This window comes from Pseudogemmobacter sp. W21_MBD1_M6, assembly GCF_052119585.1.
Taxonomy (GTDB): domain Bacteria; phylum Pseudomonadota; class Alphaproteobacteria; order Rhodobacterales; family Rhodobacteraceae; genus JBGQOJ01.
Genome location: NZ_JBGQOJ010000002.1, coordinates 1 through 112551 on the forward strand (window position 1 = coordinate 1; position 112551 = coordinate 112551).

The 112551-nt window shown below is 62.1% G+C and carries 110 protein-coding genes and 2 tRNA genes (1 of these 112 only partly in view); 63 read left to right on the forward strand and 49 right to left on the reverse strand.

Annotated elements, in window-relative coordinates:
* Positions 1-152: 152 nt before the first annotated feature.
* From ACEN2R_RS04135 to ACEN2R_RS04185, 11 genes are all read right to left on the reverse strand, one after another.
* Positions 153-1211: an ABC transporter ATP-binding protein gene (locus tag ACEN2R_RS04135; protein WP_442039511.1), complete on the reverse strand. Its 1059-nt coding sequence runs from the start codon at positions 1209-1211 to the stop codon at positions 153-155.
* Entirely contained in the window at positions 1211-1999 is a 789-nt protein-coding gene (locus ACEN2R_RS04140) for an ABC transporter permease (protein ID WP_442039513.1), read from the reverse strand. Before ACEN2R_RS04140 ends, ACEN2R_RS04135 begins: the two co-directional genes overlap by 1 nt.
* Positions 1996-2871, reverse strand: a complete 876-nt coding sequence (locus tag ACEN2R_RS04145) for an ABC transporter permease (RefSeq protein WP_442039515.1) — start codon at positions 2869-2871, stop codon at positions 1996-1998. Before ACEN2R_RS04145 ends, ACEN2R_RS04140 begins: the two co-directional genes overlap by 4 nt.
* Before the next feature lie 95 nt (positions 2872-2966).
* Positions 2967-4067, reverse strand: coding sequence for an ABC transporter substrate-binding protein (locus ACEN2R_RS04150; protein ID WP_442039517.1), 1101 nt, complete (start codon positions 4065-4067; stop codon positions 2967-2969).
* 200 nt (positions 4068-4267) lie between these two features.
* A complete protein-coding gene (locus ACEN2R_RS04155) occupies positions 4268-5413 on the reverse strand; it encodes an iron-containing alcohol dehydrogenase (protein WP_442039519.1) in 1146 nt (381 codons plus the stop codon).
* Positions 5410-6798 (reverse strand): aldehyde dehydrogenase family protein, encoded by a 1389-nt coding sequence (locus ACEN2R_RS04160; protein WP_442039521.1) that lies wholly within the window; start codon positions 6796-6798, stop codon positions 5410-5412. The genes ACEN2R_RS04155 and ACEN2R_RS04160 overlap by 4 nt, the downstream gene beginning before the upstream one ends.
* A 42-nt stretch (positions 6799-6840) precedes the next feature.
* Entirely contained in the window at positions 6841-8205 is a 1365-nt protein-coding gene (locus tag ACEN2R_RS04165) for a glutamine synthetase family protein (protein WP_442039523.1), read from the reverse strand.
* Positions 8206-8277: 72 nt separating this feature from the next.
* Complete coding sequence (locus ACEN2R_RS04170; RefSeq protein WP_442039525.1) at positions 8278-9312, reverse strand: TRAP transporter substrate-binding protein; 1035 nt, start codon at positions 9310-9312, stop codon at positions 8278-8280.
* A gap of 47 nt (positions 9313-9359) precedes the next feature.
* Positions 9360-10682 (reverse strand): TRAP transporter large permease, encoded by a 1323-nt coding sequence (locus tag ACEN2R_RS04175; RefSeq protein WP_442039527.1) that lies wholly within the window; start codon positions 10680-10682, stop codon positions 9360-9362.
* Positions 10682-11188 (reverse strand): TRAP transporter small permease subunit, encoded by a 507-nt coding sequence (locus ACEN2R_RS04180; protein WP_442039529.1) that lies wholly within the window; start codon positions 11186-11188, stop codon positions 10682-10684. The genes ACEN2R_RS04175 and ACEN2R_RS04180 overlap by 1 nt, the downstream gene beginning before the upstream one ends.
* A gap of 8 nt (positions 11189-11196) precedes the next feature.
* Positions 11197-11973 (reverse strand): N-formylglutamate amidohydrolase, encoded by a 777-nt coding sequence (locus tag ACEN2R_RS04185; RefSeq protein ID WP_442039531.1) that lies wholly within the window; start codon positions 11971-11973, stop codon positions 11197-11199.
* A 183-nt stretch (positions 11974-12156) separates the two neighbouring features.
* Here ACEN2R_RS04185 and ACEN2R_RS04190 point away from each other — a divergent pair, with 183 nt between their 5' ends.
* Together ACEN2R_RS04190 and ACEN2R_RS04195 are read left to right on the forward strand one after the other, a co-directional pair.
* Entirely contained in the window at positions 12157-13023 is an 867-nt protein-coding gene (locus ACEN2R_RS04190; RefSeq protein ID WP_442039533.1) for a MurR/RpiR family transcriptional regulator, read from the forward strand.
* A 94-nt stretch (positions 13024-13117) separates the two neighbouring features.
* The gene (locus ACEN2R_RS04195) at positions 13118-14407 is read left to right on the forward strand and encodes an Hsp70 family protein (RefSeq protein ID WP_442039535.1); all 1290 of its coding nucleotides are present in this window, start codon (positions 13118-13120) and stop codon (positions 14405-14407) included.
* Here ACEN2R_RS04195 and ACEN2R_RS04200 read toward each other — a convergent pair.
* On the reverse strand, positions 14374-15156 hold the full coding sequence (locus ACEN2R_RS04200; RefSeq protein ID WP_442039537.1) for a transglutaminase-like domain-containing protein: 783 nt from the start codon (positions 15154-15156) through the stop codon (positions 14374-14376). The two genes, ACEN2R_RS04195 and ACEN2R_RS04200, sit on opposite strands and share 34 nt — an antisense overlap.
* A gap of 148 nt (positions 15157-15304) precedes the next feature.
* Positions 15305-15754, reverse strand: a complete 450-nt coding sequence (locus tag ACEN2R_RS04205; protein WP_442039539.1) for an RrF2 family transcriptional regulator — start codon at positions 15752-15754, stop codon at positions 15305-15307.
* A 147-nt stretch (positions 15755-15901) separates the two neighbouring features.
* Here ACEN2R_RS04205 and ACEN2R_RS04210 point away from each other — a divergent pair, with 147 nt between their 5' ends.
* The gene (locus ACEN2R_RS04210; RefSeq protein ID WP_442039541.1) at positions 15902-17302 is read left to right on the forward strand and encodes a cytochrome ubiquinol oxidase subunit I; all 1401 of its coding nucleotides are present in this window, start codon (positions 15902-15904) and stop codon (positions 17300-17302) included.
* A gap of 9 nt (positions 17303-17311) precedes the next feature.
* Positions 17312-18316 (forward strand): cytochrome d ubiquinol oxidase subunit II, encoded by a 1005-nt coding sequence (cydB, locus tag ACEN2R_RS04215; protein WP_442039543.1) that lies wholly within the window; start codon positions 17312-17314, stop codon positions 18314-18316.
* A gap of 143 nt (positions 18317-18459) precedes the next feature.
* On the opposite strand, the gene ACEN2R_RS04220 is transcribed toward cydB, so the two are convergent.
* The 4 genes from ACEN2R_RS04220 to ACEN2R_RS04235 form a co-directional block, all read right to left on the reverse strand.
* On the reverse strand, positions 18460-19077 hold the full coding sequence (locus ACEN2R_RS04220; protein ID WP_442039545.1) for a hypothetical protein: 618 nt from the start codon (positions 19075-19077) through the stop codon (positions 18460-18462).
* A 104-nt stretch (positions 19078-19181) separates the two neighbouring features.
* Complete coding sequence (locus ACEN2R_RS04225; protein WP_442039546.1) at positions 19182-20213, reverse strand: ABC transporter substrate-binding protein; 1032 nt, start codon at positions 20211-20213, stop codon at positions 19182-19184.
* Positions 20183-21568, reverse strand: coding sequence for a sensor histidine kinase N-terminal domain-containing protein (locus tag ACEN2R_RS04230; protein ID WP_442039548.1), 1386 nt, complete (start codon positions 21566-21568; stop codon positions 20183-20185). The genes ACEN2R_RS04225 and ACEN2R_RS04230 overlap by 31 nt, the downstream gene beginning before the upstream one ends.
* Positions 21565-22227: a response regulator transcription factor gene (locus ACEN2R_RS04235; RefSeq protein ID WP_442039550.1), complete on the reverse strand. Its 663-nt coding sequence runs from the start codon at positions 22225-22227 to the stop codon at positions 21565-21567. The genes ACEN2R_RS04230 and ACEN2R_RS04235 overlap by 4 nt, the downstream gene beginning before the upstream one ends.
* A gap of 162 nt (positions 22228-22389) precedes the next feature.
* On the opposite strand from ACEN2R_RS04235, the gene ACEN2R_RS04240 reads away from it, so the two are divergent.
* The 6 genes from ACEN2R_RS04240 to ACEN2R_RS04265 are packed head-to-tail and all read left to right on the forward strand — an operon-like array spanning position 22390 to position 28250.
* The gene (locus ACEN2R_RS04240) at positions 22390-23358 is read left to right on the forward strand and encodes a Bug family tripartite tricarboxylate transporter substrate binding protein (protein ID WP_442039552.1); all 969 of its coding nucleotides are present in this window, start codon (positions 22390-22392) and stop codon (positions 23356-23358) included.
* Positions 23358-23798: a tripartite tricarboxylate transporter TctB family protein gene (locus ACEN2R_RS04245; protein ID WP_442039554.1), complete on the forward strand. Its 441-nt coding sequence runs from the start codon at positions 23358-23360 to the stop codon at positions 23796-23798. The genes ACEN2R_RS04240 and ACEN2R_RS04245 overlap by 1 nt, the downstream gene beginning before the upstream one ends.
* 12 nt (positions 23799-23810) lie before the next feature.
* On the forward strand, positions 23811-25316 hold the full coding sequence (locus tag ACEN2R_RS04250) for a tripartite tricarboxylate transporter permease (RefSeq protein ID WP_442039556.1): 1506 nt from the start codon (positions 23811-23813) through the stop codon (positions 25314-25316).
* A 4-nt stretch (positions 25317-25320) separates the two neighbouring features.
* Entirely contained in the window at positions 25321-26697 is a 1377-nt protein-coding gene (locus ACEN2R_RS04255; protein ID WP_442039558.1) for an acyclic terpene utilization AtuA family protein, read from the forward strand.
* Positions 26690-26992, forward strand: a complete 303-nt coding sequence (locus ACEN2R_RS04260) for a DUF4387 family protein (RefSeq protein WP_442039560.1) — start codon at positions 26690-26692, stop codon at positions 26990-26992. The genes ACEN2R_RS04255 and ACEN2R_RS04260 overlap by 8 nt, the downstream gene beginning before the upstream one ends.
* Positions 26993-27023: 31 nt before the next feature.
* Entirely contained in the window at positions 27024-28250 is a 1227-nt protein-coding gene (locus ACEN2R_RS04265; protein ID WP_442039562.1) for a glycerate kinase type-2 family protein, read from the forward strand.
* Between the two features lie 112 nt (positions 28251-28362).
* Here ACEN2R_RS04265 and ACEN2R_RS04270 read toward each other — a convergent pair whose 3' ends face one another.
* From ACEN2R_RS04270 to ACEN2R_RS04305, 8 genes are all read right to left on the reverse strand, one after another.
* Entirely contained in the window at positions 28363-29469 is a 1107-nt protein-coding gene (locus ACEN2R_RS04270) for a 2'-deoxycytidine 5'-triphosphate deaminase (RefSeq protein ID WP_442039563.1), read from the reverse strand.
* Positions 29470-29524: 55 nt separating this feature from the next.
* Positions 29525-29601, reverse strand: a tRNA-Pro gene (locus ACEN2R_RS04275).
* A 63-nt stretch (positions 29602-29664) separates the two neighbouring features.
* Positions 29665-30459, reverse strand: a complete 795-nt coding sequence (locus ACEN2R_RS04280) for a MerR family transcriptional regulator (protein WP_442039565.1) — start codon at positions 30457-30459, stop codon at positions 29665-29667.
* Between the two features lie 15 nt (positions 30460-30474).
* Positions 30475-30777 (reverse strand): integration host factor subunit alpha, encoded by a 303-nt coding sequence (gene ihfA / locus ACEN2R_RS04285; protein ID WP_442039567.1) that lies wholly within the window; start codon positions 30775-30777, stop codon positions 30475-30477.
* Between the two features lie 88 nt (positions 30778-30865).
* Positions 30866-31840, reverse strand: a complete 975-nt coding sequence (locus tag ACEN2R_RS04290; protein WP_442039569.1) for a beta-ketoacyl-ACP synthase III — start codon at positions 31838-31840, stop codon at positions 30866-30868.
* On the reverse strand, positions 31837-32958 hold the full coding sequence (gene plsX, locus ACEN2R_RS04295) for a phosphate acyltransferase PlsX (RefSeq protein ID WP_442039571.1): 1122 nt from the start codon (positions 32956-32958) through the stop codon (positions 31837-31839). Before plsX ends, ACEN2R_RS04290 begins: the two co-directional genes overlap by 4 nt.
* Positions 32959-32981: 23 nt before the next feature.
* On the reverse strand, positions 32982-33191 hold the full coding sequence (gene rpmF, locus ACEN2R_RS04300; RefSeq protein WP_442039573.1) for a 50S ribosomal protein L32: 210 nt from the start codon (positions 33189-33191) through the stop codon (positions 32982-32984).
* Positions 33192-33333: 142 nt separating this feature from the next.
* On the reverse strand, positions 33334-33918 hold the full coding sequence (locus tag ACEN2R_RS04305; RefSeq protein WP_442039575.1) for a YceD family protein: 585 nt from the start codon (positions 33916-33918) through the stop codon (positions 33334-33336).
* A gap of 58 nt (positions 33919-33976) precedes the next feature.
* On the opposite strand from ACEN2R_RS04305, the gene ACEN2R_RS04310 reads away from it, so the two are divergent.
* Positions 33977-34459, forward strand: coding sequence for an outer membrane protein assembly factor BamE (locus ACEN2R_RS04310; RefSeq protein WP_442039577.1), 483 nt, complete (start codon positions 33977-33979; stop codon positions 34457-34459).
* Positions 34460-34495: 36 nt separating this feature from the next.
* Here ACEN2R_RS04310 and msrB read toward each other — a convergent pair whose 3' ends face one another.
* A complete protein-coding gene (gene msrB / locus ACEN2R_RS04315; protein WP_442039579.1) occupies positions 34496-34888 on the reverse strand; it encodes a peptide-methionine (R)-S-oxide reductase MsrB in 393 nt (130 codons plus the stop codon).
* 65 nt (positions 34889-34953) lie between these two features.
* On the opposite strand from msrB, the gene ACEN2R_RS04320 reads away from it, so the two are divergent.
* Together ACEN2R_RS04320 and ACEN2R_RS04325 are read left to right on the forward strand one after the other, a co-directional pair.
* Positions 34954-35760 (forward strand): GNAT family N-acetyltransferase, encoded by an 807-nt coding sequence (locus ACEN2R_RS04320; RefSeq protein WP_442039581.1) that lies wholly within the window; start codon positions 34954-34956, stop codon positions 35758-35760.
* A gap of 83 nt (positions 35761-35843) precedes the next feature.
* On the forward strand, positions 35844-37655 hold the full coding sequence (locus tag ACEN2R_RS04325; protein ID WP_442039583.1) for an ABC-F family ATP-binding cassette domain-containing protein: 1812 nt from the start codon (positions 35844-35846) through the stop codon (positions 37653-37655).
* 110 nt (positions 37656-37765) lie between these two features.
* Here ACEN2R_RS04325 and ACEN2R_RS04330 read toward each other — a convergent pair whose 3' ends face one another.
* Entirely contained in the window at positions 37766-38389 is a 624-nt protein-coding gene (locus ACEN2R_RS04330; protein WP_442039585.1) for a hypothetical protein, read from the reverse strand.
* Positions 38386-39930 (reverse strand): trimethylamine methyltransferase family protein, encoded by a 1545-nt coding sequence (locus tag ACEN2R_RS04335; protein ID WP_442039587.1) that lies wholly within the window; start codon positions 39928-39930, stop codon positions 38386-38388. Before ACEN2R_RS04335 ends, ACEN2R_RS04330 begins: the two co-directional genes overlap by 4 nt.
* A gap of 406 nt (positions 39931-40336) precedes the next feature.
* Between ACEN2R_RS04335 and ACEN2R_RS04340 the strand changes: the two genes are divergently transcribed.
* Positions 40337-40909 carry an outer membrane protein gene (locus tag ACEN2R_RS04340; RefSeq protein WP_442039589.1) on the forward strand — a complete coding sequence of 191 codons (573 nt, stop codon included), beginning with the start codon at positions 40337-40339 and terminating at the stop codon, positions 40907-40909.
* A 46-nt stretch (positions 40910-40955) separates the two neighbouring features.
* Here ACEN2R_RS04340 and ACEN2R_RS04345 read toward each other — a convergent pair whose 3' ends face one another.
* From ACEN2R_RS04345 to ACEN2R_RS04355, 3 genes are all read right to left on the reverse strand, one after another.
* Entirely contained in the window at positions 40956-41825 is an 870-nt protein-coding gene (locus ACEN2R_RS04345; protein WP_442039590.1) for a TPM domain-containing protein, read from the reverse strand.
* 10 nt (positions 41826-41835) lie between these two features.
* The gene (locus ACEN2R_RS04350; RefSeq protein WP_442039592.1) at positions 41836-43230 is read right to left on the reverse strand and encodes a pyridoxal phosphate-dependent decarboxylase family protein; all 1395 of its coding nucleotides are present in this window, start codon (positions 43228-43230) and stop codon (positions 41836-41838) included.
* Positions 43231-43329: 99 nt separating this feature from the next.
* Positions 43330-44502, reverse strand: a complete 1173-nt coding sequence (locus ACEN2R_RS04355) for a pyridoxal phosphate-dependent aminotransferase (RefSeq protein ID WP_442039594.1) — start codon at positions 44500-44502, stop codon at positions 43330-43332.
* 254 nt (positions 44503-44756) lie between these two features.
* Between ACEN2R_RS04355 and cysS the strand changes: the two genes are divergently transcribed.
* The 3 genes from cysS to ACEN2R_RS04370 are packed head-to-tail and all read left to right on the forward strand — an operon-like array spanning position 44757 to position 48577.
* A complete protein-coding gene (cysS, locus tag ACEN2R_RS04360; protein WP_442039596.1) occupies positions 44757-46154 on the forward strand; it encodes a cysteine--tRNA ligase in 1398 nt (465 codons plus the stop codon).
* Positions 46151-47773, forward strand: a complete 1623-nt coding sequence (gene cimA / locus ACEN2R_RS04365; protein WP_442039598.1) for a citramalate synthase — start codon at positions 46151-46153, stop codon at positions 47771-47773. The genes cysS and cimA overlap by 4 nt, the downstream gene beginning before the upstream one ends.
* A gap of 12 nt (positions 47774-47785) precedes the next feature.
* Positions 47786-48577 (forward strand): squalene/phytoene synthase family protein, encoded by a 792-nt coding sequence (locus ACEN2R_RS04370; protein WP_442039600.1) that lies wholly within the window; start codon positions 47786-47788, stop codon positions 48575-48577.
* A gap of 28 nt (positions 48578-48605) precedes the next feature.
* Here the strand turns inward: ACEN2R_RS04370 and ACEN2R_RS04375 are convergent, their stop codons facing one another.
* The 3 genes from ACEN2R_RS04375 to cobA all read right to left on the reverse strand — a co-directional run bounded on the left by ACEN2R_RS04375 (position 48606) and on the right by cobA (position 52066).
* The gene (locus ACEN2R_RS04375) at positions 48606-49844 is read right to left on the reverse strand and encodes an MFS transporter (RefSeq protein WP_442039602.1); all 1239 of its coding nucleotides are present in this window, start codon (positions 49842-49844) and stop codon (positions 48606-48608) included.
* Positions 49845-49922: 78 nt separating this feature from the next.
* Entirely contained in the window at positions 49923-51203 is a 1281-nt protein-coding gene (locus ACEN2R_RS04380) for a cobyrinate a,c-diamide synthase (protein ID WP_442039604.1), read from the reverse strand.
* Positions 51200-52066, reverse strand: coding sequence for a uroporphyrinogen-III C-methyltransferase (gene cobA, locus ACEN2R_RS04385; RefSeq protein WP_442039606.1), 867 nt, complete (start codon positions 52064-52066; stop codon positions 51200-51202). The genes ACEN2R_RS04380 and cobA overlap by 4 nt, the downstream gene beginning before the upstream one ends.
* 95 nt (positions 52067-52161) lie before the next feature.
* On the opposite strand from cobA, the gene ACEN2R_RS04390 reads away from it, so the two are divergent.
* The 8 genes from ACEN2R_RS04390 to pgi all read left to right on the forward strand — a co-directional run bounded on the left by ACEN2R_RS04390 (position 52162) and on the right by pgi (position 59896).
* Complete coding sequence (locus ACEN2R_RS04390; RefSeq protein ID WP_442039608.1) at positions 52162-53220, forward strand: cobalt-precorrin-5B (C(1))-methyltransferase; 1059 nt, start codon at positions 52162-52164, stop codon at positions 53218-53220.
* Complete coding sequence (locus ACEN2R_RS04395) at positions 53217-53951, forward strand: cobalt-precorrin-6A reductase (RefSeq protein ID WP_442039610.1); 735 nt, start codon at positions 53217-53219, stop codon at positions 53949-53951. The genes ACEN2R_RS04390 and ACEN2R_RS04395 overlap by 4 nt, the downstream gene beginning before the upstream one ends.
* Positions 53948-54577, forward strand: a complete 630-nt coding sequence (locus ACEN2R_RS04400; RefSeq protein WP_442039612.1) for a DNA-3-methyladenine glycosylase family protein — start codon at positions 53948-53950, stop codon at positions 54575-54577. The genes ACEN2R_RS04395 and ACEN2R_RS04400 overlap by 4 nt, the downstream gene beginning before the upstream one ends.
* Positions 54574-55239, forward strand: a complete 666-nt coding sequence (locus ACEN2R_RS04405; RefSeq protein WP_442039614.1) for an alpha/beta hydrolase — start codon at positions 54574-54576, stop codon at positions 55237-55239. Before ACEN2R_RS04400 ends, ACEN2R_RS04405 begins: the two co-directional genes overlap by 4 nt.
* Before the next feature lie 197 nt (positions 55240-55436).
* The gene (locus ACEN2R_RS04410; protein WP_442040013.1) at positions 55437-56021 is read left to right on the forward strand and encodes an HNH endonuclease; all 585 of its coding nucleotides are present in this window, start codon (positions 55437-55439) and stop codon (positions 56019-56021) included.
* Between the two features lie 145 nt (positions 56022-56166).
* Positions 56167-57621 (forward strand): glucose-6-phosphate dehydrogenase, encoded by a 1455-nt coding sequence (gene zwf / locus ACEN2R_RS04415; RefSeq protein WP_442039616.1) that lies wholly within the window; start codon positions 56167-56169, stop codon positions 57619-57621.
* Entirely contained in the window at positions 57618-58292 is a 675-nt protein-coding gene (gene pgl / locus ACEN2R_RS04420; RefSeq protein ID WP_442039618.1) for a 6-phosphogluconolactonase, read from the forward strand. Before zwf ends, pgl begins: the two co-directional genes overlap by 4 nt.
* Positions 58292-59896, forward strand: coding sequence for a glucose-6-phosphate isomerase (gene pgi / locus ACEN2R_RS04425; RefSeq protein ID WP_442040015.1), 1605 nt, complete (start codon positions 58292-58294; stop codon positions 59894-59896). Before pgl ends, pgi begins: the two co-directional genes overlap by 1 nt.
* 61 nt (positions 59897-59957) lie before the next feature.
* Here pgi and ACEN2R_RS04430 read toward each other — a convergent pair whose 3' ends face one another.
* The 5 genes from ACEN2R_RS04430 to ACEN2R_RS04450 all read right to left on the reverse strand — a co-directional run bounded on the left by ACEN2R_RS04430 (position 59958) and on the right by ACEN2R_RS04450 (position 64208).
* Positions 59958-60308, reverse strand: coding sequence for a RidA family protein (locus tag ACEN2R_RS04430; protein ID WP_442039620.1), 351 nt, complete (start codon positions 60306-60308; stop codon positions 59958-59960).
* Between the two features lie 90 nt (positions 60309-60398).
* A tRNA-Gly gene (locus ACEN2R_RS04435) sits at positions 60399-60472 on the reverse strand.
* A 127-nt stretch (positions 60473-60599) separates the two neighbouring features.
* Positions 60600-61151 (reverse strand): fasciclin domain-containing protein, encoded by a 552-nt coding sequence (locus ACEN2R_RS04440; protein WP_442039622.1) that lies wholly within the window; start codon positions 61149-61151, stop codon positions 60600-60602.
* A 225-nt stretch (positions 61152-61376) separates the two neighbouring features.
* Entirely contained in the window at positions 61377-63419 is a 2043-nt protein-coding gene (locus tag ACEN2R_RS04445) for an ASKHA domain-containing protein (RefSeq protein WP_442039623.1), read from the reverse strand.
* 99 nt (positions 63420-63518) lie between these two features.
* Entirely contained in the window at positions 63519-64208 is a 690-nt protein-coding gene (locus tag ACEN2R_RS04450) for a hypothetical protein (protein WP_442039625.1), read from the reverse strand.
* Between ACEN2R_RS04450 and ACEN2R_RS04455 the strand changes: the two genes are divergently transcribed.
* Together ACEN2R_RS04455 and ACEN2R_RS04460 are read left to right on the forward strand one after the other, a co-directional pair.
* On the forward strand, positions 64207-64362 hold the full coding sequence (locus tag ACEN2R_RS04455) for a hypothetical protein (RefSeq protein ID WP_442039627.1): 156 nt from the start codon (positions 64207-64209) through the stop codon (positions 64360-64362). The two genes, ACEN2R_RS04450 and ACEN2R_RS04455, sit on opposite strands and share 2 nt — an antisense overlap.
* Positions 64359-65036 (forward strand): DUF6639 family protein, encoded by a 678-nt coding sequence (locus ACEN2R_RS04460; protein WP_442039629.1) that lies wholly within the window; start codon positions 64359-64361, stop codon positions 65034-65036. Before ACEN2R_RS04455 ends, ACEN2R_RS04460 begins: the two co-directional genes overlap by 4 nt.
* Before the next feature lie 73 nt (positions 65037-65109).
* Here ACEN2R_RS04460 and ACEN2R_RS04465 read toward each other — a convergent pair whose 3' ends face one another.
* From ACEN2R_RS04465 to ACEN2R_RS04475, 3 genes are read right to left on the reverse strand one after another with little or no spacing between them, the layout of a single operon-like run.
* Positions 65110-66078, reverse strand: coding sequence for a methyltetrahydrofolate cobalamin methyltransferase (locus ACEN2R_RS04465; protein WP_442039631.1), 969 nt, complete (start codon positions 66076-66078; stop codon positions 65110-65112).
* 10 nt (positions 66079-66088) lie between these two features.
* Positions 66089-67012 (reverse strand): methylenetetrahydrofolate reductase, encoded by a 924-nt coding sequence (locus ACEN2R_RS04470; protein WP_442040017.1) that lies wholly within the window; start codon positions 67010-67012, stop codon positions 66089-66091.
* A gap of 35 nt (positions 67013-67047) precedes the next feature.
* The gene (locus tag ACEN2R_RS04475) at positions 67048-67350 is read right to left on the reverse strand and encodes a virulence factor (protein WP_442039633.1); all 303 of its coding nucleotides are present in this window, start codon (positions 67348-67350) and stop codon (positions 67048-67050) included.
* 264 nt (positions 67351-67614) lie between these two features.
* On the opposite strand from ACEN2R_RS04475, the gene ACEN2R_RS04480 reads away from it, so the two are divergent.
* The 12 genes from ACEN2R_RS04480 to ACEN2R_RS04535 all read left to right on the forward strand — a co-directional run bounded on the left by ACEN2R_RS04480 (position 67615) and on the right by ACEN2R_RS04535 (position 80402).
* Positions 67615-68727, forward strand: a complete 1113-nt coding sequence (locus ACEN2R_RS04480) for a Ppx/GppA phosphatase family protein (protein WP_442039635.1) — start codon at positions 67615-67617, stop codon at positions 68725-68727.
* On the forward strand, positions 68727-69479 hold the full coding sequence (locus ACEN2R_RS04485; protein ID WP_442039637.1) for an RlmE family RNA methyltransferase: 753 nt from the start codon (positions 68727-68729) through the stop codon (positions 69477-69479). Before ACEN2R_RS04480 ends, ACEN2R_RS04485 begins: the two co-directional genes overlap by 1 nt.
* A 116-nt stretch (positions 69480-69595) precedes the next feature.
* Positions 69596-70681: a hypothetical protein gene (locus tag ACEN2R_RS04490; RefSeq protein WP_442039639.1), complete on the forward strand. Its 1086-nt coding sequence runs from the start codon at positions 69596-69598 to the stop codon at positions 70679-70681.
* 51 nt (positions 70682-70732) lie between these two features.
* Positions 70733-71404 carry an HAD family hydrolase gene (locus ACEN2R_RS04495; RefSeq protein ID WP_442039641.1) on the forward strand — a complete coding sequence of 224 codons (672 nt, stop codon included), beginning with the start codon at positions 70733-70735 and terminating at the stop codon, positions 71402-71404.
* A gap of 16 nt (positions 71405-71420) precedes the next feature.
* Positions 71421-72377, forward strand: coding sequence for a sugar-binding transcriptional regulator (locus ACEN2R_RS04500; RefSeq protein WP_442039643.1), 957 nt, complete (start codon positions 71421-71423; stop codon positions 72375-72377).
* A 361-nt stretch (positions 72378-72738) separates the two neighbouring features.
* Positions 72739-74049, forward strand: a complete 1311-nt coding sequence (locus tag ACEN2R_RS04505; protein ID WP_442039644.1) for an ABC transporter substrate-binding protein — start codon at positions 72739-72741, stop codon at positions 74047-74049.
* 85 nt (positions 74050-74134) lie between these two features.
* Entirely contained in the window at positions 74135-75007 is an 873-nt protein-coding gene (locus tag ACEN2R_RS04510) for a carbohydrate ABC transporter permease (protein WP_442039646.1), read from the forward strand.
* Position 75008: 1 nt separating this feature from the next.
* Positions 75009-75839 carry a carbohydrate ABC transporter permease gene (locus ACEN2R_RS04515; protein ID WP_442039648.1) on the forward strand — a complete coding sequence of 277 codons (831 nt, stop codon included), beginning with the start codon at positions 75009-75011 and terminating at the stop codon, positions 75837-75839.
* A gap of 11 nt (positions 75840-75850) precedes the next feature.
* A complete protein-coding gene (locus ACEN2R_RS04520; RefSeq protein ID WP_442039650.1) occupies positions 75851-76855 on the forward strand; it encodes an ABC transporter ATP-binding protein in 1005 nt (334 codons plus the stop codon).
* A complete protein-coding gene (locus ACEN2R_RS04525) occupies positions 76852-77625 on the forward strand; it encodes an L-iditol 2-dehydrogenase (RefSeq protein ID WP_442039652.1) in 774 nt (257 codons plus the stop codon). The genes ACEN2R_RS04520 and ACEN2R_RS04525 overlap by 4 nt, the downstream gene beginning before the upstream one ends.
* Entirely contained in the window at positions 77625-79094 is a 1470-nt protein-coding gene (locus ACEN2R_RS04530; protein ID WP_442039654.1) for a mannitol dehydrogenase family protein, read from the forward strand. The genes ACEN2R_RS04525 and ACEN2R_RS04530 overlap by 1 nt, the downstream gene beginning before the upstream one ends.
* Positions 79095-79670: 576 nt before the next feature.
* A complete protein-coding gene (locus ACEN2R_RS04535) occupies positions 79671-80402 on the forward strand; it encodes a hypothetical protein (RefSeq protein WP_442039656.1) in 732 nt (243 codons plus the stop codon).
* 110 nt (positions 80403-80512) lie between these two features.
* Here ACEN2R_RS04535 and ACEN2R_RS04540 read toward each other — a convergent pair whose 3' ends face one another.
* On the reverse strand, positions 80513-81127 hold the full coding sequence (locus ACEN2R_RS04540) for a transglutaminase-like cysteine peptidase (protein WP_442039658.1): 615 nt from the start codon (positions 81125-81127) through the stop codon (positions 80513-80515).
* Positions 81128-81697: 570 nt separating this feature from the next.
* On the opposite strand from ACEN2R_RS04540, the gene ACEN2R_RS04545 reads away from it, so the two are divergent.
* The gene (locus ACEN2R_RS04545; RefSeq protein WP_442039660.1) at positions 81698-83320 is read left to right on the forward strand and encodes a GMC family oxidoreductase; all 1623 of its coding nucleotides are present in this window, start codon (positions 81698-81700) and stop codon (positions 83318-83320) included.
* Positions 83321-83360: 40 nt separating this feature from the next.
* Here ACEN2R_RS04545 and ACEN2R_RS04550 read toward each other — a convergent pair whose 3' ends face one another.
* A complete protein-coding gene (locus tag ACEN2R_RS04550) occupies positions 83361-84281 on the reverse strand; it encodes a LysR family transcriptional regulator (protein WP_442039662.1) in 921 nt (306 codons plus the stop codon).
* A 97-nt stretch (positions 84282-84378) separates the two neighbouring features.
* Here ACEN2R_RS04550 and ACEN2R_RS04555 point away from each other — a divergent pair, with 97 nt between their 5' ends.
* Genes ACEN2R_RS04555 through ACEN2R_RS04600 form a run of 10 tightly spaced genes read left to right on the forward strand, consistent with a single transcriptional unit; the run spans position 84379 to position 95096 of the window.
* A complete protein-coding gene (locus tag ACEN2R_RS04555) occupies positions 84379-85386 on the forward strand; it encodes a class 1 fructose-bisphosphatase (protein WP_442039664.1) in 1008 nt (335 codons plus the stop codon).
* A 9-nt stretch (positions 85387-85395) separates the two neighbouring features.
* Positions 85396-86283 carry a phosphoribulokinase gene (locus ACEN2R_RS04560; RefSeq protein ID WP_442039666.1) on the forward strand — a complete coding sequence of 296 codons (888 nt, stop codon included), beginning with the start codon at positions 85396-85398 and terminating at the stop codon, positions 86281-86283.
* Positions 86280-88283, forward strand: a complete 2004-nt coding sequence (gene tkt / locus ACEN2R_RS04565) for a transketolase (RefSeq protein ID WP_442039668.1) — start codon at positions 86280-86282, stop codon at positions 88281-88283. Before ACEN2R_RS04560 ends, tkt begins: the two co-directional genes overlap by 4 nt.
* Entirely contained in the window at positions 88280-89284 is a 1005-nt protein-coding gene (gene gap, locus ACEN2R_RS04570; protein ID WP_442039670.1) for a type I glyceraldehyde-3-phosphate dehydrogenase, read from the forward strand. The genes tkt and gap overlap by 4 nt, the downstream gene beginning before the upstream one ends.
* On the forward strand, positions 89284-90489 hold the full coding sequence (locus tag ACEN2R_RS04575) for a phosphoglycerate kinase (protein ID WP_442040019.1): 1206 nt from the start codon (positions 89284-89286) through the stop codon (positions 90487-90489). Before gap ends, ACEN2R_RS04575 begins: the two co-directional genes overlap by 1 nt.
* 12 nt (positions 90490-90501) lie before the next feature.
* Positions 90502-91581, forward strand: a complete 1080-nt coding sequence (gene fba / locus ACEN2R_RS04580) for a class II fructose-bisphosphate aldolase (RefSeq protein WP_442039672.1) — start codon at positions 90502-90504, stop codon at positions 91579-91581.
* A 23-nt stretch (positions 91582-91604) separates the two neighbouring features.
* A complete protein-coding gene (locus ACEN2R_RS04585; RefSeq protein ID WP_442039674.1) occupies positions 91605-92993 on the forward strand; it encodes a ribulose-bisphosphate carboxylase in 1389 nt (462 codons plus the stop codon).
* 58 nt (positions 92994-93051) lie between these two features.
* Positions 93052-93738, forward strand: a complete 687-nt coding sequence (rpe, locus tag ACEN2R_RS04590; RefSeq protein WP_442039676.1) for a ribulose-phosphate 3-epimerase — start codon at positions 93052-93054, stop codon at positions 93736-93738.
* A 21-nt stretch (positions 93739-93759) separates the two neighbouring features.
* Entirely contained in the window at positions 93760-94398 is a 639-nt protein-coding gene (gene gph, locus ACEN2R_RS04595; RefSeq protein WP_442039678.1) for a phosphoglycolate phosphatase, read from the forward strand.
* Positions 94395-95096 carry an HAD-IA family hydrolase gene (locus ACEN2R_RS04600; protein ID WP_442039680.1) on the forward strand — a complete coding sequence of 234 codons (702 nt, stop codon included), beginning with the start codon at positions 94395-94397 and terminating at the stop codon, positions 95094-95096. The genes gph and ACEN2R_RS04600 overlap by 4 nt, the downstream gene beginning before the upstream one ends.
* A gap of 95 nt (positions 95097-95191) precedes the next feature.
* Here the strand turns inward: ACEN2R_RS04600 and ACEN2R_RS04605 are convergent, their stop codons facing one another.
* A complete protein-coding gene (locus ACEN2R_RS04605; RefSeq protein WP_442039682.1) occupies positions 95192-96085 on the reverse strand; it encodes a hypothetical protein in 894 nt (297 codons plus the stop codon).
* Between the two features lie 533 nt (positions 96086-96618).
* Here ACEN2R_RS04605 and ACEN2R_RS04610 point away from each other — a divergent pair.
* The 13 genes from ACEN2R_RS04610 to ACEN2R_RS04670 all read left to right on the forward strand — a co-directional run bounded on the left by ACEN2R_RS04610 (position 96619) and on the right by ACEN2R_RS04670 (position 109344).
* Entirely contained in the window at positions 96619-96831 is a 213-nt protein-coding gene (locus ACEN2R_RS04610; protein ID WP_442039684.1) for a Flp family type IVb pilin, read from the forward strand.
* A 111-nt stretch (positions 96832-96942) separates the two neighbouring features.
* On the forward strand, positions 96943-97788 hold the full coding sequence (gene cpaB, locus ACEN2R_RS04615) for a Flp pilus assembly protein CpaB (protein ID WP_442039686.1): 846 nt from the start codon (positions 96943-96945) through the stop codon (positions 97786-97788).
* A 21-nt stretch (positions 97789-97809) separates the two neighbouring features.
* Positions 97810-99339 carry a pilus assembly protein TadG-related protein gene (locus ACEN2R_RS04620; RefSeq protein WP_442039688.1) on the forward strand — a complete coding sequence of 510 codons (1530 nt, stop codon included), beginning with the start codon at positions 97810-97812 and terminating at the stop codon, positions 99337-99339.
* Positions 99340-99344: 5 nt separating this feature from the next.
* Positions 99345-99839 (forward strand): TadE/TadG family type IV pilus assembly protein, encoded by a 495-nt coding sequence (locus tag ACEN2R_RS04625; protein ID WP_442039690.1) that lies wholly within the window; start codon positions 99345-99347, stop codon positions 99837-99839.
* 14 nt (positions 99840-99853) lie between these two features.
* Positions 99854-100474: a TadE/TadG family type IV pilus assembly protein gene (locus ACEN2R_RS04630; RefSeq protein WP_442039692.1), complete on the forward strand. Its 621-nt coding sequence runs from the start codon at positions 99854-99856 to the stop codon at positions 100472-100474.
* Between the two features lie 16 nt (positions 100475-100490).
* Positions 100491-101699 (forward strand): AAA family ATPase, encoded by a 1209-nt coding sequence (locus ACEN2R_RS04635; protein ID WP_442039694.1) that lies wholly within the window; start codon positions 100491-100493, stop codon positions 101697-101699.
* Between the two features lie 15 nt (positions 101700-101714).
* Complete coding sequence (locus ACEN2R_RS04640) at positions 101715-103106, forward strand: CpaF family protein (protein WP_442039696.1); 1392 nt, start codon at positions 101715-101717, stop codon at positions 103104-103106.
* Positions 103103-104074 carry a type II secretion system F family protein gene (locus ACEN2R_RS04645; RefSeq protein ID WP_442039698.1) on the forward strand — a complete coding sequence of 324 codons (972 nt, stop codon included), beginning with the start codon at positions 103103-103105 and terminating at the stop codon, positions 104072-104074. The genes ACEN2R_RS04640 and ACEN2R_RS04645 overlap by 4 nt, the downstream gene beginning before the upstream one ends.
* Before the next feature lie 15 nt (positions 104075-104089).
* Positions 104090-105082, forward strand: a complete 993-nt coding sequence (locus ACEN2R_RS04650; protein ID WP_442039700.1) for a type II secretion system F family protein — start codon at positions 104090-104092, stop codon at positions 105080-105082.
* Between the two features lie 144 nt (positions 105083-105226).
* Positions 105227-106138: a DNA-binding protein gene (locus ACEN2R_RS04655; RefSeq protein WP_442039702.1), complete on the forward strand. Its 912-nt coding sequence runs from the start codon at positions 105227-105229 to the stop codon at positions 106136-106138.
* A gap of 35 nt (positions 106139-106173) precedes the next feature.
* Positions 106174-107433 (forward strand): efflux RND transporter periplasmic adaptor subunit, encoded by a 1260-nt coding sequence (locus tag ACEN2R_RS04660; protein WP_442039704.1) that lies wholly within the window; start codon positions 106174-106176, stop codon positions 107431-107433.
* Complete coding sequence (locus ACEN2R_RS04665) at positions 107430-108143, forward strand: ABC transporter ATP-binding protein (RefSeq protein ID WP_442039706.1); 714 nt, start codon at positions 107430-107432, stop codon at positions 108141-108143. Before ACEN2R_RS04660 ends, ACEN2R_RS04665 begins: the two co-directional genes overlap by 4 nt.
* Positions 108133-109344 (forward strand): ABC transporter permease, encoded by a 1212-nt coding sequence (locus ACEN2R_RS04670; protein ID WP_442039708.1) that lies wholly within the window; start codon positions 108133-108135, stop codon positions 109342-109344. Before ACEN2R_RS04665 ends, ACEN2R_RS04670 begins: the two co-directional genes overlap by 11 nt.
* A gap of 6 nt (positions 109345-109350) precedes the next feature.
* On the opposite strand, the gene ACEN2R_RS04675 is transcribed toward ACEN2R_RS04670, so the two are convergent.
* The 4 genes from ACEN2R_RS04675 to ACEN2R_RS04690 all read right to left on the reverse strand — a co-directional run.
* Positions 109351-110064, reverse strand: coding sequence for a PDZ domain-containing protein (locus ACEN2R_RS04675; protein ID WP_442039710.1), 714 nt, complete (start codon positions 110062-110064; stop codon positions 109351-109353).
* Positions 109995-110663 carry a trypsin-like peptidase domain-containing protein gene (locus tag ACEN2R_RS04680; protein ID WP_442039712.1) on the reverse strand — a complete coding sequence of 223 codons (669 nt, stop codon included), beginning with the start codon at positions 110661-110663 and terminating at the stop codon, positions 109995-109997. The genes ACEN2R_RS04675 and ACEN2R_RS04680 overlap by 70 nt, the downstream gene beginning before the upstream one ends.
* Entirely contained in the window at positions 110648-110776 is a 129-nt protein-coding gene (locus ACEN2R_RS04685; RefSeq protein ID WP_442039713.1) for a hypothetical protein, read from the reverse strand. The genes ACEN2R_RS04680 and ACEN2R_RS04685 overlap by 16 nt, the downstream gene beginning before the upstream one ends.
* Before the next feature lie 404 nt (positions 110777-111180).
* Positions 111181-112551: the 3' portion of an NADP-dependent isocitrate dehydrogenase gene (locus tag ACEN2R_RS04690; protein WP_442039715.1), read on the reverse strand. 852 nt of this gene lie beyond the right edge of the window; 1371 of the gene's 2223 nt are visible here — the last part of the coding sequence; its start codon lies beyond the right edge, outside the window; it ends in the stop codon at positions 111181-111183.

Consider the following 112551-nt stretch of genomic DNA (forward strand, 5'->3'; position numbering starts at 1 on the left):
GACGGTGTCGAAGTGACCAACGACACCGAAAACCGCGCCGCCTGATGATGCGCGTCACCCAAATTCAAGCATAGCTCTGCCATTCCTGATGACATGCTTTTTCGGCCTTCTTCACGCGGGGTTTTCAGCGCAATGGCTGCTGGACTGGGCCGCTAATCGGCCAGAACGATCAGGTCGCTGGTGGCGGCGCTGAGGTCGATCATCGTGCCGACCTTGGGCGGCGGGGCGCTGGCGCGGTTGAACGTGTCCACCGACACCATGCCGCCCGCCGTTTCGATGTTGATGCGGATGACGGAGCCAAGGAAATGCACCTCTGTGATCCGACCAGGCAGCACCACATCGCGGCCCGCTGTGCGGCCCGGATGCAGCGCCTCGGGGCGCAGGGCCAGTGCAATCACCGCCCCCTTTGCCGCGGCCAGCGGACGGCCCAATGACAGCGGCACGCCTGCGGCCAGAACGGCACCCGTTGCCGGATCGACGACGATGGCCTCTATCTGGTTCAGCGTCCCGACAAAGGACGCGACAAAGCGGGTGGCGGGGTGGTTGTAGATCTCGAACGGGGTGCCGACCTGATCGGCCTTGCCCTGATGCATCACCACGATGCGGTCCGACATCGACAGCGCCTCTTCCTGATCGTGGGTGACGTAAATCGTTGTAATACCCAGCTTTTGCTGGATCGCGCGGATTTCTGTGCGCAGCGAGATCCTGATTTTGGCGTCCAGCGCCGACAAAGGCTCATCCAGCAACAGAACCTGCGGCTGCACCGCCAGCGCGCGGGCCAGCGCCACACGCTGTTGCTGCCCGCCGGACAACTGGAACGGATAGCGGTCGCCCAGTTCCGGCAGGCCGATGATGTCCAGCATCTCGGCCACGCGGTCGCGGGTCTTGGCCTTGTCGACCTTGGCGACGCGCAGCCCAAAGGCGACATTCTGCGCGACGGTCAGGTTCGGAAACAACGCATAGCTTTGGAACACCATGCCGATATTGCGGTGGTTCGGGCGCAGGTTCACCACGTCCTTGCCGTCGATGCGGATCACGCCGCTGCTGGGTGTTTCGAACCCGGCCACCATCCGCAGGGTCGTTGTCTTGCCGCAGCCCGACGGCCCGAGGAACGAGATGAACTCGCCCTTTTCGACGCTCAGGTTGAAATCCTTGACCACGCGGGTCGGGCCAAAGGATTTATCCAGATGTTCGATTTCAAGAAAGGCCATCAGCGCTGTGCTTTCGTATGAGTAGAGAACCGGGTGACAAGCTGGATCAGCCCCATGCAGGCCCAGGTTATGCCAAAGGAGATCACCGCAAGGGCGGCCGGTTCATAGGCGCGGTTCGCACCGATAAGTTGCAGGTAGGGGCCAAAGGCGGGACGGTTCAGCAGGGCTGCCATGACGAATTCGCCGATTACGATGGCAAAGGTCAGGAACGCCCCCGACAGCACCGCGACCAGCACATTGGGCAGGATCACCCGCGCAAGGATGATGGGCCAGCCCGCGCCAAGACTTTGTGCCGCCTCGGTCAGGGTGCGCACGTCGATGGTGCGCAATCCGGTGTCGACCGCGCGATACATATAAGGCAGCGACAGGGTGGCATAGCCGAACATCAGCAGGATATTGGTGCCCATCGCCGTTCCCGTCATCGGCAACAGCGACGAGGTGTTGAACATGCGGATATAGCCGAACACGATGACGATCGGCGGGATGACCAGCGGCAGCAGCGTCACGAATTCCAGCAGCGGGCGCAGGCGGGGCAGGCGCAGGCGCACCCAATAGGCGGTCGGCACCACCAGCAGCACGCCAAAGACGATGGTGAACACCGCCATCAGCACCGAATAGCCAAAGGTCTGCTGAAAGCGCGGGTCCTCCAGCACGGCGCGGTAGGCGTCGAACGAATATTCCCCGCGCCGCATCCGCAACGAGAATTCAAGCGTGCCCAGCAGCGGCAGGATGAAATAGGTGAAACCGGCGGCAAGCGCCAGCCAGGACCAAAAGCGTGTCGGTTTCATCTGATCCACCTTTCGGACCGGGTGCGCAGCCAGACATAGACCCCGTTGGCGATGCCGGTGATGACGATCATCCCGAAGGCCAGCGCATAGCCCAGATGCGGGTCTTGCAGCACGTCGCCCCTGATCTGCGCGAACAGCACGATCGGCACAATGGACAGCGACGATCCGGTCAGCGCATAGGCGGTGGCCACCGCGCCAAAGGCATTGGCGAACAAAAGGGCGAAGGTGCCCAGCAGGGCGGGGAACAGGATCGGCAGGGCCACCATGCGCCAGTATTGCGGGCCGGTGGCCCCCAGAATGGTCGCGGCCTCTTTCCATTCGCGCTTCAACCCGTCCAGCGCGGGGGTGATGATCAGGATCATCAGCGGGATCTGGAAGAACAGGTAAACCAGCGTCAGCCCCCAAAAGCTGAGCAGGTTGAACCCCATCGCGTAGATATTGATGCCGAACCAGCTTTTCAGCATGACGGTGACAAGACCCAGCCGCCCCAGCGTCGCCAGAAACGCAAAGGCCAGCGGCACGCCGGCAAAGTTCGATGCGACGCCGGAAAACGTCAGCAACGGCCCGCGCAGCCATTTCGGCAGGTTGCCCAGCGTCACGGCGGCCGCGACGGCAAAGCCGATCACGCAGCCCAGAAACGCCGAGGCGACCGATATTTTGATGGAAATCCAGTAGGATGCCATGATCGAGGCGGTAAACAGCCCCGCGATATTGGCCAAGGTGAACCCGCCATCGGCAGTGCGAAAGGCGCCGACAACGATATACATCGTGGGCAGGATCAGGAACAGCGCGGCAAAGATCGTGAAGGGTGCGATGCCCAGCCAATGCAGCGGAAGGCGCGCCCGCGCTGCGGCGGGGGGATCGTTTGGCATGCGTCAGTCCTGTCTGTGGCGGTCACTGTCCGGTGGCAACAAAATCGCCTGCCCCCTTTGTGCAAAGGGGCAGGCGGGTGGGGTGGGTCTAGGGATTACTGGACGTTCGCGCCGACAACGGCATCCCAACCCGCGGTTACGGATTCCTTGTTCGCCGACTGCTCGTCCAGCGTCGGGAAATAGGCCGCTTCATAGGATGCGGCGGGTGGCAGCGCGTCCAACACGTCCTGCGGGATCACGCCGCGTGCGGCCATGTCGTTGAACCGGATCGGGTGGCAGTATCCCTTCAGCCAAAGGCCCTGTCCCTCGTCCGAATACAGATACTCCATCCACAGTTTCGCGGCGCTGGGGTGTGGGGCATAGGCGCTGATCGCCTGCACGTAAACACCGGCCAGAACGCCGGACGCGGGCACCACAACCTCGACCGGCGGGTTGCCGTTCAGCGTGTCGCGGGTTGCAAGGGCGTTATAGTCCCACTGGATGACAATCGGGGTCGCGCCCTGTGCCAATGTGCCGGCCTTGCCGATCACGGGCACAAAGTTGCCGACCTTGTTCATCTCGGCAAAGAACTCCAGTCCCTTGTCGCCAGAGTCTTTTCCGGCTGCGCCACCGGCAGCCATACCGGCGGCCATCACACCCAGAATGGCCTGATTGGAGGCGCGCGGATCACCGGCAAGCGCGACCGAAGCGGCATATTCGGGCTTCAGCAGGTCAGACCAGTCGGCGGGCACGTTTTCCACAATGTCCTTGTTCACAGCAAACGACAGAACGCCGTAATAGTCGCCATACCAGAACCCGTCCGCGTCTTTCGCGGAATCGGGGATCGAATCCCATGTCGAGACCTTGTAGGGCTGGATCAGGCCCTCGTCCTTGGCGGCGGGACCATAGGCAAAGCCCACGTCGATCACGTCGGGCGCTTGTGGGCCTGTGTTGTCCTTGTTGGCGCGGATCGCTTCCAGCTCGTCGGCAGAGCCGGCATCGGGGTTCAGTTCGTTGATGGTGATTTCGGGGTATTTTGCCTTGAACCCGTCGATCACGGCACCGTAGCCGCACCAGTCGTGGGGCAGGGCGATTGTTGTCAGCTGGCCTTCGGCCTTTGCCGCAGCCACAAGCTCGTCCATGGACTGGGCCATTGCGGTCGTGGCAAGCAGAACGGCCATGCCGGTCGTCAGTGCGAGTTTAATCTTGCTGGACATGTTCATGTATCCCTAAAAATGAATGCAGAGGGTTTGGCCCCCAGTGCTGTGTTTCTTGGCTCGTTTGGTTCAGTGCGGGGCCTGCCGGAAAGTGGCGGTATGCCGTCACGGGCGACCTAAGTGCCGCCCATGACTACTAAATTAAGGGTGTAACAGCGACGTGACATTCAACATGTATCTGGCGTTCATTACCATGAAATTCACATGCAGGCATCAAATAGCGCACGGGTGTTTTCATGCGTCATTTCCACCGGATTGCCGCCACAGGACGGGTCCTGCATCGCCATTGCGGTCAGCTCGTCCAACCTTGATGTCTCGACACCCATGGCGGTCAGGGTTTCGGGGATGTTGAATTCCGCCCGCATTGCCATGACGCGGTCATAGAAGCCGTCGAACCCGCCCTTGATCCCCAGATAGGCGGCGGCCAACTCGATACGCTCTTCGATGGCGGGGCGGTTGAACCGCAGGACGGCGGGCATGACCACGGCGTTGGTGGTGCCGTGATGCGTCCCGTAGACGGCCCCTACGGGATGGGACAGCGAATGGATCGCGCCCAGACCTTTCTGGAACGCAACAGCGCCCATGGCGGCGGCCGACATCATGTGCGCGCGCGCCTCGATGTCGGTGGGCGTGGCATAGGCGCGGGACAGGTTCCCGGTCACAAGGCGCATCCCCTCTAGCGCGATGCCCTGCGACATCGGGTGATAGAAGGGGCTGCAATAGGCCTCCAGACAATGGGCGAAGGCGTCCATGCCGGTGCCTGCGGTTATGAATTTAGGCATGCCGACGGTCAGTTCGGGGTCGCAGATCGTCACCACGGGCAGCAGTTTGGGGTGAAAGATGATCTTTTTCACATGGGTGACGGAATTCGTCAGAACGCCGGCGCGGCCCACCTCGGACCCGGTGCCCGCAGTTGTGGGCACGGCGATGATCGGGGCGATGGCGCCTGCATCCGCGCGGGTCCACCAGTCGTCCACATCCTCGAAATCCCAGACCGGGCGGGTCTGACCCGACATAAAGGCGATCAGCTTGCCCAGATCCAGCGCAGAGCCACCGCCAAAGGCCACGACGCCGTCGTGCCCGCCCGCAGCATAAACCGCCAGACCCGCCGCAAGGTTCACTTCGTTCGGGTTGGGATCAACGTCGGAAAACACCGCATGTCCCAGACCGGCGGCGTCCAGAATGCCAAGCGCCTGCGCAGTGATCGGAAGTGTCGACAGTGCCTTGTCGGTCACCAGAAGCGGCTTTTTCATACCCGCAGCGGCACAGGCGGCGGGCAGTTCCGCCACGCGCCCCGCGCCGAATTTGATCGCGGTGGGGTAGGACCAGTTTACATTCGGACTCATTTCGTCACCTTCTTGAGATGGTAGGATTTCGGCCGCGTGATCGAGTGAAAACCAAGCACGCCCATTGCGCCGCCGCGACCTGTGTCCTTGCAGCCGGTCCAGCACAATGCGGGATCGACATAATCGCAACGGTTCATGAAGATCGTGCCGAATTCTATCCGGTTCCCGACGCTTGCCGCGCGGCCGGCGTCGCCTGTCCAAAGGGATGCGGTCAACCCGTAGGGGCTGTCGTTCATCAGCGTGATCGCCTCGGCGTCGTCTTTGACCTTCATGATGCCGACAACGGGGCCAAAACTTTCCTCTCGCATCACCCGCATGGCATGGGTGACGTTGGTCAGGATCTGCGGCGCAAGATAGGCGCCGCCGTCATCGGCGGGAAACAGGGCGGGGTCGATCAGGGCTGTGGCACCCTGCGCGATCGCCTCGGCGGTCTGGGCGCGCACGGTCGCGGCAAAGCGGGCGTTGGCCATCGGGCCGATGGTGCTGTCGGCGTCAAAGGGGTTTCCTAGCTTTAACGCCTTCACCCAAATCACTGATTTTGCTACAAAATCATCATACAGGCTTTCGTGGACATAGATCCGTTCGATCCCGCAGCAGCATTGACCGGCGTTGAACATCGCGCCGTCCATCAGGCTGTCAACGGCGGCGTCCAGATCGGCGTCATCCATGACATAGCCCGGGTCCTTGCCGCCCAATTCCAGCCCCATCGCCGTGAACGTGCCCGCAGCGGCGCGTTCCATCGCCTGCCCGCCCGCGACCGATCCGGTGAAGTTGACAAAGTCAAAGGCGCGGTCGCCGATCAGGGTTTCGGTGGTGCCGTGGTCCAGAACGACATTCTGGAATATATCCGCGGGCACACCGCCCTCGTGCATGGCCTGCGCCAGACGCTCGCCCACCAGCAGGGTCTGGCTGGCGTGTTTCAGCACCACGGCATTACCCGCGATCAGGGCGGGGACGATGGTGTTGATCGCCGTCAGGTAGGGGTAGTTCCAGGGCGCAAGGATGAACACGACGCCCTGTGGCGCACGTTCGATCCGGCGGTCAAAGCGGTCGCTGCTCTCAACAACGGTGGGGGCAAGGGCGGCCTCGGCGATGCTGCACAGATAGTCGGTGCGTTCGTTCACGCCGCCGAATTCGCCGCCATAGCGTGTGGGGCGGCCCATTTGCCAGGCCAGTTCCTCGATGATGGCGTCCTTATGCGCGTTCAGCGCGGCAACGCCCGCCTTCACACAGGCGATACGCTCGGCAAGCGGCCGCACGGCCCAGTTGGCTTGTGCCGCACGGGCGCGGGCCACGCAGACCCTGGCCGCGTCAAGCGACAGCGCGGGGCGTTCGGCGTAGACCGTGCCATCCACCGGCGAGATACATTGGATCATTTTTGTCATGTCAGTCTCTCCATGCACGGACGGGTGCCCGCGCGGTATGTGTCAGGCGCGTTCCAGACCGCGCTGGATTTCCCAGTCGGTCACAACGCGGTTCTGTTCTTCGATCTCCCACATCGCGGCGCGATGATAATGGTCGATAACGTTATCCCCCAGGGCATCCCGCAGCATGGCGGACCCGTGCATCAGCGCGGCCGCCTCGCCCAGCGTGCGCGGCACGTCACGGGCGGCGCCCGCCTCGTAGATATCACCGCCGATGCCGGGTTCCAGCGGCATCTTCTGCTCGATCCCGTCAAGCCCCGCAGCCAGCAGGGCGGCCATGGCCAGATAGGGGTTCAGGTCTGCGCCGCCGATCCGGCATTCCACGCGCACGCCTTTGGTGCCGTCGCCGCACACGCGAAAGCCTGCGGTGCGGTTGTCGATGCTCCACACCGCCTTGGTCGGCGCGAACAGTCCGACGACAAAGCGTTTGTAGCTGTTGACATAGGGCGCAAGGAAATACGTCAGGTCGCGGGCATGGGCCAATTGCCCCGCGATGTAGTGACGCATCAGGTCCGACATGCCGTGTTCGGCGGCCTCGTCGTAGAACGCGTTGCGCCCGTCGCGCCACAGCGACTGGTGCACATGGCTGGACGATCCCGCGCGGTCGTGGTGGTATTTCGCCATGAATGTCGCGGCAAGCCCTTGGGAATGCGCGATTTCCTTGACGCCGTTCTTGGTGATGGCGTGCATGTCGGCAGTGTCGAGCGCATCGGAATACTTGACGTTGATCTCTTCCTGACCCGCCTCTGCCTCTCCCTTTGAGCACTCGACGGGAATGCCCGCGTCATACAGGCCGTTGCGGATGGCGCGCATGACGCCTTCCTCTTTTGTGGTGCCGAAAATGCCGTAGTCGATGTTGTAGCGGCCCAATGTTTTCAGGTCGCGGTAGCCTGCGTCGAACAGGGCGTCATAGCTTTGTTCGAACAGGAAAAACTCCAGCTCTGTCGCCATATAGGGCGTCAGGCCCAATGCCTTGGCCCGCGCGATCTGGCGTTTCAGCACGGCGCGGGGGGCATGGGGGATGTCCTGATGGGTGTGGTGGTCCAGCACATCGCACATCACAAGTGCAGTCGCGGGCAGCCACGGAATGCGGCGGATGGTGGCCAGATCGGGCTTCATCACATAGTCGCCATAGCCCGCCTTCCAACTGGTCGAGGCATAGCCCTGCACGGTTGCCATTTCCAGATCGGTGGCCAGCAGGTAGTTGCAACAATGGGTTTCCTCGAACCCGCTGTCCAGAAAGTGCCGCGCATGAAAGCGTTTGCCCATCAGGCGGCCCTGCATATCGACGATGCAGGTCAGAACCGTGTCGATTTCGCCGGACCCAACCGCCTGTTTCAATGCGTCGAACGTCAGATTTGCGGGCATTTCGCCTCTCCCATTCCAGTGGTGCAGGGCGCGACCCGCTGGCCGCGCCCCGTTGGTTATGTAACGCTGGATTTATGTATAGCGGTAGGGGCGTCCGGCCTTTTCCATCGCCTCGTTATAGGCCTTCAGAATGCCGACGATCTTGGCCTTCAGCGGGCTTTCGGCGGCGATTTCATCCCAGAACACACGGGCCTCGGCCTCTACGGTTGCCCATTCGGCATCGGGGATCGTGGTCAGGGACAGTTCTGTGCCCTCGACCCGCAGGCGTGCCTCGCCGCCCCAATACCAGTGCTGGCGATAGTAATGAGAGCTGTCGAAGCAGACGCGCACCATTTCCTGAAGGTGGTCCGGCAATTCATTCCAGCGGTCCATATTGGCGAAGAACGATCCGCACCATGCGCCCGAGATGTTGTTGGTCAGAAAGTGGTTTGTGACCTTGGACCAGCCGACGGTGTAATCCTCGGTGATGCCGGACCATGCGATCCCGTCCAGTTCGCCGGTTTGCAGCGCGACCTCGATGTCCTCCCATGGCAGGGTGACCGGCACGACGCCGAAACGGGTCAGGAAACGGCCCGCCGTCGGGAAGGTAAAGATGCGCTTGCCCTTCAGGTCCTCAAGGCTGTTGATCGGGTCTTTGGTGGCAAAGTTGCAGGGGTCCCAGGCCCCGGCAGAGATGTGCTTGACCCCGACTTTGGCGTATTCCTCGGCCCAGATCTCGCCCAGTCCCCATTGGTTGAACAGCACCGGCACATCCAGCGAATAGCGGCTGGCAAAGGGAAAATAGCCGCCGAACACCGTGACTTCGGTGGGCGAGGCCATGCTGTCGTCGTCGGACTGCACCGCGTCGATGGTGCCCTTTTGCATGGCGCGGAACAATTCGCCGGTGGGGACCAGCTGATCGGCGTAGTATAGCTCGATCTCCATCTGGCCCTGCGCGATCTTGTTGAAGCTGTCGATCGCGGGCTTGATCACATGCTCGCCCAATGCGGCCCCCGCATAGGTCTGCAACCGCCATTTGATCGGGGCCTGCGCGTTCACCGCAGGGGCGGCAAGGGTGGCCGCGCCGATTGCGGCGCCGCTGGTCAGGAACTTGCGTCTTGTGGTCATTGTCTTACTCCTTGTTGGTGAAAAGGGGTGCCCATTCGGGCTTATTGTCAATTTCCGTAAACGTGGTTCGGCAACCACAGCGACAGCTGCGGAAAGGCCATCACCAGCACCAAAGCCAGCACCATAACGCCGACAAAGGGGATGATAGAGCGGTAGATGTCGTTCAGGCTGACCTCGTCGGGGGCCATCGCGCGCATTAGGAACAGGTTATAGCCGAAGGGCGGCGTCATGTAGGCGATCTGGCAGGTGATCGTATAAAGCACACCATACCACACCAGATCGAAGCCCAACATCTTGACCAGCGGCACATAAAGCGGGGCGACGATGACCAGCATGGCGGTGTCGTCCAGAAACGTCCCCATGATCAGATAGCTCAACTGCATCAGGATCAGGATTTCCCAGGGACCAAGGCCCAGACGGTCGACAAAGAACCCCTCGACCGACCGCACGGCACCCAGCCCGTCGAACACCGCGCCAAAGGCAAGGGCGGCAAGGATGATCCACATGAACATGCACGAAATGGCCAGCGTCTGGCGGGTTGCCGTCTCGAACACGGCGCGGGTCATGCGCCCCTTTACGACGGCGGCCAGAAAGGCGGCCAGCGCCCCCACGACAGAGCTTTCGACAAGGCTGGTATAGCCCGAGATGAACGGCACCATCATCACCGCGAAAATCATAAGCGGCAGGATGCCCGCCCGCAGCAGCGCCAGCTTTTCCGCCAGCGGCATATCCAGTTCGTCGGCGGACAGCACAGGCCCCAGCGCCGGGTTGATCCGGCACCGGATGTAGATATAGGCGATGAACATCGCGGCCATCATCAAACCGGGCACCACCCCCGCCAGCCACAATTGCCCAACAGGCTGCCGCGCGATCATCGCATAGAGCACCAGCACGACAGAGGGCGGCACAAGAATGCCCAGCGACGACCCTGCCTGAATGACACCTGTCACCATCAGCTTGTCATAGTTGCGTTTCAACAATTCCGGCAGCGCGATGGTCGCCCCGATCGCCATGCCCGCCACCGACAGCCCGTTCATCGCGGAAATGATCACCATCAGGCCGATGGTGCCAATCGCCAGACCACCGGGCATCGACCCGAACCAGACATGGAACATCTTGTACAGGTCATCCGCCAACCGGCTTTCCGACAGGATATAGCCCATGAAAATGAACATCGGCAGGGTCAGCAGCGGATACCATTTCATCAGCTTCATCGCCGCCGAAAACCCAAGGTCGGACCCGCCCACGCCCCACAGCGTGACAGAGGCCAGAACCGCCACAAACCCGATGGCCCCGAACACCCGCTGGCCGGTGATCATCATCAGCATCATCGTGCTGAACATCAGGATGGCGATCATGTCATAGGACATCAGAGTTCCTCTCCGCGGATTTTCGCGATGTCGCGGAAGAAAAAGGCAAAGGCCTGTAGCAGCATCATGAAGATGCCGATCACCATGACGATCTTGATCGGGGCGATATAGGGGCGCCACGCCGTCGGGCTGCGTTCGGAGTAGTGCAGCGAATAGGCGGTGCTTTCGACCGCACCGTAGAGCAGCACCCCCAGATAGAAGATCAGCGCAAAGATCGAAAACGCGTCAACCCAGGCCTTTTTGCGGTCGGACCAGCCGCCATACAGCAGGTCCATCCGCACATTCGACCCAAGTTGCAGCGAATAGGGCCCGCCCAGCATGTAATAGGCCACCATCGCGAACTGCGCCATTTCCAGCGTCCAGAGCGACGGCAGGGTGAACGCCTTGGAAATGGTGGACCACAACAGAATCCCCATCATCACGAACAGGATATACATCGCCACGCGACCGACACGGTAATTCACCGCCTCGACCACGCGCACATAGGTTCTGATCCAGTTCGGCATGGTGTCCTTCACGGGGCTGAAGCGGGGAAAAGGGCGGCAAGGGCGCGGGTCAGCACGGGCGCAAGCAGGTCGGCCATGCGGTCTTGTGCGGTCTCGTCGGTGATCAGGTCGTTGCGCACCTCCAACATGACGTTCGGCAACCCGTAGGGCGTGGCCTGAAGTCGCAGCGTGTGGGTCACATCGTCGGCGGCACTGTAGGGTTCGTTCAACCGGGTGTTCAGCGGCGTCATCTGCTGCGCGGCCTTCACCACCTGATCGGCAAGCGCCGCATCCGCATCATGGATCACGCCGAATTCCACAGGCCGCGCCGTGCCGAACCAGCGGGGGGTAAAGCTGTGGATGGTGACAAGGGCAGGGGGCCGCCCCTGCGCCATCCGCTTTATGATCTGGCCGCGAAGGGCCGCGTGGAACGGCAGGTAAACCGCCTGCGCCCGCGCCGCGCGCTCGGTCCCGGTCAGGCCGGTGTTGCCGGGGATGGCGTAGGTTTCACTGCGTTCCGCCATGGCCCCCGACCGGTCAGGCGCGCGGTTGCAATCATAGACCAGCCGCGACACCGTGGCGGCCACCAGCGTGGCGTCCAGCCGCCGCGCCAATCCGCGGGCCAGACCCAACGCGCCGGGGTCCCATGCGATATGGGCCGCTTGCTCGGTCCGGGTCAGGCCAAGGGAGCCGTAGGCGGCGGGGATCGCATTGCTGGCATGTTCGCAAACCAGCACGAACGGCCCCTGTGCCTCGGGGCGTTCGATTGTGACAACCGATGTGTTGGTGGCGGGTGCAGGCGACATGAAACGGCAGAATCCCCAGATCAGATGGCCCTAGGTTCATCTGCGCCGCCCCGTTCTGTCAATAATTTTTCTTCTGCACATTTTTTGTTACATTCTTTCCAGAATTAGGCAAAGAATGGTGAAACCCCACGACAACCCCACTGCAACCACCACGACAACCTCTCTGTGGCAAAGGGCAACACGATGACAACGGGAACCATCGAAGACCAGATCAGGTCCGCGTTTGACGAGATGACGCGCGCCGAACGGCAGCTGGCGGCGCATCTGCTCAGCAATTACCCCGTGGCCGCGCTTGGCTCTATCACCGCATTGGCCAAGGCGGCAGAGGTCTCGACCCCGACCGCCATGCGCCTGATCCAGAAGCTGGGGTTCAAGGGCTATTCCGAATTTCAGGCCAGCCTGCGCGGCGAGGTCGAAGAACGCCTGATGTCGCCGCTGGTCAAGCACGAGCGATGGGCGGGCGGTGTGCCCGATACCCATATCCTGAACCGCTTTGCCGATGCGGTGCTGACCAACCTGCAAGGCACGCTGGCGCAGATCGACCATGCCGATTTCGACGCGGTGGCGGGGCTGCTGGCCGATGGTGACCGGCGCATTTACGCGGTGGGCGGGCGGATCACCCATGCGTTGGCCGATTACTTTGTGACCCATATGACCGTCATGCGCCCGAATGTGGTGTTGATCAGCGATATGTCCAACACATGGCCACCGGCGCTGATCGACCTGAAACCGGGCGATGTGCTGTTGGCCTTTGACATAAGGCGCTATGAAAACAAGGTGTTGCAGGTTGTCGAACTGGCCAGGGAACAAGGCGCAGAGGTGATCCTTGTGACCGACCAATGGGTGTCGCCCGCCGCCGTCCACGCCCGTTACCGCCTGTCCGCCCAGATCGAGGCGCCCTCGGCCTGGGACAGCACCGTGATGATCCTTGTGCTGATCGAGACGCTGCTGGCGGCGGTGCAGAACCTTGACTGGGACGGCACGCAGGCGCGGATGCGGCGGCTGGAACATCTTTATGACCGCAGCCGGTTTTTCAGACGCCCGAAATAGCGGGCAATCCCGAAAAGCGGCGTGGTTTTCTGTTGCAAGACCGATTAACAGGGCGCCTCTGCCGCGCAACACAGGTCTGATTTACACGATGAGCATGTCACATAAGCCCAACACGCTGGGCATTGATTTCGGAACCTCCAATTCGGCGGCGGGCATCACGGTGAACGGCGCGCCGCATCTGGTGGATATCGAACCGGGCAACAAGACCTTGCCGACCTCGGTGTTTTTCGACGCCGCCAGCCGTAAAATGCAATTCGGGACCGTGGCGAACGACGCGCTGATACAGGGCCGCGAGGGGCGTTATATGCGGTCGCTGAAAAGCGTATTGGGCACATCCCTGATGCAGGAAAAACGCAACATCATGGGCGAAAGCCTGTCGTTCTTCGACATCATCGGCCGGTTTCTGGCCGAGGTGAAATCCCGCGCCGAAGCCGCCTGTTTCCAGACCTTTGACCATGCGCTGTCGGGGCGCCCCGTGCGGTTCCACTCGATGGACGCCGCGAAAGACGCGCAGGCCCTGACGGATCTGACGGAATGCTACCGCCTTGCCGGGTTCAAAGAGGTCCGGTTCATGTATGAACCCGAGGCCGCCGCGCTGGCCGTCGGGGCGCTGGACGGCGCGAACGCGACAGGGCTGATCGTGGATATCGGCGGCGGCACGTCCGACTTTTCGGTGTTCAGATGCGAACCGGGTGCTGAGCGCTCGGCGATCCGTATCCTTGCCAGCCACGGGGTGCGCGTTGGTGGAACGCATTTCGACAAAAGCATCAGCGTCGATCACGTCATGCCCCTGCTGGGCAAGGGCAGCGATATCCGCAACGAACTGGGGGCGGGGCGTCATGTGGCCCCGAATGGGCTGTTTCAGGATCTGGCGACCTGGGAAAAGATCCCGTTCCTGTATGCGCCCGACACCCGCCGCACCGTGGCCAAGCTTCAACAAATGGCGGCCCAGCCGGAACGCTTTGCGCGGCTGTCCACCGTGCTGGAATTCGAACTGGGGCATGAACTGGCCTTTGCGGTCGAGCGCGGCAAGATCCAGGTGAACAGCGCCGACCGTGACAGCGCCAGAATCGACATGCGGATGATCGAAAAACACCTGTCCGCAGAGGTTGGCAAGGCAGAGCTGGCGCAGTCACTGGCCCAGCTGGTCGAGAAAATCAGCGACTGTGCGCTGGAAACCGTCGTCATGGCGGGCTGCGCGCCCGCGCAGATCGACAAGGTGATCTTTGTGGGCGGGTCCAGCCTGATCGTCGCGGTGCAACAGGCGATGGCGACCGCCTTTCCCAACGCGGCTCCTGCCTATTCCGAGGCGTTCACCGCCGTGGTTGACGGGCTGGCGCTTGCGTCCGCTCAGTCGGGCAGAACATCCACCTCGACCCATTGATAGACCAGTTCGGCGGGGCCGAAACTGGTCATGAACGCAACCTCTGCCGCGTCCATTCCGACGCCGATCACCGCAATGGAATCGGCCGAGGCCATGCCTGTGGGGTCCACAAGGTGCCAGGCATGATCAAGATAAACCTCTGCCACGGCGTGAAAATCCTGCGGGGTGACGCCCGGTGCATAGACGCTGGCAAAGCGGGCAGGAATGGCCGACGCCCGCGCCATCGAGATCATCACATGGGCATAGTCGCGGCAAATGCCCTGCCGTTGAACATAGGTGTCCAGCGCGGTGGTGCGCGACGAGCTTGCCCCCGGAACATACTGGATCGTGCGCGCGATCCAGTCCCGCATCGCGGCAATCCGCGCCCCGCCGTTCAGATGGCCGAACTCTGACGCGACCACATTGTGAAACTCGTCCACGGGGCAATACCGCGACGGCATAAGATAGCGCACCGCCTCTCCGGGTAACAAATGCGGCGGGACGGCGGGCAAATGACTGATGTCATGCGCTTTGCGGGTGATCTCAACGATAGCGTTGTAATCACAGATGAAATCGCCATCGACGCGCAGCCAGATCCGCTCTCCGATGCCATCCTCGGCGCGGGTGCGGGAAAAATGCTGGGTCTCGGTGAACAGGATGTTGGCCTGAACCAGAACCTGCTCTGGCGTGTCCGAGGCCTCGAGCTGCAACAGCAGATCGGTGATCTGGACCATGCGGTAGTGAAGATGCGCCTTGAGGCCGAGTTTCATGAGTGGTCCAGTCCGCATTATATGGGGTGAAACGCCCGACAGGCGTCAATCGTTCCGCTCCGGTAGGGGAAGATCACAGCGATACGACGAAAATCGGGCCGAAGTCCATGCGGGAAATATGCGCGGGTTTCCGGGGCAAACCCTGTGGCTAGACCGCGTCCGGCATGATGGGCGCAAGCCGGTTCAAAAGCTCGGTCTTGTTGGACGCGATATCGGCGATGGTCAGATCGTCCAACACCGCCATGAAGGCCGCCGTCGCGGCCTGGATCGCGTGTGACAATTTGCAGATGCCGATCAGCGGGCAGGTGTTCTTGTCAGGGTTGAAGCATTCGACAACGTCCAGCGGCCCCTCTGTCAGGCGCACGACGTCGCCGACAATGATGTCCTTTGCCGGATGCGCCAGCCTGAACCCGCCGCCGCGCCCGCGCTGGGTTTCCAGAAATCCGGCGCGCCCCAACTCGTGCACGATCTTGACAATATGCGGGCGGGCAAGGCCGTGAACGCGCACAACGTCGTCGATCCGCACCAGCTCCGGTGCCCTGAGCGCGGCAAGCTGAAGGGACCGAAGCGCATAGTTGGTATAGCTTGTCAGTTTCATGGGCACCGTCCTGCGTTGATTAAGGTATATTTTTGATGGGCCTTTATTGCAAGTCCGCCTGCGACGCTTTGGCAATCTGTGATACCTTGCCATGGCGGATAGGCGGCCTATAACATCTATATAGAATATACCTTGTAGGGATAAGTCATGCTCGACAGTTTTACGGCAGAGGGCCTTGCGCGAGTCCAGTTCGCGTTCACGATCTCTTTTCACATCATTTTTCCGGCCTTCTCGATCGGGCTCGCCAGTTTTCTGGCGGTTCTGAACGCGCTTTGGCTGTGGACGCGGGATGCCACCTATCTGACCCTGTTCGACTACTGGAAAAAGATCTTTGCCGTGGCCTTTGGCATGGGCGTCGTATCGGGCATCGTGATGTCCTATCAGTTCGGCACCAACTGGGCGGTGTTTTCGGATAAAACCGGCCCCGTTCTTGGGCCGCTTATGGCCTACGAGGTGCTGTCGGCATTCTTTCTCGAGGCGGGGTTCCTGGGGATCATGCTGTTCGGTCGCGACCGTGTGGGCAACAAGCTGCATATGTTCGCCACCGCGATGGTTGCCTTTGGCACGCTGATGTCGGCCACATGGATCCTGTCGGTGAATTCCTGGATGCAGACGCCTGCGGGCTTTTCCATGAACGACATGGGGCAGTTCGTGCCGGAAAACTGGTGGGCCATCGTGTTCAACCCGTCCTTTCCCTACCGCCTGATTCACATGGTTCTTGCGGCCTACCTGACGACCGCCTTTGTGGTGGCGGGTGTGGGGGGGTGGCACCTCTTGCGCGACCGCACCAACCCCGCCACGCGCCGGATGTTTTCCATGGCGATGTGGATGGCGGCCCTTGTGACCCCGATCCAGATCCTTGCGGGCGACGCCCATGGCCTGAACACGTTGGAACACCAGCCTGCCAAGGTCATGGCGATGGAAGGCCACTATGATAGCCACCCCGACGGCGCACCGCTGATCCTGTTCGGCATCCCCAACCCTGCGGAGAAGCGGATCGACTATGCGATCCAAATCCCCAAGCTGTCCTCGCTGATCCTGAAACACGACCTGAACGCGCCATTGGCGGGGCTTGATACGATCCCCGACGAGAACGAGCCGCCGGTGGCCGTGGTGTTCTGGAGCTTTCGCATCATGATCGCCCTTGGATTTACCATGCTGGGCGTGGGCGTCTGGAGCCTGTGGCGCCGCTGGAGGGGCACCCTCTATGAGGACAAGTGGCTGCAACGCACCGCCATCGCCATGGGGCCAAGCGGCTTTGTCGCGGTGCTGGCCGGATGGATCACCACAGAGGTGGGCCGCCAGCCCTATACGGTCTACGGCCTGCTGCGCACCAGTGACAGCCTGTCGCCCGTCGCTGCCCCCGCCGTTGCGGCCTCGTTGATCGCCTTTATCATTGTCTACTTCTTTGTCTTCGGGGCGGGCACGTTCTACATCCTGCGGATGATGGGCAAGGTTCCGGGCACGGCCAGACTGGGCCTGCGCGAGGGGCCGTTGCGGACCACAGGTGGCCCGCTTGGGGCTGAAATCATGAAGCCGGGCGAATAGGAGAGTATGATGGTTTTCGATCTTGCATTCATCTGGGCGGGCATCATCGCCTTTGCCGTGCTGACCTACGTTGTGCTGGACGGGTTCGACCTTGGCATCGGGATCCTGTTTCCCCTTGGCAGGTCCGAACAGGACCGCGACATCATGATGAACTCTGTCGCTCCGGTCTGGGATGGCAACGAGACATGGCTTGTTCTGGGCGGCGGCGGTTTGTTCGCGGTGTTCCCGCTGGCCTATTCCGTCATCATGCCGGCGCTGTATATGCCGATCATCCTGATGCTGCTGGCGCTGGTGTTTCGCGGCGTGGCGTTCGAATACCGCTGGCGCACCAAGCGCTGGAAGGGCGTGTGGGACGTGGCCTTTACCGGCGGGTCTGCCATGGCCGCGGTGATGCAGGGCATTGCCCTTGGTGCGCTGGTGCAGGGCATTGAGGTGACGGACCGCGCCTATTCCGGCGGCTGGTGGGACTGGCTGACGCCGTTCTCGGTGCTGACGGGGCTGGCGGTTCTGGTGGGATACGCGCTGTTGGGGGCCACATGGCTGGTGATGAAAACCGAAGGGCCGTTGCAGATGCAGATGCGGAACTATGCGTGGTATCTGGGGGCGGGAACACTTGGCGCGATCGGCCTTGTCAGCCTGCTGACCCCGTTTCAGGACGCGGTCTATTTCCAGCGCTGGTTCAGTATGCCGGGCAGCCTGTTCACGGCCTTTGTGCCGCTTCTGGTGGCGGGGGCCGCGTGGCGTCTGTTCACGGGGCTAAGCGACGGGCGCGATGTGCAGCCCTTCGTGTCGGCGCTGGCGCTGTTCGTGATCAGCTTTGTCGGCATCGGGATCAGCTTTTATCCCCATATCGTGCCGCCCTCGATCACCATCTGGGCCGCAGCCGCCCCGGACTCGAGCCTGCGCTTCACGCTGGTGGGCACGGTCGTTCTGGTCCCGCTTATTCTGGGCTATACCGCCTACGCCTACTACGTGTTTCGCGGCAAGGTGGACCCGCACGGGGGCTACCACTGATGCGCATCGGAGGATCCCTGCGGCGGTGGGCATGGTTCATCGCCATCTGGTGCGCGAGCGTCGCCGTTCTGACCGTCGTGGCCTTCGCCATCCGGCTGGCGATTATGCCTTAGGGGGGGGTGGGGAAGGGGAGTATTGGGGGCCTACCTGTTTTTCTGTGCGGAACCTAGGTGACCGAATAAATGAAACACTGGCCAATGCGGCACGTCTCCGGGTTCGTAATCAAAAAGAAGAAATGCGTTTAAAATGTTTGAATGCACTTGAACTTCGACATCTTTGAGCCAATCGCGAGCTTGACCCGATGTCAGCCATGGTTCGGCAGTGTGGATAACGAGAACATCTACAGATATCTCACGCCTTTTGTAGTTGTCACCTTTTGTTTTAATTATCTCGTTAAGTGCAGCCCCAAATCGATCGCGCGACCACTGCATATCCATGAAGAGCCTCCCATGGAAAGGTGATTCATCTTTTGATGCTCGCGACTTATGCTCTCGCTCTATCAGTTGTACAAGCTCGACGCCGAGGCGTTGCCCCTCGATCTCGACATAGCAATCTGGCGGATCCTCGCAATTTGTTTCAGGTATACCAATTGCCAATCCGAATTCTACCCGGGAAGATTCACACCATTCTTCAGCAGTGTGTAATTCGACCATCGATTTGTCATCTGGCGTTTCATAATTGAACACTCCGCCATAGCCGTGCGACTTGTTCATTACTTTCGCCAACCGGGTAAAATCATCCGAGTCGTCTGGATCGGTCAACTCAATTCTCCAAGTAGATCTCTATCCTGCCTATTCATAGGCCGTATGTCCTCGAACTACAATTTCCGTTCCGCTCAAGGTAAATGTCGTGGCAGGGCACCCCCCTAATTCTGCACCAGTGCCGCCGTCCATTCCCGCAGGAAGCTTTTGCGTTTCAGGCTGTCCAGATAGACCAGCAAGCCGGGGTCCAGCCGGATCGGGCGCTGGTTCGTCTGGGCGGACAGGACGGCGGCGTCCAGAGGGGGCAGCGCGCCTGTGGCCTGCATCAGCAACCGCCCGCGCGGACCCAGCAGGAAATCCAGAAACGCCCCGGCAAGCGCCGGCGCATCGGCCTGAGCGGGGATCGCGGCAGAGCGCAGCAGCACATTGGTGAAATCCGTCAGGGCGATCACCGCGCCGTCGCTGTCGTCCTTCAACTGGGCGTCGGCATAGCTGCCCATGACGTTGTAGGCCAGCGCGATGCGTCCCGCCTGAAGGTCGTCGATCATCTGGCCGGAACAGCAGTACAGCTTTGGGTGCAGCGTTCCCATCACCTCTGCCAGCCGCCAGAAGGCATCGGACTGACGGGCGTCTTGTGTGGCGAACAGATATCCGACGCCGGAACTGCGCAAATCATATGTGCCGATTTTTCCATCAAACACATCGGGGTGATCGCGCAGCATCTCGATCAGCTCTTGCCGGGTCGCGGGCGGGGGCAAGCCGCCAAGCGCGGATTTCGACAGGACCACCACGGCGGGTTCCTGCGTAAAGGCGAACAGCTCGTCGCGCCATTTCGCCCAGTCGGGCAGGGCGTCGGTCACGCCCGACCGGTAGCCTTGCGAGAACCCGTCATTGGCCAGCTTCATCTGAAGGTCCATCGCCGAGGAGATCACCAGATCGAAATGCGCGCCGTCTATGGTGACGGCGTTGAATGCTTCGGTGCTGGAGGCGACCGTGTAATGCACCGCGACCCCGCTGTTTTCTTTCTGGAAAGCCTCTATCAGGGGCACGAAATGCACAAGGTCGGTGGTGGACAGGATGCGCAGTTCCGTCGCCCCGGTGCCTTGGGCGGGGAACAGGCGTTCCTCCTCCACCTCAAAGGCCGGGGCCACAGCGGCCCAACAGATCAAAGCTGCGGCAATAGCAATCGCGCGCATGTTCCCCCGCTTTCATTCTGGGTAAGTTCGAACCGTCCGCCATGGGCGCGGGCCACCTGTTCGACGATGGTCAGGCCCAGACCCGACCCCACCACGTCGCCGACATTGGTGCCGCGCTGGAACCGCCGCGTCAAGCGGTCGGGGCGCGCACCGTTCAACCCGCGCCCGGCGTCGCGTATGGTGATGGCGATCTGGCCCGCGTCAGCATGTGCGCCGATGTGGATGTCGCTGTCGGCGGGCGAGTATTTGATCGCATTGTCCACAAGGTTGCGCAGGGCGCTTTCGATCAGCACGCCGTCGCCCCTGACCATCAGGGGGCCGTGGCCCAGATCCTCGATCATCCTCAGGTCTTTCAGGTCGGCGGTGGGGGACAGCCCCTGCACAACCCGCCCGAGGATTGATTTGACGTCCATATCCTCTGCCGCCAGTTGGTCGGACCGGTAGGTCACCGTCGCATGGTCCAACAACTGCCCGGCAGAGCGGCTGCTTTCCTCGACCGCGCGGATCACGGCGCGCAGGGTCTTGCGGCTTTCCTCTGTCTCGGCGCGGCGCAGGGCGATTTCCGCCTGCGCGCGGACGGTGGCCAGCGGTGTGCGGACGTGGTGCGCGGCCTCGGCGATAAAGGTCTCGGTGCGCTGCAATGCCCCTTGCAGACGCGCCATCAGACCGTTGAGCGCGCCGACCAGCGGCGCCAGTTCCTGCGGGGCAGGGTGGCGCAAGGGGCGCAGGTCGTCGGGGCCGCGCCGCCCCATCGCCTCGGCCAGAACCGCCAGAGGGCGCAGCGCGCTTTGCGAGGCGATCAGGCTGAGCATCAGGGCCAGCACGAAGAACCCGATACCAAGGGCGGCGGCGGTATTGGCGGCGCGTTCGGCAATGGCCTGCTGTCCCAGCCGGGTCTGCGCCACCAGCACCTGCACCGCCACGGAGATGCCGTTCAGGAACACCCGGCGTTCCACTGCGGCGACGCGAACGCTGTAGTCGCGAAAGGGCGTGGTGTAGAACACTGGTTCCACCCGGTTGGCACCCGCGTCCGGCAGGGCAAGGTCGGGGTAGCCAGTGATCGTGTCGGCCCCTTGGGTGATGCGGTAGAACACGCGGTCCTGCCCGAACGATCCCAGCATGGAAAACGCCGCATAGGGGATTTCGACGCTGATCGCGCTGCCATCCGCGCGCAGCTGTTCCGCGATGGCGATGGTGGCGGACCCCAATACGTTATCCTGCACGGTTTCGGCGGTGCGGTCGGCAATACCGCGCACGGTAGAATACAACAGCACCGACAGCACCGCCGCCACGACCAGCAATTGCAGCACAAGCCGCCTGCGCAAGGATCCGGTGACGGTGAGCTGCGCGGTCATTCGGTGATCCGGTAGCCCACGCCGCGCACCGTTTCGATCCGTGCGCCGCTGCCATCCAGCTTTTTGCGCAGACGCCCGACGTAGACCTCGATTGCGTTGTCCGACACGTCTTCGGCGTAGGAAAACAGGCGGTCATACAATTGCGATTTGGCGAAGATCCGACCGGGGGCGGAGATCAGGATTTCCAGCAGCCGCAATTCGCGGTTCCGTAGCTCCCGAGAGATGCCGTCAAAGTGGATTGTGGCGGCCAGCGGGTCGAAAACCACCCCGCCAAAGCTGCGCAGATTCGCGGCCGACCCGCCCTTGCGACGCAGAACGGCGCGGCATCGCGCCTCCAGCTCGGCGAAATCGAAGGGTTTTGTGATATAGTCGTCGGCGCCTGTGTCCAGAACCGTCACCCTGTCCGACACCTCGGAACGGGCGGTCATCACGATGACGGGGGTATCGTGGCGGGCGGCGCGGTGCCGCGCGAGGAAATCGCGACCGTCGCCGTCCGGCAGCATAATATCAAGCAATATCAGATCGTAAGTGGCCGCGGCCAGACAATCGGCCGCAGCCGCCAGAGAATCGGCCCAATCCACGGCATGGCCATCCAGCGACAGGCGTTCCTGCACCGAGGCGGCCAGATCGGCATTATCTTCGACCATCAAAAAACGCATTGAGAAAACTTCAGTCTGTGACAGGTTGGTGTCAGCTTGGGCGCAAATGGTCGCAGCTGCAAGGGAGGAGACGCACGAGACGCTCGACAGGGTGTCCGCGCGAACGACCGGTGAAGTCCGGCGGCTTATTCCGTGTGATTTATCATGTCTGGGAGGACAAGAATGAAACCGACTTTTCTGAAAACAGCAATTGCGGCCGTCGTGGTCAGCATGGGCCTTGCAGGCTCTGCCGCGGCGACAGAGTGCATTGCCCCCGCCAACCCCGGTGGTGGCTGGGATTTCACCTGCCGCCAGATCGGCAAAATTCTGTTTGATATCAAACAGGTCGATGCCCCTGTTCAGGTGACCAACATGGCCGGTGCCGGCGGTGGTCTGGCCTTCAGCACGGTTGTAGCAGAGCGGAACACCGACCCCGACCTGATCGTTGCAGCCTCGTCCGCGACAACCACACGCCTGGCGCAGAACGCCTTCGGCGGCGCGACCGCCGATCAGGTGCGTTGGGTCGGGTCCATCGGTGCCGATCCGGGCGTGATCGTTGTGGCCAAGGACAGCCCGCTGACCTCGCTTGCCGACATGGTCGAGGCGATCAAGGCCGATCCCGGCTCTGTCGCCTTCGCTGGCGGTTCCGCTGCTGGCGGCTTTGACCACATGAAGCCTTTGCAGATCATGAAGGCCGCAGGGTTCGACGACATCCGCGCGATCAAATACATCAGCGTTGACGGTGGCGCGGATGCGATCACCCAGACCGTTGGCGGGTTTACGCAGGCGATGACTGGCGACATGTCGGAAATCGTCGGCTTTCTGAAGTCGGGCGAAGTGCGCGCGCTTGCCGTCCTGACCGAAGAGCGGGTTCCCGGCTTTGAGGATATCCCGACCGCACGCGAGCAGGGCTATGACGTTGTTGCCGTGAACTGGCGTGGTCTTTATGTGCCAAAGGGCATTTCCGATGACCAGTTCAACGCCTGGGCGGACAAGCTTCAGGCGGTTGCCGACAGCGCCGAGTGGAAAGAGGCCATGACCGCAAACGGTCTGGCGCCTTTCACCAAGGTCGGGGCGGATTTCCAGAACTGGGTTGATGGCGTGATCGCCGAGACCGTTGTTCTGTCCAAGGAAATCGGGGTTATCCAGTAATGGCCTCTGACCGGATCTTCGGTCTGGTCGCTCTGTGTGTGGCGCTGGCGTTTATCGCCAGCGCCCTCCAGATCCAGACAAGTTTTCTGTCGGACCCCGTGGGGTCAAAGACCTTTCCGATCCTGATTGGCGCTGTCGCTGCGATCGCGTCTCTGGTTCTGATCCTGCGCCCCGATCCCGACCCATTCTGGCCCATGTCGCGGACTTTCGGCGCGCTTGCCGTGGCGGTGGCCGCGATGGCCGCCTATGCTTTCATGCTGAAACCACTCGGGTTCCTGATTCCGACGTTTATCGTGACGTCCATTCTCAGCTATCAGATCCGCCCGAAAGCCGGTCCCGCGCTCGTAACGGGTGTCAGCGTTGCGGCAGGGTTGTTCGTGCTGTTCAAATTCATTCTGGGATTAAGCCTTGTCGGCCTTCCCAAAGCTATCTTCGGATAGGGGACCCTCATCATGGATACTCTGGCCAATCTTGCCATGGGCTTTGGCGTCGCGCTGACGCCCTTTACGCTGATGCTTGCCATCATCGGTTGTTTTCTGGGCACCATCATCGGTGCGTTGCCGGGCCTTGGGCCGGCGAATGGTGTGGCAATCCTGATCCCGCTGACGTTTACCTTCGGGCTGGACGCGACAAGTGCCTTGGTGCTGATGACCAGCGTCTATTACGGCGCGATGTATGGCGGGCGGATTTCGTCGATCCTGCTGAACATTCCGGGGGATGAACCCGCGCTGATGACCACGCTGGACGGCTATCCGATGGCCAAGCAGGGCAAAGCCGCCGAGGCGCTGGTGCTGTCCGGCGTCGCGTCCTTTGTCGGGGCGTTCTTTGCCACGATCGGCCTGATCATCCTTGCGCCGATGCTGGCGCGGGTCGCCTATCTGTTCGGACCGGCCGAGTATTTCGCGCTGTATCTGCTGGCGTTTTGCACATTGGGCGGCATGGCGTCAAACAATCAGGCCAAATCCGCGATTGCCGCCTGTATCGGCCTTGGCATCGCGATGATCGGGCTGGACAACACATCCGGCATGCCGCGTTTTACCTATGGCAACCTGCACCTGATGGACGGGGTTGATTTCCTTGTGGCCATCGTGGGCCTGTTCGCCATCACCGAGGTGTTTTTCTTCATCGAGAGCCATGGCAAGGACAGTGCAATCGGCGTGAAGCTGGGCAAGGTCACCATTCCGTTCCGTATGATCAAGGACAGCATGGGGACGATGTTCCGCTCTACCTTCATCGGGTTCTTTGCCGGCGTTCTGCCGGGGGCGGGGGCGTCCTTGGGCAGCTTCATGGCCTATATGGCGGAAAAGGCCATCTCGAAGAACCCTGACAGCTTTGGCAAGGGCAATCCACGCGGCGTCGCGGCACCAGAGGCGGGCAACAATGCCGCCGCAGGTGGTGCGCTGGTGCCGATGCTGACGCTGGGGGTGCCCGGTTCCGGCACAACGGCTGTTTTGCTGGCGCTGTTGATGACGCTGAACATCACCCCCGGCCCGACGCTGTTCGCAGACCGGCCAGAGGTGGTCTGGGGCCTGATCGCCTCGCTTCTGATCTCGAACTTCGTGCTGTTGATCATGAACGTGCCGATGGTAAAGATCTTTGTCTACGTCCTGCAAGTTCCCGCATGGGTGCTGATGCCCGCCGTGACGATGATTTCCTTCGTCGGCATCTATTCCCTGTCGGGCAGCTACTTTGACCTTGTGCTGATGGTGGCCTTCGGGGCCTTCGGATATTTTCTGCGAAAGCTGGATATCCCGACCGTGCCGATCATCCTTGGCATCCTTCTGGGCAACCAGATGGAAAATGCCATGCGCCGTGCGATGGTGCTGTCGGATGGGGACTGGACCTACCTGTTCTCGACCCCGATCGCCATCGGCCTTTGGCTGTTTGCCATCCTTGGCTTTGTCGCGCCGATGTTCCTGCGGGGCGTTCTGAAAAAGCCGCAGGCAGTGACGGATTAAGCCCATGACAGGGACGAAACCCATGGTGCGTGTTCTGATCCCCGCAGGGGCGCTTGGCCTTGGCTATGACAAGGCGGCGCTGGCGCGGGGCATCGCCGCAAAGCCGGACATCATCGCGATTGACGGCGGGTCCACCGACAGTGGGCCGTCCTATCTCGGGCGGGGGGTGTCGAAATACTCGCGCGCCTCGACCAGGGCGGAATGGAAGGGCCTGATGCTGGCCCGCGCCGAGGCGGGCGTGCCTTTGGTGATCGGCACTGCTGGCACCTGCGGATCGGACAGCGCCGTTGACTGGTTCGTGGACATCACCCGCGACATCGCGCAGGAACTGGGGCAATCGGTGAAAATCGCGGTGCTGCGGTCGCAACAACCCGCCGCGCGCGTGAAGGCGGCGCTGGCCGCAGGGCAGGTGACCGCCTTGCCCCATGCGCCCGACATATCCGCCGACCTGCTGGACGCCTGCACCAATATCGTGGCCCTTGCGGGGGCCGAACAGGTGGCTGCCGCCCTGAGCACCGGTGCCGATATCATCATCGCGGGCCGCACCACCGACACCGCGATCATCGCGGCTTTGCCCTTGATGCGGGGCTGTCACGCGGGCGCGGCATGGCACGGCGCCAAGATCGGCGAATGTGGCGCGATCTGCACGACGCATCCGATGACGGGCGTGATCCAGATCGACTTTGACGCGGCGGGCTTTACCATTACGCCGATGTCGGACGTGGCCCGCGCCACGCCCTACACGGTGTCGGCGCATATGCTTTATGAAAACTCCGACCCCTATATCCTGTTCGAGCCGGGCGGGCATCTGGACGTCACCCATGCCATCTATACGGCGGTTGACGACCGATCCGTGCGGGTCGAAGGGTCGCACTGGATACCGGGGCCTTATACGGTCAAGCTGGAAGGGGCGCGGATTGCGGGCTATCAGACCGCCGTTCTGGCCCTTGTGCGGGATCGCCACTATGTCGAGAATATCCGCGCATGGACCGCCGACATCCACGCGCAATGCAGCGCCAAGGCCATTGACCGCCTCGGCCTGTCGCCCGACCAGTTCCAGATTGAACTGCGCCTGATCGGCATCGACGCCACGCTGGGCCCGCTGGAAACCCGCATAGGCAACCCGGTAGAGGTGGGCGTTCTGGGCATCGTCACCGCACAAACCGCCGCCCTTTCCGAGGAAATCGGCAAGGTGCTGAACCCCTATCTGCTGCACCACGCCCTGTCAGAGGAAGAGGATATGCCGACCTTTGCCTTTCCCTTTTCCCCCGCCGAAATGCAACGCGGCGCGGTTTATGAATTCTGCCTGAACCATGTCATGGCGCTGGCCGATCCGATGCAGGCCTTTTCACTGGACGTGATCGGGGTGTCGCATGGATGAGCTGGGCAAAATCGCACAAAAGATCCGGTCGAAGAACGCCGGCCCCTTTTGGCTGACGGTCGACATCTTTTGCGGGTCCACCGCCGCCTATCACCGGATCGCGGCAGGCCTGTCAAGCGACCGCGTCGCGCAGGTTTTTGCGGTGGAGGCGCATATGCTGAAACGCTTCGATATCCCCGCGTTGAATGTCGTCAAGTTCAGCCTGCCGCGCCCTGTGGTGCAAGGGGTTGTGGCGGATCGCGACATGCATGGCGCGGGCTGGGCCGCGCTGCTGGCAGAGCTGATACCGGATTGACGACGCCCCGCCGATCGGCATGATGCGCGGCATGACAGATATAGCAAACCTGCGGCACAGCGCCGTCGAAATCTTCGAGGCAGGCGTCGCCGCCGCCGATCCCTATGCCGCCGTGACTGCGGCGCTGACCGATGATCCCGTAAAGGGAACGCCGCTGGTCCTTGCCATCGGCAAGGCCGCCCGCCGCATGGCAGAGGCGGCCCTAGCGCAGTATCCGCGCGCGCGGGCGATTGTCGTCACCAACTATGAAAACGCGGTGCCGCTGGCGGGGGCGACAGTTCTGGCCGCCGGCCATCCGGTGCCGGACGAAAACGGTGCCAATGCCGCAGCGGCGGTGATGGATGCGCTGTCCGCGCTGACAGGCGACGACACGGTTCTGGCCCTGATCAGTGGCGGTGGCTCGGCGTTGCTTCCTGCGCCCGTAGACGGCGTTTCGCTGGCGGACAAGGCGGCGGTGAACCGCGCGCTCTTGGCGTCGGGGGCGGATATCACCCAGATGAACATGGTCCGCCAGCAACTGTCGCGGCTGAAAGGTGGCGGGCTGTTGCGCATGGCTGCCCCTGCCAAAGTGCGCGCGCTGATCCTGTCAGATGTCATGGGGGACGACCTGCGCGTGATCGCATCCGGCCCCACCGTTGCCCCGATCGGCACGCGGGCGACGGCAAAAGCGCTGTTGCAGGACAAGGGCGTCTGGGACGCACTACCCGCCCCGGTGCGCCTGCATCTGAACCGCGCCGACGACACTGACAGGGCGCTGCCCGAGGCGGAAAATATCCTGATCGGGTCCAATCCAATCAGCGTGGCGGCCATGAAACAGGCTGCCCCCGATGCAACCGTTCATTCTCGCGCGCTGGAAGGCGATGTGGCAGAAGCCGCAGCCGAGATCATCGCGACCTGCACGGGCAAGGGCACGACCCTGTTCGGCGGCGAGACGACGGTTCTGATCAAGGGCACGGGCCTTGGTGGCCGCAATCAGGAACTGGCCCTGCGCGTGGCGCTTGCGGCGAAGGACGCGGGCTGGACCGGCGACTGGGTGTTCCTGTCAGGCGGCACCGACGGGCGCGACGGGCCGACAGATGCGGCGGGCGGTCTGGTCGATCACACGACGGTCACGCGCCTGAGCGATGCGGGCATCGACCCTGTTGCTGTGCTGGCCGACAATGACAGCTATCACGCGCTGAAGGCTGTGGGGGATTTGTTGATGACAGGGGCGACGGGCACCAATGTTGCGGATCTTCAGGTGCTGATCCGCAGGTGATCCGGTTGTTTGAAAAGCGATTGCGCGCGGTGTGCTGAAATCCCGGGATAAGGGGTTTCAAGCGCTCCGCGCGAGGATATTGTTTAGAACAAAAAAAAGGGTGAAGAGCGATTTATATCGCCTTGAAATGCTTCGAAAGTTTTAGTCCCTGACCCTGATAGTTCGACGCGATGCCTGTGCCGTAGAGCTGGTCCGGGATCTGCGCCATCCGTTCGTAGACCAGCCGCCCGACGATCTGTCCATGTTCCAGCACAAAGGGGGCTTCGTGGCAGCGCACCTCCAGCACCCCGCGCGATCCTGTTCCGCCTGCCGCCGCATGACCGAAGCCCGGATCGAAGAAGCCTGCGTAATGCACGCGGAATTCGCCGACCATGGCAAGATAGGGGGCCATTTCCGCAGCGCAATCTGGCGGGATGTGCACGGCCTCGCGGCTGACGAGGATGTAGAAGGCGCCGGGGTCGAGGATAATCCGGCCTTCGGTGGTGTGGATCGGTTCCCAGTAGTCGCCCGGTTCGTAAAAGCCGATCCTGTCGAGGTCGATGACGCCTGTGTGGGGTTTGGCGCGAAAGCCGACAAGGTCGCCCTGAGCGGGGCGCAGATCGACCGAGAAGCCCAGACCGTCGTCGATATGCGCCTCGCCGTTGACCAGCGTGTCGGTGGCATGGCGCAGCGCCAGTTCGGCGTCGTCCAGCACGGCCTGGCCTGCGCGAAAGCGGATCTGGTTCAGGCGCATTCCGGGGCGAACCAGAACGCTGAACGATCGGGGGCAGATTTCAGCGTAAAGGGGGCCGGTATAGCCCTGCGGGATGCGGTCGAACTCGACCCCGCCATCGGTAATGGTGCGGGTCAGCAGATCAAGGCGGCCGGTGGAGGATTTGGCATTGGCCACGGCCTGCACGCCGGCGGGCAGGGCAAGGTGTTCCATCAGCGGCACGACATAGACGCAGCCCTTTTCCAGAACCGCGCCGCGGGTCAGGTCAACGCGGTGCATTTCGAATTCGCGCAGACGTTCTGCCACGGTTTTTCCCGCGCCGGTCAGGAACGAGGCGCGGACGCGGTAGGCGATGGTGCCAAGGCGCAGGTCAAGGCTGGCGGGCTGGATCTGTTCGGGGATCACTGCAGGGGTGGCGGTGATGATGCCACGCGCGATCATCTGTTGCAGGGTCTGCGAGGGCAGAACGCCGGTTCCGGTTTCCAGTCCAGTCTCAAGCATGGTCATCGGACCCCTTTATATGCAAAACGCCCGCCGCCGAACGGCGCGGGCGTTTGTATTTTGGTCGGGCTAGCAGGACTTGAACCTGCGACCTTCCGTCCCCCAGACGGACGCGCTACCAAGCTGCGCTATAGCCCGATTGGCGCGTGGATACACTGGTTTTTGCGGCAGGGGCAAGACGTAAAACACCATTCGCCCGGATCAATTTCGCGGGCGCGGGCCAGAGGCCTGTTCCATGCGCTTTGCGATGGCGTCAAGCTGTGCCGTGATCCGTGCAAAGTCGGCGTGTTTGGCGCGCACGTCGGCGGATGTCAGGCGGCGCAAGGGTGCGATCCGCGATGGGGCGGTGGCGATGCCGACGTCCGGTGCGGGGTCTGCGGGCACGTCAGCGCGGATCGCGGGGCGCGGCGGGGACGGAGCGGCGGGCTCTGGTGCGGAAAAGAACTCTGGCTCGGCCACATCGTCCGTCGTGCTGCCCGGCATTTCGGCGGGTATTTCGGGATCATCCTCAAAGGCGGCCTCGGGAAACGGATCGTCCGGCGTGACGGGTTCGGGCAGAAAATCCGGCCTGCGGGCGGCGAGAGGGGCCAGCGGCACGACGTTATCGCCGGGAATCGCCTCTGGCGCCTGGGGGGCTTTGGCAACAACCTCTGGAAGGGGGGGCGCAGCCAAGGGCGCGTCCAGTGCGGGTTCTGCCTCGTATTCGGCGGCGATGATTGTGTCGATCGGCGGGGCCATATCGAGCACATGCTTTACGCCTTCGTCGCGCAGGATTTTCTGAACGCCTTTGATGGTCAGGCCATCGTCGTGCAACAGCTTTTTGATGCCGCCCAACAACAACATGTCGGCGGGCCGGTAATAGCGCCTGCCGCCCGCGCGTTTGACCGGCTTGATCTGGGGGAACTTGCTTTCCCAGAATCGAAGCACATGGGCGGGGCTGTCCAGCCATTCGGCGACTTCGCTGATTGTGCGAAAGGCGTCGCGCGACTTATCCATTGAAAACCGCCACTGTTATCCCTTGTTCCCGTCCGCGACGCGATCTTTCATCAGATGCGACGGGCGGAATGTCAGGACGCGACGGGGGTGGATCGGAACCTCTTCGCCGGTCTTGGGATTGCGGCCGATGCGGGCGGCCTTTTCGCGGACGCTGAAGGTGCCGAACGACGAGATTTTCACCGCCTCGCCTTTGACCAGCGCGTCCGACATATGTGCCAGAACGCTTTCGACCAGACTTGCGGATTCATTGCGCGACAGACCGACTTCGCGGAAGACCGCTTCGCTCAGATCCATGCGGGTTAGTGTTTTTTCACTCATGGTGTCCCCCATTCATTCGGGAAACCATAGGCCCTTGTGAAATTCCGAGTCAATATCAACTACTTGGGGTGCGATGCTAAAGGGGCGTTTACCAGCGTAAAACCACCGATCCCCATGCAAGCCCGCCACCGATCGCCTCTACCACGACCAATTGACCCTGTTTGATCTGGCCGCGTTGCTTGCCGACCGACAGCGCAAGGGGAATCGATGCCGCAGAGGTATTGCCGTGATCCTGCACCGTGACGACCACATTATCCATCGAAAGCCCCATCTTCAGGGCGGTGCCCTTGATGATCCGCAGGTTGGCCTGATGCGGCACGATCCAGTCGACATCGGCAGGGGTCAACCCGGCCTTGTCCAGCGCTGTATGCGCGGTTGCGGCCAGCTTTTCGATCGCGTGGCGAAACACCTCTTTGCCCTGCATCCGCAGAAAACCGGTGGTTTGCGTCGAGGACACGCCGCCGTCGACATAAAGGATGTCGCGGTAGCGACCGTCGGAATTCAGGTCGGTCGACAGGATGCCGCGGTCGGAACTATTGCCTTCTCCCTCTGCCGCCTCGAGGATCAGCGCACCCGCACCGTCGCCGAACAGCACGCAGGTGCCGCGGTCGGTCCAGTCCATCAAGCGGCTGAAGGTCTCGGCGCCGATGATCAGAACGCGCTTGGCCTGACCTGACAGGATCAGCCCGTTCGCATTTGCCAACGCAAACACAAACCCGGCACAAACCGCTTGAATATCAAAGGCATAGCCTTTGGTCATGCCCAGTTCGGCCTGCACGATGGTCGCCACGGCGGGAAAGGTGAAATCGGGGGTAGAGGTGGCGACGATGATCGTGTCGATGTCGTCCGGTTCCAGCCCCGCGTCGGCAAGGGCGGCACGTGCGGCGCGTGTGGCCAGATCTGATGTGGTCTGGCCTTCGGCTGCGAAATGGCGACGCTCGATCCCGCTGCGCGAGCGGATCCACTCGTCAGTCGTGTCTATCATCGCCTCGAATTCGCTATTGGGGACAATGCGGTCGGGCAGGTAGTGGCCCACCCCTGTTACAACAGCGCGTTTGATCATTCGGTATGCCCGTTCCTATCCCCGGTCTCGGGGTCAGTTTGCAAGGGTGCGGCCACAGATGCAAGCCGCGCGGCCAAACGGGACGAGAAATCCGACTGCCCCAGCGTGAAGGCAAGCTTGATCGCGGCGGACACGCCGGTTTCGTCGGCAGATCCGTGTGATTTTACAACCGTGCCCGTCAGGCCCAGAAAAATTCCGCCGTTCACCCGGCGCGGGTCGATGCGTTTGGTCAGCCGCTTGAGCGAGGACAGCGCCAGCAGCGCGGCAATCCGCGACAGGGGCGTGGCGCTGAATGCGTCTTTCAGAAAGTCGCGGATCAGGCCCGCGGTGCCTTCGCCGGTTTTCAGTGCGACGTTGCCGGTAAAGCCGTCCGTGACGATGACGTCGACCCGATTCGATGGAATATCGCCGCCCTCGACGAATCCCACGAATTCAAGCGCGCCTTTGTCGGCGGCGGCGGCAATCAGGTCGTAGGCCTCTTTCAGCTCGGCGCGGCCCTTGTGTTCTTCCGTGCCGACATTCAGCAGGCCGATGCGCGGACGGGACAGGCCAAGGCCGTTGCGGGCGTAAGAGGCACCCATCATTGCATATTGCAAAAGATCGGTGGCGTCGGCGCGGATATCGGCGCCCACGTCCAGCATCACGTTGAAACCGCCGGGATTGCGCGAGGGCCAGAGGCAGGCAATGGCGGGGCGGTTGACGCCGGGCAGCTTGCGCAGGCGCACCATGGACAGGGCCATCAGCGCGCCGGTATTGCCACAAGACACGCAAACAGAGGCATCGCCCTCGCGCACCGCGTCAATCGCGCTCCACATAGAGGTGCCTTTGCCGTGCCGCATGACGTGGCTCGGTTTTTCGTGCATGGTCACAATGCCATCCGCATTGCGGATTTCGCAGCGGTCGATAAGCCCGCGTTTCTTGCCGATCAGCTTGCGCAGCTCGGTTTCAGGGCCGTGCACGATGAACCGGATATCAGGGTTTTTGGACGCGGAACGCGCCATGCCCGCGACAATGACCGCAGGTCCACGATCGCCGCCCATGGCGTCGATCGAGATGATATTGCGCGATTTAACGCGGTCACGGGCACCCGAGCCCTGTTGATCGTGCTCTGACGTCATGGTCCAGGGTGCCTATCGGACGCTTACGCTGCGTCTTCGTCGTCCAGATCAACCTCGGCGACCTGAGCCACGACTTCGCGTGCATCATAGTGGCCGCAAGCACCACAAACGTGGTGGGGACGCTTCAGCTCGCCGCAGCTTGGGCATTCAGCAGGGTTTCCAGCAACGAGAGCATCATGCGAGCGGCGCTGGTTGCGGCGGGACCGCGTAACTTTATTCTGTGGGACAGCCATGTCACAACCTATATATTCGTGGGGCAATTGCCCCTGTTTTCTGAGTCTGGATACCCTTACGCTGTCTTCGGCGCGGCGTCCAACCCATCTTGTAAACGAGGCCGGGAACATACTAAGATTCTGTTCAGGCGCAAGTGGTTTTCTAGTCTGTCGGCGTATCGTCCTTGTTCAGCTTGTCGCGCAAAGCGGACAGACCGGCGAAGGGGAGAGCTTCTTCGTCGCGCATAGGGGTTTTCCCCGGCTCCGTAAAGGCCGCAGTTCCCAATTCAGCGTCTGTTGATCGCGGATAAAGGGGTAAAGCCAGTGCCAGAGCCTCTGTCAGCACCTCTCCGACGTCGATTTCCGTGCCCAGATCCTCGACCGTGTCATCTTCTGGCATCTCGGTTTCGATTTCGATTGCCTCGTTGTCGGTCGGATATTTCGAGACGCCCGTGTAAAGGCGGCTTACGTTTTCCTCCAGGCGGGTGGTGACGGGGTCTGTTGTCAGCACGCAGGGTTGCACAACCGTGGCCCCCAGCGTGGCAACCAGCCGCCAGTCGCGCTTGCCCGCAGGCGCCAATGTGCCTTTGAGGCGCACTTTGCGCAGGGCCAACAGGCCCAGATCCTCGGTCATCCGGGCCAAGGCCGCCGCATCCGGCGCAAGGTCGAACCGTGTCGCCTTGCGCGCGGGCAGGTCGGCCACGCGGAAGATATGCGAGAACGGAATGTCATTTTCGGGGTTTGTCATTGCAATGTGCTTCCATTCTTGAAGTGACGCCGTTCCTTCTATAAGCCGGATACGAGGCATGACGCGACAAGGCAAGAGGGTGGCGATGACACTGGGTGGCATTCGAAAAGGCGGCATGACCATTGCGTTGATGCTGGCACTGGGGGCCTGCGCGGCAACCTTCCGCGATCATGGCTATGCGCCGGATGATGAAACGCTGGACCAGATCGTGGTCGGCGTGGACACCCGCGACACCGTCGCAGAGGTTGTGGGGCAACCGTCCTCGGCCGGTATCCTGAACGAAGGCGGCTGGTATTACGTTTCCAGCCGGTACAGGAATTACACCTACAACGCCCCCGAAGAGATTGACCGTCAGGTTGTGGCGATCACCTTCGATCAGGGCGGCGTCGTCGAGAATGTCGAACGTTTCGGCCTTGCCGAGGGGCAGGTCGTGCCATTGTCGCGGCGCGTGACCGACAGCAATATCAAAGGCACAACCTTTATCCGTCAGCTTTTGGGCAACCTTGGCAGGCTCGATCCGACACAGTTCCTGGGGCGGTAACAGACAGTCGGACCGGTCCCCCGATCGGGTGCTGGTCTATTCCTGTGGCTTGAACTCCAGTGCGGCGCCGTTGATGCAATACCGCAGGCCGGTCGGCGCGGGGCCGTCGGGGAATACATGGCCCAGATGCCCGTCGCACCGGTTGCAATGCACCTCTGTGCGGCGCATGAACCAGCCGTTGTCCTCGCTTTCGCCCACCATATCGCCCTCGACGGGGGCGTAAAAGCTGGGCCAGCCGGTGCCGGATTCGAACTTTGTCGCCTGATCGAACAGATCGGCACCGCAGCCTTTGCACACAAACATGCCGGGCTGTTTCGGGAAGTTATCATGGGTGCCGGCGCGTTCGGTGCCGTGTTGCCGCAAAACCTTGAACGCCTGATCCGGCAGTTGTGCGCGCCACTCGCTTTCGGTCTTTACGATCTTGTCCATGTTTTTCTCCTGTTTTGACGCCTTGCGTACATATACCATCACTATGGTGCCGTTGGGGACTATCTATGCTGCGCATAGGGATCTGCAAGGCAGGAAGGAATGTGTCGGTGTCCAGTTTTCGCAAAGGCCGGTATGTGGCGCGGTTTGCAAAGGGCCAGGCTGATGTCGCGGCGGCGCAAGGTCTGCGGTATCTGGCGTTTATTGAAGGATCGGGGGCCGCCCCGCGCCCTGTTGCGCGCGATACGGATGATTTCGATGCGCTTTGCCGGCATGTGCTGGTCGAAGATCAGGGCACGGGGCAGCTTGTGTGCTGTTTCCGGCTGCTGCCGCTCAGCGGCGGGGCGCGGATCGGCGATAGCTATGCCGCGCAATTTTATGACCTGTCGGGACTGAGGGGATTCGCGGGGAAAATGCTTGAATTGGGCCGGTTCTGCATCCACCCTGCGGTCCGTGACCCTGATATCCTGCGGGTGGCGTGGGGGGCGATGACGCGCTTTGTCGATCAGGAGGGGGTCGAGATGCTGTTCGGATGCTCGTCTTTCCATGGCGCGGAGCCGGCCGCCTATGACGACGCCTTTGCCATGCTGAGCGAGCGCCATCTGGCCCCCGCGCACTGGCGCCCCGGGGTCAAGGCGCCTGCGGTGTTCCGTTTTGCGCAACAGTCGCGCCAGCCGCGTCGTGCTCCGCCCGATGTGAAACGCGCCATGCAGGCGATGCCGCCTTTGCTGCGGACCTATCTGGCGATGGGCGGCTGGGTGTCGGACCATGCCGTTGTGGACCGGGACCTGAACACGCTGCATGTGTTCACCGGACTGGAAATTGCCGCGATCCCGCCCGCACGTGCCAGGCTGCTGCGCATGGTGGCGGAGTAGGGCCGTGGATATTTATAGAACAAAGAAGGGCAAGGCGGGTCTGCCCGCTTGACGAAGGCAGAACGAGCGCATAGCTGGCAGCCATGGCACGCGCACCCCTTCTTCAGCTCTCCGATATCGCCCTTACGTTTGGCGGCGATCCAATTTTTTCAAGCCTCGATCTGGTGGTCCAGCCGGGCGACCGGGTGGCCCTTGTGGGTCGCAACGGGTCTGGCAAGTCGACCCTGATGAAGGTGATGGCCAAGCTGGTGGAGCCCGATGCGGGGTCCCGTGTGGTGCCACCCGGAACTACTGTTGGCTATATGGAGCAGGACCCCGACCTGTCGGGTTTTGCAACGCTTGGCGACTACGCCTCCAGCGGGTTGCCCGCAGGCGAGGATTACCGCGTGGCGATGGTGGCCGAAGGGCTGAAGCTGAACGCCGAAGCCTCGACCGCGACGGCATCGGGCGGCGAGAAACGCCGTGCGGCGCTGGCAAAGCTGTTGGCAGAGGCACCCGACCTGATGCTGCTGGACGAGCCGACGAACCATCTGGACATCGAGGCGATCGCCTGGCTTGAGGCCGAACTGAAGAACACCCGCACCGCTTATGTGCTGATTTCGCACGACCGCGCGTTTTTGCGGGCGCTGACCCGCGCGACACTGTGGATCGACCGTGGGCAGGTCCGGCGGCAGGAGCAGGGATTCGACGCCTTCGAGCTGTGGCGCGACAAGATCTGGGAAGACGAGGACGAACAGCGCCACAAGCTGGATCGCAAGATCAAGGCCGAGGGACGCTGGGCCGTCGAGGGCATTTCCGCGCGGCGCAAGCGCAACCAGGGCCGCGTGCGTGCGCTGGGGGATTTGCGGGCCGAGCGGTCGAACATGATCCGCCGTCAGGGCGCGGCCAGCATGGCGCTGGAGGCGGGGCCTGTGTCCGGCAAGATGGTGATGGAAGCCAAGGGCATCACCAAGGTCTTTGACGGCAAGGTGATCCTGAGCGATTTCTCGATCAGGGTGCAGCGCGGCGACCGCGTGGCGCTTGTTGGTCCGAACGGGGTCGGAAAGACCACATTGCTGAAGCTGTTGACCGGCGAGGTCGCGCCCGACAAGGGCGAGGTCAAGCAGGGCACCAAGCTGGAGATCGCGATCTTTGACCAGAACCGGTCCGCGCTTGATCCCGACCTGAGCCTTTGGGATTCCATGGTGGGTGACCCGGAAATGGGGGTGTCCGGCAAGGCCGATCAGGTCATGGTGCGGGGACAGCCCAAGCATGTTGTGGGCTATCTGAAGGAATTTCTGTTCGACGAACGTCAGGTGCGCGCACCTGTGCGGTCGCTGTCGGGCGGGGAAAAGGCGCGGTTGTTGCTGGCCAAGATCATGGCTCGCGAATCCAACCTGCTGATCCTTGACGAACCGACGAACGATCTGGACGTTGAAACGCTGGACCTGTTGCAGGAGCTTTTGGGCGACTATGCCGGAACCGTCCTGCTGGTCAGCCACGACCGCGACTTTCTTGACCGCGTCGCCACCACCACCATCGCGATGGAAGGGGACGGCAACGCCACGGTCTATGCCGGGGGCTGGTCCGATTATCAGGACCAGCGCGGCGAGGTGCGGGCCGAGATGTTGCGTTCCAGATCGGGGGGCGCAAAGTCCGGCACGGGGGCTGGCGCGAAGCCGGAGAAATCCGGTCTGTCGTTCACTGAAAAGCACCGTCTGGACGCACTGCCCGCGACGATTGCCAAGCTGGAGGCGGAAATCGCCAAGCTGGAAGAGTTCATGATGGACCCCGACATGTTCACCAAGGAGCCGGTCAAGTTCCAGAAGGCGACGGATGCCTTGGTCGAGCGGCACAACGCGCTGTCGGATGCCGAAGAGGAATGGCTGGCGCTGGAAGAAAAGGCGGCAAGCTAAGTCCTGTCGCGCCTATCCGCCCGCGCCGAATGATCGGACCGCGTTCTGCTTTGCAAACGCGGCCCCGGGGTGTTCGGTGAGGCCAAAGCTCCAATCAGGCGAAAGCCCCTTTAGGCGGCGGTCGGGTGCAGCGCGGGGGTATATCCGGCGCGCAACACCTCGACGGTCGGGCGCGGTGTCAGAACGGTGCCATGCCCCGCGATGGCAACAGGCGCCCCGTAGCCCGACATGGCAAAGGGGCGCAGCGCCCCGCCCGTGATCAGATGCGGCAGGTTTGTGCCGTCGGGCACCACAAAGCAGCCTGCGGGCAGATCCGCGATCCTTGCGGAATATGTCAGTTTGATGCGCAATCGCGGCACCGCGCGGGCCCTGTGCAGCGCGGTGTCCATATCGGCGGCCTTGCCGGTTTGCGCGACCGCGTGGCGCCAGCAGTGGCGAAAGGCGGTGTAGGCGGATCGTCTGCATTCGGCGCAGGGGCGGTGACCGGCGGCCAGCGCCACGGCCTCGTCCAGAAAGAACAGTTCAGTATAGCGGTGCGGTGCCATCAGCGGGCGGCGGCGGCTCTTGAACGACAGCAGGCAGGTGACCCAGTTCTTGTGCCGCCAAGGGTGCAGAATCTGCCCTGCCGCGTCGTGCAATATGCCGCGATTGCCCATGAACAGGCCCCGCGCGGGGTCTGCGATGATCTGCCCGTCGGGCGTCACCCGGTTCCGGCGCGGGGCGGCATGGGTCACGGGGCCAGCCGGATCGGAAATCTGGCGCGGATTTCGGCGTCAAGATCGGGGGCGAAGGCGGCTGCGGCGGGTTCCGCAAGGATCTTTTCCTTCCGCGCCGTCGCGTTGCGCAACAAATCGGGCTTGCCCTTTTCCACCCATTCCTTGGGCGAGGTCCGGTCACCAAGGGCGGGATAGATGTATTCTGTCTGCATCATGCTTAGCGTTTGGTCTGTGCCCAGGTAATGGCCCGGCCCGCCAAGACAGGTGGCGCGCATGACGTCCAGACTTGTGGTGTCGTCGTTCACCTCTATTCCGCGCACACAGCGTTGGGCCTGCCCCAACAGATCGTCGCCCAGAATAAGCGATTCCATGCAAAACCCCAGAAGGGACGCGTGCATGCCTGCCGCCTCGTAGACCAGATTGAGGCCCGCCAGCCCCGCCATCACGTTGGATATGCCCTGTTCCCAGCCAGCCTGCATATCGGGCAGCTTGGCGTCGGCGATGCCCGCCGCAGCCCCGCCCGGAATGCCGTAGAACCGGTGCATCTGGGCGCAGCCTGCGGTCAGCAATGCCTGTTCGCCCGATCCGCCCGACATCGCGCCGGTGCGCAGGTCCGACACGAAGGGCCATGTGCCGAATATCGTCGGATACCCCGGCGAGATCGCGTTGACATAGACGATGCCCGCCAGACATTCGGCAACCGCCTGCACGATGGCGCCCGCGATGGGGGCGGGGGCGGTGGCACCCGCTTGCCCTGCGGACAGCAAAAGGACCGGCATGCCCGCCTTGATGCATTCCTCCATTACGCGGCAGCTTTCGGTCGCGAATTTCATCGGTGGCACGACAAAGCAGTTCGAGTTCGACACGAAAGGCCGCGCCCGCCATGCCGTTTCGCCCCCCGCGATGGTGTGCAGCAGGTCGATGCAGCCCTTGACGTAATCGGGGTCGGTGAACGAGGTGCCGACGTGTTTTGTGGTGCCCCGGCAGCAGGCGTACAGCGTGTTCAGGTCCATTTCGAAATTGTCGGGGATGTCGCGGCAGACCATCGGGCGCTGAAGGAAATGGATGTTGTCCAGCTGATCGGCGATGCGGGCCGCGTCGAACAGATCCTGCACGGTGGACTCGCGGTAGGTGCGCCCTTCGACATCGACCACATGCACCGCGGCCCCCGCCGTACCGTAATAGACGCGTGCGCCGGTGACATCCATGTCGTGGCGCGGATCGCGGCCATGCAGGGTCAGATCGTGGCAGGACTTGGCCAGCATATCCTCGACCAGTGCACGCGGGAACCGCAGGCGGTTGTCCGGCCCCAGAACGGCACCGGCCGCCACCATATAGGCAACGCCGGTTTCGGGCGCATCGGCAAAGCCGATTTCCTCGAGCGCGCGCAGGGCGGCCTCGTGGATGCGGGCGACATCGGCGTCGGACAGGGGGCGATAGGTGCCGCCGACCATGCCGGGGCGCACGGGGCGGATATCCTGCGCCAGGGGGGCGGATCTGAGGGCGTGGCGCGCGGCGCGGCCTCCAGCACGACGGGTGTTATTCGTTGGAGCGTTCATGGACACAACCTTTGGATTAGTGGGAACAGGGCGAGAGCTGTGTTAATGTCCCAACGGGCCGCCCCGCGCGGCCCGACCCCGTTCTGCACCGATGGTGCGGACGACAAGTGCGATAATCCAGTTTGTTCCGACCATCTGCGTTCTCCTGATGGTCAAAGAATTGTGGCGATTAAATAGGCTGTCTTGTCTGATTACGTCCGAATGTCGCATTTGAACTTTCTGTGATCGGCTGGTTCCAGCCGATAGTCCGAGTAAAAAAGTGTTTTTGAGCAATAACTTGCCGGAACTTCCATCACGAAAAAGAGAGGCCCTTGTCTCGGAACTTTTTTAGCCTTTGTTGGTTGTATCGGCACAGGCTCGCAAATGGGTCTGGTCGACGCGACCGAGCAATGAAAAGGAATACACCATGAAATTCTATACCCTTACAGCAGCCGCAGCATTGATGGCCGCTCCCGCATTCGCAGGCAACATGACCGCCCCCGTCATCGAGCAGCCCGTTCCTGTAGCCGCCGCACCTGTGACCTATGGCAGCGACTGGACCGGCGGTTACATCGGTGCCCAACTTGGCTACGGCGATTTTTCAGCCGGCGCAGCCTCGGGTGACGGCGTTCTTGGCGGTCTTCACGCCGGTTACAACTATGATTTCGGCACAGTGGTTCTGGGCGGCGAAATCGACTATGACGCGACAGACATTGATCTGGGCGCCGGCGCGAATGTTGACAGTGTCGCACGTTTGAAAGCCAAACTGGGCTACGACATGGGCAACACGCTGATCTACGCGACAGCCGGTGGCGCACGCGCTGAAACGTCGTTGGGTACAGACAACGGCTACTTCGGCGGTGTTGGCCTGACCTACAAGATGACCGACACAATCTCTGTCGGTGGCGAAATCCTTGGCCACAAGTTTGACAACTTCAACAGCACGGGCACGGATGTAGACGCAACCACAGCCACAGTGCGCGTATCCTACAACTTCTGAGATCTATAAAAAATCGCACGCCGGTCCTGTGATCGGCGTGCGTTCCCTACCACTTGCCCGATGCACCGCCACCGGATGAACGGCCACCGCCGAATGAGCCGCCGCTGCCACTGCCCGTGCTGCGGGTTCTGACGGGGATGATGCTGACCCGGCGGTCATCGTAGTCACATTGGTCGCATGTCACGCCGCGCCGTCGCTTGCCCTCTGCGTCAAGGGTGGCGTTTTCCAGCACCTCGTCGTGCTGTGACAGGCTGTGACGCCCGCAATTCGGGCAGCGCCGCAACCGCGTTCTGATTTTCCCCAGGACGCCGCTTGCCGCCAGAAACATCAATGCCAGAAATCCGAAAAACGCCCCCGCGACCAACATGATCTCCGTGTTGTCCTGTCCGGGTGCGTCGGGGATGTCAGACAGCTGTACCGCCTGCTTTTGCGCCAGCGGAATTGCCAGACGGTCGATGATCATCGCCAGACCGGCCTCTATTCCGTCCTGATAGCGGTCCTTGCGGAAGGCGGGCAGGAACTGCGTGTCGATCACCCGCTGCGCCAGCCCGTCATAAACCGGCGGATAGGCCGCCCCAAGGGCCACGCGCATCTCGCGGTCCTGCACGGCCACAAGGATCAGGATGCCATTGTTGGCGTCCACATTGCCGATGCCCCAGTCGTTGAACAGCGCCTTGGCGAAGCTCTCGATCGAGGGGCTGTCGCCGTAATCGGACCGGCGGTCTATGGTCAGAACGCTGACCTGCACGCCGTGGCTGGCCTCCAGCGCCTGTTCCGCCGCCGTGATCCGCGCCTCGGCGGCGTCATCCAGCACGTCTGCATAGTCGTTGACGTAGATGTTGGAATAGGACGGAAAGCCCTGCGCCAGAACCGTGGCCGGGATGATCCACAGCAGACAGGCGATGACGTATTTCATAAAGACCTCGTTAAGTGGCTTTGGCGGTTAAATCTTTCAAAACCTGCGGGATCATCATGACATCTTCGCGGGTGCAGTCAAATTGTCCGACCTGCACCCGGATCACGAACTGGCCCGCGTGGCGGGTCTGGGTCAGGTAGATCCGCCCGTCGTTGTTGATCCGCTCCAGTAACGCGGCGGTGTCTGCGTCACTGTCGTTGTAGCGGAAGGTGAACAGGGACAGGACGCAGGGCGTGGTGATCCGGATGCCGGGCAGGGCGGACACGGCCTGTTCCGCCTCTGCAGCCCAAGCCACATGGTTGCGGATGCGCGCCCGCAGCCCCGACAACCCGTAGGCGCGCAGGGTGAACCACAGCTTCAGCGCGCGAAAGCGGCGGCCCAGCGGCACGGTCCATTCGTTGTAATTGACCGGCTCTGCCTGACCTTGGGTGTCCAGATAGGCCGGACGCAGGCCAAGGGTCTTGATCTGCGGGCGCGGGTCGGCAATGAACTGCACGGCGCAATCGAACTGCACCCCCAGCCATTTATGCGGGTTGAACACGATGCTGTCGGCGCCGTCGATCCCCTGCCAAAGCGGGCGGAATTCGGGGCAGATCATCGCACTTCCCGCCCAGGCGGCGTCGACATGGGTGTAAAGCCCGTGGGTTCTGGCGACGGCCAGACAGGCGGCGATGTCGTCGGTTGCGCCAATAGAGGTGCCGCCGACGCATAGGATTACGCCCGCAGGCACAAACCCCGCCGCCTGGTCGGCGACAATCGCGGCGGCCAGCGCATCCGGGTCCATCGCGTGGTCGGCGCGCGTCTGCACCTTGACCAGATTGTCCTGCCCGATGCCCGCGATCCGCGCCGCCTTGTCGACAGAGCTGTGGGTTTCGGCGCTGGCGTAAAGGCGCAGGCGGGGCTGGTCCGACAGGCCCTGAAGGTTGCCGCGCCAGTCCAGCGCCCGCTCTCGCATGGTCAGAACCGCCGACAGGGTGGCGGTTGTCGCGCTGTCGTGGATCGTGCCGGTAAAGCCGTCCCGCAACCCAAGCGCCTGCCGCAGCCAGTCGATCATCACCTGTTCGATCTCGGTTGCGGCGGGCGCGGTCTGCCACAACATCGCCTGCGCCGCGATGGCGTTCGCCAATTGTTCGGCCAGCATCGACGCGGGCGAGGCATTTGCGGGGAAATAGGCGAAAAAGCGGGGGTGCTGCCAATGGGTCAGCGCGGGCGGCACGATGGTTTCGAAGTCACCGAAAATGGCCTCCATCGGTTCGGGGTCTTCGGGGGGATGCGCGGGCAGTTTCGCGGCGGTTTCGCCAAGGGCCGTCTGCGCCCGGACCGGGTGCTGGCGCAGGGTCCGGTGGTAGTTTGCGGCCCAGTCGGCAGCGCGCGCGGACCAATAGGGAAGGTCGTCGTGGTTCATGTGCGGCGCCTTTTCAGAGAGTATTTAAGGAACAAAGTAGAAGGCAGGGGCGCATCGGCGGTGTCGCCCGCTATTCAGGCGGACCGACATCGGTGGGGGTCACCGGATCAACCCTTGGGCAAAGGCGACAAGGCGGGTCAGCGCCGCCTCGAACCGGTCGTCGTCGATGGTCATGGCGACGCGGATATGGCCCGCCGCCGACCGGCCGAAGCTTTCGCCGGGCATCACCGCGATCTGTTCGGCATCCAGCAGCGCGTTGGCAAAGCCCTCTCCGGTCAGTCCCGTGGCGCGGATGTCCAGCATCAGATACATCGCGCCGTCGCTGGGCACGGACCGCACGGCGGTCTGCCCCGCCAGAACCCGTTGCGCCAGATCGCGGCGGCGGCGGAAGGGCGCGCCGACCTCGTCCTCTAGCCAGGGGCCCTGATCGAGCGCGAAAAGCGCGGCATCCTGAATATAGCCCGGAACGCCGTAGGTCGTGTGGGTGGCAAGGTTGGTCAGATGGGTGATCACCGCCTCCGGTGCGACGATCCAGCCGATGCGGCTGCCGGTCATGGCGTGGGATTTGCTCATCGAACCGATGACAAGTGTGCGATCGGCCATGCCCGGCAACGCGCGGGGACTGATGTGGTCAGAGGCCCAGACCTGGGTGTCATAGACCTCGTCCGAGATCAGCCAGAGGTCGTGATCGCGGCAGACCTGCGCGATGCCGTCCAGCGTGTCGCGGGTGTAGATCACGCCGGTGGGATTGTTGGGCGAGTTGATCAGCAACGATCTGGCGCCCCTGGCTGCCGCCGCGATGTCGCGCGCGCGGGGCTGGAAATCATCCTCTGCACGGGTTTGCACCGGTTTCGGCACAGCCCCGATGCCCCGGATCGTGCCGGGGTAGGTGGCATAATAGGGGTCGAGGAACAGCGCGGTGTCGCCCTCGTCGCAGACCGCCAGATGGGCGGCGAACAGCGCCGCCTGTCCGCCGGGCGTGATCAGCACATTGGCGGGCGTTGTCGGCACGCCGGTGCGGGCCTGAACCCGCGCGGCCACGGCGGTGCGCAGGGCCAGCGTTCCGGGCACCATCGCATAGCCCGTGTGGCCCGATGTCGCCGCCTTGTGCATCGCGTCAAGGATCGCGGGATGGGTGCGGATGTCATGTTCCCCGATCGTCAGTTCCAGCACCGCAATGCCATCTGCGATCATCCGGCGGGCGCGGTAGAACACGTCCCATCCGTCCGATCCGCCGCCGGTGATATTGGTGATACGATGCGAGATTTCCATGGTGCCTCCGGTCAATTCCGCCGCACGCGACCATGATTTGCCGCGCGTGTCAAACGGCGATCGGTGATACGGTCCATTGCCGGATGGAATGGATGCTTGGCAGGGGGCATGCGCCTTGCTATGAAGCGGGTATGAGAACCGTAACCCGCATCATTCCCTGCTGCATTATCCGCTGACATCCCCTGCGGGCCGTTCTTCTGTTTCCAAAAACAACCGAAGTTGCTAAGCCCGCCGCGACAGCGCGCGAGGACACCATGGCCGAGATCAAGCTTTACAACACCCGCACCCGTTCCAAAGAGGTCTTTGCCCCCTTGGATCCCGAAAACGTGCGGATGTATGTCTGCGGCCCCACGGTCTATGACCGCGCCCATATCGGCAACGCGCGCCCGGTGATCGTGTTCGACGTGCTGTTCCGCCTGCTGCGCCATGTTTACGGCCCCAAACACGTCACCTATGTGCGCAATTTCACCGATGTGGACGACAAGATCAATGCACGGGCGGCGCAAAGCGGGCGCTCTATTTCCCAGATCACCGCCGAGACCACGCAATGGTTTCTGGACGATATGGCCGAGGTCGGCGCGCTGGAGCCGAACCTGATGCCCCGCGCCACCGCCTATATCCCGCAGATGATCACCATGATCGAAGACCTGATCACCAAGGGCCACGCCTATGAGGCGCAAGGCCATGTGCTGTTCGACGTGCGGTCCTATGCGGCCTACGGCAAGCTGTCGGGGCGATCGATCGACGACATGATCGCCGGCGCGCGGGTCGAAGTGGCGCCCTACAAGCGCGATCCGATGGATTTCGTGCTGTGGAAGCCGTCCGACGATGCGACGCCGGGGTGGGACAGCCCCTGGGGGCGCGGGCGGCCGGGCTGGCACATCGAATGTTCCGCCATGGCCTATGAACTGCTGGGCGAGAGTTTCGACATTCACGGCGGCGGCAACGACCTGACCTTTCCGCACCACGAGAACGAGATCGCGCAAAGCTGCTGCGCCCACCCCGAGGGCCGGTTCGCCAACGTCTGGATGCACAACGAGATGGTGCAGGTCGAGGGCAAGAAGATGTCCAAAAGCCTGGGCAACTTCTTTACCGTGCGCGATTTGCTGGATCAGGGCGTGCCGGGAGAGGTGATCCGGTTCGTGTTCCTGAGCACCCATTACCGCAAGCCGATGGACTGGACGGATGAAAAGGCGGCGGGTGCCGAAAGCAAGTTGGACGACTATTTACGCTCGGTTGATCTCTATGGTGATCTTGATGCCGCGCGCATTGCCGCACCGGATCAAGGCATCATCGACGCACTTTCAGACGACCTGAACACTCATGGTGCGCTCATGGGACTTGAATGGATGGCCAACCATGCCCAGGGCACTAAATTAGCTGCGAATTTGGTGTTTCTGGGATTTTATAGCTTTGAACAGCTCGAAGCGAAGATCGACGAAATCAGAGCCGGAAAATTATTACTTATCCCGCTTGGCAACGCTTTGCAGGCAGCGCGGGCAAGGGCGATGGAGACCAAGGATTTTTCGGTCGTGGACGAGATGAAGGACAAATTGTCGAACGCAGGCGTTCTGGTCAAAATGTCGAAAGCGGGCGTAGAGTTGGAGCCGGGGCCGAATTTTAATGCGGCGGAACTCGAGACCCTCAAATGACCAAAGACCGCCTTTACCTTTACGACACCACGCTGCGCGATGGCCAGCAGACGCAGGGCGTGCAGTTCTCGACGCCGGAAAAGCACACCATCGCGGCGGTGCTCGATGGTCTTGGCATTGATTATATCGAGGGCGGTTGGCCGGGCGCGAACCCGACGGATTCAGAGTTTTTCAACGAGGCACCGCAGTTCAACAATGCGATCTTCACCGCGTTTGGCATGACCAAGAGGTCGGGGCGGTCTGCGGAAAACGACGATGTGCTGGCGGCGGTGATGAACGCGGGCACGCCTGCGGTCTGTCTGGTCGGCAAGACCCATGATTTCCACGTGACCACGGCGCTTGGGATCACGCTGGACGAGAACATCGAGAATATCGCGGCCTCGGTCAGACATATCGTCGCCTCTGGCCGCGAGGCGCTGTTCGATGCGGAACATTTCTTTGACGGGTATAAATCCAACCCCGACTACGCGATCAAGGCCGCCAAAGCCGCCTTTGACGCAGGCGCGCGCTGGGTTGTGCTGTGCGACACCAACGGTGGTAGCCTGCCGCCAGAGGTGACCCGCGCCACCCGCGCCGTGATCGCGGCGGGCATTCCGGGGGATCACATCGGCATCCACACCCATAATGATACCGAACACGCCATCGCCAACAGTCTGGCCGCCATCGACGCGGGCGCGCGGCAGGTGCAGGGCACGTTGAACGGGCTGGGAGAGCGCTGTGGCAATGCCAACCTGACCGCGCTGATCCCGACCCTGCTGCTGAAAGAGCCCTACGCCAGCACGCTGGCCACCGGGGTTACGCGGGATGCGCTTGCCACATTGACCCGCGCCAGCCGCCTGCTGGACGAGATCCTGAACCGCGTGCCGACCAAGACGGCGGCCTATGTCGGGGCCAGCGCCTTTGCCCATAAGGCGGGGCTGCATGCCAGCGCGATCCTGAAAGACCCTGCCACCTACGAACATGTCGATCCGGGGCTGGTGGGCAACGCCCGCATCATTCCGATGTCCAATCAGGCGGGGCAGTCGAACCTGCGCAGCCGTTTGGCGGATATGGGGCTTTCGGTGGCGACGGGCGATCCGGCCCTTGCCCGCATTCTGGACGTGGTGAAAGAGCGCGAGGCGCAGGGCTATTCCTATGACACCGCGCAGGCCAGCTTTGAACTGGTCGCGCGGGGCGAACTGGGGCAATTGCCCAATTTCTTCGAGGTCAAGCGCTACCGCGTGACGATCGAGCGGCGCAAGAACAAATACAACAAGATGGTCAGCCTGTCCGAGGCGGTTGTTGTGGTCAAGGTGGGCGGCGAAAAGGTGCTGTCCGTGTCCGAAAGCATGGATGAAAACGGCAGCGACCGCGGTCCGGTGAACGCACTGTCCAAGGCGCTGGCAAAGGATCTGGGCCCCTATCAGTCGATCATCGACGATATGCGGCTGGTGGATTTCAAAGTGCGGATCACCAATGGCGGCACCGATGCCGTGACCCGCGTGATCATCGACAGCGAAGACAGCAAGGGGCGGCGCTGGTCGACTGTCGGGGTCTCTCCGAATATCGTGGACGCCTCGTTCGAGGCGCTGCTGGATGCGATCAACTGGAAACTGATCCGCGATGCGGGGGCGGCGTAAAGGTGAGTATTTTTGCCGAGAAGAATGGGGCAGGGCGCGATGGACCTTGACGCCTGCGCAGCGCTGGTGGAGCGCGCCGATCCTGACCGGTTCTTGTCGGCGATGGCGTCAAGGCCCGCCGCGCGCGCGGTCCTGTTTCCGCTTTACGCCTTCAACATCGAGGTCGCCCGCGCCCCTTGGGTGACGGCAGAGCCGATGATCGCCGAGATGCGCCTGCAATGGTGGCGCGACGCGCTGGACGAGATCGGCACCGGCAAGACCCCGCGCAAGCACGAGGTGGTGACGCCGCTGGCGGATATTCTGGACGAGGAGGCCTGCGGCGTGCTGGACGGTCTGGTCGCGGCGCGGCGCTGGGACATCTACAAAGACCCGTTCGAGGGCGCGGCGCATTTCGACGCGTATATCAACGCGACCTCTGGCGGGTTGATGTGGACGGCGGCGCGATTGTTGGGCGCGCGCGATCCGGCACCTGTGCGCGATCTGGCCTATGCGGCGGGCGTTGCCAACTGGTTGCGCGCGATCCCCGAGCTTGAGGCGCGCGGGCGTTTCGCACTGGTCGATGGCAGCCCCGAGGCGATCCGTGATCTGGCCGAAGACGCGCTGGCGCGACTGGACCGCGCCCGCAAGGCCCGTGGCGCCGTGCCCCTGTTGGCAACGCCTGCGCTATTGGCGGGCTGGCGTGCGGCGGCGACGTTGAAAGCGGCGCGCGATGTGCCCTGGCGCGTGGGCGAGGGCAAGCTGGGCGAAAGCGAGTTCCGGCGCAAGGCCGCGCTTCTGGTTCGCAGCATGACAGGCCGCTGGTAGTTTCTTTGTTCTATAGATATCCAGAACCCTAGGCTTCGGCAGGGCGCAGCGTCAGCCAGATCAGCGCACCGCCTGCCAGCGCCAGAAGCGGCACCATCGCCAGGTTCACCGCCGTCCAGCCATGCACCACATCGCCGCCCGAGCAGTTCATCAACCCGCCAGACGCCAGCGATGCAACAGTCACGCAGCCAAAGACGATCAGGTCGTTCAGGCCCTGCATCCGGCCACGCTCATGCGGGTCGTGCGCCCCGGCCAGCATCGAGGTCGCGCCGATAAAGCCGAAGTTCCAGCCGATGCCCAAAAGGATAAGCGCCGCGAAAAAGTTCAACTGGCTGACCGGATGGTCTGCGGTGCCTGTCAGGTCGACCCCGATCAGGGCAGCCATTCCCGCCAGCGCCAGAATGGCAAGCCCTGTGGCCACGATCCGCTCTACCCCGAACCGCGCGATCAGGTGTCCGGTAAAGAACGACGGCGCAAACATCGCCAGCACATGGGCGGTGACGACATCGGCAGCTGTTGCCTTTGAAAAGCCGCAGCCGACGACGGCAAGCGGCGTCGAGGTCATCACAAGGTTCATCAGCGCGTATGACACCATGGCGCAGATCACCGCGACCGCGATGCGGGGGGTGCGCAGCAGCTCCATCCGGGTGCGGCCGCGCGGGGCATCCACCGCAGGTTTCGGCGGGGTCGGGATGTCGACCAACAAGAACAGGCCCATGCCCAGCACGTTGATCGCCATTGCCACCAGATAGGTGCCCAGAAACGGAACCACAAAGAAATCGACCGTTACTTTGACCAGTTGCGGCCCGATAAAGGCCGAGATCAGCCCGCCGGCCATGACATAGGAAATCGCCTTGGGGCGGAACGCGTCGGTGGCGGTGTCAGCGGCGGCAAAGCGGTAAAAACCCTGTGCTGACATGTAGATACCGGTCATGAAGCTGCCCAGAAGGAACAACCAGAAATTGCCGAAGTAAAGCGCCGCAGCCCCGATCAGGCTGCCGCAAAGGCCGCCCGTGGCGCCGATGAAGAACCCCGTGCGCCGCCCGCGCGACTGCATGACATTCGACAGCCAGGGTGCCGTCGTCATCGACCCGAACACGATCATCGAGATCGGCAGGGTGGCCAGGCAGGCGATGGGCGACATGCTTTGTCCGGCGAGGCCGCCGATCACGAAAATCATGGTGATCTGGCTGCCCAGAATGGCTTGGGCTGCGACTAGAACGGCGACATTGCGCTTTGCGCGGCGATCATCGGTAACAGTGGTCATGCGCTAGGCCCGTGTCCTTTAATGTGATGTCACATGGGTATCCTTGGGATCGGGAACTGCCAATAGCAATCAGGGTAATTATTCAAATTCTATAATATGAGCGAAAGACCCGCTGGCCGATCCCTGGATCAGCCCCATGTCGGGCAGGGCGGTTCCGGCTGCGTCGCGGGCCTTGAACAGGGGCTGGCCCTTGGCATGAAGCGTCGTCGCATAATGGAATTCATGCGCCTTCAACGCGCCTGCAAAGGGGCCGCCAAGTGATGTCAGGTCGCGGTAACCAAGGTGCAGCTTGCGGCGGGCAAAGCTGGTGGCAAGCGGCAGCAGGCCCAGCATGTCATGGGCGGTTCCATCGGCGTCGATCAGAACCTCGCCCAGGGTCATGTAGCCGCCGCATTCGCCGTAGACCTGCGTGCCATTGGCGGCGGCTGACCGGACCGAGGCGGTGAACCGCACCGCACCGGCCAGCGTTCCCGCGTGCAGTTCCGGATAACCGCCGGGCAGATAGATCAGGTCGGCATCGGGCGCGGGTTGGTCTGACAGGGGCGAGAACGCGGTGATCTCGGCCCCTGCGGCGTGCCAGTCATCCAGCAGATGCGGATAGGCAAAGGCGAAGGCGGCGTCGCGGGCGATGGCGATCCGCTGTGCCGGTGGCGCGGTTCGGGGGGCGGTTCTGGCCGCGGTGGCGGCGGGCAAAGGTTGCGCCAGACGGCACAGCCCGTCCAGATCGACTGCCGCAGCCACAAGCGTTGCGGCGCGATCCAGAAACGCCTCCAGGTCGGGGCGTTCCTGTGCCTGAACCAAACCCAGATGCCGCGAGGGATGCGACAGGTCCGCCTGGCGGTGCACCGCCCCCAGAACCGGCAGGCCAAGCGGCGCAAGGGCCGCACGCAACATGTCCTCGTGGCGGGCAGAGCCGACGTTGTTCAGGATCAGCGCGGCCACATGAACCGAAGGGTCGTGTCGCGCAAACCCCGCCACAAGCGGCACAATCGACTGCGCCATTCTGGCGGCATCAACCACAAGGACCACGGGCAGCGACAGGATGCGGGCCAGATCGGCGGTGGCCCCCTTGCCCGTGGGCGGTGCGCCGTCGAACAGGCCCATCGCGCCCTCGATCAGCAGCAGTCCCTCGGTCCTTGCCAACGACCGGATCCGGTCGGGCGACATTGCCCAGGCGTCAAGGTTCAGGCAGGGCAGTCCGCAGGCCGCCTGATGGAACCGCGGATCAATATAGTCGGGGCCGGATTTCGCGCCGCGCACTGCGATGTCGCGGTTGCGCAGGGCGCGCAGCAGGCCAAGGGTCAGGGTCGTCTTGCCGCTGCCCGAGGCCGGGGCGGCAAGGATCAGACCCGTGCTCATCGCGCTTCGGCGGGGCGGCCACGGTCCAGCGGATCAAGGTTGCGCGGGGGGTGTCCGGTCGCCTGTCCCTGCCAGTCCAGCACCTGCCGCATCAGCACCGATCGCCCGACGCAGATGATCGCGGGCGGTTCCACCCGACTGGCTGCGATGTCATCGACGATGGTGCCAAGGGTGGTTTCCAGCACATGCTGGTCGGGGGTGGTGGCCGAGGTCACAACGGCGCAGGGCTCTGTCGCGGGGCGGCCTGCGGCCAATAGATCTGCGGCGATACGGGCGATGTGTTTTATCCCCATATAGATCACGATCACCTGAGAACCCTTTGAAATTGATGGCCAATCAAGGGACGATGGTGCATTGCCGCTTTGGTCGTGTCCGGTGACAAAGGTCACCGACTGGTTCACGTCGCGGTGCGTCACGGGGATGCCCGCATAGGCCAATCCGCCGATGCCCGCCGAAATGCCGGGGATGATGCGGATCGGGATACCGTGCTGCACAAGGGTCTGCGCCTCTTCGCCGCCGCGCCCGAAGACGAACGGATCGCCGCCCTTTAGCCGCAACACGCGCTTGCCTGCGCGGGCCAGATCGACCAGTTGCAACGAAATATCGCGCTGGATTGCCGACGGCTTGCCGCCGCGTTTGCCTGCGTAGATCGCCTCGGCGCCGGGTTTGGCCCAGGCCAGAATATCGGTCTGCACCAGCGCGTCATAAACAATGACATCCGCCTGTTGCAGCGCGTTCAGGGCGTGCAGGGTCAACAGGCCCGGGTCGCCGGGGCCGGCCCCGCACAGCCAGACCCAGCCGGGGGTCAGGACGGGCCATTGGCCACTGTTGATTGTGACGGGAAGGGAAAGTGAGTCGCTCATGCCCCCTTATGGACCGAAGCCGCGGCTGCGAAAAGACGAAGAGCGACGCAAGATGGTGGATTGGCGTCGCCGGGCGTGGTGCCTATAGTCGCGGCATGAGCCGTAAACCTGACCAAGATTTGCGACGTGGCTGGACCACGGGCGCTTGCGCCACCGCCGCCACCAAGGCGGCGCTGATGGCGTTGTGGGGCGGCGCGTTTCCCGACCGCGTGCAGATCGTGCTGCCAAAGGGCGAAACGCCGGAATTCGAGGTGGTGAACGCCGCCAGAGGGCACGGCTGGGCCGAGGCGGGGATCGTCAAGGATGCGGGCGACGACCCCGATGTGACCCATGGCGCGACCATCATGGTGCGTGTCACGGCGTCACAGGGCGGCGTTGTGTTCCGTGCAGGCGGGGGCGTGGGAACGGTGACGAAACCGGGCCTGCCGATCGCGGTGGGCGAGCCCGCGATCAACCCGGTGCCGCGGCAATTGATGGCCGCAGTGGTCGAGGAGATGGCCGATCTTTACGGCACATCCCCCGATGTCGAGATCACCGTGGGTATTCCGGGCGGTGCTGCGATCGCGTTGAAAACCTGGAACCCGAGGTTGGGCATTGTCGGTGGCTTGTCGGTGCTGGGCACCACGGGCGTCGTGCGGCCATTTTCCTGTGCGGCCTGGATCGCCTCTATCCACCGCGGCATCGACGTGGCGCGGGCGGGTGGGCAGACCCATGTTGCAGGCTGCACGGGGGCCACGTCGGAACGGGTGGTGCAAGGGCTGTACGGGCTGCCCGATCACGCGATGCTGGACATGGGTGATTTTGCGGGCGGGTTGCTGAAATATTTGCGGAAGAACCCCGTGGCGCATATCACCATTGGTGGCGGGATCGGCAAGATCACCAAGCTGGCGCAAGGCGCGGTTGATTTGCATTCGGGCCGGTCGCAGGTGGATTTCGGCGCCTTGGGCCGGATGGCCGTAGCGGCTGGATTGCCGGATGTTAGTTGCGCGAACACTGCCTTGGAAGCGATTGAAGTTGCAGGAAAACCATTGGCGGCATTGATTGCGGATCAGGCACTTTTTGCTGTGCGGAAGCTGTTGCGGGACGCGCCGGTTGCGGCGGATATCGTGATCATCGACCGCGCGGGCGGGATTCTGGCAAGGGCGGGGGCATGAGGCTTTTGTTGCTGGCCGGATCGGGCGAGGCGCGGGTGTTGTCGCGGGAATTGGCCGCGATGCAGGGCGTCGAGGTGATCGCATCGCTTGCCGGGGCCACGCGGGCGCCGGCCAGGCTGGAAATTCCGACCCGTACTGGCGGCTTTGGCGGCGAAGCAGAACAAGAGGAGTATTTAAAGAACAAAGTGATAGAGGCCGTTGTTGATGCAACCCATCCGTTTGCGGCCCATATCTCGCAGCGCACGGCGATGATCTGCGCGCGGCTGAATATTCCCTATCTTCAGGTGCTGCGGCCCGAATGGGTGCCGACGGCGGCGGACAACTGGGTGATGATCGGGGACGAGGCCGAGGCGGCGTCGCATATCCCTGTCGGGGCCAGAGTGTTTCTGGCGACGGGGCGGCAAACGCTGGCGCAGTTTTCGAACCTTGCGGGGCGGCACCTGATTTGCCGCCAAATTGATCCGCCAGAGGGGGATTTTCCGTTTAACAACGGCCAGTATCTTATTGGAAAACCACCATTTTCCGAACCGGATGAGCGGGAACTGTTCCGGCGGTTGCGGGTCGACTGGCTGGTGGTCAAAAACGCAGGCGGGGTTGCGAGCTTTACCAAGCTCGAGGCCGCGCGGGCGTTGAAAATCCCCGTTGCGATGATCCGCAGGCCCGAACAACCCGAGGGCGACAAGGCCGGATCGGTCGAGGCGGCGCTGGACTGGGTCAGGGCGCGCCTGTGATCGGGCGGATCATCGAGACGCCCGATTGCGTGGCAGAGGGGGCGGCCTGGCTGGCGGCGCGTGATCCGCGGTTTGCCGGTGCCCTTGCCCTAACGGGAGATCTGCCCTTGCGGCGCAAGCCTGACGGGTTCGGGGAGCTGCTGAGCGCGATCACCAGCCAACAGATCAGCGTCGCGGCGGCGCGTGCGATCTGGGCGCGGATGACGGCGGCGGGGTTGATCCGGCCAGAGGCGATTCTGGCGGCATCAGACGAGGAGATGCGCGCGGCGGGCATGTCGGGTCAGAAAATCCGCTATGCCCGTGCCTTGGCCGAGGCGCGGATCGACTATGCCGCCCTGCGGGACCAACCCAGCGAGCAGGTGATCGCGACGCTGGTCGCGGTGCCGGGCATCGGGCGCTGGACGGCGGAAATTTACGCGATGTTCTCGCTTGGGCGGGCCGATGTGTTCGCGCATGGCGATCTGGCCTTGCAGGAGGCGGCGCGGGTGCTGTTCAAGCTGGACGCGCGGCCCACGGAAAAGGCGATGCGCGGCATGGCAGAGGCATGGTCGCCGTGGCGCAGCGTTGCGGCGCGCCTTTTGTGGGCGTATTACCACGTTGAAAAGTCACGGGAAGGAATACGATGACACGGGTTTTGGATGCAGGACGCAAAGAGGCGCTGTCGGGCGAGGCGCGGTCGGTCGTGGTGTTTTTGCACGGCTATGGGGCAAACGGTGCCGATCTGTTGGGGCTGGCCGACCCTTTGGCGGATCATCTGCCCGACACGCTGTTCGTGGCCCCCGACGCGCCCGAGCAGTGCGCCGGTAGCCCGATGGGGTTCCAGTGGTTCCCGATTCCCTGGATCGACGGCTCTAGCGAGCAGGAGGCAGAGGCGGGTATGCGCGCCGCCGCCGAGGATCTGAACGCGTTCCTTGACGCACTGTTGGTCGACGAGGATATGCTGCCCGAGCAGATGGCGATCATCGGGTTCAGTCAGGGCACGATGATGGCGCTGCATGTGGTTCCGCGCCGCGACGAGGCGATTGCGGGGATGGTGGGCTTTTCGGGGCGGCTGATCTCGCCAGAGGCGCTGATCGACGAGGTTATGGTGCGACCGCCGATTCTGCTGGTGCATGGCGATCAGGACGACGTGGTGCCGGTGCAATCGTTGCCAGAGGCGGCGGAAGCCTTGCAGGCGGCTGGATTCGTTGATGTCTTTGCCCATATCATGAAGGGCACCGCCCATGGTATCGCGCCGGACGGCCTGTCGGTGGCTTTGGCGTTTTTGCGCGACAAGTTAAGCCTTTGACCGCTAAACGCCGCAAATACAGGCATTTCTGATACGAATCTGTCATATGCGCCGGCTAGGATCGACTTGGGCAGACACCGCATGTTGCGGGGCTTGCCTTGGTCGAAAGGCAAGATATAGTCTTTAACCATAGCCGGGGCGGAATGCTTCCGCCTTGGTGCCGCGTGTGGGGCAGACAAGGCGAGGACGACGTAGAGATGGACGGCGATTTCAGAACTGAATTTGTGCGGGAACCGGCGGCGCTGAAACATTTTCCGGCGCTTGTGTTGAATGCGGATTACCGGCCCTTGTCCTATTATCCGCTATCCCTTTGGCCGTGGCAGGATGCGGTCAAGGCGGCGTTTCTGGACAGGGTGACGATCATCGCTGAATATGACCAGATCGTCCGAAGCCCGACGACCGAAATCAGAATCCCTTCGGTTGTCGTCCTTAAAGACTTTGTAAAACCCCAAAAGCGCGTGGCCTTCACGCGCTTTAATTTATTCCTGCGGGACGAATTTGCCTGCCAGTATTGTGGCACCACGGGCGATCTGACGTTTGACCATGTCGTGCCGCGCGCAAGGGGTGGAATCACCAGTTGGGAAAACGTCGTGGCGGCCTGTTCCCGGTGCAACCTGCACAAAGGGTCCAAATCCCTGCGGCAGACCGGAATGACCCTGCGAAAGCCGCCGCGCCAGCCCGGATCGGAAGAGTTGCGCAATATGGGGCGGCGCTTTCCTCCGAATTTCCTGCACGACAGCTGGCTTGATTTTCTGTACTGGGACGCAGAACTGGAGGCATAGAACGTCGCGCCCGAAAACCGATTGGAATTCGGCGCCGGGGCAGGGAACTTCTGGCCCTCGGGTGTCTAGTCCTGCTAGACTCGACCCGAATTCAGCGCTAAGACAATCTTCGTTAGCGCTAACGGCGATAGAAAAGGCCCCTGACATGGTATCTCGTGTTATTCCCGTCGATCCCTTCGATCTGGTGATTTTTGGCGGCACCGGCGATCTTGCACGACGCAAGATCCTGCCGGGCCTGTACCGGCGTTATTGCGCGGGGCAGATGCCCGAGGACGCGCGGATCATCGGCGCGGCCCGTGGCGAAATGGACGATGCAGGCTACCGCGACTTCGTGCGCGAGGCGATTGTCGAATTCTCGCCCCCCAAAGAGCAGAACGCCGAGCAGATCGACGGTTTCCTGTCGCGACTGCATTTCATCGTCATTGACGCCAAAGGCACCGGCGGCTGGTCCGATCTGGCCGCGCTGATGCGGGACGGTGTCGTGCGCGCCTTTTATTTTTCGGTGGCACCCGGCCTGTTCGGCGATCTGGCGACGCGCCTGCACGCGCATGCGATTGCCGATGACGACAGCCGGATCGTGGTGGAAAAACCCTTTGGCCGCGATCTGGCCACGGCCAAGGCCCTGAACAAGGTTCTGGCAGAGCATTTCGACGAACATCAGATTTACCGCATCGACCATTATCTGGGCAAGGAAACCGTCCAGAACCTGATGGCGGTCCGGTTCGGCAACATCCTGTTCGAGCCGTTGTGGAATGCGCAATACGTCGATCACATCCAGATCACCGTGGCCGAAACGGTGGGCGTTGGCGGGCGGGGCAGCTATTACGACAAATCGGGTGCGATGCGCGATATGGTTCAGAACCACCTGATGCAGTTGATCTGCCTGATCGCGATGGAACCGCCCAGCCATTTCGACCCCGACGCGGTGCGCGACGAAAAGCTCAAGGTGATTCGGGCGCTGGACCCGCTGGCCCCTGACGAGATCGTGCGCGGCCAGTATCTGGCGGACGAGGATCAGCCCGGCTATTTGGTGGATTGCGAGGATCCGGCCAGCAAGACCGAAAGCTTCATTGCGATGAAGATGCATATCTCGAACTGGCGTTGGAAGGGCACTCCGATTTATGTGCGCACCGGCAAGCGGTTGCGGGCCCGTGCCTCCGAGATCGCCGTGGTGTTCAAAGACCCGCCCCACAACATCTTCGGAGAGCAGGAGGACCGGCGCGGCAACGTGCTTGTGATCCGGTTGCAGCCGAACGAGGGGATGAACCTGCGGGTGACGATCAAGGAACCGGGGCCGGGCGGCATGCGTCTGGTCGAGGTGCCGCTGGACATGAGCTTTGCCGAGGCGCTGGGGCCGGATGCAGAGGATATTCCCGACGCTTATGAGCGGCTGATCATGGACGTGATCCGTGGCAACCAGACCTTGTTCATGCGCGGCGACGAGGTCGAGGCGGCCTGGGCCTGGACCGACCCGATCATCGCGGCATGGGAGGCCAAGGGCGACAAGCCCAAGGGCTATGACGCGGGCAGTTCCGGGCCGGAGGATGCGCTGATGCTGTTGCACCGCGATGGGCGTCGCTGGCGGGAGATACGCGAATGAACATTTCCGAATACCCCGACCGCGAGATGATGATGATTGATCTGGCCAATATTCTGGCCGGTGATCTGAACACGGCATTGGCCGCAAATGACAGGGCCAGCCTTGCCGTGCCGGGCGGCACCACGCCGGGGCCGATTTTCGACGTGCTTTGTGCCGCGAACCTGTCGTGGGACCGGGTGCATGTGATGCTGACGGATGAACGCTGGGTGCCAGAAACCTCGGATCGGTCGAACACGCGGTTGCTGCGCCAGCGGCTGCTGGTGAACCGCGCCGCCGCCGCCACGCTTGTGCCGCTTTACGCCGAGGCGGAGACCCCCGAGGACCGTCTGGACGAGTTGTCAGAGGGCTTGCTGCCGCATTTACCGCTGTCTGTCCTGTTGCTGGGTATGGGGGTGGATATGCACACCGCGTCCTTGTTTCCGGGGGCAGACCGGCTGGCGGATGCGCTGGACGCCGATGCGCCGCCCCTGATGGCGATGCGCGGCGGTGGCGCGCCGGAACCGCGCATAACCCTGACGGCCCCGGTTCTGCGGGGCGCGATGGTGGCGCATATCGTCATAACCGGCGCCGAAAAACGCGCGGCGATCGAACGCGCCGCAACCCTGAACGACCCGGTTCTGGCGCCGATCTGCGCCGTTCTGCGGGATGCAACGATACATTGGGCGGAATGATGATGGATATCTGGGACCGGCTTTCGGCCAATCACGCGGCCACCAAAGACCGCCGGATTCTGTCGATGATGGACCGCACCCGTGCGCAGGATTTTTCTGCCGGTCTGGGCGAGATGCTGTTCGACTATTCCAAGACGAATATCGACGCGGACGCGAAGGCGCTTTTGCTGGAGCTTGCCGAAACCCGGGACGTTGCCGCAAAACGCACCGCGATGTTCACCGGCGAAAAGATCAACGAGACCGAAGGTCGCGCCGTGCTGCACACCGCCCTGCGCAATCTCGACGGTGGTCCGGTGATGGTGGACGGTATGGATGTGATGCCGGGCGTTCTGGCCACGCTGGACCGGATGTCGGTCTTTGCCGCTGCGTTGCGCTCGGGCGCGTTTCAGGGGCAGGGCGGGCGCATCACCGATGTGGTGAACATCGGCATCGGCGGCTCTGATCTTGGGCCTGCGATGGCGGTTCTGGCGCTGGCGCCCTATCATGACGGCCCGCGCCTGCATTTCGTCTCGAACGTCGATGGTGCGCATATCGCCGATACGCTGAAGGGGCTGGATGCAACCACGACGCTGGTGATTGTGGCCTCGAAAACTTTCACAACCATCGAAACCATGACCAACGCGAACACGGCAAAGGCCTGGATGGCGGCTTCGGTCAAAGACCCTGCGGCGCAATTCGCGGCACTGTCCACGGCGTCGGACAAAACCACCGCCTACGGTATCGCGCCGGACCGGGTGTTCGGGTTCGAGGATTGGGTCGGCGGGCGCTATTCCCTTTGGGGGCCGATCGGTCTTGGCCTCATGATCGCCGTGGGGCCGGACAAGTTCCGCGATGTGCTGCGCGGTGGTCAGGCGATGGATGTGCATTTCAAACAGGCAGGGTTTGCGGACAATCTGCCCGTGCTTCTGGCGCTGGTCGGCATCTGGCACAACCAGATCTGCGGACATGCCACCCGCGCCGTTTTGCCCTACGATCAACGCCTTAGCCGGCTTGCCGCCTATTTCCAGCAGCTGGAAATGGAAAGCAACGGCAAATCGGTGGCGATGAACGGGTCTGATCTGCCACGCCATTCCGGGCCCGTGGTCTGGGGCGAGCCTGGAACCAACGGGCAGCATGCCTTCTACCAGTTGATCCATCAGGGCACCCGCGTTGTGCCCTGCGAATTCATGATCGCCGCCAAGGGCCACGAGCCCGATCTGGCGCATCAGCACCGGTTGCTGCTGGCCAACTGCCTTGCCCAGTCAGAGGCGCTGTTGCGCGGGCGATCATTGGCCGAGGCAACGGCGATCTTGGCGGCAAAGGGGCTGTCGGGCGCGGAACTGGACCGTCAGGCGCGCCACCGCGTGTTTCCGGGAAATCGCCCGTCCACGACGCTGATCTACCCGATGCTGACGCCCTATGTTCTGGGCCAGATTATCGCGCTGTATGAGCACCGCGTGTTCGTCGAGGGCGTGATCCTTGGCCTGAACCCCTACGACCAATGGGGCGTCGAACTGGGCAAGGAACTGGCCGTGGCGCTGGAACCCGTCGTGTCGGGTCAGGCGGGGGCTGGGGACAAGGACGGATCGACGCAAATGCTGGTGGAGTATATCCGGGGGCATTAACCACACCCTCCCCGCCGGCATTCAGGCTGCGGCGGAGAGGGGCCTTCAAGACTGCGGCAGATCAGTTCTGCGCGGCAACCACGATGATCTCGACCAGATAGTCGGGCGTTGCCAGCGCGCTTTCGCCGGTTGCGCGGGCAGGGGTATGACCTGCGGGCACCCAAGTATCCCAAACGGCGTTCATCTCGGCGAAATCTGCCATGCTGGCCATCCAGATCTGCGTCGACAGGATGCGGGTCTTGTCAGAGTCCGCGAGTTTCAGCAGCCGGTCGATATTCGCCAGAATTTCCGTCGTCTGGTCGGTGACCGATGCGCCGGGGTTTCCCACCTGACCGGCAAGATAGACCAGACCGTTGTGGATTACGGCCTGGCTCATGCGGGCGCCGGTTTCGATGCGGGTAATGTCAGACATGGATGGTCCTTTCAGCGTTGATTACCCCAATGCTCTAGGCAAATTCCGCGGCAAAGGCCAGCGTTGTGAAAAACCGTGATGACAGGATGCTGGAGCGGGTGAAGGGAATCGAACCCTCGTATTCAGCTTGGGAAGCTGCTGCTCTACCATTGAGCTACACCCGCATTGCGCCTCAGGTAAGACATGGCTTGTCTTGCGTCAAGCCGGAATCAAATCGGCCGCGCCAGCGATGTGGCGCGGCCTCTGGACCCCTGACCGTCGGGGGACGACCGATCAGGGTAGGGGAAAGGCTTACTTCGGGACGAGAACCGCGTTCACAACGTGGATCACGCCGTTCGACTGCTTCACGTCAGAGATGGTGACGCGGGCGACTTGGCTGCTTTCGTCGAAGATATACAGGTTTTTACCTTTGGCCTGCGCGGACAGGGCATCACCGGAAACGGTGTTGAAGTGATAGAACCCGTCCTTGCTGGCGCGCGCTTTCGCGGCGATCTCGGCGGTGGACCAGTTGCCCGCAACCACATGCGCCGTCAGGATCTTGGTCAAAAGCGGCTTGTTCTCGGGTTTCAGCAGGGTTTCGACGGTGCCGGCGGGCAGGGCGGCAAAGGCGTCGTTGGTCGGGGCGAAAACGGTGAAGGGGCCCGCGGTCATCAGGGTCTCAACCAGACCGGCGGCCTTTACTGCTGCTACCAGCGTTGTGTGGTCGGCAGAGTTCACCGCGTTTTCGACGATATTCTTGCTTTCGAACATATCGGCACCGCCGACCATCGGGTTCGCGGCAAGAGCGGGCGTTGCAATGGCAAGGGCAAGTGCGGAAACGGCAGCTTTGATAAAGGGTGTCATCGATCTGTTCCTTGTGAATGACCCCGTTTCTCGGGGCCGGATACAGGAACTTACGCAACGCGCCGCAAGATAGTTTCATCCTGTGCGGTTTATTTTAACGGAGGCGCATCCTGCGCCATTCCTTCTGGCACTTCGTGCCGTTTTGTGCTCCGCGCGGGGATATTTGAACCAAGAAGAACCTTGTCATTCTTCTCGGTCCAAATACTCGAATCCGGCGCGTGCCGTCTATCCCCTACGGCGGGTGCGGCGACCTGATCCTGCGGCACCGCCCTCGCCGGAATTGAAGTTGATTTCCGGCAGGGTGACAATCGAACGCAGGATGGGAAAGGGCTCCACCGCGTTCGGGATGTTCGAAGCATTGACAAAATGCTCTTGAAAGCGCGGCTCGATCGCGGTTTCGATCTTGTGGATGTTGCGCACGGTCTCCTCGATCTCGGCCCGCGCGTCGGTGTTCAGCAGGGCGATCCGTGCGCCGGTGCCTGCGGCGTTGCCCGCAGAGGTCACTTTGTCCAGTGGTGCATCCGGGATCATCCCCAGCACCATCGCGTGTTTCGGGCTGATATGGGCGCCAAAGGCACCGGCCAGAACGATCCTGTCCACCTTGTCCACACCGAATTTGTCCATCAGCAGCCGCGCGCCGGAATAAAGCGCGGCTTTGGCCATCTGGATTTCGCGAATGTCGCGGTTGGTGACGGTGATCTTTGGCCCGCCATCGGCGGACCCATCCCAGACCATGTAGGAATAGGTGCGCCCGTCAAGAAAGCACCGTTCGGTTCCCGTCTGCGCTGCCGAGCCGATCAGTCCGGGACCGTCCAGCAGCCCCGCCATGCGCATTTCCGCAACCATTTCGATGATGCCAGAGCCACAGATGCCAGTGATGCCGGTGGTGGCGATGGCCGCGTCAAAGCCTGCCTCGTCCGACCACAGATCGCTGCCGATCACCTGAAAACGCGGGTCTTTGGTGACGGGGTCGATCGTGACGTGTTCGATGGCGCCGGGGGCGGCGCGTTGCCCGCTGGAGATTTGCGCGCCTTCAAAGGCGGGGCCGGTGGGCGAGGAGCAGGCAAGCACCTTTTCGGTATTGCCCAGCAGGATTTCGGCGTTGGTGCCGACATCGACGACCAACAGCAGTTCTTTTGATTTGTCCGGCGCCTCTGACAGGGCGACGGCGGCGGCATCGGCCCCCACATGGCCCGCGATGCAGGGCAACAGGTAGACGCGGGCGGCGGGGTGGATTGTCAGATCCAGATCCACGGCGCGCAGCGACAGCGCGTTCGACGTGGCCAGCGCAAAGGGGGCCTGGCCCAGCTCGAACGGGTCAATGCCAAGGAACAAATGGTGCATGACGGGGTTGCAGACGAACACCGCGTCCACGATCAGGCCCTTGTCGATGCCTGCGTCGTCGGTGATCTGGGTGAACAGCGCGTTCATCCCCTCGCGCACCGCGCGGGTCATTTCCGCAGCCCCACCCTTGTTCATCATGGAATAGCTGACGCGGCTCATCAGGTCTTCGCCATAGCGGATCTGCGGGTTCATGATCCCGCTGGAGGCCACGACCTCGCCCGATTGCAGGTCGCACAGGTGGGCGGCGATGGTGGTCGAACCCAGATCTACGGCAAGGCCGTAGATCGTGCCGTCGTAATAGCCCGGCCAGATGTGCATGATGCGGGGCGCGGTGTTCTTGTCGCCCAGGTTCACGGCGACGGTCACCTTCCATTCGCCCTTGCGCAGCGCGGGTTGCAGGATGCTAAGGATATGCAGATCAGAATGGACGTTCTTCAGTTCCCACTGCTGGTCCAGCGCGGTGCACAGCCGTTCCAGATCGCCCGAGGGTTCGTGCATGTCGGGTTCCTGCACCTCGACATAAAACAGCTTGGTCGAGGGGTTCATCGTGATCTCGCGCGCCTCGGCGCGTTTGCGCACGACCTGCTTGTGCACCTGGCTTTCAGGTGGCACGTCGATCACCACATCGCCCTGCACGCAGGCCTGGCAGCCCAGACGCCGCCCGTCCAGCATGCCGCGTTTTGATTTGTAGCGCTCTTCGACACTGTTCCATTCGGTCAGCGCATCGGCATGGACCGTCACACCGTGCTTTGCGAACTCGCCATAGGATGGCGAGATCTGGCACTTGGAACAGATGCCGCGCCCGCCACAGACCGAATCCAGATCGACCCCCAATTGCCGCGCTGCGGTCAGGATCGGCGTGCCCACGGGGAAATGCCCGCGTTTGCCAGAGGGGGTGAAGACGACAAGAGGATCGGTGGTCATGTGCGGCAGGCCTTTAACGGAAATTCACAAGGGGTAACATAACGATGCAAGGGGAAAGGGAAAGCCGCAGCACGGCATATTCTTGTGCATCAGCGCCATTCATTTGCCGATATAGCTGCTGATCGGCCCCATCCCGAACATCCACACGATCAGCGGCACCGGAGAGACCGCGATCACGATGGTCAGAAGCGTCGCGGGGATCGTAAACAGGCGGCTTAGCCCCGCCATCATCACAATCCCGCCGCCTCCGCCGATCAGGGCAGAGCCGGGCAGGTTGATCAGCAGGGCAAGGGCGACATAGCGGAACCGCACCGCCAGATGCCCCAGACGGCGCGGCAGCTTTTGGCGCAAGAGGGCAAGGCGTCGGCGACCGGACAGCGGTTTTATCCGCTCTATCATCGCGCAGGCGCGGGTCATGCGCAGGTCCAGAAACACGCGGTGCAGCCAGTCATAGGGGATGAACCGCCCCGCCAGAAACGCCAGCGACAGCCCGGTGACCGTGGCGATATAGACATACGGCACCACTGCGGCACCCTGCATCACGATCAGGGTCAGCCCGATTTCGATTCCGGGCACGAACGGGATCGCGATCAATAGCGCATAGGCCAGCAGGGTCGCGACCAGCAGGCCCAGCATCAGGCGTCCTTGTGCATCGGGGCTGAGGGCGGACTCGTGTTGTTGCACGTAGTCGATCAACAGGTGCGCGCCATAGCCAAGCGCCAGAACGACGCCGATCCGGATCAGCGTGCGACGAAGCGAGGAGCGAAGCGGGGGCGGGGTCAGCGACATGGCGGCACTTTGCGCTGCGGCGCAATCGGGGGCAATGGCAAAGCATTACCGCACGGTGATCTGTTCCGGTCTTGAGCGCGGACAAGGGGCAGGGCAGCGATGGATGCTAGACTGGGCTGGCGATGGCAAAAGAGCAGGGGGGGATGCGGCATGATGCGCGGGGCGATTCTGGCGGGGTTGATCTGTCTGTCGCCAACGGTCGCGGGGGCAGAGGTGTGGCCCTGCCCGCCGGAGCGGATCACCGTCGAGGCCGACACCAAGGCGCTGGCAACCCGCATTTGCGCTGTGACCCGTCGGGCGACCGCGCAGGCCGCAGTTTGCGGTTACGGATTGGAACGGGATATCCAGATCAAAGTCGTGCCGCGGATCATCGGCATGAACGGCAATCCGCTGGCCTGTTTCAATGCGGCGCAGTTGACCATCGAGGTGCTGAGACCGGAGGCAACCGCCGCCAGCCTGACACCGCACAGCGCCTATTCGCTTTTGCCTCTTGATGCGCTTTACGACAGTCTGATCGTGCATGAAATGACCCATGCGGTGTTTTCACCCGCTGGCCCCCGAACCGTGGAAACGGTTGTCGCCCAGGAATATATCGCGTCGTCGTTCCAGATTGCCTCGATGCAGCCCGACGTTCGCCGGCAATTGCTGGACCATTACCCCAGACCGGACCCCGTACTCCTGTCAGAGCTGAACGCGGCCATGCTGTCCTTGGCACCGATCCGGTTCGGTGTGACCGCCTGGCGCCATTTTGCGCAGTCGGAAAACGGGTGCGCGATGGTGGAACGGATTGTCGAGGGCACGATTGCGTTCGGCGAGGCCGATCCGTAAGTCTGCGGGCATCGGAACGGCAAAAGGGCCGAACGCGAACGCCCGGCCCTTTTATGATGTCTGTGGAACATGCCTAGCCGCGTGCGCGGCGTCCGCCGGTCCGGCCACCGGCGCGGCCAGAACTGGACGCCTGCGCCTTGGACGCCTCGGGGAAGGGCATGCCTTCGGCGACGGCATCCAGAACGCGGCTGAACTTGATCCATTCAGACCCGTTCGCGTCGTGGTTCATCAAAAAGTTGGCGGCGCGGATCGCTTCCATCTCGACGGGGCGGACGGGGTTCATGATGGCGCTGGTCATACCGGCGGCAATCGCCATCGGCAGGAAGGCAGAGTTGATACCGTGCCGCTGGGGCAGGCCGAACGAGATGTTGGATGCGCCGCAGGTGGTATTCACGCCCAGCTCTGTGCGCAGGCGGTGCACAAGGGTAAAGACCTGACGGCCTGCATCGCCCAAGGCGCCCACGGGCATGACCAACGGGTCAACCACGATGTCATGGGCGGGAATGCCGAAATCGGCGGCGCGCTGAACGATCTTTTTGGCGACGGCAAAACGCACGTCTGGGTCCATCGAAATGCCGGTGTCGTCGTTGGAAATCGCCACGACCGGCACGTTGTATTTCTTGACCAGCGGCAGGATCAGTTCCAGCCGGTCCTCCTCGCCGGTGACAGAGTTCAGCAGCGGGCGGCCTTCGGCGGCGGCAAGGCCCGCCTCCAGGGCGGCGGGAACAGAGCTGTCGATGCACAGTGGCACATCGACCAGCGCCTGAATCAGCCGGATCATGCTGGTCATCAGCGGTGGTTCGGTCAGGTTCGGGTTCGGGTTCGAATTGTAAACCACGCCCGCATTCACATCGAGGATCATCGCGCCGCATGCGACCTGCTCCAGCGCGTCCTTTTCAACGGTGGAAAAATCGCCCGCCTCCAGCTCGCGCGCCAGCGCCTTGCGGCCGGTGGGGTTGATACGCTCTCCGATCACGCAGAATGGTTCGTCAAAGCCGATGACAACGGTCTTGGTCTTGGATTCGATAACAGTGCGGGTCATGGGTGTTCCTTCAGGACTGGTCAGCAGGCGCGGCAGTGGCCCCGCCGTGGTCGATCGCCCATTGGGCGTTGGTCTTGATACCGCCAAGCGGGAAGAAATGCACCCGCTCGATGTTGAAGTCGGGATGGGCGGCCTTGTAGGCGGCCAGTTCGTTGATGATATCCGTCGGCTCGTAGGGCAGCAGCAGCTTGGTCACATCCATCGCGCGTTTTTGCAGCACCTTCAGCGAGGGGCCGACACCGCAGGCAATGGCGAATTTGATCAGCGTTTGCAGCTTGGCCGGACCCGCGATGCCGATGTGGATCGGAATGGTGATCCCCGCATCCTTCAGCGCGTTGGCCCAGGCGATGATCGGCTTCGCCTCGAAGGCGAACTGCGTGGCCAGCGCCATTTCGGCGCCGGTTGTCTCGTTGAACTTCTGCTTCCAGCGCAGGGCGTCCATGACATTCCTGTCCGTGCCATCGGTGTCGATGTCGCGGTTGCCCTCGGGGTGGCCCGCGACGTGCAGACGGGTGAAACCGGCCTTGTCGAACAGCCCCGTTTCCATCAGTTGCATCGACGAATGGAAATCGCCGTGCGGCTGCGATACGCCACCGGCCAGCAACAGCGCCTGACGCACGTTCGCCTCGCCCTGATAGCGGGCGATCCAGTCGGCCAGCATCGTCTTGTCCTTGATGATGCGGGCGGGAAAATGTGGCATGACGTTATAGCCATCTGCCGCCAGACGCGCGGCGGTGGCGACCATGTCCTCGATCGGGGTGCCGTCGATATGGGCGATGTAGACGCGGGTGCCCGCAGGCAAAAGGGCGCGGAAATCCTCGACCTTTTCGGCGGTGCGCGGCATCACCTCTATGGAATAGCCATCCAGAAACGCCTCGACCTGAGCGGAGGAGCCGAAGGTTTCTTGCTTCTTGCGGAAATTCAGCAGTGCCATGGTGGCCTCCAATACAGATCTGGGCGTCATGCCGGTTAAGCCTTGACCCATCCGTCGCTGGCGATCAGCGCGATGATGCGGTCCTTGTCGAATTCCGCCTCGAGGCGCGCGGCCTCGGATGCGGCTACGTCGTCCTGCTCGCCCTCGACCGTGAACGGCTCTGCCTTGCGCCAGTCGGCAAGATACGCGTCGGTGCCAGCCGCGCCGGTTTTCATGGCGCAACGGTCGATGGCTTGTTCAAAACGCTCTGAGAGTTGCACCTTCGATGCGCGACGGCCCTTGCCGACGATGACCTGCGCCGGGATATCCCGCCAGTAGACGATGGTGACCTCGGGCATCGGGTGATTCCTATCTGTTGTTGACCCTGTGTAATGGGTGCGTTTCGCGACGCTGGGTCGTTTTTCGACATCGGGGACGCATTCCGCGACCTGTGGTGGGGTCCTTTTATTTTGAAGCGGGCAAAGGGGCCAGTCCGGCTGGGTTGAAAAGTATTCATCACTGTTATGAAATCGGCGGGCAGAGGGGATGATGCTGTGTCTGCGCCTTGCGCGGGGCGTGGTTCGCGACTACCTTGGGGGTAACTCAAGTTGGAGGGCGTAACGATGACGCCCAAGCGTCCGAATGGTGCGGACGCGTTCCCGATCAAGGTCGAGCCATCCGCGCCGTCGACCCCGGATTTGCCGCAGCTATATGCCGCGCTGGATCTGGGTACAAATAGCTGTCGCATGCTGATTGCCGAACCCCGTGGCAATCAGATCAGCGTGATCGACAGTTTCTCTAAATCCGTGCAATTGGGCATGGGGCTGGAGGCGTCCGGCAGGCTAAGCCGGTCGTCGATGAACCGCACGGTTCAGGCGTTGCGGATCTGTCAGCGCAAGTTGCAGAAACACAAGGTCCAGCGGATGCGGCTGGTCGCCACAGAGGCGTGCCGCCGTGCGGTCAACGCCCGCGATTTCATCCGCCTGGTCAAGCGCGAGACCGGGCTGGCGCTGGAAATCATCAAGACCGAGGAAGAGGCCCGTCTGGCCGTGATCAGCTGCGCCCCGCTTGTCAGCGCCAAGACAGAGCAATTGCTGGTGGTGGATATCGGCGGCGGATCAACCGAACTGGTCTGGATCGACCTGTCCGATGTGCCACCCGCTGACCGCTCCAAGGCGATCATGCGCCTGCACACCGGTTTCAAGAACGAGGGCGCGACATACCCCGTGGCCCGCGTGGTCGACTGGATTTCCGTGCCCCTGGGCGTGGCCACTCTGCGCGACCAGTTCGACGATGTGGACGATGACGGTGCCCGGTTCGCCCTGATGAGCTGGTTCTTCGAGGAAAATCTGGTGAATTTTTCGCCCTATGGCGCGGATCAGGTGCGCGAGGGGTTCCAGATCATCGGGACCAGCGGCACGGTGACCACCGTTGCGGCCTCGTTCCTTGGGCTAAAGCGCTATGACCGGACCAAAGTGGACGGATTGCGGATGACAAGCGACGAGATCGACCTTGTGATCCGCGAGTATCTGAACCTTGGCCCCGAAGGCCGCCGCGCCGATCCACGCATCGGGCGGGACCGTCAGGCGCTGATCATGTCGGGGGCTGCAATCCTGCAGGCCCTGTTACGCAGCTGGCCGACCGACAGATTGTCGGTTGCGGATCGCGGTTTGCGCGAAGGCCTGCTATACGCGCAAATGAGCGCGGATGGCGTATTGAAAGACGGACCTTACTGATGACGGAAAAGAAAAACAGCGGACGTGGCCAGCGAGAGCTGCGGGTCAAGGTGAAAACCGCCCGCGGGCGCAAGCTGTCCTCGACCCTTTGGCTGGAACGCCAGTTGAACGACCCCTATGTGGTGAAGGCCCAAAAGGACGGGTATCGCGGGCGTGCAGCCTATAAGATACTGGAACTGGACGATAAATATCGCTTTCTTGTGCCGGGTGCGCGGGTGGTTGACCTTGGCTGTGCGCCGGGGGGCTGGTGTCAGGTGGCGGCCAAGCGGGTGAACGCCCTTGGCGAGAAGCAAGGCAAGAAGATCGGCCGCATACTGGGGGTCGACCTGCAAGAGGTCGATCCGATCGCGGGCTGCGAGATCCACGTTCTGGACTTTCTGGAGGATGACGCCGACCTGAAGGTCAAGGCCTGGCTGAACGGCACCGCCCATGTGGTGCTGTCCGACATGGCGGCCTCTGCCTCGGGGCACAAGCAGACCGACCACAACCGCATCATGGCGCTGTGCGAGGCGGCGGCGCTGTTCGCGTTCGATGTTCTGGAACCGGGCGGCACCTTTGTGGCCAAGGTTCTGGCAGGCGGGGCAGAGGGGGATCTGCAAAAGCTGCTGAAGCAGAACTTCAAAACCGTCGCCCATGTGAAACCCCCGGCAAGCCGGTCCGACAGTTCTGAAAAATTCGTGGTGGCCCGCGGGTTCCGTGGCCGTGACGGAGCCGAAACCGGCGATGACCGCCTTGGCGACGAGGAAGAATAGCGTTTTTGGGAAACACTTAATTTCCAACGTTTATTTTCCATAACCTTCCGAAACCGATCATACCAAAGGGACGGCGGCGCGATCTGCGTCCCTTTGGCATAAGACGGAGCCCGCATGTGTCCGAATTCCTGACCCTTTCGGTGACCGGTGCACGGGTGCACCTTGATCCAAAGATCGGCAACATCCGCAGCCTGATCTTTCGGGCGGGCGACAGGGACTTAAGCCCATTGCACACCGCCCCCTGGGTGGATGACCCTGCGATTCTGGCGGATGAAACGATCCCGATTGTCGAACGCAGGCTGTCCGGCGATTTCTTTTGCGCCCCCTTCGCCCATAGCGATGTGGAAACCAACCCGATCCATGGCTGGACGGCGAATGGCCCGTGGGAGGTGGACGAGATCGTGCAGAATAGCCATTTTGCCATGGCTCGAATGACGCTGGGCCGCCCCGTGATGGGGGCCCGCGTCACCAAGGAGGTCCGCGTCGAGGCGGGCGTGCCGATCCTTTATCAGACCCACACCATCAGCGACGGCGCCGACGGGCTGACCGTGGCGCATCATCCGATGGTTCAAATGGCGGGGGCGGGACGGTTGTCGTTCTCGGCCAAGCGGCTTGCGCTGACCACGGGAGAGATGCCGGTCGCGGGGCGAAACTGGTTGAAGTATCCCGCGCAATCCACTGATTTATCGTCCTTTCCCGGCCCGGGTGGCCCCGTGGACCTGCATGATTACCCGGTGGGCAAGGGAAACGATGACTTCATCACTCTGGTCGAGGCTGGCTCGGCCCCGCTGGGCTGGACCGCCGTCGTGCGTGAGGCCGAAGATGACATCGTCTTTGTCCTGAAGGACCCCGCCGTCCTGCCGGTGACCATGCTTTGGTATTCGAACGGCGGGCGCCAATTCGCGCCGTGGAACGGGCGGCACATCGGCGTTCTGGGCATCGAGGACGGCTGCACGGCAGGCGCCGAAGGCCACCGCGCCGCGCAAGGCCCCAACAGCGTCGCAAAGTCCGGCGTTCGCAGCGCCCTGCGTCTGGGCAGCCTGACCACCCATATCGTGCACCACGCCACCGGATGCATTCCGCGCCCTGCCAACTGGGCGCATGTTGCGGATATCTCGATCCGGGACCGCCGGTTGATCCTGACATCGGACGCCGGCGCGCAGGTGACCTTGCCCTTCAAGGCAGGATTTTTCAGAGGCTAGTGCCGATCAAAGCTGTTATGCGATCGGAACATCCCGACAAGAGGCCCCACCTTGAAAGACATCGACCTTATCATTTTCGACTGTGACGGCGTGCTGATCGACAGCGAGGTCATCAGCGCCACCGTGCTGATCGGCGCGTTGGAACGGCTGGGGATCATCGTCGATTTTGCCTATTTCACCAGCAACTTTGTCGGCCGCAGCTTTCCGGTCGTGGCCCAGATTATCCGCGACCAGTTGAAGGCGACGCTGCCACCGGATTTCGAATTGAACTACCGGGCCGAACTGCTGGACGCGTTCTCGACCCGGTTGCGCCCGACCCGCGGGGTGGCGCAGGTTCTGGCCGCGCTCGACACGCCGAAATGCGTCGCCACCAGCAGCAGCCCCCCCCGCGCGGCCCGGTCCCTTGCGATCACCGGTCTGGCCACCTATTTCGGACCACATGTGTTCACCGCATCCGAAGTTGCCCGTGGAAAACCCGCCCCCGACCTGTTCCTGCACGCCGCCGACCGGATGGGCTGCGCCCCGCATCGGTGTCTGGTGATCGAGGACAGCCTGATCGGCGTCACAGCAGGACTGGCGGCGGGAATGCCGGTTCTGCGCTACGTCGGGGGGGCGCATTTATGTGCCGTCGATCCGGACGTATTGGCGCGCGATACCCCGGCACCGGTTTTTTCGGGTTGGGAAGATTTCGAACAGGTGATAGCAAACATCAGATCACAGTAGGGCCGGGGGCGACCGAATGAATGGCAAGCTAAGCAGCGCCGACGCAAGGCTGGATGATGCGGCCCGGGCCGGTTGGCTGTATTATGTGGCCGGAAACACCCAGGACGAGATCGCGCGCAAGCTGGGTGTGTCCCGCCAGTCCGCGCAGCGACTGGTCTCACTTGCGGTCAGCGAACGCCTGATAAAGGTGCGCCTTGACCATCCCATCGCGCGCTGCATGGAACTGGGCGCCGAGCTGAAACAGCGCTTTGACCTGAAATTCTGCGAGATTGTCCCCAGCGACCCGGCCGCCCCCAGCCTGCTGACCGGCGTGGCCATCGCCGCCGCCGCCGAGATGGAACGATACCTGAAATCCCCCGATCCGGTGATCATCGCCCTTGGCACCGGTCGCGCCCTGCGGACCTGCGTCGAGCAATTGCCGCAGATGAACTGTCCGCAACACCGGATTGTCTCGCTCTTGGGCAACATGATGTCGGATGGGTCGGCGACCCCCTATAACGTTGTGATCCGCATGGCCGAGCGGGTGAACGCGCGGCACTATCCGATGCCGCTGCCGGTTCTTGCCCGCTCCGAGGAAGAACTGCAGATCCTGCACAGCCAGGAACCGGTGCACAACACATTGGAACTCTGCCGGCAGGCCGATGTCACCTTTGTCGGGATCGGGCAGATCAACCAGACCGCACCGCTGGTTGTGGACGGTTTCATGAGCGCGCAAGAGGCTGTCGCCCTGAAAGAGACCGGCGCAATAGGCGAGATCACCAGTTGGGTTTTCGACCGCGAAGGCCATGTGCTCGTCGGTGGTGTCAACCGGCTTGTGGCCAGTGCGCCCCTGATTCTGGGCGGGCAAAAACCCGTCGTGGGGGTCGCTTCCGGCGCCGACAAGGCCCCCGCCATGCTCGGTGCGTTGCGGGGCGGGCTGATCAACGCCCTGATCACCAACGAGGCAACAGCGGAACTGGTTCTCGCCTCCTGACGCTGCGCCCTTGCTTACTGCGGCGCGTGCAAACTGCGGCCTGTGCTGATTGTGTGCCGCGTCGCCACGAACAAACCAACCCGTTCTTTTTGGTTCAAATATCCGCGCCGCAGGCACACCGAGCGCCCGAAGGGCGCGAGATAAAAGCCGTCGCGCGGAACGCGCGCCATCGGTTTCGCGTGGAGCGGGCGTCCTTTGCTTTGATCCCGCGTGTTGAATTGCCTTCTGAATAGCCGGTTTTCCTGCCCGTTTCGTGAATTTTTGCGCAGGAAAAGAATCGCGGTTGACTCGAATCTCCAGTTGAATGAATATTTGCCCAACCGATAGGCATATGCTCACATCGGGAAAATGGGAGGAACGAATGAAAACTTCAATGCGCGCCCTTTTGGGCGCTACAGCGTTGTCCCTGCTGGCCACCGGTGGCTTCGCAGAGACCCTGACAATCGCGACCGTGAACAACGGCGACATGATCCGCATGCAAAAGCTGACGGATGACTTCACGGCAAAGAACCCCGGCATCGACGTCGAGTGGGTCACCCTGGAAGAAAACGTCCTGCGCCAGCGCGTCACCACGGATGTGGCCACCAAGGGCGGCCAGTATGACGTGATGACCATCGGCACCTACGAGGTTCCGATCTGGGGCAAGCAGGGCTGGCTGGTCTCGCTGAACGATCTGCCCGCATCCTATGACGTCGACGATCTGCTGCCCGCGATCCGTGGCGGCCTGACCGTCGACGGAGAGCTGTACGCGTCGCCCTTCTACGGCGAATCCTCGATGGTCATGTATCGCAAGGACCTGATGGAAAAAGCCGGGTTGGAAATGCCTGACGCGCCAACCTGGACCTTCATTGCGGACGCAGCCCGCAAGATGACCGATAAAGCCAACGAAGTGTATGGCATCTGCCTGCGCGGCAAGGCTGGCTGGGGCGAGAACATGGCGTTCCTGACCGCCACGGCAAACTCGTTCGGCGCAAGCTGGTTCGACATGGAGTGGAAGCCTCAGTTCGACGGCCCCGAGTGGAAAGAGACACTCAACTTTTACGTCAACCTGATGAACGACGCGGGCCCTCCGGGTGCGGCCAACAACGGCTTCAACGAGAACCTGTCGCTGTTCCAGACCGGCAAATGCGGGATGTGGATCGACGCGACTGTTGCGGCGTCTTTCGTCAGCAACCCCAAGGACAGCACCGTCGCCGATCAGGTCGGTTACGCACTGGCGCCCGACAATGGTCTGGGCAAGCGCGGCAACTGGCTCTGGGCATGGTCGCTGGCCATTCCGGCAGGCACCCAGAAGGCTGACTCCGCCAAGAAATTCGTAGAATGGGCAACGTCGAAAGACTATCTGGCGCTTGTCGCTGCGAATGAAGGCTGGGCAAACGTTCCTCCGGGCACACGGACCTCTCTGTACGAGAACCCCGAGTACCAGAAGGTGCCTTTTGCGAAGATGACCCTCGACAGCATCAACTCGGCTGACCCGACGAACCCGACGGTCAACCCTGTGCCCTATGTTGGCGTGCAGTTCGTGGCGATCCCGGAATTCCAGGGCATTGCAACCTCGGTCGGCCAGCAGTTCTCTGCCGCGCTGGCAGGCACGACAAGCGTCGATGACGCACTTGCGAATGCTCAGGCTCTGGCCGTTCGCGAGATGACAAAGGCCGGTTACATCAAGTAAACGGTCCTCCCTTGCGGGGCTGGTGTGAACAGTCAGCCCCGCATCCCTTCTTTTTATTCACCCGCCCCAGCTAAGGATCCGTCCGATGGCCACGCAACACTCGCGCGCTGCCGCGCGTCTTATGATTTCGCCCGCCGTTCTGTTGCTTTTGGCATGGATGATTGTTCCTCTGGCGATGACACTGTATTTCTCGTTCCTGCGCTACAACCTGTTGATGCCGGGAATGGAAACCTTTGCTGGGTTTTCCAACTACAAATACTTCCTGACCGATCCCGCCTTCTTTGATGCGCTCTGGAACACGCTTGCCCTTGTGGGCGGTGTTCTGGTGATCACCATCACCGGGGGCATATTGCTGGGTCTTTTGCTGGATCAGCCGTTCTGGGGGCAGGGGATTGTCCGTGTTCTGGTGATTGCACCGTTCTTTGTCATGCCGACCGTGTCGGCGCTGGTCTGGAAGAACATGTTCATGAATCCGGTGAACGGGCTTTTCGCCTATATTGCCAAGGCGCTTGGCCTGCAACCATTCGAATTCCTCAGCCAGGCGCCGCTGGCCTCGATCATCCTGATCGTCGCATGGCAGTGGCTGCCCTTTGCCACGCTGATCCTGCTGACCGCGCTGCAATCGCTGGACCGCGAGCAACTGGACGCGGCAGAGATGGACGGGGCGGGGCCGATCAACCGCTTTATCCACATCATGCTGCCGCATCTCAGCCGCGCCATCACCGTGGTGATCCTGATCCAGACCATTTTCCTGCTGTCTGTGTTCGCGGAAATTCTGGTGACGACGAACGGCGGCCCCGGCACGGCCTCGACCAACCTGACCTACCTGATCTACGCGCAGTCCTTGCTGCAATACGACGTGGGCGGCGGGTCTGCGGGCGGTGTCGTGGCGATCATCCTAGCCAATATTGTTGCGATCTTCCTGATGCGGATGATCGGCAAGAACCTGGAGAACTGACATGGCACGCGCTGTATCCACCACCCGCAAATCGGTCGTGACCGTCGCGGCATGGTCCATCGGTTTCCTGATCTTCTTTCCGATCCTCTGGACCGTGTTGACCAGCTTCAAATCCGAGGCAGAGGCAATCGCCTCTCCCCCGTCCTTTGTCTGGTTCAACTGGACGACCGAGAACTACACCGAGGTGCTTGAACGGTCGAACTACTTCCTGCACTTCTGGAATTCGGTTGTGATTTCTGTTGGCTCCACGGTGCTGGGTCTGATCATCGCGGTGCCTGCCGCATGGTCGATGGCCTTTGTGCCGGGCAAGCGGACCAAGGACATCCTGATGTGGATGCTGTCGACCAAGATGCTGCCGCCGGTGGGCGTTCTGATCCCGATCTACCTGTTGTTCCGCGACACCGGTCTTTTGGACACGCGCACGGGTCTGGTCATGGTGATGACCCTGATCAACCTGCCGATCATCGTCTGGATGCTTTATACCTACTTCAAGGAAATCCCCGGCGAAATCCTCGAGGCGGCCCGGATGGACGGCGCAAGCCTGCGCGCCGAGATCCTGTATGTGCTGACGCCCATGGCGGTTCCCGGTATCGCATCGACCATGCTTTTGAACATCATCCTTGCCTGGAACGAGGCGTTCTGGACGCTGAACCTGACGGCGGCAAAAGCCGCACCGCTGACCGCCTTTATCGCCAGCTATTCCTCGCCTGAGGGGCTGTTTTACGCGAAACTCAGCGCGGCCAGCACGATGGCGATTGCCCCGATCCTGATCCTTGGCTGGTTCAGCCAGAAACAACTTGTACGCGGCCTGACCTTTGGCGCAGTGAAATAGGAACGAACCTTATGGGACATATTTCTCTTAATCAGATCACCAAGCGGTTCGGCGAAGTCGAGGTCATTCCGCCCCTTGATCTGGAAATCAACGAAGGCGAATTTGTGGTGTTTGTCGGCCCCTCGGGCTGCGGTAAATCCACGCTTTTGCGGCTGATTGCCGGGCTTGAGGACGTGACCAGCGGTGACATAAGGATCGACGGGCGCAACGCGACCGAAGTACCGCCCGCCAAACGCGGCCTGGCGATGGTGTTCCAGTCCTACGCTTTGTATCCGCACATGACCGTGCGCAAGAATATCGCCTTTCCGCTGCGGATGGCGGGGCTGGACAAGGCCGCGCAGGATGCCAAGGTCAATGCCGCGGCGAAGGTTCTGAACCTGACCGACTATCTGGACCGGCGCCCCGGGCAACTGTCCGGTGGCCAGCGCCAGCGCGTGGCCATTGGCCGTGCCATTGTCCGCGAACCTGCGGCGTTCCTGTTCGACGAACCCTTGTCGAACCTTGATGCCGCCTTGCGGGTGAACATGCGGCTGGAAATCAGCGAGCTGCACAACACGCTGAAAACCACCATGGTCTATGTGACGCACGATCAGGTCGAGGCGATGACCATGGCCGACAAGATCGTCGTGCTGCATGCGGGACGGATCGAGCAGGTCGGATCGCCGCTGGAGCTGTATAAAGCCCCCAAGAACGTCTTTGTCGCGGGCTTTATCGGGTCGCCCAAGATGAACCTGATCAGCGGCCCCGAGGCGGCAAAGCATGATGCCACCACCATCGGCATCCGCCCCGAACACCTGCTGGTGTCCCATACCGAAGGTCTGTGGAAGGGGCGCGTTGGCGTCTCTGAACATCTTGGCTCTGACACGTTCCTGCATGTGCATGACACCGGACTTGACGATGTGATCACCGTTCGCGCAGGCGGCGAGATCAGCGCGCGGCATGGCGATACGATCTATCTTAGCCCCGATATGGAAAAGCTGCACCGCTTTGACGCGCAGGGGCTTCGGATCGCATGAGCCGTCTTGCCGGAAAATCGGCCCTGATCACGGGGTCCGCGCGCGGCATCGGGCGTGGCTTTGCAGAGGCCTATGTGCGCGAGGGCGCGCGCGTGGCCATCGCCGACATCAACCTTGACGCGGCGCAGCAAACCGCGTGCCAGATCGGCGCGGCGGCCTACGCCGTGCAACTCGACGTGACCGATCAGGCCAGCATCGACGCCTGTGTTGCCGCCTGTGTCGCCGAAACCGGCGGCATCGACATTCTGGTGAACAACGCGGCGCTGTTCGATCTGGCCCCGATCACCGACATCACCCGCGCCAGCTATGACACGCTGTTTGCCGTCAACGTGGCAGGCACGCTGTTCACCATGCAGGCCGTGGCCAAGGCGATGATCGCACGCGGGCAGGGCGGCAAGATCATCAACATGGCCAGTCAGGCAGGGCGCCGGGGCGAGGCGGTCGTGGGCGTTTACTGCGCCACAAAGGCCGCCGTGATCAGCCTGACGCAAAGCGCGGGCCTGAACCTGATCCGCCACGGGATCAACGTCAACGCCATCGCCCCCGGCGTGGTGGACGGCGATCACTGGGATCACGTCGATGCGCTGTTCGCGAAATACGAGGGGCTGAAGCCCGGCGAAAAGAAAAAGACCGTCGGTGCCGCCGTTCCCTTCGGGCGGATGGGCACCGCGCAGGATCTGGCGGGAATGGCCATCTTTCTGGCCACCTCCGAAGCCGATTACATCGTGGCCCAGACGTATAACGTCGACGGCGGAAACTGGATGAGTTGATGGCACTTGAACTGAACAAAGACACGCTGGACAAACTTCCCGCGGGTGTTTCCGTCCCGTCCTATGACCGCAGCGGTCTAAGCGCCGGCATCATCCATATCGGTGTCGGCAACTTTCACCGCGCGCATCAGGTCTACTATCTTGACCGCCTGTTCGAGACGGGCGCGGACCACGACTGGGCCATCATCGGCGCAGGGATCAAGCCGTTCGATGCCGCCATGCGCGACAAGCTGAAGGCGCAGGACTGGCTGAACACCGTGGTCGAACTGGACCCGACCGGCCTGACGGCGCGCGTGACCGGCGCGATGATCGACTTTCTGGAGATCGGACCGGAGCCTCTGATAAAGGCGCTTGCCGATCCTGCGATCCGCATCGTGTCGCTGACCATCACCGAGGGTGGCTATTTCGTCGACGCCATGACTGGCGGCTTTGATGCAAAGCACCCCGATATTCTTTACGATGCCGCGCATCCAGGTGCCCCGCAAACCGTGTTCGGCATCCTGCTGGCCGGTCTGCAACAGCGTCGCGCGGCGGGTGTGGCGCCGTTCACGGTCATGTCCTGCGATAACCTGCCAGAGAACGGCCATGTGGCCGGGCAGGCGGTGCGCGGTCTGGCCCGGCTGATGTCCGATGATCTGGGCACTTGGGTGACGCAAAACGTCGCCTTTCCGAACGGCATGGTCGATTGTATCACGCCCGCGACCACCGATCTGGAACGGCAAAAGGTTGCTGACCTGTTCGGAATCCAGGACGCCGCCCCCGTGGTCTGCGAACCCTTCCACCAATGGGTGCTGGAAGATGACTTTCCCACGGGTCGCCCCGCGCTGGAAAGGGTGGGGGTGGAATTCGTCAAGGACGTCACCCCTTACGAACTGATGAAGCTGCGCATCCTGAACGGCGGTCATGCGGCCATCGCCTATCCTGCGGGGCTTTTGGGTATCCATTTTGTGCATGACGCAATGGCCGACACCGATATTTCCGACTGGTTGATGGCGCTGGAGCACCGCGAGGTGATTCCGACCCTGTCGCCGATCAGGGGCGTGGATTTCGTCACATATCTGAACACGGCTGCGGCGCGGTTCTCGAACGCGGCGGTCGGTGACACCATTCCGCGCCTTTGTCTGGACGGATCCAACCGCCAGCCAAAGTTTATTCTGGCCACGTTGCGCGCGGCACTCGAGGCGGGCGGCCCGATCGAGGGGCTGGCGCTGGAACTGGCGCTGTGGTGCCGCTATTGCGCCGCCACAACCGAAGAGGGCGCGCCGATCAAGGTCGAGGATGCCATGGCCGGGGAATTGGCAACAGCAGCCCTTGCGGCCCGCGCACAACCAGAGGCCTTTCTGCGGCTGGAGGCGGTGTTTGGCGATCTTGGCGGGAACCCGCAGTTGATAGACGCGTTCTCGCGGCAATTGGACAGCCTTTGGACCAAAGGCGTTCGCGCAACTCTGCGCGGATTTATCGACGCCTAGCGGTTGTCGGTCGCGCCGATCCGGTCCGCCGGGTCGGGCGCATAGGGCGGTATTCCGATCCTAAAGGCTTAGACCCCCAAATGTCTTATTAGACCTTTGGTCCAATATTTCATTGGACCTCTGGGCCTTCATTTGTGGCGAAAATGTGGTAGGATTATGGTATATTGATGAAGCGATTATTTGATCTGGTGATCTTTCGAGTCGAGTGAATTTATCGCTGCCGCAGGCAAAGGCATTTCCGCCTTTCTGCAAAACATCGACGATGCCCCGATGCAAACGGGATGCCGCAATTTCTTGGGCATCTCGAGGGGCCCCGGGATAGCAGGTGTCCGCGTTTCAGCGGAACGGCGTTCTGGACGTTTTTGCAGCCAGCGCCAGATACACCGCGCGCTGCGGGGATCTGGCGATGTTGCGTTGACCAGTGCAAGAGGCGGATCTGTTCTGATCGCCTTGTGGGTATCCCGGAATTTAGTCTGAAGACCAACAAGAACGAGGGGGGCATTCCAGATCCTTCCAGTGTCGCGAGGCAGAAACAGGCATTCCCGGGCACACTGAATTTTTCAAAGGGAGACAGAAATGTCCTATTCAAAATTTCTCAAGATGACCGTCGCCGTTTCCGGTTTCGCGGTTTTGGCGGGCGGCGTGCCGACATTGGCATCGGCAGAGCAATATAACGTGTGCCTGCCGGAAACGATTCCGCCAAATGTCCTGAGACGTATTCAGCGTCGGCCCGATTTTCAAAACATCATCAACCAGATGCTGGAAGCCTGTCCCGCACAAGCGTTGATTCTGGCCGAGGCGCCAACAGCCTCTGTGGTGCCCGAGACTGTCGGCGAGGGCGGCGGAAGTGAAGAAGGCGACGACGCGACATCTGATCCGAATACGCCACCACCGACGGATAATGGCGGCGGTGAGAACGGCGGCGGTGAGAACGGCGGCGGTGAAAACGGCGGTGGTGAAAACGGCGGTGGCGGCGGCCATAACGGCGGCGGTGGCGGCCATAACGGCGGTGGCGGTGGCCATAACGGCGGCGGCGGCGGCCATAACGGCGGCGGTGGCGGCCATAACGGCGGCGGCGGCGGCCATAACGGCGGTGGCGGCGGCCATAACGGCGGTGGTGGTGAAAACGGCGGCGGAGGCGGCCATAACGGCGGCGGCCACCATGGCGGCAATGGCGACGACGACAATGGCCATCATGCCGGGAACTATGACGACGACGATCATGATGAAGGCGGTCGTCGCCATGGGCGCAGGGGCGATGACCGGGGGCATCACTCGGATGACGATGACGAGCAGGTGCCATCCTAGCGCGCAGGCCGTCCGGCTTGATCCCGTCAGGAAACCTGCAACACAAAAACAAAGGGCGCCGATCGGCGCCCTTTTCGTGTCGGGCCGGAATGCGTCCGGCTACAGGGCCTTTACCGCGAGGCGGTGGGGCGGTCTTTCAGCATATGCCCGGCCAGCACAGCATACCATGATCCCAGCGAGGCGGGATTCTGCATTTTCAAAAAGGTATATCCTGTGTCGGTCCAGTGAACGATCCGGCTGTTCAGGCTGTCCAGCACCAGATCACCACGGTCCGTTCGCATGACCAGAACCGCGTGACTGCTGTTCTTGCGGTCAAGGACCGTCGCGATCAACAAATTCGAGGACGCCACCCCCGCCTGCATCAGCTTCATTTTCTTGAGAAGGACGATATCCTCGCAGTCGCCCCCTCGTGTGGTCGGCAGGGCCCAACGCTCTGCCTGCCCGTATTGTTGCTGATCCTCGATCTGGCGGGTCTTCCGGTTGACGCTGGAATTGACCGATCGGGCCAGCGCCAGATCCGCCGGACCGGACGGTGATGCGGCCCGGTCCGATGCGCAGGCCCATGCATAGTTGGCGCATAGCCCCTTCGAACCCGGCGGTGCCGTGACGGGGTATTGCGCCACAAGAAATGCATTGGTGCTGTTCGCGGCAACCACAGGGGCAGGGGCCAGTATTGATGCAAGGGTAAGCGCCGCGCCACAGGCGGCCCGGAATACTCCGGTCAAAACGTCATTCCAAGTGTCATTTGTCCAACCTCATATTGGCCTGATCGCGCAAGTGTCGCAGGTGAATTGGCCTGCGGCATGGCAAGATTAAGGGAAAAAAGCGGCGGGATGGCCGAACAGGCTGTGCCCTTGCAGGGGCAGATGGGATGTGGACGTCCTGACAAATGACTGCATTCCTCGCGCGAGATTTTGTTGCGGTTTTCCGACCCGAAAACCGAGTGGCACAAATATATCGGGTGGTATTAACCCTGCTTCGTTTGCCTGCGCGTCGGCAGGCCCTCTGTTCAACGGCTCTTGGTTGACCGTTTTCCTGAGACCATGGGTAACGGCAAAAGATCGTTGTCGCAAAGGTTTAGATTTCCTTATGGCGAAACTTCGCCTTTCGGCGCCTGTGATGGGCACAAATACGCCAATCGAGCGGGGCCGGGGTGCGGGCAAGCCGAGATAACCGGTGCGCCCATGCGGGGGTCTGGCGCGGATCGGGGCGGTATCCTTTGACAACAGTCGGTCGGGCCATCACTCTGGGTCGCAACGCCATGGATTGGCGAATGAAATCAAAAGGGCAGGCGCGTGACAGACTTTCCGGCAGAGACCACTTATGACTACATCATCGTCGGCGCGGGCTCTGCCGGATCGGTTCTTGCCAACCGCCTGTCCGCCGATCCCGCAACCCGCGTTCTGGTGCTGGAGGCGGGAAAAAAGGACGACTGGATCTGGTTCCATATCCCCGCCGGTTATCTGTTCGCCATCGGGAACCCCCGCGCGGACTGGTGTTTCACAACCGCGCCGGAGGCGGGATTGAACGGTCGCAGCCTGAACTATCCGCGTGGCAAGGTGATCGGCGGCTGTTCTGCGATCAACGGTATGATCTATATGCGGGGGCAGGCGCAGGACTATGACCATTGGCGCCAGCTTGGCCTGACGGGATGGGGCTGGGACGATGTGCTGCCGGTCTTCAAATCGCACGAGGATCACTTCGGGGGGGACAGCGCGCTGCACGGTCGGGGCGGCGAATGGCGGGTCGAAGAACCGCGCATCCACTGGGAGGTGCTGGACCGTTACCGCGACGCGGCCGAGGAATGCGGTATCGCCAAGATCGACGATTTCAATCTGGGTGACAACGAGGGGTCGGGCTATTTTCAGGTGAACCAGAAAAGGGGCACCCGCTGGTCGGCGGCGCGGGGGTTTCTGAAACCTGTGCTGCACCGCAAGAACCTGATGCTGGAAACCGGCTGTCTGGTGGACCGGATCGGGCTGGACGGCACCCGCGCGCGCCGGATCGAATGGGTCCAGAACGGCACAAGGCGTACGGCGACCGCGCGCAAAGAGATCATTCTGACCTCGGGCGCGATCGGGTCGGTTCAGGTGTTGCAGCGGTCCGGCATCGGGGGCGGCAAGGCGCTGTCCGACCTTGGCATTCCCGTCGTGCTTGACCGGCCCGGCGTCGGCGCGAACCTTCAGGACCACCTGCAACTGCGCCTGATCTACAAGGTCAGCGGCATCCGTACCCTGAACGAGACATACGCGAATCCGCTGCGCCGTGCGATGATGGGGCTGGACTATGCGATCAACCGGCGCGGGCCGCTGACGATGGCCCCCTCGCAACTGGGGCTGTTCACGCGGTCGGGCAAGGATGTCGACCGCGCTGATCTTGAATTCCACGTGCAGCCCTTGTCGCTGGGCAAATTCGGCGAACCGCTGCACCGGTTCCCGGCGATCACCACCAGCGTGTGCAACCTGCGCCCCGAAAGCCGTGGGCATATCGCGATATCGGCACGCGCGGCAGACGCCGCCCCGATCATCGCCCCGAACTATCTGTCGGCGGCCCGCGACCGCGAGATTGCCGCCCGCTCTATCCGAATGGCGCGGCGCATCGCGGGGGCGGCGGCGTTGCGGCCCTACGCGCCACAGGAATTCCTGCCCGGGGCAGCGGTGGACAATACCGAAGAGGCGCTTGTGCGGGCCGCCGGCGATCTGGGAACGACGATTTTCCATCCCGTCGGCACGGCCAGAATGGGGCTTTCGACCGACCCGATGGCGGTTGTCGATGCGCGATTGCGGGTGTTCGGCATCGAAGGCCTGCGGGTTGCCGATGCCTCGGTCATGCCGACGATCACCTCGGGGAACACCAATTCCCCGACCATGATGATCGCCGAAAAGGCCGCGGCGATGATCCTGGAGGACAACAGATAGACGGCACCCGCCGCCCCGCGGCGACACCCCTATGGGTGGGCTAGTTCGGCAGAAACGACCCTTTGGCGGAATTGATGAAATCCATGATGACCTGCGTCGCGCCGCTCAATTCGGTCGCGGCCGGATGGATCAGGAACCATGTCCGCAGAATCGGAAGCTCGGGCGTTCGGACCTCGACCAGCCGACCGCTGTGGATTTCTTCGGTCACGGTGTGACGAGAGATGATCGCGATGCCAAGACCTGCAATCACCGCCTGTTTGATCGTCTCGTTCGACCCCATGACAATGCTGGAATAGCCCTGACCCTGGCCGATGCGGTCCAGAAACCGGGTGGTCAGGATACGGGTTCCCGATCCTTCCTCGCGCAGGATGATGGTTTCTTGCAGGATGTCCTGCGGGCCGATCCCGTCTGCCGTTGCCAGCCTGTGGCCGGGTGACACGATCAACGCATGCGGATGATCCCCGATGACCGTCGCGGTGACGACAGGTTCGCGCGGCGGGCGGCCCATGATCGCCAGATCAATGGTGTTGTCGGTCAGGGCGGCGATGATCTCGGTCCGGTTTCCGATCTTCAGGATGACTTCGATATTGGGGTAGGCCTTGTTCAGGGTGGCGACCAGTTGTGGCGCAAAATATTTGCCGGTGCTGACAACCCCCAGAACCATGGTGCCCGACAGCCCCTTGCTCAGCGCCTCGATCTGGCGCACCGCGCCATGCAGGGCCGCGACGCATTTGCGGTGCGCCGCCAGCAAGGCGACCCCCTGCGGCGTCAGGCAAAACTGCCGCGACCCGGCCCGAAGGATCATCGGACAGCCGAAATTATCCTCGAGCGTTTTCATCTGGCTGTGGACGGCAGGGGTGGTCAGGCCCATCAACTCGGCGGCGCCGGTCAAAGACCCGGTTGTTTCGACCGCCTCCAGTGTCCGTAACTGTTTGAATGTAAGTGCGTTCAGCCGCTTCATTAAATTTTCCTGAACATGAATTAGAAAACTTCAAATTTTATTATAATTCAATAATGCGAATATGAAAGGGAATTGTAATCGGGGAGGGGAGGCCACGATGACACCCAATGTCGACATCATCGCATGTGACAGAATACCCGAGGCGCTGCAAAAGCCAATGATCGCCATATGCGGTGTCGCGGCGCAGTTGTCGCGAACCATCGCCCGGGGGCCTCTTTCCGGCGCGTTGGGTGTCGAAGTTGGCAGTAATACCGACGGCGACGGGCAAAAGGCGCTTGATATCATTGCGGACGAGGCGATGGCAGACGCGCTGCGCGGAACCGGTGTCCGCTGGTTCGCGTCAGAGGAACGCGAAGGCGTCATCGCAATTGATGCGGACGGAACGATCGGGCTGGCAACCGACCCGCTGGACGGGTCATCGAACATCGACGTGAACGTGTCGATCGGCACGATCTTTTCCTTCGTCGCGGCGCAGGACGATGGCGATGCGACATTTCTTCAGCCGGGGACACAACAACTGGGCGGCGGCTATGTCGTCTACGGGCCACAGACGGCGTTGATTGTCACCTTTGGCGACGGGGTGCAGCACTATGTGCTGGACCCCGACAGCGGAGCGTTCGTGTTGGTGAACGACCGCGTGATGATCCCGAATGCCTCGACCGAATTCGCGATCAATGCGTCGAACTACCGACATTGGTCAAAGCCGGTCCGCGCCTATATCGACGATTGCCTTGCGGGCGATACCGGGCCGCGCGCCAAGAATTTCAACATGCGCTGGGTGGCCTCTTTGGTGGCCGAAACCCACCGGATCCTGATGCGGGGCGGCATCTTTCTGTATCCCGCCGACGACAGGAAAGGCTACGGGCAGGGGCGGCTGCGCCTGCTTTACGAATGTGCGCCGATTGCCCTGCTGGTCGAACAGGCCGGTGGCCGCGCAACCGATGGCAGCGAGCGGCTCCTGACCCGCGCACCCACACATCTGCACATGCGCACCCCGTTTATCTTTGGCACCACCGAAAAGGTCGATCGGCTGACGGCCTATCACGACATGCCGGACCAAGAGGTTTCCGCCCTGTTCGGAAGCCGCGGCCTGTTCCGGGTTTGAGGATTTAAAATGAGCAAGAAATACCCCATCATTTCGGTCACCGGCTCTTCTGGCGCGGGGACCACGACGGTCAAAAGCACGTTTGACCAGATCTTCCGCCGCGAAGGCATCAAGACCGTGTCGATCGAAGGCGACGCCTTTCATCGCTACGACAGAGCCGCGATGAAAGTGGAGTTGGACCGGCGCAAGACGGGGGGCGTCTCCAGCTTCAGCCATTTCAGCTATGACGCCAATGTTCTGGACGAACTGGAGCGCGTGTTCCGCGAGTTCGGCGAGAGCGGCCGGGGCAAAACCCGCCACTATGTCCACGACGCGACAGAGGCCGAGAGATGGGGCACCCCACCCGGCACCTTCACCGACTGGGCCGATTTCGAGGACGGGGCCGACCTGTTGTTCTACGAAGGTCTGCACGGCGCGGTGGTCAACGACGAGGTGAATCTTTCGGCGCTGGCCGACCTTAAGATCGGGGTTGTGCCCGTCATCAACCTGGAATGGATACAAAAGATCCACCGCGACAAGAAAATGCGCGGCTATTCCACAGAGGCCGTGACCGACACGATCCTGCGCCGGATGCCCGCCTATGTGCATTGCATCTGCCCGCAGTTCATCGAAACCGACGTGAATTTCCAGCGGGTGCCGGTGGTCGACACCTCCGATCCCTTTATCGCCCGATGGATTCCCACAGCCGACGAAAGCCTTGTGGTGATCCGGTTCAAGACCCCGCGCGGGATCGACTTTCCCTATCTCACCTCGATGATCGACGGAAGCTGGATGAGCCGCGCCAATTCCATCGTCATTCCGGGCGGCAAGATGGATCTGGCAATGCAGCTGATCTTTACGCCGCTGGTGATCCGCCTCGTTTCTGAATCCAAACGCGCCAGAGGAGCCTTTCCATGAACCGGCAAACCGTAATGTCCACCATGACCGAAACCCGTATGGCCAATGCGATCCGCGCTTTGGCGATGGATGCCGTGCAGGCCGCAAACTCTGGCCACCCCGGCGCGCCGATGGGTATGGCGGATGTGGCGACCGTGCTGTTCAACCGGTTCATGACCGTCGATCCGGCGGATCATGAATGGCCGGATCGCGACCGGTTCGTGATGTCGGCGGGGCATGGGTCGATGCTGGTCTATGCGATCAACCATCTGCTGGGATACGATGATATGGGTATGGACCAGCTGCGCCGCTTTCGCCAGCTGGGCGCGCGGACGGCGGGCCACCCCGAGTATGGCCACGCGAAGGGAATAGAAACCACAACCGGCCCGTTGGGGCAGGGCATTTCCACCGCTGTCGGCATGGCGCTGGCGGAACGGCTGCACAATGCCCGCTTCGGCAACGATCTGGTGGGCCATTACTCCTATGTCATCGCCGGCGACGGCTGCCTGATGGAGGGGATCAGTCAGGAGGCGATTGATTTTGCCGGCCACCTTGGGCTTGGCCGGATGATTGTCCTTTGGGACGACAACCGCATCACCATCGACGGCGCGACGGACCTGTCGACCTCGACCGACCAGATGGCCCGCTTTGCCGCGTCAGGCTGGCATGTGCAGGCGGTGGACGGGCATGACAACGCGGCGATTGCCGCCGCGATTTCCGCTGCACGCAGCGATCCGCGCCCGTCGATGATCGCCTGCCGTACGGTGATCGGCAAGGGCGCCCCGACGGTTGCGGGCACCCATAAGGTGCATGGCGCGCCGCTGGGTGCTGACGAAATCGCCGCGACCCGCGTTGCACTGGACTGGCCCTATCCGCCGTTCGAGATTCCGCAGGATGTCTACGATGGCTGGCACGCGATTGCCCGGCGCGGGGCGGGACGCCATGCCAAATGGCAGGCCGCGCTGGCCCGTTCCGACAAGGCCGCGTCCTTCGCCGTCTCGCGTGCGGCCCCCGATGCGGTCCGGTTGGGGGAGGCGATGCGCAGCTACCGCGCCGACCTCTTTGCCACAGCACCCAAGGTCGCGACGCGCAAAGCCTCGGAAATGGCGCTTGAGGTGATCAATGCCACCTTGCCCAATTCCATCGGCGGCTCTGCCGATCTGACCGGATCGAACCTGACCCGGACCAAAGCGATGCGCCCGATCAGCCGCGATGACTATGGCGGTGATTATATCCACTACGGCATCCGCGAACATGCGATGGCCGCGATCATGAACGGGATCGCGCTGCATGGCGGGTTCGTCACCTACGGCGGCACCTTCCTTGCCTTTGCCGACTATTGCCGCCCCGCGATCCGGCTGTCGGCGCTGATGAACCTGCCGGTCACCTATGTGATGACCCATGACAGCATCGGCCTTGGCGAAGATGGCCCGACCCACCAGCCGGTCGAACATGTCGCAAGCTTGCGGGCGCTCCCGAACCTCAATGTGTTTCGCCCTGCCGATGCGATCGAAACCGCCGAGGTCTGGGAACTTGCCGCAACTTCCAACGGGACGCCCAGCCTGCTTGCCCTGTCGCGGCAGGCCCTGCCGGTGCTGCGCACCGCTGCGACCGATGCAAACCTGTCGGCGCGCGGTGCCTATGTGCTGCGCGATGTGCCTGCGCGGGATGTGACGCTGATCGCCACCGGGTCCGAGGTCGAGATCGCGGTGGCGGCAGCGGACAGGCTTGCCGCCCTTGGGATCAACGCAGCGGTCGTGTCCGCCCCCTGTTTCGAACTTTTCGCGCAACAGGACGCGGCCTATCAGGCGCAGGTGCGGGGCCGCGCGCCCCGTGTGGGTGTCGAGGCTGCGATCCGGCAAAGCTGGGAGCTGATGCTGGACCGCGATGACGCCTTCGTCGGCATGACGGGCTTCGGTGCCTCGGCCCCGATCGAAGATCTTTACGCGCACTTTGGCATAACGGCAGACGCCGTTGCCAAGGCTGCCATGACCCTTCTGAAATCAAGGACGCCAGAATGACTGTCAAAGTAGCAATCAACGGATTTGGGCGGATCGGGCGCAACGTGCTGCGCGCCATCGCGGAATCGGGCCGCACCGATATCGAAGTGGTGGGCATCAACGATCTTGGTCCGGTGGAAACCAACGCGCATCTGCTGCGGTTCGACAGCGTGCATGGCCGGTTTCCGGGCGAGGTCAGGGTCGCGGGCAACACCATCGACATCGGCAGGGGGCCGATCGAGGTGACCGCCCTGCGCGACCCGAAGGATCTGCCCTGGGACGGTGTGGATGTGGCGATGGAATGCACAGGCCTGTTCACCGCCCGCGACAAGGCCGCGATGCATCTGGAAAACGGGTCCCGCCGCGTGCTGATTTCAGCGCCCGGTGCAGGGGCCGACAAGACCATCGTTTACGGCGTAAACCACACCGCGCTGACCGCCGACGACCTGATCGTATCGAACGCCAGCTGCACCACGAACTGCCTGTCGCCGGTTGCTTACGTTCTGAACAAAACCATCGGGATCACGCGCGGATTCATGACGACGATCCACAGTTATACCGGCGACCAGCCCACGCTTGATACCATGCACAGCGACCTTTACCGCGGCCGCGCCGCCGCCCTGTCGATGATCTCCACATCGACCGGGGCCGCCAAGGCCGTCGGTCTGGTGCTGCCCGAACTGAACGGCAAGCTGGACGGCGTGGCGATCCGCGTGCCGACCCCCAATGTCTCGGTTGTGGACCTTGTGTTCGAGGCCGCGCGGGCGACAACGGTCGACGAGGTGAACGCGGCGATCCGCGCTGCCGCTGACGGGCCGCTGAAGGGCATTCTGGGATATACCGACGCGGCCAATGTCTCGATCGACTTCAACCATGACCCACATTCGTCGGTCTTCCATATGGATCAGACCAAGGTGATGGGCGGCAACATGGTCCGTATCCTTAGCTGGTATGACAACGAATGGGGCTTTTCCAACCGAATGGCAGATACCGCCGTGGCGATGGGGAACCTGATCCGATGATCGGGATTTCCGCCATCACCGATATGGATGTCGCGGGCAAGCGGCTGTTGGTCCGGGCCGACCTGAACGTGCCGATGCGGGACGGTAAAGTCAGCGACACCAGCCGGATCGACCGGTTTGCGGCGGGCATGAAACCGCTGCTTGCCAAGGGCGCGCGGCTGGTGATCCTGACCCATTTCGGCCGCCCCGGTGGTAAGGCCGATCCGGCGTTTTCCACCGCGCGGCTGGTCTGCCCGCTGTCCGCGGCTTTGGGGGTCGAGGTCACTTTTTCCCCGACCTGCCACGGGCTGGAGGCGCAGGCCTATGCGGTTGCGGTGGGTGATGGCGAGGTTCTGCTGTGCGAGAACGTCCGGTTCGAGCCGGGCGAGGAAACCAACGATCCGCGATTGGCCGCAGAATTTGCCGCACTTGCAGAGATTTACGTCAACGATGCCTTTTCCTGTGCGCATCGGGCGCATGCCTCGACCGAAGGGGTGGCGGGGATGATGCCTGCCACCGCCGGACCGCTGATGCTGGAAGAGATCAAGGCGCTGGCGAATGTACTTGATGCGCCGCGCCGCCCTTCGGTCGCGATTGTCGGGGGGGCCAAGGTATCGTCCAAGATTGCGGTTCTGCGCAATCTGGTGGGCAAGCTTGACGCGGTGATCGTTGGGGGCGGCATGGCCAACACCTTTCTTTACGCCGACGGCGCACCGATGGGCAAATCCCTGCACGAAGTCGATCAGGTTGCGATGGTCGCCGAGATCCGCGCGCTGGCCAAAGCTTCGGGGTGCGAGATCCTGTTGCCAATCGATGTGGTCTGCGCCGAAGCATTCGAACCCGGCGCGCCCCACCGCGTCACCGCGCAGGATCAATGCCCGCCGGATGCGATGATCCTTGATGCGGGCCCTGCGGCGACAGGGGCGTTTGGCGATGCCTTGGCCAAAGCCGGCACCATCCTGTGGAACGGGCCGCTTGGCGCGTTCGAGATGGAACCCTTTGACCGCGCGACGGTCGATCTGGCCCGCATCGCCGCCAGTCTGACCCGTTCGGGGCAGGCCGTCACGGTTGCGGGGGGCGGCGATACGGTTGCCGCACTGAACCACGCCGGGGTCACGGATGACTTCACCTATGTCTCCACCGCCGGCGGGGCCTTTCTGGAATGGCTTGAAGGCAAGACATTGCCGGGAATTGCCGCGCTGATGCGCACGAATATTGCGGCCTAAAAGGAGAACGAAATGGCACTTATTACACTCAGACAGCTTTTGGACCACGCCGCCGAAAACGACTATGGCGTGCCTGCGTTCAACATCAACAACATGGAACAGGGGCTTGCGATCATGACTGCTGCGCGCAAATGCGATGCGCCGGTGATCTTGCAGGCCAGCCGCGGCGCGCGGTCTTATGCCGGCGACATCATGCTGCGGCATATGGTGCAGGCGCTGGTCGAGATGCACCCCGACATCCCGATCTGCATGCATCAGGATCACGGCAACAACGAGGCGACCTGCCTGTCGGCGATCCGCCACGGGTTCACATCCGTGATGATGGACGGCTCTCTTCTGGCCGATATGAAAACGCCTGCGTCCTATGACTACAACGTCGATATCACCCGCCGTGTGACCGAAGCCGCCCATGCGGTCGGCGCCTCTGTCGAGGGAGAACTGGGTATTCTGGGCAGCCTTGAAACAGGCGAGGCAGGCGAAGAGGACGGGTCGGGCGCGGTGGGCAAACTCAGCCATGACCAGCTATTGACCGACCCCGATCAGGCGGTGGATTTTGTCAGCCGGACCGGCTGCGATGCGCTGGCAATCGCCTGCGGCACCAGCCACGGCGCCTATAAGTTCACCCGCAAACCCGACGGCGAAATCCTTGCCATGTCCACCATCGCCGCGATCCACGAAAAGCTGCCCGATACGCATCTGGTGATGCATGGCTCGTCTTCGGTGCCGCAGTATTTGCAGGATCTGATCAACGCATCGGGCGGGGCCATGCCGCAAACCTATGGCGTGCCCGTCGAGGAAATCGAACGCGGCATCCGGATGGGCGTGCGCAAGGTCAACATCGACACCGATTGCCGGATGGCCATGACCGGCCAGTTCCGCAAAGTCGCGCAGGACGATCCCGCGCAGTTCGATCCGCGCAAATTCCTTGTTCCGGCAATGCAGGAACTGGAGGCGCTGTGCCTTGACCGGTTCCAGCGTTTCGGGACTGCGGGCCATGCCGCCGCGATCAAGGTGATTTCGATGGACGAGATGGCCGCCCGGTATCTTGGCGGCGCGCTAAGCCCTGTTAACGCGGCCGCAAAAGCCGCCTGAAACCTTGCAACTGGAGAGAAAAAATGGACCAATCCGATCGTTACGCAAACCTTTCCCTTCGCGAAGAGGACCTGATCAAGGCCGGTGGCCACATCCTTGTCGCCTATATCATGAAACCGAAGGCCGGTTACGGCAACTACCTGCAGACAGCAGCCCATTTCGCTGCCGAAAGCTCGACCGGAACCAATGTGGACGTGTCCACAACCGATGATTTTACCCGCGGTGTCGACGCGATCGTCTATGAAATCGACGAGGCGAAAGAGCTGATGAAGATCGCCTATCCGGTCGAGCTGTTCGACCGGAACATCACGGACGGGCGGGCGATGATCTGTTCCTTCCTGACGCTGGCGATCGGCAACAATCAGGGCATGGGCGATGTCGAATATGCCAAGATGCACGACTTCTATGTGCCGCCGAATTTCCTGCGCCTGTTCGATGGCCCCTCGACGACAATCAGCGACCTGTGGCGCGTGCTGCGCCGCCCCGTTGTGAACGGCGGTTTCATCGTCGGCACAATCATCAAGCCAAAACTGGGCCTGCGCCCGCAGCCCTTTGCCAACGCCTGTTATGACTTCTGGCTGGGTGGCGATTTCATCAAGAACGACGAACCACAGGGCAACCAGCTTTTTGCGCCGCTGAAAGAGACCATCACGCTGGTCGCCGACGCCATGCGCCGCGCGCAGGACAAGACCGGCGAGGCCAAGCTGTTTTCGGCAAATATCACCGCCGACGACCACTACGAGATGATCGCGCGGGGCGAATTCATCCTTGAGACCTTCAAGGAAAATGCCGACCATGTGGCCTTTCTTGTGGATGGCTATGTGACCGGTCCCGCCGCGATCACCACGGCCCGCCGGTGCTTTCCCAAGCAGTATCTGCACTACCACCGTGCAGGTCACGGCGCGGTGACCTCGCCCCAGACCATGCGCGGCTATACCGCCTTTGTGCTGTCGAAAATGGCCCGGATGCAGGGCGCGTCGGGCATCCACACCGGCACCATGGGCTATGGCAAGATGGAAGGCGAAGCCGCAGACAAGCTGATGGCCTATATGATCACCCAGGACAGTGCCACGGGGCCGTATTTCCATCAGGAATGGGAAGGCATGGGGGTGACGACCCCTATCATTTCGGGCGGGATGAACGCGCTGCGGATGCCGGGGTTCTTTGAAAACCTTGGCAATTCGAACCTGATCCTGACCGCAGGTGGCGGGGCCTTCGGGCATATCGACGGGGCGGCGGCGGGGGCTATATCGCTCCGGCAGGCGGAACAATGCTGGAAACAAGGGGCCGATCCGCTGGACTTTGCGAAAGAGCACAATGAATTCGCCCGCGCCTTTGAAAGCTTCCCCGGCGACGCTGACCAGCTTTTCCCGAACTGGCGCCAAGCCCTGCGGATCAATTCCGCAGCTTGATCCATAAACCGGGCGCGGGGCCTCCTTGCGTCCGGTCCACACCACACCGGAGAACATCATGACTTTTGACCGCAGCATCAAGATCGCCCCGTCGATCCTTTCGGCGGATTTCGCCAACTTCGGACAGGAGATCGCCGCGATCGAGGCGCAGGGCTGCGACTGGGTCCATGTGGATGTGATGGACGGGCATTTTGTGCCCAACCTGACCTTCGGCCCGCCGCTTTGCGCCGCGATCCGCCCGCATATCAAAACGGTAATGGACGTGCATCTGATGATCTCGCCGGTGGACCAGTATATCGAGGCCTATGCCGCCGCCGGTGCCGATGTCATCACCGCCCACGCCGAGGCCGGCCCCCACACCCACCGCACCATGCAGGCGATCCGCGCCAGCGGGGCCAAGGCCGGTCTGGCGCTAAACCCCGCCACGCCCCCCGAGGCGGTCGAATATCTTCTGGATATGATTGATCTGGTCTGCGTGATGACGGTGAACCCCGGTTTTGGCGGTCAAAAATTCATCCATTCGCAGGTGCAAAAAGTGGCCCGCCTGCGCACCATGATCGGCGACCGCGAGATCCATATCCAGATCGACGGCGGTGTGACGCCCGAAACCGCGCCGTTGGTGGCGCGGGCTGGGGCCGATGTTCTTGTCGCGGGATCGGCGGTGTTCAAGGGCGGCTCTGTTGCCAACCCTGCGCCCTACGGCGAAAATATCCGCGCGATCCGGTCCGCTGCGACCGGCGTTTAACCCCGTTTAGAAAGGCTCCTTATGCCCCGTATCGTCTTTGACCTTGACGGCACCCTGATCGACAGCGCCCCCGATATTCAGGCGGCGGTGAACCGTATGCTGGACGACGAGGGGCTGGAGCCGCTTGATCTGGCGGCGGTCACGTCGTTTATCGGAAACGGCCTGCCGCATCTGGTCAAACTGGCGATGGCTGCACGGGGCATGGACAAACACCGTCACGCAGACATCGCGCCCTTGGTTGGCCGCCACTATGACGCTGTGAATGGCCACCTGACGGTGCTTTATCCGGGCGTCGAGGCGGCGCTGCATCGCCTGAAGGCCGATGGTCACAGCCTTGCGCTATGCACCAACAAGCCCGCGCGCCCCGCCTGTGATATCCTTGGCCGAATGGGGATTTACCCGCTGTTCGATCAGGTGATCGGCGGCGACAGCCTGCCCGAACGTAAACCCGACCCCGCGCCGCTTCTGGCCTGTCAGCCCGGCCTTTATGTGGGCGACAGCGAGGTGGACGCCGAAACCGCCGCGCGGGCAGATGTGCGTTTCATCCTGTTCACCGAAGGCTATCGCAAGGTGCCGGTGGCCGGTCTGCCGCATGATGCGCTTTTTAGCAATTTCGCGGCTCTTCCTGACATCGTCCAAACCTTCGAGAGGCTGCAATGACCCCACCCAAGGCCCTGATTTTCGACGTGGACGGTACGCTTGCTGAAACCGAGGAGGCGCATCGCGCGGCCTTTAACGCGGCGTTTGCCGATTGGCAGCTTGACTGGCACTGGACTGCGGACCGGTATCGCGCGCTGTTGAAAACCACCGGCGGCAAGGAGCGCATGGCGGTTCATCAATCGGCTTTGCCAAAGGACGCACGGCGGCTGGATACGGATGAGATCGCCCGACTGCACGCCCATAAAACCGCAATTTATACGCGGATGCTTGCAAACGGCGAATTGGCGCTGCGCCCCGGTATTGCCGATCTTGTCACCGATGCCCGCGCCGCTGGCATGGCGATTGCGGTTGCGACCACCACGAACCTGCCCAACGTAGAGGCGCTGAGCCAGTGTTGCTGGGGTCTGCCGGCGACGCAGGTCTTTGACGTGATCGCCGCCGGGGATCAGGTCGCTTTGAAAAAGCCCGCCCCAGACGTGTTCCTGTTGGCTTTGGCGCGTTTGGGGCTGGCGGCGCCGGACTGTCTGGCCTTCGAGGACAGCCGCAACGGCATCCTTTCGGCCAGGGGCGCGGGGCTGCGGGTGCTGGTCACGCCCTCGGCCTATACCGACGATGATGATCTGGGCGATGCGGACTGGATCTATGACACGGTCGCGGTGGCGCGGACAGCGCAGGGCAATCCGATCGGGCTGTATTGAGGACCGGCGGGCGCGGGGTTTCGGACCCTTTGGCATGGTGGATCGCCTGACGACAGGGATGATCCGATCAGACGGCTGAACCTTTCAATGCCGGGTCAGCGTCCCTGTTTTGCAATACCCAGACCTGCCAGGGTTTCATCCACCGGCGGCGCAGGCGGCCTGCCACCCGAATATCCCAGATGCAGCTTGTTCGACAGGTCCAGCAGGCTAACGCTTCCGGTTTTTTCATAGATGGAATGCAAATGTGACCTTGCGGTGGATTGCTGTATCCCCAACTCTTTTATGACATCCTTTAGAAGCAATCCGTCCTGAATCATAAGACAGATCCTGAACTCTGACCTGCTTAGTCCATAGGGGTTATCAATCCGCACAATCGAATGAGCGGCGGCGCGCAATGTGTCTTGCGTGCGCATCTGCCGGTTCCGCGCAAGTTGGCGATGTGCGGTGCCCGGCGCGCGTTGTTGCCATGTTTTCGCAAGGGTGTCCGAAATCATCGTTAAAAAGACGCGGTCATGATCCGGGATGGCCGTTCCGAACTGGATTTCAAGGATGTCCATGCCAAGCGCCGCGTTCACAAGGCAAATGACGGCGACCGAATGGATCTGCTGCGCCCTGATCTGTTCGCGCAATTCGCCGGACATATCGGCCCAGTCCTCATCATTCGTGCTGCGCATGACCCACAGACTGCCTGATCTGGATTGCATCAGATCCGCGCCGAACACCTGCTTTGCGAAACATTGCCGCTCTATGGCGAAAAGGTTCCGGGCCTCGGGGTCGACAAAGCTGATTGTTTTGGCGTGGTTGGTTTCCTTCGAGAACCGGACAAGAAAGGCGGCGTCGCCCTTCACCAGCTTCAACAGACGCTCTATCGCCTGTTCGCAGTCCCCGAGACCGTGAAGCGTTTCAACCCATTCTGCAATGACACCAAAACTTACGGGCGATGACACAAAGGTATCATGTCCCTTTAACGGCTTTTCACGACTGCCCATCCCTATCACCTTGTGGATAAATTTTTCTAAAATGAGAAATCGTTAACCACGCTAATGGATTATGTTCCCCATTTTTGCCGCAATTAGGCAAGTTATATCTTTTGGCGGAGGGAGATGGATCGTCTGTTCTTGATTGAGAAAAAGCCGGTAAGTTTATGATTTTGAATATAAATATTTTAAAATAGGTCGATTTTTCATCATGCGGCAGGCAATGCCCTATTTGATTACAGTGGGAACACGATTGATCGAAATTCCGCCTTATTGTTGCCACTTCTGACTTTTTTTCCTTGTGGATAAACGATTCGAAATTGATTCGACCCATCGTCTAATCCCTTGTTTCTACAAGCCACGACAGCTGTGGTGCAGGGGAAAAACACCCATGACGTGTGAAGTTCAACTGCCTGATGGATGCGTTGTGCTGCGGTGGCTTGTTATGATGATCGGGAATTCGAGAGCAAGGCTTTCGGGCTCCTGCCTTGGTCTGCCGCCGGGGTGGATAACAACGAAATCAATTTTTCCAAAGGGGGATACCCATGTTTAAGACGTTCATGAAAGCCGCACTGCGGTTCAAGAAAGACGAGTGCGGCGCGGCCATGGTCGAGTACGCCGTAGCCCTGCTTGTGGTGACCGGTATCGGTATCGGGGTGATGACCACTCTCGGCACGACTGCCGGTGTTAAGGTTCAAGATGCGTGCACGGGCCTAAACGGTGGAGCCGCGTGTACGGCTCCCGTTGCCCCCGGTTGATCGCGAACTCCGCGCTTCCCGATATTTTCGGGAGGCGCGGGAACGGCCCGGTCACCGGCCAAATTCATTATACATTTACAGACTTACCCATTTCAAAACTTGGAGGCTCTCATGCGTATCAAGTCGCTCCTCATTACCGTTTTCGGAGTAGCACTCGCTGGGGGCTCCGTATTTATGGCCAAGGAATTTTTACAAGGCCCGACCGACGGCGCCGCCATTGCCGCCCCCAGTGCGGATATGGTCGATGTTATCGTCGCGCAATCCACGATTGAGTTCGGCCAGCCTATTGACGGTCTGGCCGTCAAAACTCACTCGTGGCCGCGCGAGGCAGTACCGGTCGGGGCTTATACATCGCTGGGCGCTGTTCTGGGGTCCGGTGTGACACCCCGTCGTGCACTGACCCGCATCTATGCCGGCGAAATCCTGTTGGACTCCAAACTGTCGCAACCCGGCGAACGGGTGACGATCGTGCAAAAGCTGGGCGCAAACAACCGCGCCATGGCGATCAGCGTCAACGCGTCCACCGCCGTCGGCGGCTTTGTGACGCCCGGCGATTTTGTCGATATCGTCATGACCCAGGGCGGTGGCGACCAGCAGCGCGCAGGGACCATCCTGCAAGCGATCCGCGTGATCGGCGTCGATCAGCAATCCGAGGACAGCGCCGATCAGCCCGCCGTCGCCCGCACCATCACGGTCGAGGTGACACCTGATCAGGGCCAGCGCCTTGCCCTTGCGCAACGTGTCGGTCTGCTAAGCCTGACTTTGCGCGGGCTGGATGACAGCACGGACGAAACGCTTGCGCTGGTCGAAATGGGCGATCTGTTCAACGAACCCGTCAAGGTGGTCGAGGTCACAGCGCCCGAGGCCGCGCAGGAAATTGCGCCCGTGGCTGTTGTCCGCCGCCCGTCGATCACGGTGCGCCGGGGCACGACATCTGAAGTCGTCCAGTTGAAGTGATCGGGCGGAAAGGGGAACACAATGTCAATCCGACACCATCTTTCCGCCTTTCGCACCGACGAGACCGGCACAATTGCGCTTTTGTGGGTCTCTGCCATTGTGGCGGTGATCGGGCTTGTGTCCTTGTCGTTCGACATCGGGCGGATGAACGCCACGCATTCCGAACTTCAGTCCTTTGCCGATAACGTGGCGCTGGCCGCCGCCGCCGAACTGGACGGACAAGGCGATGCCATCACCCGCGCGACAAGCGCTGCGGCCAATCTGGTGACGGACAGCCAGACGTTTGGATCAGGCGACGGCATCCTGTCGGGCCCCTCCGATTACACCCTGACATTCCACACCAAACTTCCCGCCTCTGATCTGACGCCACTTGGCGCGAATGCCACGACGGTGGCCAGCAAGGCGGCATTTGTTCAGGTCGTCGTGACGCCGGTTTCGCTGACGCTTCCGTTTTTGCGGGCGATCAATTCCATTCTGGGTGCGGGGTCGGACCCTGTCACCGCCGATCTCAGCGCCGAGGCCGTTGCGGGTTTCACGCAAGAGGCATGCGACATCACCCCGCTGATGTTTTGCCTGCCCCCGCCGGTCGCACCTGAAACCAGCTATAAGGCGGAAAACCATCGCGGCGACCAGATCTTGTTGCGCACAGGCGGCAACGGGGCGGCCTGGGGGCCGGGGGATTTCGGGTTCCTTGACCCGTCATCGGCCAATCTGGGGGCGACCTGTGCCGGGGAAAACGGTCTGAACAACATCGTCATCTGCCTGATCGGCGCGGCCCAGAACATCACGTCATGCTATTCGCAGCGCGGCGTCGATATTCAGCCGGGGCAGGCGGTTGGCGTCTGGAACGATGCGTTCAACATGCGGTTCGACCGGTACAGCAGTTCGCTGAACAAGCTGAAGTCCGACCCCGATTACCAGCCGGCCCCGACGATCATCTCAGGTCAGACCGGCGGGTGTGGGAATACCGGCGTGTCCAGCTCGACAAATTCGATCGGCCTGCCGCATGACAGCTGCTTTTCCGCCGGAACCTGCACGCGGTTCGGGCATGGCACATGGGACTATCAGAAATACATCGGTTGGAATTACGGCACCCCCGGCTATGCCACGGGAACGACGGCCTATGACGCATCCTGGGATGACCACCTGACCGCCTTCACCGTGGATGCCGCCGCCGGCTCCCGCTACGAGACATATCTGAGGGAAATCGCCTATCTGAAAAGCCTGGCCTCTGGCAGCCCCTTGTTGATGGGGCGCGACGAAACGGGTGTCACGCAGTGTTATACCGGACCGAAAACCGCGACTGCGAACCGTCGTGTCGTGATCGCGGCCGGGATTGATTGCGCTGCCAACAGCATCAGCGGCGCGGCGAAAAATGTTCCCGTTGCCGAGTTTTTCGAGTTGTTCCTGACCGATCCGGTGGGCACGGGCACAGGATCGCCCGGAACATTCGATCTTTATGTCGAGGTGATCGGGTCTGCCGGACTGGCGGGCTATACCTCGGCTGGCGACGGCGGAATTTTCCGCGATGTCGTGCAGTTATACAGGTGACGGGCATGGGCATCGGCATCCCCCCATTCCGCAGCTTTGCCAAGGCCGAACATGGCGCCGTTCTGGTCGAGTTCGCGATTGTCCTGCCGCTGATGCTGCTGTTCTTCGCGATCACCATTGAATCCGCCCGCATGTTCTGGAGCTATCAAAGCGCGATTGCCGGTGTCCGCGACGCCAGCCGGTATCTGGCGCGGGTGGCGCCGGTCGATATCTGCCTGACCTCGGGCGGGTTGGATAGTTATGCAGCGCAGCTTAAGACCATCGTGGAATCCGATATTGGCGGCAACCCGGTGTTACCGACGCTGGTGACGATCAATTCGGTGACCCCGACGGTGTCCTGCATCAATGGCGGCTACCGCACCGACCCTGCGCCAATGGCCACGGTCAGCGCGAATATGACCATCGTGTTTCCGTTCGGCAATCTGTTCACCCTGTTCGGGTCCGGCTTGACCTCGGTCACCACCGATGTCGTCGACCAATCACGGATCTTCGGCCAATGAACCGCCTGCATCATATGAGCATGCGTTCTGCAGGGTTTGCACGGTCAGAGCGGGGCGGGGTGATGGTGGAATTCGCCATCGTCTGCGCCGTTTTCTTTCTTTTACTGTTTGCCCTGCTGGATTTCGGGCGGCTGGCGTTTTCCAATGTGCTGGCCGAGAAATCCGCCTCGATTGCGGCGCGGATCGCGGCGGTGCGTCCGCCCGCCTGTGCCGGTGTGCCGGTCCGCTACACCAGAGGCACCGCAGACCCGCAACCGCGTTTCGGGACTTCGTGCCGCGCATTTCCCGGCACCTGTGCCACGGTCGCGACGGTGACCTGCGCGGGGGCTGCAACCAATGCGACGGCCACCGAGATATGGGCACGCATCGCGTCCAGCCTGCCTGCGGGCAGTGCCATCGGGAATATGCAGTTTTCCTACAGTTTCGATGCAAACCTGGGGTTCCTTGGCGGGCCATACACACCGATGGTGACGGTCGATCTGCATCTGCCGGATTTCGAATTCGTCTCGCCTTTGGGCGGTTTGGCGGGGGCGGCGGGGGCGGCGGACACCGCAGGCATGGGCGCAGACATCATTCGCCCGACCTTCAGCGTCTCGATGCCCGCCGAAGATCTTGCAGCAGGCGAGGCAGGATAGCGCAATGGAGAGATCAATGGATCATAACACCAGATCAATTCTTGTCGTCACCCGAAGCCAGGAACTGGCCGACAGGATTACCGCAGGGTTCCGCGAAAGCCGGGACACGCGGGTCAAGGTCGCCCATTCCAGTCTTGCGGCGATGAACGGCCACGCCGCCGAACTGACCTTTGAAAGCAATGTCGTGATCTTCGAGGCCGACCCCGAGGACGAGCGCGAGATGGCCGCGATCCGTGAATTGTTGACAAAGGGGCAGGAGGATACGTTGTTTCTGGCCCTGACCGATGGCGATGTGTCGTTGTCCAAGGCGCGGTGGTTTCTGGACGCTGGCATCGACGAGGTTCTGCCCTCGGGCATCTCGTTCGAGGGGCTGTCGGGGGTGATAGATAAATCGCTGAACGCCCGCCGGACGCCCGCAGCCCACCATATGGCGCCCGATCAAAACGAAGGTTTCATTCTTTCGGTGGCACAGGCGCGGGGCGGGGCGGGCGGAACAACGGTTGCCGTGAACCTTGCCTGCGCGTTGCTTGGCCACAACAGCCTGTTCAAAAGGGCCACCAAGGCGCGCGTGGCGCTTCTTGATCTGGATCTGCAATTCGGCAACGCCAATGTGCTGCTCGATCTCGAAGACAACGGTGCCTTCAGCACCCTGATTACGAGCGGCCAGTTGCCGGACCGCGCCTATGTCAGATCCATGATGCAAAGCCATTCCAGCGGTCTGGATATTCTGAATGCCCCGCCGTCCATCGTTCCGCTGACCGCCTTGCGCCCCGATCTGGTGGCCGCCCTGCTGGACGCATTGCGGGCCGAATATGATTATGTAGTCGTCGATCTGCCGCGCGTTCTGACCGAGTGGCTGGAACCGGTGTTGCTGCGGACGGACCGGATGACAATTGTCATGGACACCTCTGTTCCCTCTGTCCGCCATGCCAAACGCCTGATGGATTTTTACCGCGAGGTGCAGATCGGGTTGTCTGTCGGTCTGGTCGTGAACCGCGAAAGCCGCCCGATGATCAGAACCGCCGCCCAGAAAGAGGCCGAAGACGTTCTGGGCGCGTCGTTCTCCCACTGGTTGCCCGACCGTCCCAGAATCGTGCGCAAAGCCACCGATCAGGGCCAGCCCTTTATGCTGGGCCATGCCGGTTCGGACATCGGTAAGGCGTTCCGCAAGTTTGCCGATGCCACACAGAATTCACTGCCAAGACAGATTGCAATCGCCAATTAAGAAGTGAGCCAAGCCATGTTCAAAGATTTCAATAAACGGACCCACAAGGCTGCCGATAACGTCGTGCGGCTTGATGCGGTGCCCGAGATTTCTTTCGCGAAAAAACAATACGAGCGTGAGGTCGATGTGGATCTCATGGCCCATCTGGAACTGAAAAGCCGCCTTCATGAAGAACTGCTGGACCGGCTGAACCTGTCGGTGATCGACAAGATCGAAAAGCCCGAATTGCGCCGCCAGATCGCCGATCTTGTCGGACAACGGCTGGAATCCGAAGGCATGCCGATGCGGTCCGAGGCGTTCTCGAAACTGGTGGACGAACTGATCTTCGAGGTCATGGGCCTTGGCCCGCTGGAGCCACTGCTTGCCGATCCGACGATCAACGATATTCTGGTGAACTCTCATTCGCAGATTTACGTCGAGCGCTTCGGGATTCTGGAGAAAAGCCCGGTGCGGTTCCGCGATGAACGGCATCTTCTGCGGATCATCGACAAGATCGTGTCGAAGGTCGGGCGGCGCATCGACGAATCCCAGCCCTGGGTCGATGCCAGATTGCCGGACGGCAGCCGCGTCAACGCGATCATCCGGCCATGTTCGGTTGATGGCCCTGCGCTGTCGATCCGCAAATTCTCGCGCAAGCCTTTGACATTGAGCCGGATGATCGAGAACGGCGCGCTTAGCACTGCCGCGGCCACGCTGTTGCAAGCCTTGGTCGAGGCGCGTTTGAACGTGCTGATTTCGGGTGGCACGGGGTCGGGCAAGACAACCATGCTGAACGCGATGTCATCGTTCATAGACCACAACCAGCGCATTGTGACGATAGAGGACGCGGCAGAGCTGCAATTGCAGCAGGAGCATGTGGTGCGGCTTGAAACGCGCCCCGCCAATTCCGAAGGGCAGGGCACGATCTCGCAGCGCGATCTGGTGCGCAACGCGCTGCGGATGCGGCCCGACCGGATCATCGTCGGCGAGGTGCGCGGCTCTGAGTGTTTCGACATGTTGCAGGCGATGAACACCGGCCACGACGGGTCGATGACCACGGTTCACGCCAATTCGGCCCGCGACGCTCTCAGCCGGCTGGAACAGATGGTGACGATGCTGGGGGCGGACCTGCCGATCCGCACGATACGCGCCCAGATCGCCACCTCTATTCACATCGTCGTGCAGGTCGCCCGCATGAGCGACGGGCGCCGCCGCGTGATCAGCATTTCCGAAATCACCGGAATGGAGGGCGAGGTGATCACCATGCAGGATCTGTTCGTGTTCCGCCGCCGGGGCAAATCCGAGGCGGGCGATGTGCTGGGCGATTTCATGACCACGGGCATCCGGCCCAAGTGTTTCGAGATGCTGCAAGACGCGGGCATCTTGCTTGATCCCAAGCTGTTCCAGCGCGACGAGGTGATGTCATGACTGGTCCGCAATCAGCCGAACTTCGGTTTCTGATCTATGTGGCGGTCTTTATCGGTGTGCTGCTTGCCTTTGACGGGCTGCGGCAATTTCTGTCGCGGACCGAGGATCGGGATCAGGCGTTGAACCGCCGGATGCGGATGCGCAAGAAAGGTGTCGTAACCGAGCAAAGCCTGAACGTCTTTCTGGACAAACGCGAAGGGCAGGGCACCGGCGGGGTGATGGCCTATGCAACGTCATTTCCCGCGCAGATGCGGCAGGCGGGACTCCATATCAGTGCCCGTTGGTTTATCCTTGGCTTTGGCCTGCTTGGTGCCGTTCTGTTCGTCGGGCTTTGCGTCAGGTTCCCCGTGCCGGTCGCGGCACTTGTTGCGGTTTCGGCTGCGATAGGCGGTCCGGTTCTGGTGATCGGCAATCGGCGGCGTGCCCGGATGGCCAAACTGACCGCCCAACTGCCCGACGCGCTGGATCTGATGGCGCGGGGGCTTCAGGTCGGCCATCCGCTTAGCGTGACGGTGGCCAGCGTCGCGTCGGATATGCCGGACCCGATCGGCAGCGAGTTCGGTATCATTCAGGATCAGGTCAGCTATGGCGACGACATCGTTACCGCGTTCAACGACTTTGCCGAGCGTGTCGATATAGAAGACGCGCGCTATCTTGCGGTCAGCGTCGGCATCCAGCACGGAACAGGCGGCAATATGGCCCGCATTCTGAAGGTGCTGTCAAAAGTCATCCGCGACCGCGCGGTCATGCACAAGAAGATCCACGCGATCTCGTCCGAGGGGCGACTGAGCGCGGTCATCCTGACCTGCATGCCGCTGATCATTTTTGCGACGATCACGATCACCTCGCCGGGGTTTTATGGCGATGTGAAATCCGATCCGCTGTTCATGCCGATCATGGCCTCGATCATCAGCCTTATCGTGCTTCAGGGGTTCATCCTGATCCGCATGGTCAATTTCAAATTCTGAACCGGGAGATGTGCCATGGAAACACTCATGCAGACCCTTATCCAGTCGACAGGGCTTGGCCCTGAAGTTCTGGCCTTTGCAGGCATCGGTCTGGGGGTTTTGATCATTGTTTTCGGGATGTCAGGGGCGCTTGTCAGCAACACATCCCCGGAAGCCCTGAGAATGCGGACCCCCGCTTTGGGGGCGGGGCGTCGTCCGCGAGAGACCCTGATCCGCGCGCAGGACAATGACCCAAGCGGTATTCTGCAGGCGCTTTTGCCCAGATCGCAGCACGAACGGACAAAGATCGCCAAACAGTTGCGGCAGGCGGGCGTCCATGGCCGCTATGCTGTGCGCAATTTCTATCTGGTCCGAACCCTTCTGTCGTTGGTTTTGCCGCTGCTGTTTGTCGCGGCGACATATCTGCCCGGCTATGTGGACCTGCCGCTGAAGCTGAAGGCGTTTCTGACCGGCGTCACCTATCTTCAGACATTTTACATCATGACCGTCTGCATCGTGGCCGGGTACTACGGCCCGCTTTTGTGGCTGAACTCCCGCATGGCAGAGCGACGCGAGCGGGTGCGCTACAGCTTTCCGAACGCGCTGGACTTGCTGCAAGTCTCGATCGAAGCGGGCCTTGGTATGGATGCGGCGCTGACCCGCGTGGCCCATGAGATGGCGCGCGTCGCACCCGAACTTTCGGCTGAATTCACCATCCTGCAACTGGAAATCCAGGCTGGAAAAGACCGGGAGCGTGCACTTCTCGACATGGCCGAGCGCTGTGATGTCGAGGCGGTTCTGGCCTTTGTGAACGTCATCATCCAGTCCTCCCATTTCGGCACCAGCATATCCGAGGCCCTGTCGGCGTTCTCCAATGAAATGCGCCTGACCCGCGAGCTGAATGCGCAGGAGCAGGCGAATAAACTGCCCGTGAAAATGTCCGCCGTGATGGCCGGGATCATGATGCCGGTCCTTTTGATGCTGACCATCACGCCCGTTCTGATCCGGTGGTTGCGGATGATGGGATGAATTGACCCTCCTGATGCGACCTTGGCCCTGTCCGGTTTCAGGACGGCGGCAGACGGGGGGCATTGACGGGGGTCAATGCGGCGCAGCGAGCACCTGCCATTCTTGCCCTGACCCCGAAAGGGATGCCAAAGGGACGGCAGGCAGATGAAAAACGGGACAGATGGCACCGAAGACGACGCCATGACCAGGCGTGCCTTGCGCGACGGCCTTTTGCAGAACCGCCACATCGCAGATCAGCTTGTGGCTTATGCGGATCTGTTGGCGCAGCAGGGCGGGGACGGCTTTCGGGAACGGGCCTACCGTGCGGCGGCGGGGACAGTGCAGCGGATGGACCGCCCCCTGGTCGAAGTTCTGGCGGAACAGGGGTTGGACGGGCTGATCGACTTGCCAACCATCGGCGCGGGCATTGCGTCGGCCATCGCCGAGATGTTGCGCACCGGGCATTGGGCGCGGCTTGACCTGATGAGCGGTGCTGCGGCGCCCGACCGCCTGTTCCGCACGCTGCCGGGAATAGGTCCGATCCTTGCCGCAAGTCTGGCCGAGGCAACCGATGCCGAGACGCTGGAGGCGCTGGAGATGGCGCTTTTGCAGCCCGGGACCAAGGTTCCGGGGTTGGGGCCGCGACGTCGTGCGATGATCCTTGCCGGGCTGTCCGACAGGTTGGCGCGGATCAACGCAGGCGCGCCCCGCGCCACAGCCGGCGAGCGGCCCGACGTGGGGCTGTTGCTGCGGATGGACAACGCCTATCGCGCGGCGGCAGAGGCGGGAAAGCTGCGCATGATCGCCCCGCGCCGCTTTAATCCCGAGGGTCTGTCGTGGCTGCCGATCCAGCACCGGACCGACGGCGGGTGGGAAATGACCGCGCTTTATTCCAACACGGCGCTTGCACACCGGCTTGACCGGACCCGCGACTGGGTTGTGATCGACTATCACAACGACAAGGGCGCGCAGGGGCGGTGCACCGTGGTGACAGAGCCGCATGGCCCCCTGGAGGGCAAGCGCGTCGTGCGGGGGCGCGAGGCCGAGTGCGCCGCATATTACGGGGCAGGGCGCTGACGTTGCCTGATGAAGGGCGCAGGAAAGGGGCCATCGTGGGCGACGAGAAGATCGACATCGACCGCCTTCTTGCCGAGGGCGCCGAACGCACATGGCATCCCTTGCGGATTGCCGCGGTTCTGGCGCTTGTGGTGGCAAGCCTTGCCGGTTGGTATCTTATGACTCGCACGGACAGCGGCGGTGCCGCGCGATACACCACCCAAGTCCTTCAGCGCGGGACGCTGACCACCACGGTAACGGCCGTGGGCACGGTGGAACCCACCAGCAAAGTCGAGGTGTCAAGCGAGCTGTCTGGCACCATCCGCACCGTCGAGGTGAACGACAACGACCAGGTCACGCGCGGGCAGGTGCTGGCTCGACTGGACACCACTGCGCTGGAAGCAGGCCTTGCCCACAGCCGCGCGACCCTTGCCGCGCGCAAGGCCCGCGTAACAGAGGCCGAGGCGACCCGGACAGAAATGCAGGCGGCTTATTTGCGCGCCGACAGCCTGTTTCAGCGCGGCGTCACAACACTGGAGGTCTATATCGGGTCCGAGGCGGCGTTGCGTCGTGCCGAGGCGGCATTGGCCAGCGCCGAGGCGGATGTGGCTGTGGCCGAGGCCGATGTGCAACTGAACGAGGCCAATCTGGCAAAGGCCTGTATCTGCGCCCCGATCGACGGTCTTGTTCTGGACCGCAATGTCGATGCGGGGCAGATCGTTGCCGCGTCGCTGTCGGCGCCGGTGTTGTTCACCTTGGCCGAGGATCTGCGCCGGATGGAACTTCGGGTCGATGTGGACGAGGCCGATATCGGGCGGGTGGCCGTCGGGAATTCGGCGGAGTTCTCGGTCGAGGCATTCCAGGACCGGGATTTCCCTGCCACGGTCAGCACCCTGCGCTACTTTCCCAAAACCGTGGACGGGGTGGTGACCTATCAGGCGGTGCTGGAGATCGACAATGCCGACCTGTTGCTGCGTCCCGGCATGACGGCGGTGGCGGTCATTACCGTGGGCCAAGTGACCGATGCGCTGCTGATCCCCAACGCGGCCCTTCGATTTGCCCCGCAGGACGTGGGCGGGGATGCGGGCGGCACGGGTTTGCTGGGTATGCTGTTCCGGCGGCCGCCGTCCACGGCACCGATCGCCCCCAACGCGGCAAGCGTCGACGGGTGGCGCTCTATCTGGGTCTTGCGCGACGGCACAGCGGTAAAAACGCCGGTGCGAACGGGCGCATCGGACGGGTCGTTCACCGAATTCCGCGAGGGAGAACTCGCGGCAGGCGACCGCGTGATCACTGATATGGACGCGGGCACATGACTGGGCGGGACCCGCAGCCGTTGCTGCGGATGACCGGCGTGACCAAGGTTTACGGATCGGGCGCGGGCGCGGTACACGCCCTGCGCGGGATTGATCTTAGCGTGCGCGCGGGCGAGTTTCTGGCGGTGATGGGGCCGTCAGGGTCCGGAAAATCCACCGCGATGAACATCATCGGCTGCCTTGACCAACCGACCGAAGGCAGCCTGCGGTTGCTCGGGGCAGAGGTTGGCGCCCTGAACCGCAACCAGCGGGCCCTGTTGCGGCGGCACTTTATCGGGTTCGTCTTTCAGGGCTACAACTTGCTGCCGCGCACCTCTGCGCTGGAAAATGTCGAGATGCCGCTGATCTATCAGGGTGTTGCGTTGACCGAGCGCCGCCGCCGCGCGCTGGAGGCTTTGGACCGGGTCGGTCTGAAGGACCGCGAAGCGCATCGCCCGTCGGAACTATCGGGCGGTCAGCAACAGCGCGTGGCCATTGCACGGGCCATCGTCACCCGCCCCGATCTGATCCTCGCGGACGAGCCGACGGGCAATCTGGACACCCGGCGCGGGCAGGAAGTCATGCAGGTTCTGACCGACCTGAACCGCGATGGGGGCGTGACGATCCTGATGGTCACGCATGAACCTGACATGGCCGCCTATGCCGGTCGGGTCGTGCATTTTCTGGATGGCGGTCTGGTCTCTGACAGGGTGCAGCATCATGCTGTTTGAGGCGATCAGGCTGGCGCTGTTTACCGTGTGGCGCAATGCGCTGCGGTCGTTTTTGACGGTGCTTGGGGTGGTGATCGGGGTCGGGTCGGTCATCGCGCTGGTGACGGTTGGGCAGGGCTCTACCCGGCAGGTTCAGGCGGATGTGGCATCGTTGGGCAGCAACCTGTTAATGATCCGGCCCGGACGTCCCGCGCAGGGTCCGGGCGGGGCCAGTGGTGCGGCGGCCAGTCTGACGTTACAGGATGTCGAGGCCATAGGAACCGAGTTGAACAGCATCGCCGCGGCTGCGCCGTCGAACAGCCGGATGATGACCGTGGTGATCGGCAACGCCAATCTTGATACCGCGGTGACCGGCACCGATTCCCGCTTTCTGACTGTTCGGGACTGGAATCTGGCCAGCGGACGCGGCTTTCAGGACAGCGAGCTGAATGCGGGGTCCATGGTCTGTATTCTGGGGGATACGGTGCGGCGAGACTTGTTCGGGGCAGGCGATCCGCTTGGCGCCTCTATCAGGCTTGGCAATGTGGCCTGCCGCGTCATCGGCTTGCTGGAACCGAAAGGCGCGTCAAGCTTCGGCAGCGATCAGGACGATCTGATCCTGATCCCGATCCGCGCCTTTCTGCGCCGTGTGTCAGGAAACCCCGACATTGCGATGATCTACGCCGCGGTCCGCAACGGGGTGACAACAGACAAGGCCAAGGCCGATATCGAACGCCTGATGCGCGAACGCCGCCGTATCCGACCGGGAGAGGACGACGATTTCAACGTCTTCGATATGAAGCAGATCTCTGCGATGCTGACGGGGGTCACCTCTGTTCTGACGGGGCTTTTGTCTGCGGTTGCCGGGATCAGCCTGCTGGTTGGCGGCATCGGCATCATGAACATCATGCTGGTGTCTGTGAATGAACGCACCCGCGAAATCGGGATCAGGCTGGCAGTGGGGGCGACAGAGCGGCAGATCCTTCTGCAATTTCTGGTGGAATCCATCGTGCTTTCGCTGATCGGGGGGCTGATCGGTATTCTTCTGGGGCTTGGGCTGGGCTATGTCGGCGCGCGGATGCTGTCCATTCCGTTCACCCCCGACCCGCTGGTCATTGCGGGTGCGTTCGCGTTTTCGGCGGTGGTTGGCATCGTCTTTGGCTATTTCCCCGCCAAAAGTGCGGCGCGTCTTGACCCGATAGAAGCCCTGCGCCACGCTTGACCCCACCTAGCCGATGACCAGAAACAGCGCAGCACCCTGAGGAAACACCCGTAACAACACCGGCCCCTCGCTGGAGCCCGCGATCCGCGCGACAACTTCGGGGGTGCGCACATTGGACCGGTTGACCGCCGCGATAACGTCGCCCTCCCGAAGCCCGGCCAGATCGGACGCGCTGTTCGGCGCGACAGACACAACCAACACACCGATGGCTTGCCCGTCGCGGCCCGCGCCTGTGTCCGTCGCCCGCAGCGTGACCCCCTGAAGCGCGGCACCGGTATCCGGTGCGTCAGGTGTCGCGCCCGATGGCCCGTCCTCGCCCGACAGGGTCACGGCGATCTCCAGCGTTTCGCCCGCCCGCACAAGGGACAGCACGACTTGCATTCCGGCGGGAAGGAGGCCCAGCCGGTTACGCAGGTTGGCTGATGATGTCACCGCAATGCCATCCACCGCAACGATGACATCGCCCAGTTGCAACCCCGCCGCCTGCGCCGGAGAGCCTGCGATGACGTCCGAAATCACCGCCCCGCCGCGGCCTGGCACCCCCAGCGCCTTCGCAAGCGCTGGCGTCAGATCCTGCACCAGAACCTCGATCTGACCGCGCCTCATGGTGCCGAACTCGACCAGCTGATCCGCGACGTTCATCGCCATATCTATCGGAATGGCAAAGCCGATCCCGGCACTGCCCCCCGACGGGCCGAATATGGCCGTGTTGATCCCCACCAGTTCACCGCGCAAATTGACCAGTGCCCCCCCGAATTTCCGGGGTTGATAGAGGCGTCTATCTGGATGAAATTCTCGTAGCCCTCAATTCCGAGATTGGCGCGGCCAAGGGCGCTGATGATGCCGGATATCACCGTCTGTTCCAGCCCGAAGGGGTTGCCGACGGCGACCACATAATCGCCCACCCGCAGCCTGTCAGAGCGCCCGATCCGCAATGCGGTCAGCGTATCGGCCTCGATCTCAAGCGCCGCAATATCGGTTTCCGTGTCCGTGCCAAGAACGCGCGCGGGCAGTTCGCGCCCGTCGCCGAGCCGCACCGTAATCCGGTCTGCGTTGGCAATGACATGTGCGTTGGTCAGCACGCGGCCCGCTGCAGCGTCGATAATCACCCCCGAGCCCGCCGCCTGAAACACCTGTTTCGTCGGGGGAAGCGCATCGGGGGCGCCAAAGAACTGGCGAAAGAACGGATCGGAAAAGAGCGGGTTTTGCGGCAGGGCCACAGTGCCTTGCACCGCGATGCTGACCACCCCCGGAATCACCGTCTCCAACATGGGCGCAAGACTGGGCAAATCGCCATGTTCCATCATTGGGACGGGCATCGGTGCCATCTGTGCCACGGCAGGCCGCGCCGCGCCACGCCCAGAGACTCGACAACAAGGGCAATAGCCAAAGCCTTTGCCGCGCGGGCCGATACAAGAGGTTTCCCAAACATGGCAAACTCCTTTCAAGGGGAACTGCGCGCAGTGAGACAGTGGCGATGGGGCGTGGCATTGATGGTCGTCATTTATTGAGGGTCGTCATTTCATGTGCTGACAGGCCAATTGCTGACGGGACATGCAGACGGGACGTCGCACGGGGCGCAATGTGGCAGAGCCGAATGCTGGTGGCGCCATGCGGGAATATGACTGCGCCCACTTGCAGGCGTTCAAAACCGGGTCAACGTCCCTCAAAGGCAGCGGAAAGTGGCCTCGCTGATTACAATGCCGAACGGCCCCGTTTGGCCTGCGCAATCGTAACCCCACGACAAACCTGTTTTCCAAACGCGAATGCCGCGTGATTCGGGAAAAAGGCGCCTGAAGGCGCATCGTCATACGACGACACGCCTTTAGGCATAGATTAGCCGAGAATGCTCAACATTGTGGGCGATGGGCGCATCACGCTGTCGGTTTTCTTCGGATCCGTGTGGTAGTAGCCGCCCAAATCCGCTGGCTTGCCCTCTGCCGCCGTCAATTCCGCAAGAATCGCCGCTTCATTTTCTTCCAACGCTTTGGCGATGGGCGCAAAATGTTCGATCAGTTCTGGGTCTTCATTCTGGCTGGCCAAAGCCTTGGCCCAATAGAGCGCAAAGAAATAGTGGCTGCTGCGGTTGTCGGTTTGTCCGACCTTTGGTTCTGGCGACTTGTTGTTATCCAACACACCCTGCGTCGCGCGATCAACAGCATTCCCCAGAATGCGGGCTTTGTCATTTGCCTTGGTTTCGGCCAGGAACTTCAGGCTTTCACCAAGCGCACAGAACTCTCCCAACGAGTCCCAACGCAGATGGTTCTCTTGGGTCAATTGCTGCACATGTTTCGGAGCAGAGCCACCAGCACCCGTTTCAAACATCCCACCGCCATTCATCAGCTTGACGATAGACAGCATTTTGGCCGAGGTGCCCAATTCCAGAATGGGGAACAGGTCGGTCAGATAGTCACGCAAGACATTGCCTGACACCGCGATCGAGTCTTTGCCCTTGCGGATGGTTTCCAGCGACAGCCGCGTTGCTGCGCGTGGGGTCATAATCTGGAATTTGCCGGTTACGCCTGCCTTGGCAAGCATCGGGCGCACATATTTCAACAGCTCGGCATCATGTGCGCGCGACTCGTCCAGCCAGAAAATCGCCTGGCACCCTTCGGCCTTTTGGCGGCTGATGGCCAATTGCACCCAATCTTCGATCGGTGCTTGCTTGACCGATGCCGAACGCCAGATATCGCCTGCCTCAACCGCCAGTTCATGCAGAATGTCGCCATTGGCCAACACAATGCGCACCGTCCCCGCATGCGGGATTTCAAACGTGGTTGGGTGAGAGCCGTATTCTTCGGCCTTTTGCGCCATCAGGCCCACGTTTTGAACGGTGCCAGCGGTGCGCGGATCAAGCGCGCCCGTTTCTTTGAAATACTTCACCGATTCATCATAGATGGTCGCATATGCGCTGTCAGGGATAATGCAATTGGTATCGGCAGCCTTGCCATCCGGGCCCCAGCCCTTGCCACCGGCACGGATCAGCGCCGGGATCGACGCATCAATGATGACATCCGAAGGCACATGCAGGTTGGTGATGCCCTTGTCGGAGTTCACCATGTAAAGCGGCGGGCGCTCGGCAATGACGGCGTCGATTGCGGCCAGAATTTCGGCACCGTCTTCCATGGCGGCCACTTGGTCCAGAAGCGCCCCCATGCCCGAATTCGGGTTCACGCCAGCCGCGGCCAGTTTCTCGCCATATCTGTC

Excerpts from the sequence above, each read along its gene's own strand:
- ACEN2R_RS04640 (WP_442039696.1), top strand. The coding sequence starts at position 101,715 with ATGTTCAAAGATTTCAATAAACGGACCCACAAGGCTGCCGATAACGTC.
- ACEN2R_RS04680 (WP_442039712.1), bottom strand. The coding sequence starts at position 110,663 with ATGCCCGTCCCAATGATGGAACATGGCGATTTGCCCAGTCTTGCGCCC.
- ACEN2R_RS04475 (WP_442039633.1), bottom strand. The coding sequence starts at position 67,350 with ATGCCCGAGGTCACCATCGTCTACTGGCGGGATATCCCGGCGCAGGTC.
- cydB (WP_442039543.1), top strand. The coding sequence starts at position 17,312 with ATGGTTTTCGATCTTGCATTCATCTGGGCGGGCATCATCGCCTTTGCC.
- ACEN2R_RS04485 (WP_442039637.1), top strand. The coding sequence starts at position 68,727 with ATGACGGAAAAGAAAAACAGCGGACGTGGCCAGCGAGAGCTGCGGGTC.
- ACEN2R_RS04530 (WP_442039654.1), top strand. The coding sequence starts at position 77,625 with ATGGCACTTGAACTGAACAAAGACACGCTGGACAAACTTCCCGCGGGT.
- ACEN2R_RS04650 (WP_442039700.1), top strand. The coding sequence starts at position 104,090 with ATGGAAACACTCATGCAGACCCTTATCCAGTCGACAGGGCTTGGCCCT.
- rpe (WP_442039676.1), top strand. The coding sequence starts at position 93,052 with ATGACTTTTGACCGCAGCATCAAGATCGCCCCGTCGATCCTTTCGGCG.
- ACEN2R_RS04290 (WP_442039569.1), bottom strand. The coding sequence starts at position 31,840 with ATGATCAAACGCGCTGTTGTAACAGGGGTGGGCCACTACCTGCCCGAC.
- ACEN2R_RS04630 (WP_442039692.1), top strand. The coding sequence starts at position 99,854 with ATGAGCATGCGTTCTGCAGGGTTTGCACGGTCAGAGCGGGGCGGGGTG.
- ACEN2R_RS04560 (WP_442039666.1), top strand. The coding sequence starts at position 85,396 with ATGAGCAAGAAATACCCCATCATTTCGGTCACCGGCTCTTCTGGCGCG.
- ACEN2R_RS04460 (WP_442039629.1), top strand. The coding sequence starts at position 64,359 with ATGATGCGCGGGGCGATTCTGGCGGGGTTGATCTGTCTGTCGCCAACG.
- zwf (WP_442039616.1), top strand. The coding sequence starts at position 56,167 with ATGGTATCTCGTGTTATTCCCGTCGATCCCTTCGATCTGGTGATTTTT.
- ACEN2R_RS04250 (WP_442039556.1), top strand. The coding sequence starts at position 23,811 with ATGGATACTCTGGCCAATCTTGCCATGGGCTTTGGCGTCGCGCTGACG.
- ACEN2R_RS04465 (WP_442039631.1), bottom strand. The coding sequence starts at position 66,078 with ATGACCCGCACTGTTATCGAATCCAAGACCAAGACCGTTGTCATCGGC.
- ACEN2R_RS04170 (WP_442039525.1), bottom strand. The coding sequence starts at position 9,312 with ATGACCACAAGACGCAAGTTCCTGACCAGCGGCGCCGCAATCGGCGCG.
- ACEN2R_RS04225 (WP_442039546.1), bottom strand. The coding sequence starts at position 20,213 with ATGCGCGCGATTGCTATTGCCGCAGCTTTGATCTGTTGGGCCGCTGTG.
- ACEN2R_RS04685 (WP_442039713.1), bottom strand. The coding sequence starts at position 110,776 with ATGTTTGGGAAACCTCTTGTATCGGCCCGCGCGGCAAAGGCTTTGGCT.
- msrB (WP_442039579.1), bottom strand. The coding sequence starts at position 34,888 with ATGGACAAGATCGTAAAGACCGAAAGCGAGTGGCGCGCACAACTGCCG.
- rpmF (WP_442039573.1), bottom strand. The coding sequence starts at position 33,191 with ATGGCTGTCCCACAGAATAAAGTTACGCGGTCCCGCCGCAACCAGCGC.
- ACEN2R_RS04585 (WP_442039674.1), top strand. The coding sequence starts at position 91,605 with ATGGACCAATCCGATCGTTACGCAAACCTTTCCCTTCGCGAAGAGGAC.
- ACEN2R_RS04480 (WP_442039635.1), top strand. The coding sequence starts at position 67,615 with ATGACGCCCAAGCGTCCGAATGGTGCGGACGCGTTCCCGATCAAGGTC.
- ACEN2R_RS04280 (WP_442039565.1), bottom strand. The coding sequence starts at position 30,459 with ATGGATAAGTCGCGCGACGCCTTTCGCACAATCAGCGAAGTCGCCGAA.
- cimA (WP_442039598.1), top strand. The coding sequence starts at position 46,151 with ATGACCAAAGACCGCCTTTACCTTTACGACACCACGCTGCGCGATGGC.
- ACEN2R_RS04410 (WP_442040013.1), top strand. The coding sequence starts at position 55,437 with ATGGACGGCGATTTCAGAACTGAATTTGTGCGGGAACCGGCGGCGCTG.
- ACEN2R_RS04655 (WP_442039702.1), top strand. The coding sequence starts at position 105,227 with ATGAAAAACGGGACAGATGGCACCGAAGACGACGCCATGACCAGGCGT.
- ACEN2R_RS04440 (WP_442039622.1), bottom strand. The coding sequence starts at position 61,151 with ATGACACCCTTTATCAAAGCTGCCGTTTCCGCACTTGCCCTTGCCATT.
- ACEN2R_RS04445 (WP_442039623.1), bottom strand. The coding sequence starts at position 63,419 with ATGACCACCGATCCTCTTGTCGTCTTCACCCCCTCTGGCAAACGCGGG.
- ACEN2R_RS04325 (WP_442039583.1), top strand. The coding sequence starts at position 35,844 with ATGGCACGCGCACCCCTTCTTCAGCTCTCCGATATCGCCCTTACGTTT.
- ACEN2R_RS04335 (WP_442039587.1), bottom strand. The coding sequence starts at position 39,930 with ATGAACGCTCCAACGAATAACACCCGTCGTGCTGGAGGCCGCGCCGCG.
- ACEN2R_RS04195 (WP_442039535.1), top strand. The coding sequence starts at position 13,118 with ATGTCACATAAGCCCAACACGCTGGGCATTGATTTCGGAACCTCCAAT.
- ACEN2R_RS04200 (WP_442039537.1), bottom strand. The coding sequence starts at position 15,156 with ATGAAACTCGGCCTCAAGGCGCATCTTCACTACCGCATGGTCCAGATC.
- plsX (WP_442039571.1), bottom strand. The coding sequence starts at position 32,958 with ATGACGTCAGAGCACGATCAACAGGGCTCGGGTGCCCGTGACCGCGTT.
- ACEN2R_RS04605 (WP_442039682.1), bottom strand. The coding sequence starts at position 96,085 with ATGGGCAGTCGTGAAAAGCCGTTAAAGGGACATGATACCTTTGTGTCA.
- gph (WP_442039678.1), top strand. The coding sequence starts at position 93,760 with ATGCCCCGTATCGTCTTTGACCTTGACGGCACCCTGATCGACAGCGCC.
- ACEN2R_RS04240 (WP_442039552.1), top strand. The coding sequence starts at position 22,390 with ATGAAACCGACTTTTCTGAAAACAGCAATTGCGGCCGTCGTGGTCAGC.
- ACEN2R_RS04600 (WP_442039680.1), top strand. The coding sequence starts at position 94,395 with ATGACCCCACCCAAGGCCCTGATTTTCGACGTGGACGGTACGCTTGCT.
- ACEN2R_RS04255 (WP_442039558.1), top strand. The coding sequence starts at position 25,321 with ATGACAGGGACGAAACCCATGGTGCGTGTTCTGATCCCCGCAGGGGCG.
- ACEN2R_RS04405 (WP_442039614.1), top strand. The coding sequence starts at position 54,574 with ATGACACGGGTTTTGGATGCAGGACGCAAAGAGGCGCTGTCGGGCGAG.
- ACEN2R_RS04505 (WP_442039644.1), top strand. The coding sequence starts at position 72,739 with ATGAAAACTTCAATGCGCGCCCTTTTGGGCGCTACAGCGTTGTCCCTG.
- ACEN2R_RS04375 (WP_442039602.1), bottom strand. The coding sequence starts at position 49,844 with ATGACCACTGTTACCGATGATCGCCGCGCAAAGCGCAATGTCGCCGTT.
- ACEN2R_RS04145 (WP_442039515.1), bottom strand. The coding sequence starts at position 2,871 with ATGCCAAACGATCCCCCCGCCGCAGCGCGGGCGCGCCTTCCGCTGCAT.
- pgl (WP_442039618.1), top strand. The coding sequence starts at position 57,618 with ATGAACATTTCCGAATACCCCGACCGCGAGATGATGATGATTGATCTG.
- ACEN2R_RS04610 (WP_442039684.1), top strand. The coding sequence starts at position 96,619 with ATGTTTAAGACGTTCATGAAAGCCGCACTGCGGTTCAAGAAAGACGAG.
- cobA (WP_442039606.1), bottom strand. The coding sequence starts at position 52,066 with ATGAGCGACTCACTTTCCCTTCCCGTCACAATCAACAGTGGCCAATGG.
- cysS (WP_442039596.1), top strand. The coding sequence starts at position 44,757 with ATGGCCGAGATCAAGCTTTACAACACCCGCACCCGTTCCAAAGAGGTC.
- ACEN2R_RS04380 (WP_442039604.1), bottom strand. The coding sequence starts at position 51,203 with ATGAGCACGGGTCTGATCCTTGCCGCCCCGGCCTCGGGCAGCGGCAAG.
- ACEN2R_RS04620 (WP_442039688.1), top strand. The coding sequence starts at position 97,810 with ATGTCAATCCGACACCATCTTTCCGCCTTTCGCACCGACGAGACCGGC.
- ACEN2R_RS04555 (WP_442039664.1), top strand. The coding sequence starts at position 84,379 with ATGACACCCAATGTCGACATCATCGCATGTGACAGAATACCCGAGGCG.
- ACEN2R_RS04245 (WP_442039554.1), top strand. The coding sequence starts at position 23,358 with ATGGCCTCTGACCGGATCTTCGGTCTGGTCGCTCTGTGTGTGGCGCTG.
- ACEN2R_RS04345 (WP_442039590.1), bottom strand. The coding sequence starts at position 41,825 with ATGAAATACGTCATCGCCTGTCTGCTGTGGATCATCCCGGCCACGGTT.
- fba (WP_442039672.1), top strand. The coding sequence starts at position 90,502 with ATGGCACTTATTACACTCAGACAGCTTTTGGACCACGCCGCCGAAAAC.
- ACEN2R_RS04350 (WP_442039592.1), bottom strand. The coding sequence starts at position 43,230 with ATGAACCACGACGACCTTCCCTATTGGTCCGCGCGCGCTGCCGACTGG.
- ACEN2R_RS04340 (WP_442039589.1), top strand. The coding sequence starts at position 40,337 with ATGAAATTCTATACCCTTACAGCAGCCGCAGCATTGATGGCCGCTCCC.
- ACEN2R_RS04670 (WP_442039708.1), top strand. The coding sequence starts at position 108,133 with ATGCTGTTTGAGGCGATCAGGCTGGCGCTGTTTACCGTGTGGCGCAAT.
- ACEN2R_RS04625 (WP_442039690.1), top strand. The coding sequence starts at position 99,345 with ATGGGCATCGGCATCCCCCCATTCCGCAGCTTTGCCAAGGCCGAACAT.
- ACEN2R_RS04470 (WP_442040017.1), bottom strand. The coding sequence starts at position 67,012 with ATGGCACTGCTGAATTTCCGCAAGAAGCAAGAAACCTTCGGCTCCTCC.
- ACEN2R_RS04230 (WP_442039548.1), bottom strand. The coding sequence starts at position 21,568 with ATGACCGCGCAGCTCACCGTCACCGGATCCTTGCGCAGGCGGCTTGTG.
- ACEN2R_RS04550 (WP_442039662.1), bottom strand. The coding sequence starts at position 84,281 with ATGAAGCGGCTGAACGCACTTACATTCAAACAGTTACGGACACTGGAG.
- ihfA (WP_442039567.1), bottom strand. The coding sequence starts at position 30,777 with ATGAGTGAAAAAACACTAACCCGCATGGATCTGAGCGAAGCGGTCTTC.
- ACEN2R_RS04320 (WP_442039581.1), top strand. The coding sequence starts at position 34,954 with ATGCTGCGCATAGGGATCTGCAAGGCAGGAAGGAATGTGTCGGTGTCC.
- ACEN2R_RS04395 (WP_442039610.1), top strand. The coding sequence starts at position 53,217 with ATGAGGCTTTTGTTGCTGGCCGGATCGGGCGAGGCGCGGGTGTTGTCG.
- ACEN2R_RS04665 (WP_442039706.1), top strand. The coding sequence starts at position 107,430 with ATGACTGGGCGGGACCCGCAGCCGTTGCTGCGGATGACCGGCGTGACC.
- ACEN2R_RS04270 (WP_442039563.1), bottom strand. The coding sequence starts at position 29,469 with ATGACCATGCTTGAGACTGGACTGGAAACCGGAACCGGCGTTCTGCCC.
- ACEN2R_RS04165 (WP_442039523.1), bottom strand. The coding sequence starts at position 8,205 with ATGCCCGCAAATCTGACGTTCGACGCATTGAAACAGGCGGTTGGGTCC.
- ACEN2R_RS04390 (WP_442039608.1), top strand. The coding sequence starts at position 52,162 with ATGAGCCGTAAACCTGACCAAGATTTGCGACGTGGCTGGACCACGGGC.
- ACEN2R_RS04155 (WP_442039519.1), bottom strand. The coding sequence starts at position 5,413 with ATGAGTCCGAATGTAAACTGGTCCTACCCCACCGCGATCAAATTCGGC.
- ACEN2R_RS04210 (WP_442039541.1), top strand. The coding sequence starts at position 15,902 with ATGCTCGACAGTTTTACGGCAGAGGGCCTTGCGCGAGTCCAGTTCGCG.
- ACEN2R_RS04235 (WP_442039550.1), bottom strand. The coding sequence starts at position 22,227 with ATGCGTTTTTTGATGGTCGAAGATAATGCCGATCTGGCCGCCTCGGTG.
- ACEN2R_RS04160 (WP_442039521.1), bottom strand. The coding sequence starts at position 6,798 with ATGACAAAAATGATCCAATGTATCTCGCCGGTGGATGGCACGGTCTAC.
- ACEN2R_RS04515 (WP_442039648.1), top strand. The coding sequence starts at position 75,009 with ATGGCACGCGCTGTATCCACCACCCGCAAATCGGTCGTGACCGTCGCG.
- ACEN2R_RS04535 (WP_442039656.1), top strand. The coding sequence starts at position 79,671 with ATGTCCTATTCAAAATTTCTCAAGATGACCGTCGCCGTTTCCGGTTTC.
- ACEN2R_RS04520 (WP_442039650.1), top strand. The coding sequence starts at position 75,851 with ATGGGACATATTTCTCTTAATCAGATCACCAAGCGGTTCGGCGAAGTC.
- ACEN2R_RS04525 (WP_442039652.1), top strand. The coding sequence starts at position 76,852 with ATGAGCCGTCTTGCCGGAAAATCGGCCCTGATCACGGGGTCCGCGCGC.
- ACEN2R_RS04135 (WP_442039511.1), bottom strand. The coding sequence starts at position 1,211 with ATGGCCTTTCTTGAAATCGAACATCTGGATAAATCCTTTGGCCCGACC.
- ACEN2R_RS04430 (WP_442039620.1), bottom strand. The coding sequence starts at position 60,308 with ATGTCTGACATTACCCGCATCGAAACCGGCGCCCGCATGAGCCAGGCC.
- ACEN2R_RS04455 (WP_442039627.1), top strand. The coding sequence starts at position 64,207 with ATGGCGGCACTTTGCGCTGCGGCGCAATCGGGGGCAATGGCAAAGCAT.
- tkt (WP_442039668.1), top strand. The coding sequence starts at position 86,280 with ATGAACCGGCAAACCGTAATGTCCACCATGACCGAAACCCGTATGGCC.
- ACEN2R_RS04510 (WP_442039646.1), top strand. The coding sequence starts at position 74,135 with ATGGCCACGCAACACTCGCGCGCTGCCGCGCGTCTTATGATTTCGCCC.
- ACEN2R_RS04140 (WP_442039513.1), bottom strand. The coding sequence starts at position 1,999 with ATGAAACCGACACGCTTTTGGTCCTGGCTGGCGCTTGCCGCCGGTTTC.
- pgi (WP_442040015.1), top strand. The coding sequence starts at position 58,292 with ATGATGGATATCTGGGACCGGCTTTCGGCCAATCACGCGGCCACCAAA.
- ACEN2R_RS04150 (WP_442039517.1), bottom strand. The coding sequence starts at position 4,067 with ATGTCCAGCAAGATTAAACTCGCACTGACGACCGGCATGGCCGTTCTG.
- gap (WP_442039670.1), top strand. The coding sequence starts at position 88,280 with ATGACTGTCAAAGTAGCAATCAACGGATTTGGGCGGATCGGGCGCAAC.
- ACEN2R_RS04305 (WP_442039575.1), bottom strand. The coding sequence starts at position 33,918 with ATGACAAACCCCGAAAATGACATTCCGTTCTCGCATATCTTCCGCGTG.
- ACEN2R_RS04355 (WP_442039594.1), bottom strand. The coding sequence starts at position 44,502 with ATGGAAATCTCGCATCGTATCACCAATATCACCGGCGGCGGATCGGAC.
- ACEN2R_RS04205 (WP_442039539.1), bottom strand. The coding sequence starts at position 15,754 with ATGAAACTGACAAGCTATACCAACTATGCGCTTCGGTCCCTTCAGCTT.
- ACEN2R_RS04500 (WP_442039643.1), top strand. The coding sequence starts at position 71,421 with ATGAATGGCAAGCTAAGCAGCGCCGACGCAAGGCTGGATGATGCGGCC.
- ACEN2R_RS04265 (WP_442039562.1), top strand. The coding sequence starts at position 27,024 with ATGACAGATATAGCAAACCTGCGGCACAGCGCCGTCGAAATCTTCGAG.
- ACEN2R_RS04260 (WP_442039560.1), top strand. The coding sequence starts at position 26,690 with ATGGATGAGCTGGGCAAAATCGCACAAAAGATCCGGTCGAAGAACGCC.
- ACEN2R_RS04175 (WP_442039527.1), bottom strand. The coding sequence starts at position 10,682 with ATGTCCTATGACATGATCGCCATCCTGATGTTCAGCACGATGATGCTG.
- cpaB (WP_442039686.1), top strand. The coding sequence starts at position 96,943 with ATGCGTATCAAGTCGCTCCTCATTACCGTTTTCGGAGTAGCACTCGCT.
- ACEN2R_RS04450 (WP_442039625.1), bottom strand. The coding sequence starts at position 64,208 with ATGTCGCTGACCCCGCCCCCGCTTCGCTCCTCGCTTCGTCGCACGCTG.
- ACEN2R_RS04180 (WP_442039529.1), bottom strand. The coding sequence starts at position 11,188 with ATGCCGAACTGGATCAGAACCTATGTGCGCGTGGTCGAGGCGGTGAAT.
- ACEN2R_RS04310 (WP_442039577.1), top strand. The coding sequence starts at position 33,977 with ATGACGCGACAAGGCAAGAGGGTGGCGATGACACTGGGTGGCATTCGA.
- ACEN2R_RS04190 (WP_442039533.1), top strand. The coding sequence starts at position 12,157 with ATGACAACGGGAACCATCGAAGACCAGATCAGGTCCGCGTTTGACGAG.
- ACEN2R_RS04635 (WP_442039694.1), top strand. The coding sequence starts at position 100,491 with ATGGATCATAACACCAGATCAATTCTTGTCGTCACCCGAAGCCAGGAA.
- ACEN2R_RS04645 (WP_442039698.1), top strand. The coding sequence starts at position 103,103 with ATGACTGGTCCGCAATCAGCCGAACTTCGGTTTCTGATCTATGTGGCG.
- ACEN2R_RS04185 (WP_442039531.1), bottom strand. The coding sequence starts at position 11,973 with ATGTCGCCTGCACCCGCCACCAACACATCGGTTGTCACAATCGAACGC.